Source organism: Bacillus sp. FSL M8-0166 (genome assembly GCF_038008825.1).
GTDB classification, from domain to species: domain Bacteria; phylum Bacillota; class Bacilli; order Bacillales; family Bacillaceae; genus Bacillus; species Bacillus safensis.
This window is the reverse complement of sequence record NZ_JBBOZZ010000001.1, coordinates 2644162-2759504: the sequence shown is the minus strand read 5'-3', so window position 1 is coordinate 2759504 and position 115343 is coordinate 2644162. Positions and strand designations below refer to the sequence as shown.

The window sequence follows — 115343 nt, the reverse complement described above, 5'->3', positions numbered from 1 at the left end:
GCAGTCCGTTTAACCAATGGAGAAAAACAAATCATCATTGGAACGAAAAAGGGTATGCTAATTCGTTTTGACGAGAAAGACGTTCGTGAAATGGGACGTACGGCAGCTGGCGTGAAAGGAATTACGCTTTCTGAGGATGACATCGTCGTTGGTATGGAAATCCTTGAGCCAGATGCAAACGTATTGATCGTAACCGAAAAAGGGTACGGTAAATTAACCCCTGAAAAAGAATACCGTGTTCAAAGTCGGGGCGGTAAAGGCCTTAAAACATGTAAAATCACTGATAACAATGGTCCGCTTGTCGCAGTGAAGGCGACGAATGCTGAAGCTGAAGAGGACTTGATGATTATTACTGGAAGCGGCGTGATCATTCGTATGGCCGTTTCAGACATTTCGACAACAGGTCGAGTCACTCAAGGTGTCCGCCTGATTCGTCTTGGTGATGAAGAACATGTCGCTACAGTGGCGTTAGTTGAACAATCACAAGAAGATGATGAAGAGAATAGTGAAGAAAATGTAGAAACTATAGAGTCAGATCAAGAGCAATCTGAGTAAAAATAAAGCCGGTTCTTCACCGGCTTTATTTTTTTCTAAAAAAACATGAGTTTTTTTGAAATTTATAATGCTTTTTTCATAGATATGTGTTAATCTTTCAAAGGAGCAAAAAGAGGCTCTATTTTTTATCTCTTTTACAGTGAAAACTTATTAAAAAAATAAAATGTTTTTCAAGAAAAATGTTGACTGTTGATAGAGATATATGATATATTTAAGTGGTCGCTTTGAGAGAGTGACACACAAGTTCTTTGAAAACTAAACAAGACAAAACGTACCTGTTAATTCGAGTTTTTATAAAAAAATCCTATGATACTTCATAGGTAGTCAGTCAAACTGGCGAAAAGCAAAACTTCGGTTTTGTACTTTTTCGGAGAGTTTGATCCTGGCTCAGGACGAACGCTGGCGGCGTGCCTAATACATGCAAGTCGAGCGGACAGAAGGGAGCTTGCTCCCGGATGTTAGCGGCGGACGGGTGAGTAACACGTGGGTAACCTGCCTGTAAGACTGGGATAACTCCGGGAAACCGGAGCTAATACCGGATAGTTCCTTGAACCGCATGGTTCAAGGATGAAAGACGGTTTCGGCTGTCACTTACAGATGGACCCGCGGCGCATTAGCTAGTTGGTGGGGTAATGGCTCACCAAGGCGACGATGCGTAGCCGACCTGAGAGGGTGATCGGCCACACTGGGACTGAGACACGGCCCAGACTCCTACGGGAGGCAGCAGTAGGGAATCTTCCGCAATGGACGAAAGTCTGACGGAGCAACGCCGCGTGAGTGATGAAGGTTTTCGGATCGTAAAGCTCTGTTGTTAGGGAAGAACAAGTGCGAGAGTAACTGCTCGCACCTTGACGGTACCTAACCAGAAAGCCACGGCTAACTACGTGCCAGCAGCCGCGGTAATACGTAGGTGGCAAGCGTTGTCCGGAATTATTGGGCGTAAAGGGCTCGCAGGCGGTTTCTTAAGTCTGATGTGAAAGCCCCCGGCTCAACCGGGGAGGGTCATTGGAAACTGGGAAACTTGAGTGCAGAAGAGGAGAGTGGAATTCCACGTGTAGCGGTGAAATGCGTAGAGATGTGGAGGAACACCAGTGGCGAAGGCGACTCTCTGGTCTGTAACTGACGCTGAGGAGCGAAAGCGTGGGGAGCGAACAGGATTAGATACCCTGGTAGTCCACGCCGTAAACGATGAGTGCTAAGTGTTAGGGGGTTTCCGCCCCTTAGTGCTGCAGCTAACGCATTAAGCACTCCGCCTGGGGAGTACGGTCGCAAGACTGAAACTCAAAGGAATTGACGGGGGCCCGCACAAGCGGTGGAGCATGTGGTTTAATTCGAAGCAACGCGAAGAACCTTACCAGGTCTTGACATCCTCTGACAACCCTAGAGATAGGGCTTTCCCTTCGGGGACAGAGTGACAGGTGGTGCATGGTTGTCGTCAGCTCGTGTCGTGAGATGTTGGGTTAAGTCCCGCAACGAGCGCAACCCTTGATCTTAGTTGCCAGCATTTAGTTGGGCACTCTAAGGTGACTGCCGGTGACAAACCGGAGGAAGGTGGGGATGACGTCAAATCATCATGCCCCTTATGACCTGGGCTACACACGTGCTACAATGGACAGAACAAAGGGCTGCAAGACCGCAAGGTTTAGCCAATCCCATAAATCTGTTCTCAGTTCGGATCGCAGTCTGCAACTCGACTGCGTGAAGCTGGAATCGCTAGTAATCGCGGATCAGCATGCCGCGGTGAATACGTTCCCGGGCCTTGTACACACCGCCCGTCACACCACGAGAGTTTGCAACACCCGAAGTCGGTGAGGTAACCTTTATGGAGCCAGCCGCCGAAGGTGGGGCAGATGATTGGGGTGAAGTCGTAACAAGGTAGCCGTATCGGAAGGTGCGGCTGGATCACCTCCTTTCTAAGGATATATGGAGCAGCGTGCGTTTTCGTCTTGTTTAGTTTTGAAGGAACTTGCAAAAGATCCTACAACATCATATCTTCGATATGAAAGATGGGCCTGTAGCTCAGCTGGTTAGAGCGCACGCCTGATAAGCGTGAGGTCGGTGGTTCGAGTCCACTCAGGCCCACCATCTTCTATTAAATCGGGGCCTTAGCTCAGCTGGGAGAGCGCCTGCCTTGCACGCAGGAGGTCAGCGGTTCGATCCCGCTAGGCTCCACCAACGTGTTCTTTGAAAACTAGATAACAATAAGTAATACATTCACATTGAATGCAATGCAAAGTTCATCACACATAGTGATTCTTTCTAAAGTAAGAAATGGTTAAGTTAGAAAGGGCGCACGGTGGATGCCTTGGCACTAGGAGCCGATGAAGGACGGGACGAACACCGATATGCTTCGGGGAGCTGTAAGCAAGCTTTGATCCGGAGATTTCCGAATGGGGAAACCCACTGCTCGTAATGGAGTAGTATCCATACTTGAATACATAGAGTATGAGAAGGCATACCCGGGGAACTGAAACATCTAAGTACCCGGAGGAAGAGAAAGCAAATGCGATTCCCTGAGTAGCGGCGAGCGAAACGGGAACAGCCCAAACCAAGAGGCTTGCCTCTTGGGGTTGTAGGACACTCTATACGGAGTTACAAAGGAATGATATAAGCGAAGAGGTCTGGAAAGGCCCGCCAAAGAAGGTAACAGCCCTGTAACTGAAATGTTATTCTCTCCAGAGTGGATCCTGAGTACGGCGGAACACGTGAAATTCCGTCGGAATCCGGGAGGACCATCTCCCAAGGCTAAATACTCCCTAGTGACCGATAGTGAACCAGTACCGTGAGGGAAAGGTGAAAAGCACCCCGGAAGGGGAGTGAAATAGATCCTGAAACCGTGTGCCTACAAGTAGTCAGAGCCCGTTAACGGGTGATGGCGTGCCTTTTGTAGAATGAACCGGCGAGTTACGATCCCGTGCAAGGTTAAGCAGAAGATGCGGAGCCGCAGCGAAAGCGAGTCTGAATAGGGCGCATGAGTACGTGGTCGTAGACCCGAAACCAGGTGATCTACCCATGTCCAGGGTGAAGTTCAGGTAACACTGAATGGAGGCCCGAACCCACGCACGTTGAAAAGTGCGGGGATGAGGTGTGGGTAGGGGTGAAATGCCAATCGAACCTGGAGATAGCTGGTTCTCTCCGAAATAGCTTTAGGGCTAGCCTCAAGGTAAGAGTCTCGGAGGTAGAGCACTGATTGGACTAGGGGCCCCTACCGGGTTACCGAATTCAGTCAAACTCCGAATGCCGATGACTTATCCTTGGGAGTCAGACTGCGAGTGATAAGATCCGTAGTCGAAAGGGAAACAGCCCAGACCGCCAGCTAAGGTCCCAAAGTATACGTTAAGTGGAAAAGGATGTGGAGTTGCTTAGACAACCAGGATGTTGGCTTAGAAGCAGCCACCATTTAAAGAGTGCGTAATAGCTCACTGGTCGAGTGACTCTGCGCCGAAAATGTACCGGGGCTAAACGTATCACCGAAGCTGCGGACTGTTCTTACGAACAGTGGTAGGAGAGCGTTCTAAGGGCTGTGAAGCCAGACCGGAAGGACTGGTGGAGCGCTTAGAAGTGAGAATGCCGGTATGAGTAGCGAAAGACGGGTGAGAATCCCGTCCACCGAATGCCTAAGGTTTCCTGAGGAAGGCTCGTCCGCTCAGGGTTAGTCGGGACCTAAGCCGAGGCCGAAAGGCGTAGGCGATGGACAACAGGTTGATATTCCTGTACCACCTCCTCACCATTTGAGCAATGGGGGGACGCAGGAGGATAGGGTAAGCGCGGTATTGGATATCCGCGTCCAAGCAGTTAGGCTGGGAAATAGGCAAATCCGTTTCCCGTAAAGGCTGAGCTGTGATGGCGAGCGAAATTTAGTAGCGAAGTTCCTGATTCCACACTGCCAAGAAAAGCCTCTAGCGAGGTGAGAGGTGCCCGTACCGCAAACCGACACAGGTAGGCGAGGAGAGAATCCTAAGGTGATCGAGAGAACTCTCGTTAAGGAACTCGGCAAAATGACCCCGTAACTTCGGGAGAAGGGGTGCTTCTTAGGGTGTTAAAGCCCCGAGAAGCCGCAGTGAATAGGCCCAGGCGACTGTTTAGCAAAAACACAGGTCTCTGCGAAGCCGTAAGGCGAAGTATAGGGGCTGACGCCTGCCCGGTGCTGGAAGGTTAAGAGGAGCGCTTAGCGTAAGCGAAGGTGCGAATTGAAGCCCCAGTAAACGGCGGCCGTAACTATAACGGTCCTAAGGTAGCGAAATTCCTTGTCGGGTAAGTTCCGACCCGCACGAAAGGCGCAACGATCTGGGCACTGTCTCAACGAGAGACTCGGTGAAATTATAGTACCTGTGAAGATGCAGGTTACCCGCGACAGGACGGAAAGACCCCGTGGAGCTTTACTGCAGCCTGATATTGAATGTTGGTACAGCTTGTACAGGATAGGTAGGAGCCTTGGAAACCGGAGCGCTAGCTTCGGTGGAGGCATCGGTGGGATACTACCCTGGCTGTATTGACCTTCTAACCCGCTGCCCTTATCGGGCAGGGAGACAGTGTCAGGTGGGCAGTTTGACTGGGGCGGTCGCCTCCTAAAATGTAACGGAGGCGCCCAAAGGTTCCCTCAGAATGGTTGGAAATCATTCGCAGAGTGTAAAGGCACAAGGGAGCTTGACTGCGAGACCTACAAGTCGAGCAGGGACGAAAGTCGGGCTTAGTGATCCGGTGGTTCCGCATGGAAGGGCCATCGCTCAACGGATAAAAGCTACCCCGGGGATAACAGGCTTATCTCCCCCAAGAGTCCACATCGACGGGGAGGTTTGGCACCTCGATGTCGGCTCATCGCATCCTGGGGCTGTAGTCGGTCCCAAGGGTTGGGCTGTTCGCCCATTAAAGCGGTACGCGAGCTGGGTTCAGAACGTCGTGAGACAGTTCGGTCCCTATCCGTCGCGGGCGCAGGAAATTTGAGAGGAGCTGTCCTTAGTACGAGAGGACCGGGATGGACGCACCGCTGGTGTACCAGTTGTTCTGCCAAGGGCATCGCTGGGTAGCTATGTGCGGACGGGATAAGTGCTGAAAGCATCTAAGCATGAAGCCCCCCTCAAGATGAGATTTCCCATTCCGCAAGGAAGTAAGATCCCTGAAAGATGATCAGGTTGATAGGTCTGAGGTGGAAGCGTGGTGACACGTGGAGCTGACAGATACTAATAGATCGAGGACTTAACCTATATTCTAATGTGAAGTTTGAACATTGTTATCTAGTTTTGAGAGAACATTCTCTCCATCAGGTTTGGTGGCGATAGCGAAGAGGTCACACCCGTTCCCATACCGAACACGGAAGTTAAGCTCTTCAGCGCCGATGGTAGTTGGGGGTTTCCCCCTGTGAGAGTAGGACGCCGCCAAGCTTCTATAAGGATCAGTTCCATTCGGAACTGGTCTTTTTTGTTTTTTCTTCTAACAGCATCATGATGTATGCTGGGAACTTCTCTTCTGCAATCTCCATGTAGCGTTCAATCATGACGTAATCATCGCTAATGTATTGAGACAGCAGCTCGTACCACCATTCTGTTTCGTAGCGGGCAATCATACTAAGGTTATACATCAATAAGTAATGGCTGATGATCTCAGGAATCCCTAGAAAAGCATCTCGTGTTGACGGTATAAACCATTGATCCATTTCTAAATCATAATGAAGATGAGTAGCAAGTGCTGGGTTTTCTTCAAGAAATACATCAAACGTCAATTTTTTAGCCTCTCTCTGTTTGAGTTTCCAGGTTGTATGGAACTCAAAGTATTCAATAAACCGTTCAGCAGACATGTTATAAAGTAATGGAATATGATCTTGAATCATCATTCCGTTAACCTTTTCCACTTTAACTAATGTCGAGGGCTGCTTTTGAAACTCAAGAATATGACTCATTTCAGGTATTTTTGACAGGAGATGGATCATCGTAAATCGCTCATCTTCAAGACCATTTAAATGAAATAGATGCTTTAACACATGCATACATAGCCCATTTCTTTGGATTTTCACCTCATCTTCACTAAAACGGTAATGCTGTTTCTTTCTCTTTCTTGATGTTACGCCATGAGCTAAAACAGAGGTTTGAGAAGGATAATGGGGATCAACTGTCAGCAAACATGCTTTTAGCAGCTGCGCCATTCCATAAAACAATAAAATGGGTTTAAGTTCTAGAGGCGCGATCGCTGCCTGTTCATAGAACATATGGCCATGTTTTAGAAAATAAATAAATCGTTCACAGTTTTTATAGGCTTGCTGGTTTGCATCTTGAATGTTCCGTTTCTCATATTGTTGAAATAGAAACTTTTGGGAGGTTTCGAGCGAATAAAAACGTTTTAAATCCTTCCATCCTGAACTTTTCATCTTCTTCCTCAACTCTCTTTATATTTTCTAAAAATTGCAACTGTTTGTTGCTTCCTTGACATGCTGTTTCCTAGTTGATAATCTACATATAATATTTTGCCGAAAAGAGGGGGATTTACTAATGTGGGAAAGTAAATTTTCAAAAGAAGGTTTGACGTTTGACGATGTTTTGCTTGTTCCAGCAAAGTCTGAAGTACTTCCGCGTGATGTCAATTTATCAGTGGAGCTAACAAGCACATTAAAGCTAAACATTCCAATTATCAGTGCGGGAATGGACACAGTGACGGAATCACAAATGGCGATTGCAATGGCCCGTCAAGGTGGTCTTGGTATTATTCATAAGAACATGTCCATTGAACAGCAAGCAGAGCAGGTGGATAAAGTAAAACGCTCAGAGCGCGGCGTTATTACAAATCCATTCTTCTTAACACCAGAGCATCAAGTATTTGATGCAGAGCATTTAATGGGTAAATACCGTATTTCAGGTGTGCCGATTGTCAACAACGAACAAGACCAAAAGCTTGTTGGTATTATTACGAACCGTGACCTTCGTTTTATTTCGGATTATTCAATGAAGATTAGCGACGTGATGACAAAAGAGGAACTTGTGACAGCTTCTGTTGGTACAACGTTAGAAGAAGCTGAAAAAATCCTACAGCAATACAAGATTGAAAAATTACCTCTTTTAGATGACGAAGGAACATTAAAAGGTCTCATCACAATCAAAGATATTGAAAAAGTGATTGAATTCCCTAACTCCTCTAAAGATGCACATGGCCGTTTAATTGTTGGTGCCGCTGTTGGTGTCACTGGCGATACAATGACACGTGTGAAAAAATTAGTTGAAGCCAATGTGGATGTCATTGTCATTGATACAGCACACGGTCATTCTCAAGGTGTTCTAAACACTGTATCGAAAATTCGTGAAACGTATCCTTCTCTTAACATCATTGCTGGTAATGTTGCAACAGCTGAAGCAACAAAAGCATTGTTTGAAGCAGGAGCAGATATTGTGAAAGTCGGTATCGGACCAGGATCTATTTGTACAACACGTGTTGTTGCAGGTGTTGGTGTACCACAAATCACAGCGATCTATGACTGTGCAACAGAAGCAAGAAAACATGGTAAAGCTATTATTGCAGATGGTGGAATTAAATATTCAGGTGATATCGTGAAAGCATTAGCATCTGGCGGACATGCTGTTATGCTGGGAAGCCTTCTAGCTGGTACATCTGAAAGCCCAGGAGAAACAGAAATTTTCCAAGGTAGACGCTTCAAAGTTTATCGTGGTATGGGTTCTGTCGCTGCAATGGAAAAAGGAAGTAAAGATCGTTACTTCCAAGAAGATAATAAAAAATTCGTTCCTGAAGGTATCGAAGGCCGTACACCATACAAAGGGCCAGTCGTTGATACAGTGTATCAACTAGTTGGCGGTATTCGTTCTGGTATGGGCTATTGTGGAACACAGGATTTACGCACTCTTAGAGAAGAAGCACAGTTCATTCGTATGACGGGTGCAGGACTTCGTGAGAGCCATCCACATGATGTACAAATTACAAAAGAATCACCAAACTACACAATTTCTTGATAAATTGTGACAATCAAATTACATTTGACAGGGTCTATGACTCTGTCTATTTTTTTTGTCTTTATTGTGATAAAATTTATACTGTTGTGTTGAAACAAGCCCTTGTGGATTACATATATATGAAAAACGTCGAAAAAAGATGAATACGGAGGTATGACGATTGAACAGCAAGATGTTGAAACAGCTTATGGTCTCTATCCTTGCATTGGCATTGATTGTTACAGCATTTACACCAATGTCCAAAGCAAAAGCTGCTGAAGATCCATTCAGTGTGAATGCGAAAGCAGCGATCCTTATTGAAGCTTCTACAGGTAAAATTCTTTATAGTAAAAACGCAGATCAAAGACTGCCTATTGCAAGTATGGCAAAAATGATGACAGAGTATCTATTACTAGAGGCGATTGCTGAAGGCAAGGTGAAATGGGATCAAAAGTATACGCCAGATGATTATGTATACGAAATTTCTCAGGACCGCAGTTTATCTAACGTTCCTTTGAGAAAAGATGGTTCGTATACAGTGAAAGAACTTTATCAAGCAACGGCTATTTATTCGGCAAATGCAGCAGCGATCGGTTTAGCAGAAGTGATCGCTGGATCAGAATCGAAATTTGTTGAAAAAATGAACGCAAAAGCGAAAGAACTTGGTTTAACAAACTACAAATTCGTGAATGCAACTGGTCTGGAAAATAAAGATTTACATGGCCAACAGCCAAAAGGTACAGGTCCTGATGAAGAAAGTGAAGTATCTGCAAAAGATATGGCATTGCTAGCACAGCATCTCATCAAAGACCATCCAGAAATTCTTGAAACATCAAGTATTGCGAAAACAAAGTTCAGAGAAGGCACTGACGATGAAATGGACATGCCTAACTGGAACTTCATGCTTAAAGGACTTGTGAAAGAATATAAAGGTGTAGACGGTCTGAAAACAGGCTCTACAGATTCAGCCGGTTCTAGCTTCACAGGTACAGCAAAACAAGGTGACATGCGTGTTATCGCAGTCATCTTGAATGCAAAAGGTAATCTTCATACAGCACGTTTCGACGTGGCGAAAAAACTGTTCGACTATGCGTTTAAAAACTTCACGATGAAAGAAATGTACAAAAAAGGTCAACAAATCAAAGGACATGAAAACATCGAAGTTGATAAAGGCAAAGATAAAGAAGTACCTGTTGTGACGAAAGAAGCATTTTCTGTGCCAGTAAAAAATGGTGACGAAAAGAGCTATAAAGCGAAAGTAAATATCGAGAAAAAGAACCTAGAAGCTCCTATTAAAAAAGGAACGAAGGTTGGAACGCTGACGACTTCTTATTCTGGTGATGAGAAGGACTATGGCTATTTAAATAAAGACCAATCAGGTGTTGAGCTTGTGACGAAAACAGGCGATGAAAAAGCAAACTGGTTCATCCTTGCAATGCGCGGTGTAGGTGGATTCTTCGCTGGCATTTGGGGCGGAATCGTTGACACAGTAAAAGGTTGGTTCTAATAAAAAAACTGCTCTCTATACATGAGAGCAGTTTTTTTAGCGTTAAAAGAAGAGCGATTGCTTCTGATTTTGAGGAGTGGATAAAGCTTGCTGAAAAATATCACATAACTTTTCCACTCCCTCGGTCAGTGCTTTTTCATTCACATAGGAAAAGCTGAGGCGGATATAATTCTGTTTCGGCTCTCCAGGATAGCAGACAGAGCCAGGCAAAAAGGTAATTTGCTGCTTACGTGCCTCATGCAACAGTGCTCGTGTATCGACCCAGGAAGGGAAGCTAAGCCATAAATTGAGCCCGCCCTGTGGAATTTGCCACGTTACATCTTTCGGTGCATGCTTCGTTAACACATCCATCATCAAATCGCGTCTCACCTTCAAGGCGGTCCTTAGCTTCTTTGTATGATCAATCATTTTCTTTGATGTCAGAAACGGCAATATGGCCTTTTGTGTGAGAAGAGGGCTGCCTAAGTCATTATTGGCCTTTGCAGCTAATAAACGGTTAAATATCGAGCCTGACGCTGTGATAATCCCGATTCTGCATCCTGGAGCCAGTGTTTTACTTAATCCTCGTAAATAAATGACATGTCCATCGTGGTCCAAGCTTTTAATAGGTGCTGGCGGCTTTTTTTCAAAATAAAGCTCACGATAAGGGTCATCTTCTACAATGAGACAATCAATGCTTTGAGCCAGTAAGAGAAGCTGTTTTCTGCGTTTCATTGACATACTGGCCCCTGTCGGACTGTGAAAAGTAGGAATCGTATAGATGAGCTTCGGTTTATATTTATCACAAATGCTTTGAAGCTGCTTCATGTTCATCCCTTCATGATCGACAGGGACGGTAATAATTCTTGCTCCTCTGCCCATAAAGACATCGATGGCCCCTGGATAGGTCGGTGCTTCCATGACAACCACATCATCCGGCCCAATAAACGTACGTGCCACCAAATCAAGCCCTTGCTGAGAACCACTTGTTACAAGAATATTTTCAGGTGTAGATGGCACATCCAACTTTTCTAAAAAAGATTGAATGACCTGCCGCAGCTGAAGATCACCTTGAATTTCTCCATACTTCGACATGATTTGAGGATGTCTGGCTAGTACATGCTGCATTTCTTTTTCTAAATACCGGTTTGGCAAAAGCCCTGGATCGATCATAGAGGAAGAAAGGTTAATGGCTTCTTCGACATAGTGATACTGAGCGAATTGAGACCGTGGTAAATAATCTGGAATCGACAACTGCCAATCGAAAGAGGTAGATGATGGAACCGGGATATCTGCCTGCTCTTGCTGCTCATTCACAAAAGTTCCTTTACCTTGCACCGTCGTTAAATATCCGTCGTCCTTTAATCGGGTGTATGCCTTTGCTGCCGTGACAAGACTCACATTCAGCTGCTTAGCTAAATCACGGACAGTCGGCAGCTTTTCTCCTTGCTGAAGCAAACCAGATTGAATGTGATCGATGATTGAAAAGTAAATTTGATTTGAAAGAGATGTATCAGAGTGTCGATGGATATCAATATGCATGAGAACCCTCCATAAAATGCAAAATTGTTATACATGAATTTGAATTGTTATAGTTGCATTATAGCATGTAAATCACACTTGAAAGAGCAAACGACATGTTTTCAACTGGAAATCCTTTGTGTACAAGGGTTTATCCTTATTTCCCGGTTGGTTGAATTGTTATACTATTCTCTTTATTGTTATACTTTCTCGCTTGTATGATAAAGATGTTGAATCAATCGAATAGACAAATGGGAGGAAACTATTGTGAGCAATAAGGGAACTGAACGAGTGAAACGTGGAATGGCAGAAATGCAAAAGGGTGGCGTCATTATGGATGTCGTCAATGCGGAGCAGGCAAAAATTGCAGAAGAAGCAGGTGCGGTGGCAGTCATGGCACTAGAACGAGTACCAGCTGATATCCGTGCAGCAGGCGGTGTTGCCCGTATGGCAGACCCAAGAATCGTAGAGGAAGTACAAAATGCAGTAACGATTCCAGTCATGGCAAAAGCACGTATCGGCCACATCGTCGAGGCTCGTGTTCTTGAAGCACTTGGTGTTGATTATATCGATGAGAGTGAAGTGCTGACGCCCGCAGATGAGGAATTCCATTTAAATAAAAATGAATACACAGTACCTTTTGTCTGTGGATGCCGCGACTTAGGTGAGGCAACACGCCGTATCGCAGAAGGCGCTTCTATGCTTCGTACAAAAGGAGAGCCTGGGACAGGCAACATTGTAGAAGCTGTTCGTCATATGAGAAAGGTCAATGCTCAGATTCGTAAAGTATCAGCCATGAGTGAAGATGAACTGATGACAGAAGCTAAGAACCTTGGTGCACCTTATGAATTATTGTTGCAAATCAAAAGAGACGGCAAGCTGCCAGTTGTGAACTTTGCAGCTGGAGGCGTTGCGACACCAGCAGATGCTGCGTTAATGATGCAGCTTGGAGCAGACGGTGTATTCGTCGGATCTGGTATTTTCAAATCAGACAATCCAGCTAAATTTGCAAAGGCGATTGTTGAAGCAACGACTCATTTCACAGATTACCGTCTTATTGCAGAACTTTCAAAAGAGCTTGGAACAGCTATGAAAGGAATTGAAATTTCAAATCTACTGCCAGAAGAACGTATGCAAGAGCGTGGCTGGTAATTAAGGGAGCGCAAACAAACATGCTGACAATTGGTGTACTAGGGCTTCAAGGAGCGGTGAGAGAGCATATTCAATCGATTGAAGCCTGCGGCGCAGAAGGAAAGATCATCAAATGCGTAGAAGAGCTAGAATCCGTTGACGGTTTGATTATCCCTGGTGGAGAAAGTACGACGATGAGAAGACTCATGGATACGTACCTATTCATTGACCCGATCAAAGCGTTCGCTGCTCAAGGGAAACCGATTTTCGGAACATGTGCCGGTTTGATTATGCTGGCAAAGCATATCGAAGATCGAGAAGATGCTCATCTTGGACTGTTAAATGTATCTGTTGCACGGAATTCTTTTGGCAGACAGGTAGACAGCTTTGAAGCAGAATTAGAAGTAAAAGGACTGGATGCGCCGTTTACAGGAGTATTCATCCGTGCGCCTCATATCATCAGCGCAGATGATGACGTAGAAATCATGGCTGAATATGACGGCAGGATTGTGATGGCGAAAGAAAACAATATCTTAGGCTGCTCCTTTCATCCAGAGCTGACAGACGATCACAGGTTAACACAGCTGTTTGTAGACATGGTGAAGTCCTACAAAACGAAGCTTGCTGTATAAAACGGTTGAAAAGAGATAAAACTTATAGTACATTAAAATCACAATCAAAGATCGAAAAAGCGTTGACGGGAAATAGTAAGAAGCCCCTCTTTCTCAGAGAGCCGATGGTTGGTGAGAATCGGTGAAAGATGCATTCTGAATCCATCCTTGAGCGAAATGCTGAAACACGAGAAGTAAGCATTTACGGTGATGCCGTTACAGAGGAAAGAGGAAATCATGCTTCTGCATGTTTTCAATCAGGGTGGCAACGCGAGAGCTCTCGTCCCTTTCATGGGATGAGGGCTCTTTTTATTTTTCGATAAAAAAAGGAGTGTTACACATGCTGGATATTAAACAACTGCGCACGGACTTTGATCAAATCAAAGAAAAATTAGTACACCGAGGCGAAGATTTAGCGGATTTTGATAAGTTTGGTGAGCTAGATCAAAAAAGAAGAGAATTAATCGGGAAAACAGAAGTATTAAAGAGCCGAAGAAATGAAGTATCACAGCAAGTGGCCGTTCTAAAAAGAGAAAAGAAAGACGCCGATCACATTATTCAAGAAATGCGTGAGGTAGGAGATGAGATTAAGAAGCTGGATGATGAGCTAAGAACAGTAGAAGAAAGCCTGCAGCACATCCTGTTCTCAATTCCAAATATCCCTCATGACTCTGTACCAGTTGGTGAAACAGAAGACGACAACGTGGAAGTGAGAAAATGGGGCGAACAGCCAGCCTTCTCATTTGAGCCAAAACCACATTGGGACGTAGCTGATGAACTCAACATCCTTGATTTTGAACGTGCAGGAAAAGTGACAGGAAGCCGTTTCGTTTTTTATAAAGGGCTTGGCGCCCGCTTAGAGCGCGCATTGTATAACTTTATGCTTGATTTACATGTGGATGAGTTTGGTTTTACTGAAGTGCTTCCACCTTATATGGTCAACAGAGCAAGCATGACAGGAACAGGTCAGCTTCCAAAATTCGAAGAGGATGCCTTTAAAATTCGCGAAGAAGATTACTTCCTCATTCCAACAGCCGAAGTGCCGATTACCAACATGCATCGTGACGAAATCCTCGAAGGTGAACAGCTGCCAATCAACTATGCAGCATTCAGTGCCTGCTTTAGATCAGAAGCTGGATCTGCCGGAAGAGATACACGCGGACTCATCCGCCAGCATCAATTTAACAAGGTAGAGCTCGTGAAATTTGTCAGACCAGAAGATTCTTATGAAGAATTAGAAAAACTAACAAATCAAGCAGAAAAAGTTCTTCAGCTGTTGAACCTGCCATACCGTGTCATGAGCATGTGTACGGGAGATTTAGGCTTCACAGCTGCGAAGAAATACGATATTGAAGTATGGATTCCGAGCCAGAATACGTACCGTGAAATTTCTTCTTGCAGTAACTTCGAAGCATTCCAGGCAAGACGTGCAAACATTCGTTTCCGTCCAGAGCCTAAAGCGAAGCCAGAACATGTCCACACATTAAATGGATCTGGATTAGCGGTAGGAAGAACTGTGGCAGCTATTTTAGAAAACTACCAACAAGAGGATGGAACAGTGATCATTCCTGAGGTATTACGTCCTTACATGGGAAATAAAGAAGTAATGAAATAAGATGCCGCAATGGCATCTTATTCTTTTTACCAAAAATCCTACAGTTTTCCTGAATTTAGCCGATAAAAAGATTAAAAGCTTCTAGGAAAGAAGGAATAACCTTGAATAGGCTTGACTATTATGTTGAAATGGCTCAATTACTTAGAAAGGTACTAGATGAAAGTATTCTTTTCGGCATCACAGATACAGAGAAGATACTTTGTTATTACCCGTCTAACACAATAGATTTTGGTATGAAAGTTGGGGACCCATTGAACCCAGAAGACCAAAATGTGGCGACGACATTAAGAGGACAAGAATATGACGGGCACTTGCCAGAGTCTTTATATGGTTATGAAATTGCTGTTAAAGGTTACCCGATTTTTGATGAAGATAGAAAAGTAATTGGTTCTTTTTTAGTGGCATTTTCACATCATCGTGAAAAGAAATTAAGCGGTTATATGGAGCAAATCAATAAAGTAGCGAAAGAACTCCAAGGTGGAATTGAGCAAATTGCAGCACATTCACAAGAGCTGGCTGCCACAAGTTTAGAAATAAGCGAACAGGCAGGAAGAGCGGAAGAGAAATCTGCGAATATTGAAGAAGTCGTCAAAACCATTGGCGGAATCGCTAGACAAACAAATCTGCTAGGTTTAAATGCTGCAATTGAAGCTGCAAGAGCAGGTGAGAACGGAAAAGGGTTTGCTGTCGTGGCTGATGAAGTTCGTAAATTATCAGATGGCTCGAAGGAAGCGGCTGAAACCATAAATACATTTTTAAAAGAAATCCAAGACAGCATTGGCACTTTGTCTGAAAACATCTCACAAATCAGCAGCTCAACAAATGAACAAGCCAAACAAGTGACAGATTTTACGAAGATTATCGAATCATTAAATGAGTTTAAAATAGAAATGAATCAGTTTATTGAAGAAATTAGACAGGATACGAAATAGATCAAGAGCAGCCGTCAAAGGCTGCTTTTTTATAGGCAAATCTTCATGCCGAAATCACATATCGAATTTTTTTTCGAAAAGATGTTGACTTCAATTAAAATGATATGGTATATTAATTCTTGTCGATACGGAGGAATACCCAAGTCCGGCTGAAGGGATCGGTCTTGAAAACCGACAGGGGTGTCAAAGCCCGCGGGGGTTCGAATCCCTCTTCCTCCGCCATATTGATTTTTTACCTTAGTTGAATTGAACGCAAGCATAAAAATTGGAAATTGTCAAACCGCTGCATTTCGCGAATGCAGCGGTTTTTTTTATTTTGTTTTAGAGCGATTTTTTTGAATAACAGAAGCGATTTCATGAAGAATGGGATCAAGTGAGCTTTCATCATGAAGTAAGTCGTAATCTTCAATATTAATTTTAATCACTGGGCATAAATCAAATTGTTCGATCCATTCCGTGTATCGAGTGTACATTTCTTCCCAATAAGCCCGGTCAGTTTGAGTTTCCATCTCTCTGCCGCGTTCTTCAATACGATGTAAAATATGATCTAAATCCCCATGTAGATAGATGAGAACATCAGGGTGAGGGAAGTAAGGCGTCATCACCATCGCCTCAAATAGGCTTGTATACGTTTCATAATCGACCTCAGACATCGTACCTTTGTCCGCATGCATCTTTGCAAAAATGCCAGTGTCCTCATAAATTGAACGATCTTGTACATATCCTCCGCCAGATTCAAAAATCCGCTTTTGCTCCTTAAAACGCTCAGCTAGGAAATAGACCTGTAAGTGGAAGCTCCATCTTTGGAAATCTGAATAAAAAGGCTCTAAATATGGGTTATCATCTACTTTTTCAAGAGAGGTTTGAAACCCTAGCTTGTCCGCTATTGTTTTGGTCATAGTTGATTTGCCGACACCAACAGTCCCGGCAATTGTGATGACTGCGTCCTTTGGTATTTCGATATTGTTCATAACACTTGCTCCTTTATGTTCTGTACAATTTGCTGGTAATCTTGCTGTGAGGAAACGAAGTCTGTATGATCTCCTTCGATTGTAATGATAGGAAGCCCTGGCTCAGTCTGTTTTAAATGTTCAATGGCCAGCTCATAATCTTCAATGAGTGTTTTTAAATAAGCTGGGTCAATGTCTTCTTCAAAAGAGCGTCCTCTCATCTGTATTCTTTCAAGTAAGGTGGGAAGGCTGGCTTTTATATAGATCATGGCATTTGGTTTAGGAAGATCATCTGTTAGCAGGTGATAGATCTTTCTGTATTTATCCATGTGTTTTTTTGATAATGTTCTTTCTGCAAATATCATATTTTTATAGACATGATAATCAGTGACAACCGGCTGCTGTTTATTCACATAGTTTTCTTCAATTGATTCTAACTGTTTGAACCGATTGCATAAAAAGAACATCTCAAGCTGAAAGCTCCATTGTTCCATATCTTCATAAAATTTATCTAAGAATGGATTTTCTTCTACAATCTCTTTTACTAAAGGAAATTGAAATTCCTTCGCAAGCATTGTAGCCAAAGTTGTTTTTCCGGCTCCAATTGGGCCTTCCACTGCAATAAAAGGGGCAGGATACATAGGCGTTCTCCTCTATCTATAAAGTTAAAGTTGTCAAACCAATGTATATTGTACCATACCCCTTCTAATAGATAGAGTGAATGGATTACGATGTCGTTCTTTTTTCAATATTAAATTGATCTGATAATAAGAGCCAATTTTGTGGGAAAGATAGACCTAATTTCCAATAAGCAATGCCGTTCAATTTTAGCTCTTTGATGAGGTTGAATTTTGCTTGAATCGATCTAGCGTCTTCGAACCAGACCTCATGCTCTTTGTTGTTGGCATCTGTATAACGAAAATGAGGTGCTTGTGCTGTTTCGTCATATAGGATAGAGACATTATGTTGTCTAGCAAGTGCAATTGCTTGTTGAGGACTGACGGCTTTGGCGATGGGGCCGCCCTGGACGAAAGGAAGTGTCCAATCATAGCCATATAAATTCTGTCCCATTACAATTTTATTGGCTGGTATGACAGTCAGTGCATATTCAATGACTTGGCGGACAGGCCCAATTGGAGAGACAGCTTGTGCAGGGCCGCCGCTGTACCCCCATTCATAGGTCATCAACACAACATGATCGACGATCTTACCAATCGCTTCATAGTCATGGGCTTCATACCATTTGCCCTTTTGCTGACTACTTGTTTTTGGCGCAAGTGCAACAGATATTGTCCATCCTTCTTGATGGAAACGGGCTGTTGCTTCTCTTAAAAATTGAATATAAGCATCTTTATCAGCAGGGCGTAAATATTCAAAATCAAAATGGATTTCCTTGAATTGATACTTTTTGGCAACACGAACAATTTCATTTAAAAATGCCGTTTTGACAGATTGGTTAGTTAAAAGAATACGCCCAAGTTCATCACTGAATTTTTCATTCTCTAGATTTGTCACCACCATGGTTAATACAGTTCTGTTCTGAGCGGCAATCTGGGGTAGTTGGTCTAACGGTGGTTCTCGCAGTGTCCCATCTCTTTGTGCTTGAAAACTAAAGACGTCTAAATGGGTTAAGTATGGGGAGGCCTCTCTAGCTGCCTGCTTTAAGTTTTCACTGACTTGATTTCCCCGTGGTTCAATATAAGCATTGGAATTGATGTTCCTTTTCGGTCTTTGTGGAATATAGAGCAAGAAGCGAATAGGTAGTATTGCTTCAGGTCGAATTCTGTTCACGCGTGCCAATTCTTCTACTGAGATTTGAAACCGTCTTCCAATTTGATATAGTGTGTCATTTTGTTTGACCTCATAAAATTGACCTCTAATTGGAATGACAATTGTTTGTCCAATGACGAGTTGATTTGGTGTTTCGATTTCGTTAGTACGGATGATTTCATTAACTGTTGTTTTAAAACGCATGGCAATGTCGTTTAAAGTATCTCCTCTTTTGACAACATAAATTTGGATAGTCAACGCCCCCTTTGTTATTGCTAACAATTTATGAGGGTTATGGCTAAATCATGTTTGATTTTCATTCGTGATCTCCTTAGCGGTGGTGATTTTTGCTAGAAGAACGTTCTCCATCATCGTTAAAGCGTAGTCGTTATCTCTGTCATCGTTTGAAGCGATACAATCTTTAGGTACAATTAGATTGTATTCTCGCATGTATGCGTCATTTGCAGTGAACAAAACGCAAATGTTTCCGGCAATTCCAGTTAGAATAATGTCCTCGACGCCTAATTCATTTAAGAGTGTCTCTAGTGCAGTACCGTAGAAGGCAGAATGCTTTGGTTTAATTAAGAAGTAATTATCTTTAGATGGTGCCATTTTCTCTAAAATAGGAGCGCTTCTTTCGTTTTTGCATGTTTCCAGAACAGCTTGGATATCAGCCTTCCAAAGTCCGTAGTGATCGTTGATATAAATGATTGGCCAATTTTCCTTGAAAGCATGTTGTTTAAGAGCTAAAATTTTATTGGTCATTTGCTCTGTTTTTTCTGCAAGCACATGACCCATTTCAAAATCAAAATTATTAATCATGTCGATAATAAGCAGCGCCTTTTGGTGCTTTGACAAAATAAGACCCCCTTTAAAAGATTGTGATAATATGTTAACCTCAATTTCCTTTTAAAAAACATGAAAAGAGAGCCGTGCCATGACGAAAGATGAACAGTTTATGCAAGAAGCCATTTCTGAAGCCTTAAAAGCAGAACAAATAGGAGAAGTGCCGATCGGTGCCATCATTGTTGTTGATGATCAAATTGTGAGCCGCGCTCATAATTTAAGGGAAAGTGAGCAGCGTGCAATTGCACATGCAGAATTACTTGCCATTGATGAAGCGTGTAAAGCGACGGGGAGCTGGCGTTTAGAAGATGCTGTGCTTTACGTTACGCTTGAGCCATGCCCAATGTGTGCGGGTGCTATTGTTCTCTCTAGAGTGAAAAAGGTCGTTTTTGGTGCATACGATCCAAAAGGTGGATGTGCAGGTACTTTAATGAATTTACTAGATGATGAACGCTTCAATCATCAGTCTGAGGTCATCGGTGGTGTACTTGAAAATGAGTGTGGTGAGCTGTTAAGTCAGTTCTTCCGAAATCTCCGTCAGCGAAAGAAACAAGCCAAAAGTAAATGAATGGGTGTCGTTTGCAATTTGAGCTATAAGAAGGTATACTTATGTCTGCGTCACTAACAATTTAATATTCATTTTGCCGTGCTAAGCGGGGAGGTAGCGGTGCCCTGTACTCGCAATCCGCTCTAGCGAGGCCGAATCCCTTCTCGAGGTTCGTTTACTTCAAGGTCTGCCTTAAATAAGTGGTGTTGACGTCTGGGTCCTGCGCAATGGGAATTCATGAACCATGTCAGGTCCGGAAGGAAGCAGCATTAAGTGAAACCTCTCATGTGCCGCAGGGTTGCCTGGGCCGAGCTAACTGTTTAAGTAACGCTTGGGGTAGCGAATCGACAGAAGGTGCACGGTAAATCAATATTAAATGTAACTCATCTAGTTTATCTAGGTGAGTTTTTTGTTGCTGTTCAAAGAATAGCTCAACTGCTTTGGTTATACAAATAGATAAAAAATCTTTTTGGCGCCATTTGCATTTTTCACTAATCACAAAAGGAACTGGTGTTCCGTTCAGGGTCCCAGGTCTTTTCGCAAAGCTAGAAAATACGTTTTTAATGCATGGAAAGTAGAAAATCTATAGTTGAAATCATCTTTTTGGCATATTAGAAAATAAAGGTGTGCTTTTGAATTGATCGGTGCATCATGTATAATGAAAAGGATGATAAATGGAGGAGGGCGTATTTGTGAGTTATCAAGCTTTATATCGAGTGTTCAGACCTCAAGTTTTTGAGGATGTTGTTGGACAAGAACACATCACAAAAACGTTGCAAAATGCCCTTTTGCAGAAAAAGTTTTCTCATGCTTACTTATTTTCAGGTCCTAGAGGAACAGGTAAAACAAGTGCTGCCAAAATCTTTGCAAAGGCAGTGAACTGTGAAAAGTCACCTGTTAGTGAGCCATGTAATGAATGTGATGCCTGCAAAGGGATTACAAACGGTTCAATTTCAGACGTGATTGAAATAGATGCTGCCTCGAATAACGGGGTAGATGAAATCCGGGATATACGTGATAAAGTGAAATTTGCTCCTTCGGCGGTTACATATAAGGTTTATATTATAGATGAAGTACATATGCTCTCTATCGGTGCATTTAATGCCCTCCTTAAAACGCTGGAAGAACCGCCTGCTCATTGTATCTTTATATTGGCTACCACAGAGCCCCATAAGATTCCTCTTACCATCATATCTCGTTGTCAGCGATTTGATTTTAAACGAATCACGACCAAAGATATTGTTGGAAGAATGGAGAAAATTGTAGATGCAGAAGGCCTAAATGTACAGGAGGGCTCGCTCGAGATCATTGCTAGTGCAGCTGATGGCGGTATGCGTGATGCACTAAGTCTCTTGGATCAAGCGATCTCATTTAGTGGTGAACAATTGACAATTGATGATGCGCTGCTCATTACAGGAGCTGTATCTCAGCATTTCATTAGTCAGCTTGCTGAAGCAATTTTTGATCAAAATATTGCCATAGCGTTAGATACATTAAATGAATTGCTCCAGCAGGGGAAAGATGCTGCTAAATTAATAGAGGATATGATTTTTTACTTTAGAGATATGCTGCTTTATAAAACGGCACCAGATCTCGAGGGTGTCCTTGAAAAGGTAAAGGTCGACGAAAGTTTCGTCTCGCTTTCAGATCGTGTGACACCTCAGTTTCTGTATGAAACAATTGAAGTCCTGAATAAAAGCCACCAAGAAATGAAATGGACAAATCATCCAAGGATTTTCTTTGAGGTAGCTGTTGTAAAGCTGTGTCAGTCAACAGCAGGATTGACACAAGTTCATGCTGACGCTGATTTAACGGTGCTAACAGATAAAATAAACAGGCTTGAACAGGAACTATCGAGGCTAAAAGCCGAAGGTGTACCAATGTCTCCATCTCATAGCTCTCAAGAAAAAAAGGAAGCGCCACGACCACAAACGAGTAACAAAAATGGCTATCGTGCACCTGTCGGACGAATTCATGAGATTCTAAAAGAAGCGAAACGGACTGAGTTAGAAAAAATTAAAGGCAAATGGGGAGAGCTCCTTGCCCAGTTGAAACAGCAGAATAAGGTGTCTCACGCTGCGTTATTAACGGACAGTGAGCCAGTTGCGGCTGCTTCGCATGCCTTTGTTTTAAAATTCAAGTTTGAAATACATTGTAAAATGGTTGCTGAAGATAAAAGTGGTGTTCGAACCAATCTTGAACAACTGCTAGAGTCTATGTTAGGAAAAAGAGTGGAATTAGTTGGCGTTCCTGACGCTCAATGGGGTAAAATAAGAGAAGAATTTTTAAGAGATCATCAGCCGGATGAACAAGCAGATGGTCAGGGAACTTCTTCTGAAGAGGATCCATTGATTGCTGAAGCAAAGAAATTAGTAGGAACTGATTTAATTGAAATTAAAGATTAATAAAAATGAAAGAGAGTGGTGTTCATATGCGCGGTGGAATGGGAAATATGCAAAAAATGATGAAACAAATGCAAAAAATGCAAAAGGATATGGCAAAGGCTCAGGAAGAGCTTGCAGAAAAAGTCCTTGAAGGTACAGCTGGTGGCGGTATGGTCACTGTAAAAGTAAATGGGCAAAAAGAAGTCGTTGATGTAGCAATTAATGAAGAAGTTGTTGATCCAGAAGATATCGATATGCTTCAAGATCTTGTACTTGCTGCGACAAACGATGCATTGAAAAAAGTCGATGAGCTAACGAATGAAACGATGGGTCAATTCACAAAAGGAATGAACATGCCAGGTTTATTCTAGGAGGAATAATTGAAGATGCAATATCCTGAACCAATATCAAAGCTGATTGACAGCTTTATGAAATTGCCAGGAATCGGACCGAAAACTGCGGTCCGTCTGGCTTTTTTTGTTCTTAGTATGCAGGAAGATGTCGTACTAGATTTTGCGAAGGCGCTTGTAAATGCAAAGCGTAATTTAACTTATTGTTCGGTATGCGGTCATATCACAGACCAAGATCCTTGCTATATTTGTGAAGATACAAGAAGAGATCAATCTGTTATCTGTGTAGTGCAGGATCCAAAAGATGTAATCGCAATGGAAAAGATGAAAGAATACAACGGCTTATATCATGTGCTTCATGGTGCCATTTCGCCAATGGACGGAATTGGCCCAGAGGATATTAAAATTCCTGACCTATTAAAAAGATTGCAAGATGATCAAGTGACAGAGGTGATCCTTGCAACCAATCCAAACATTGAAGGAGAAGCAACAGCCATGTATATCTCCAGATTGTTGAAACCATCAGGAATTAAACTCTCTCGCATTGCTCACGGACTTCCAGTAGGCGGAGATTTAGAGTATGCGGATGAAGTCACACTGTCTAAGGCTCTAGAAGGCAGACGTGAGATGTAGGAAGGAGAAGTACGGTACATGGGTTTTCTTCGCAGAAAATCAATTCGAAAAGAATTCGATGAGAAATTAATTCAACAGCTTTTTAAGCAAAAGGAAGAATGGAACAGACAAAAAAAGCTTGTCGCAAATAGCGTTGAGCCTTCACCGGACATTCTATTCGAATTAAAGCTTGCTCAAGCGAAGTACTTTTTCTATCTGAGAGAAGCGAAAAAGAGGAATTTACGTTTAAACAACTGGAAATAGCAGGTCTATTGTACATAGTCCTCTCATATGCTTGTACTATTCATATGAAGAGGGGATGAGAGGATTATGGAACCTGTTATTGTGATCGGGTCAATTTTGCTAGCTGTGCTATTGTTGTTTATGTCAGGTGTGCAGGCGAATCCATTCAAATGGTTAGGGCTTATCGGAGTGAAGTTTGTGGCAGGCGCTCTTTTTTTATTTTGCCTCAACCTATTTGGTGAGAGTCTAGGATTACATGTCTCTATTAACCCTGTAACGAGTGGGATTAGTGGTTTATTGGGTATTCCGGGCGTAGCGGCTTTAATCGTAATTGAAAAATTTATTATTTAATGAAAAATATTGTTGACTTTGATTCGGCAGGGTGGTAAATTAATATACGTCGCTGATGACGAAGAAACGAAAAAACATAATAACAAAAAAGTTGTTGACACTAACAACTTGGATGTGATAAGATGTTCTAGTCGCTTCTGAAGCGGTAAACAAGTTCTTTGAAAACTAAACAAGACAAAACGTACCTGTTAATTCGAGTTTTTATAAAAAAATCCTATGATACTTCATAGGTAGTCAGTCAAACTGGCGAAAAGCAAAACTTCGGTTTTGTACTTTTTCGGAGAGTTTGATCCTGGCTCAGGACGAACGCTGGCGGCGTGCCTAATACATGCAAGTCGAGCGGACAGAAGGGAGCTTGCTCCCGGATGTTAGCGGCGGACGGGTGAGTAACACGTGGGTAACCTGCCTGTAAGACTGGGATAACTCCGGGAAACCGGAGCTAATACCGGATAGTTCCTTGAACCGCATGGTTCAAGGATGAAAGACGGTTTCGGCTGTCACTTACAGATGGACCCGCGGCGCATTAGCTAGTTGGTGGGGTAATGGCTCACCAAGGCGACGATGCGTAGCCGACCTGAGAGGGTGATCGGCCACACTGGGACTGAGACACGGCCCAGACTCCTACGGGAGGCAGCAGTAGGGAATCTTCCGCAATGGACGAAAGTCTGACGGAGCAACGCCGCGTGAGTGATGAAGGTTTTCGGATCGTAAAGCTCTGTTGTTAGGGAAGAACAAGTGCGAGAGTAACTGCTCGCACCTTGACGGTACCTAACCAGAAAGCCACGGCTAACTACGTGCCAGCAGCCGCGGTAATACGTAGGTGGCAAGCGTTGTCCGGAATTATTGGGCGTAAAGGGCTCGCAGGCGGTTTCTTAAGTCTGATGTGAAAGCCCCCGGCTCAACCGGGGAGGGTCATTGGAAACTGGGAAACTTGAGTGCAGAAGAGGAGAGTGGAATTCCACGTGTAGCGGTGAAATGCGTAGAGATGTGGAGGAACACCAGTGGCGAAGGCGACTCTCTGGTCTGTAACTGACGCTGAGGAGCGAAAGCGTGGGGAGCGAACAGGATTAGATACCCTGGTAGTCCACGCCGTAAACGATGAGTGCTAAGTGTTAGGGGGTTTCCGCCCCTTAGTGCTGCAGCTAACGCATTAAGCACTCCGCCTGGGGAGTACGGTCGCAAGACTGAAACTCAAAGGAATTGACGGGGGCCCGCACAAGCGGTGGAGCATGTGGTTTAATTCGAAGCAACGCGAAGAACCTTACCAGGTCTTGACATCCTCTGACAACCCTAGAGATAGGGCTTTCCCTTCGGGGACAGAGTGACAGGTGGTGCATGGTTGTCGTCAGCTCGTGTCGTGAGATGTTGGGTTAAGTCCCGCAACGAGCGCAACCCTTGATCTTAGTTGCCAGCATTTAGTTGGGCACTCTAAGGTGACTGCCGGTGACAAACCGGAGGAAGGTGGGGATGACGTCAAATCATCATGCCCCTTATGACCTGGGCTACACACGTGCTACAATGGACAGAACAAAGGGCTGCAAGACCGCAAGGTTTAGCCAATCCCATAAATCTGTTCTCAGTTCGGATCGCAGTCTGCAACTCGACTGCGTGAAGCTGGAATCGCTAGTAATCGCGGATCAGCATGCCGCGGTGAATACGTTCCCGGGCCTTGTACACACCGCCCGTCACACCACGAGAGTTTGCAACACCCGAAGTCGGTGAGGTAACCTTTATGGAGCCAGCCGCCGAAGGTGGGGCAGATGATTGGGGTGAAGTCGTAACAAGGTAGCCGTATCGGAAGGTGCGGCTGGATCACCTCCTTTCTAAGGATATATGGAGCAGCGTGCGTTTTCGTCTTGTTTAGTTTTGAAGGAACTTGCAAAAGATCCTACAACATCATATCTTCGATATGAAAGATGGGCCTGTAGCTCAGCTGGTTAGAGCGCACGCCTGATAAGCGTGAGGTCGGTGGTTCGAGTCCACTCAGGCCCACCATCTTCTATTAAATCGGGGCCTTAGCTCAGCTGGGAGAGCGCCTGCCTTGCACGCAGGAGGTCAGCGGTTCGATCCCGCTAGGCTCCACCAACGTGTTCTTTGAAAACTAGATAACAATAAGTAATACATTCACATTGAATGCAATGCAAAGTTCATCACACATAGTGATTCTTTCTAAAGTAAGAAATGGTTAAGTTAGAAAGGGCGCACGGTGGATGCCTTGGCACTAGGAGCCGATGAAGGACGGGACGAACACCGATATGCTTCGGGGAGCTGTAAGCAAGCTTTGATCCGGAGATTTCCGAATGGGGAAACCCACTGCTCGTAATGGAGTAGTATCCATACTTGAATACATAGAGTATGAGAAGGCATACCCGGGGAACTGAAACATCTAAGTACCCGGAGGAAGAGAAAGCAAATGCGATTCCCTGAGTAGCGGCGAGCGAAACGGGAACAGCCCAAACCAAGAGGCTTGCCTCTTGGGGTTGTAGGACACTCTATACGGAGTTACAAAGGAATGATATAAGCGAAGAGGTCTGGAAAGGCCCGCCAAAGAAGGTAACAGCCCTGTAACTGAAATGTTATTCTCTCCAGAGTGGATCCTGAGTACGGCGGAACACGTGAAATTCCGTCGGAATCCGGGAGGACCATCTCCCAAGGCTAAATACTCCCTAGTGACCGATAGTGAACCAGTACCGTGAGGGAAAGGTGAAAAGCACCCCGGAAGGGGAGTGAAATAGATCCTGAAACCGTGTGCCTACAAGTAGTCAGAGCCCGTTAACGGGTGATGGCGTGCCTTTTGTAGAATGAACCGGCGAGTTACGATCCCGTGCAAGGTTAAGCAGAAGATGCGGAGCCGCAGCGAAAGCGAGTCTGAATAGGGCGCATGAGTACGTGGTCGTAGACCCGAAACCAGGTGATCTACCCATGTCCAGGGTGAAGTTCAGGTAACACTGAATGGAGGCCCGAACCCACGCACGTTGAAAAGTGCGGGGATGAGGTGTGGGTAGGGGTGAAATGCCAATCGAACCTGGAGATAGCTGGTTCTCTCCGAAATAGCTTTAGGGCTAGCCTCAAGGTAAGAGTCTCGGAGGTAGAGCACTGATTGGACTAGGGGCCCCTACCGGGTTACCGAATTCAGTCAAACTCCGAATGCCGATGACTTATCCTTGGGAGTCAGACTGCGAGTGATAAGATCCGTAGTCGAAAGGGAAACAGCCCAGACCGCCAGCTAAGGTCCCAAAGTATACGTTAAGTGGAAAAGGATGTGGAGTTGCTTAGACAACCAGGATGTTGGCTTAGAAGCAGCCACCATTTAAAGAGTGCGTAATAGCTCACTGGTCGAGTGACTCTGCGCCGAAAATGTACCGGGGCTAAACGTATCACCGAAGCTGCGGACTGTTCTTACGAACAGTGGTAGGAGAGCGTTCTAAGGGCTGTGAAGCCAGACCGGAAGGACTGGTGGAGCGCTTAGAAGTGAGAATGCCGGTATGAGTAGCGAAAGACGGGTGAGAATCCCGTCCACCGAATGCCTAAGGTTTCCTGAGGAAGGCTCGTCCGCTCAGGGTTAGTCGGGACCTAAGCCGAGGCCGAAAGGCGTAGGCGATGGACAACAGGTTGATATTCCTGTACCACCTCCTCACCATTTGAGCAATGGGGGGACGCAGGAGGATAGGGTAAGCGCGGTATTGGATATCCGCGTCCAAGCAGTTAGGCTGGGAAATAGGCAAATCCGTTTCCCGTAAAGGCTGAGCTGTGATGGCGAGCGAAATTTAGTAGCGAAGTTCCTGATTCCACACTGCCAAGAAAAGCCTCTAGCGAGGTGAGAGGTGCCCGTACCGCAAACCGACACAGGTAGGCGAGGAGAGAATCCTAAGGTGATCGAGAGAACTCTCGTTAAGGAACTCGGCAAAATGACCCCGTAACTTCGGGAGAAGGGGTGCTTCTTAGGGTGTTAAAGCCCCGAGAAGCCGCAGTGAATAGGCCCAGGCGACTGTTTAGCAAAAACACAGGTCTCTGCGAAGCCGTAAGGCGAAGTATAGGGGCTGACGCCTGCCCGGTGCTGGAAGGTTAAGAGGAGCGCTTAGCGTAAGCGAAGGTGCGAATTGAAGCCCCAGTAAACGGCGGCCGTAACTATAACGGTCCTAAGGTAGCGAAATTCCTTGTCGGGTAAGTTCCGACCCGCACGAAAGGCGCAACGATCTGGGCACTGTCTCAACGAGAGACTCGGTGAAATTATAGTACCTGTGAAGATGCAGGTTACCCGCGACAGGACGGAAAGACCCCGTGGAGCTTTACTGCAGCCTGATATTGAATGTTGGTACAGCTTGTACAGGATAGGTAGGAGCCTTGGAAACCGGAGCGCTAGCTTCGGTGGAGGCATCGGTGGGATACTACCCTGGCTGTATTGACCTTCTAACCCGCTGCCCTTATCGGGCAGGGAGACAGTGTCAGGTGGGCAGTTTGACTGGGGCGGTCGCCTCCTAAAATGTAACGGAGGCGCCCAAAGGTTCCCTCAGAATGGTTGGAAATCATTCGCAGAGTGTAAAGGCACAAGGGAGCTTGACTGCGAGACCTACAAGTCGAGCAGGGACGAAAGTCGGGCTTAGTGATCCGGTGGTTCCGCATGGAAGGGCCATCGCTCAACGGATAAAAGCTACCCCGGGGATAACAGGCTTATCTCCCCCAAGAGTCCACATCGACGGGGAGGTTTGGCACCTCGATGTCGGCTCATCGCATCCTGGGGCTGTAGTCGGTCCCAAGGGTTGGGCTGTTCGCCCATTAAAGCGGTACGCGAGCTGGGTTCAGAACGTCGTGAGACAGTTCGGTCCCTATCCGTCGCGGGCGCAGGAAATTTGAGAGGAGCTGTCCTTAGTACGAGAGGACCGGGATGGACGCACCGCTGGTGTACCAGTTGTTCTGCCAAGGGCATCGCTGGGTAGCTATGTGCGGACGGGATAAGTGCTGAAAGCATCTAAGCATGAAGCCCCCCTCAAGATGAGATTTCCCATTCCGCAAGGAAGTAAGATCCCTGAAAGATGATCAGGTTGATAGGTCTGAGGTGGAAGCGTGGTGACACGTGGAGCTGACAGATACTAATAGATCGAGGACTTAACCTATATTCTAATGTGAAGTTTGAACATTGTTATCTAGTTTTGAGAGAACATTCTCTCCATCAGGTTTGGTGGCGATAGCGAAGAGGTCACACCCGTTCCCATACCGAACACGGAAGTTAAGCTCTTCAGCGCCGATGGTAGTTGGGGGTTTCCCCCTGTGAGAGTAGGACGCCGCCAAGCTTCTATAAGGATCAGTTCCATTTGGAACTGGTCTTTTTTGTTTTTTAAGAAAAGGAACAAACACTCGATCTGACATGGATACATATACTAAACTACCATCTAAAACATTCTTAATTTTGTATACAATTGAAAGCGCTAGGGCATACTGAAGCTATAAGTGGAGGTGTCACAATGAGCAAAAAAGAGCGAGAAGCGATTTGTTTGATTTGTGAAGAGAAAAAAACAAAGGGAATTTATTTATATCATCAGTTTTTGTGCCGAGAATGTGAGCGAAAGTTAATTTCTACATCGACCTCGGATCCTAGCTATGCCGATTATGTTAGAAAGCTTAAAAATCTTCATACGCCGCCTTTGTATTCATAGACCATTAGATGGTCTTTTTTTATGAGCCAAGAAGGATTGGGCCTGTTTTTTGGAACTTAGTTTGGACATCATCCGTAATTAATAATAAGATAAACAGAGAGCCTGATTATTCATAGGAGTCGATGAACATGAAATCAATTTTTTATACATTTATATGGGCCATCCTCTCTACTTTTTTTTCGCTTGTGATTTTAACCGTCAGTATTGGGGTTTTCCATCATCATGCTGGATTATCGATACTGTATGCGATGATGGGGGGGGGCGTGATGTTTGCAGGGAGCAGATGGGTTGCTTTCCAGTTGTTTTTAAAGAAACACGGACTGTCTCGTAGTGATTATGTATATATCAAACAGCATTTAAAAGAAGCAGGACAAAAGCTCGTACGTTTAAAGAAGGCTTTATTTGCTGTGAAGAACGTACAGACGATCAAACATAATTATGAAATTCTTCGACTTGCACGACGAATCTATACGATTACAAAAAAAGAGCCGACCCGATTTTATGATGCACAGCATTTTTATTTTGAAAGCTTGGATTCTGTCGTTGAACTAACTGAAAAATATGCACTATTGTATAACCAGCCTGATCGCAGTCATGAGCTGGAAATGACACTGAGCCAAACTCGAGTGACGCTGACAGAGCTGCAAAAGCAATTGACGAATGATTTGCAGCAAGTATTAGGAAGAGACATAGAAGCCCTTCATATTGAGCTTGAAGTGGCAGATAAAATGATAAAGAAATAATGAAAGGAGTCAAACGCAATGAAACCAGAAGATCACATCACATCATCACCTGCTTCCACTACAGATCTTCAGTTTCGGGTGTTTGATACCTTATCTGATGAGGAGAAACAAGAAGCCATACAGCGTGCTGAGCAGATCCCTGACAATCCGCAAAAGCTGCTTTTCTATGGTACACGTGTTCAGGAACGATTGTTGGAACAATCACAACAAATGATGAAATACGTTGAGAAAAAAGATATCGATCAAATAGGAGACGTGCTTGAGGCCTTTTTGCACCAGCTGCATATAGTAGAACCGGAGGATTTACTACCAAAGAAGCAGGGCTTTTTTTTGAAGTTGTTTCAGCGGGAGAAGCGTTCTACTCAGGAAATCATATCGCGTTTTCAACATGCAAAATCACAGATCGAGAGATTATCAGCAAGGCTTCGTTACGCAAAAGGCGGGTTAATCTCGGACCATATGTTATTAGAGCGTTTATTTGAAGAAAATCAAACTTATTTCCAAGAGATGACGCTGCAGGTTGCAGCAGTTGAAGCGAAGATGACAACTTTAGAGAAGCAGATCATATCAGAAACGGAGCAGACTGGTAATCGGACTATAGAGGAGCAATTGATGAGTCAGGAAGTCAATGCAGAAGATTATATGGGGAGGCTGAAGGAACGGAAACATGATTTGCTGCTAAGCCGGCAAATTGCTTTGCAATGTAATGCCCAAATTCGAATGATCCAGCATACGAATCATACATTGGCCAATCACATTCAATCCACTGTTTCTGCGTCTATTCCTCTATGGATCAACCAAATGTCGATTGCGTTAACGCATATTCAGCAGCGTGCCAATTCAGCTCTTGAGAATCGAATCCAAAAAACATATGAAAAGGTATCAAAGCAGCAGGGGGAGCTTCTTGAAGAGGCAGCTTTTGCACCTATAGATACGTTGAAAAAGGTTCAACGCCAATTAGCTGAAACCTTACAGGAAACGTTACAGGTGAAAGAGCATGGAAGCCAAGAGCGAGTTCAATTGAAAAACAGCATGTATGAGGCAGAACAGCAGCTGACGAATCACCAGCCAATAAAGGAATGAGAATCCATCTTTCGGTTCCTTTGTATGAACGTTATAATAGACATAAGATATCGTTAAAGTGAAAAGGGTCGATTTGTTTGAAAACACCTTTATATACAGCATTAGCACAACATGCGGAAAAGAAGCCTTATTCTTTTCACGTTCCAGGACATCACAATGGAGATGTCTTTTTTGATGAGGCACGGTCTTATTATGAGTCAATTCTTCAGCTGGATGTAACGGAGCTTGAAGGATTAGATGATCTCCATCATCCAACTGGTGTAATTCAAGAGGCTGAACATTTATTGGCAAATCTATATGGATCAGATCAAAGCTTTTTCCTTGTGAATGGGACAACTGTCGGAAATTTAGCGATGGTGATGGCTGCCTGTCGTGCGGGAGATGAGATTTTCGTCCAGCGAAATTGTCATAAGTCTGTTTACCATGCGATTGAGCTTGCAGGAGCAACGCCTATTATGGTAGAAGCTGAGATAGATCCACACCTGCATGTTCCAACACATGTGACAGATGAAACAGTCAAAAAAGCCATAGCAAAACATCCTAATGGCCGGGTGATCGTTTTGACTTATCCGAACTACTACGGTCATGCAGCTGATTTATCAAAACTGATTCAAATGTGCCACGAAGCAGGCATGATCGTTTTGGTTGATGAGGCACATGGTGCACATTTTGTATTAGACGGCGCTTTTCCTCCATCTGCTCTTTCCTATGGAGCTGACGTGGTGGTACAATCAGCACATAAAACCCTTCCGGCAATGACGATGGGATCATACCTTCATCTTCAGGGGGAGCGAATGGATGCAAAACGTTTGAAAACATTCCTCACGATGCTTCAAAGCAGTTCTCCATCCTATCCAATTATGGCCTCATTAGATGTGGCAAGAGCTTATGTCGAGGAGATCAAGAAAAAAGGGATCTTGGATGGAATCATGAAAGGGCTGGCAGAGCTGAAAAATGAGTTCAACCGTATACCTCAGCTTGAAGTGGTCGAGTCTGAATTGCATTCTAACGATCCATTAAAATGTGTTATTCGATCAAAAAAAGGGCTGACTGGTTATGAGCTAAAACGAGTGCTTGAATCAGTGGAGGTTCACCCAGAGCTTGCGGACGAACATCAGGTATTACTTGTCTTTGGCTTGGAACAGAAGAAGGATATTCCTTTTAAACGAATAGAGCAGGCCCTTAATCAAAGCGATTCATTGCTCAAAGGAAAAGATCATATCCAAAGTGAGGCGCTGTCTATTGAGAACGATGAGCATAGACAGGAGATAGAAGCCGTCCCATTTGAACATGCAGCAGGACGGATTAGCGCAGAATCGGTTATTCCATATCCACCGGGTATTCCTTTGATCGTTAAGGGAGAGCGTATTGAAATCGATCAAATTGCGGCTTTAAGCCGCTTGCTTGGACATCAGGTTCATGTTCAAGCAAGTCAGGTGATTCATCAGAGAAAATTATATGTTGATATAGAAGAGGAGACACTATGAGCGGTATGTTTATTACGTTTGAAGGGCCAGAGGGTGCCGGAAAAACGACAGTGATTCAAAAAGTGTATGAAGAAATGGAACGCCAAGGATATGCAGTGATGGCGACACGTGAGCCTGGTGGCATTGACATTGCAGAGCAGATTCGTGAAGTCATTTTAAATGAAAAAAACACAAAAATGGACGCGAAAACAGAAGCTTTGCTGTATGCAGCCGCAAGAAGGCAGCATTTGGCTGAGAAGGTAGAACCGGCATTACAGCGCGGGCAGACGGTTTTATGTGATCGTTTTGTCGATAGCTCCCTTGCTTATCAAGGCTATGCGAGAGGGCTTGGGATTGAAGAAGTAAAGTCAATTAACGACTTTGCTATTAATGGCACGATGCCTCAAATGACCATTTATTTTTCTATTACACCTGAGGAAGGGCTAAAGCGAATCGATGCCAACCAGGGAAGAGAAAAGAATCGATTAGACATGGAGACGCTGAATTTCCACCAGCTGGTCAGAGAAGGTTATGAACTGCTTATTGCACAATCACCAGAACGATTCCGTGTAGTGGATGCGTCTCAGCCGATGCAGGCTGTCTATGAAGAAGTCCTTCAATTGATTCAGGACACATTAAAGCAAAATCAAATATGACCTAATTCCCAATCGTTGTTATAATATAGAGGAAGACATCGGCATGTCATCTGTGCCTAAAATAAAGGAGGCCAATCAAATGAAATTAATTGTTGCCGTTGTACAGGACCAAGATAGCAGCAAGTTGTTGAAAATATTGACTGAACATCATTTCGGCGTGACAAAATTAGCTTCAACTGGTGGGTTTTTAAAGTCTGGGAATACGACTTTTATTATTGGTTGTGATGATGTCCGGGTGGATAAAGCATTACAGCTTATAAAAGAAAATTGCCGTAAACGTGATCAAATGATCGCGCCTGTATCCCCAATGGGTGGAAATGCAGATTCATACGTACCATACCCTGTTGAGGTTGAAGTTGGCGGAGCTACTGTCTTTATTCTGCCAGTTGAACAATTTCATCAATTTTAAGGATGGGTTGCTGTGAAAATTAATCAAGATATGCGGCTGCGTTTAGAAAAGCGTGAACTTCAAGCGATGAAAGGAAACCAGACATCTGCCTCCTTCAAAGCTTCGATGGAGACGCAAAGCGGCAAACTGCGCTTAGAACAACTGACGGTCATGCTGAGTGATATCGAAGTGTTCGGTAAAAAGCTCGCAAAGTCACGAAACCTAAAGGACTTGGCTAGGTTTAAAGGACTGGTGAAGCGCTTTGTGAAAGAGACAGTCGATAATGGTTTAAATATAGAAACATCAAGGAGCTTTGACATTTATGGCAACACACGTACACTCGCTTTAGTCAAAGCGCTGGATGAAAAGCTGATTGAATTAACAGAGGATATGATGAATCAAGAGAAACCATCTATTGATTTGCTTGAACGTATTGGAGAAATAAAAGGTTTATTGATTAACCTTTACACATAGAGAGTGATAACATGGCAATTAGCTGGGATGACATGAATGATTTGCAGCCGCGCGTCATGCGGCTGATTTTTAATAGTATTGATAAAGACCGACTTGCGCATGCCTACTTATTTGAAGGAAAAAAAGGGACAGGAAAACTGGATGCAGCGATGCTTTTGGCTAAGAGCTTTTTTTGTTTGGAATCAGGAGTGAAACCATGTGAATCCTGTCAAAACTGCAAAAGGATTGCATCAGGAAACCATCCCGATTTACATCTTGTGCAGCCCGATGGCCAATCAATTAAGAAGGCGCAAGTGCAGGCACTGCAGGAGGAATTTACAAAAGCAGGTGTAGAATCTCACCGGAAAATGTATATTATTCTTCATGCGGACAAAATGACGGTTAATGCCGCGAACAGTTTATTGAAGTTCCTAGAGGAGCCTAATCGGGAAACGATGGCGGTTTTAATCACTGAGCAATCGCATAAAATGCTGGATACGATTATTTCAAGATGTCAGATGCTCAGCTTTCAGCCGCTGCAGCCACAATCCTTGGAGCAGCAGCTTTTACAAGAAGGCGTATCTCAGCATCTCGCAAGGCTTTTGTCGAATTTAACCAATAATTTAGCAGAAGCACTCGAATTAAGTCGAAATGATCAGTTTGCAGAGTCTAGAGCGAAAGTGATAAAATTGTATGAAGTCTTACACCAGCGAAAAGAACATGCATTTTTTTATATACAGGATCAATGGATGCCTTTTTTCAAAGAGAAAGACCTTCAAGAAACAGGTCTGGATATGCTTTTATTTATATACCGTGATGTATTGTCGATTCAAATAGGAAATGAAGATAAAGTCATTTATCAAGACTTATTCCAGACAATGAAGCAGCATGCGCTGCATTCCACACAGCAGATGGTGACCAGCCAGATCCTTGCTGTACTAGAAGCGAAAAAGAGACTTCAATCCAACGTGAATGCCCAAGGGCTGATGGAGCAATTGGTGTTGATGTTGCAGGAGGGATAAGCTTGTACAACGTAATTGGTGTTCGCTTTAAAAAAGCGGGCAAAATCTATTATTTCGATCCTAATGGATTTCATATAGAAAATGATAGTTGTGTCATTGTAGAAACGGTCAGAGGGGTTGAGTACGGACAAGTGGTCATCGCCAATAAAAAAGTAGATGAACACGATGTGGTTCTCCCTCTGCGTAAAGTCATTCGTGTAGCAGACGAACGAGACCGGCTCATCGTTGAGGAAAACAAAGAAGCAGCGATGACAGCCTTTGATACATGTCTTCAGAAGGTAAGTGAACATGGGCTAGAAATGAAACTGGTTGATGTTGAATTTACATTTGACCGAAACAAGGTCATCTTCTACTTCACAGCAGATGGCAGAGTCGATTTCCGTGAGCTAGTGAAGGATCTTGCATCAATCTTCAAAACGAGAATTGAACTTCGCCAGATTGGTGTAAGAGACGAGGCAAAAATGCTTGGCGGCATTGGTCCTTGCGGGCGAATGCTTTGCTGTTCGACATTCTTAGGAGACTTTGAACCAGTGTCTATTAAGATGGCAAAGGATCAAAACCTGTCGTTAAATCCTACAAAAATTTCAGGACTTTGCGGTCGTTTGATGTGCTGCTTGAAATATGAGAATGATGAGTATGAAACAGCGAAAGAACAATTACCGGATATCGGCGAAACGATTCAGACGTCTAATGGCTCTGCAAAGGTAGTAGGGCTTAATATTTTAGAACGAATTTTGCAAGTTGAATTAACCGGGCAAGAAAAAGTGATAGAATATACATGGGAAGAATTATTACAAGAAGGCGTTGTATCTGCACAAACAACTGAGTAACGAGGTGTGCCACCTTGGATAAAAAGGAACTATTTGATACGGTGATTAATTTAGAAGAACAAATCGGTTCTCTTTATCGCCAGTTAGGTGATTTGAAAAATCATATCGGTGAAGTGATTGAAGAAAATCATCAGCTGCAGATGGAGAATCAGCACTTGCGTGAACGTCTGGATCAGTCCGATCGAGACAAATCGTCTGAGGCAGAGAATGATTCTGCCCAGAAGCCAAGTCATTCTGATATAGGGGAAGGTCATGATAACCTGGCCCGGCTATATCAGGAGGGCTTCCATATTTGTAATGTACATTATGGGAGCATTCGTAAAGAGGGAGACTGTTTGTTCTGTCTGTCATTTTTAAATAAAAAATGAGAAAAGGCTTCCGCTGAATCGGGAGCCTTTTTCACAGGAAAAGAAAGGATACATCATGGTTTCGTTAAGAGAAGATGAACGTTTAGATTACTTGCTCGCCGAAGATATGAAGATTATACAAAGTAAAACTGTGTTTGCCTTTTCATTGGACGCAGTATTATTAGCTAAATTTGCGTATGTACCGATCCAAAAAGGGGAGATCATTGATCTTTGTACCGGAAATGGCATCGTGCCATTGCTGCTTTCGACTCGTTCTAAGGCCGCGATTACGGGTGTTGAAATTCAAGAACGACTGTTTGATATGGCAAAAAGAAGTGTGGAGTATAATCAACTTGAACACCAGATCGAATTGATTCGTGGTGACTTGAATGATATGCCAGAACGGTACGGCAACCATAAAGTTGATGTGATTACATGTAACCCGCCATATTTTAAAACACCTTCTAAGGATGAAATCAATGAAAATGAATATTTGGCGGTTGCACGGCATGAAATTCATTGTACATTAGAAGATGTCATTCGTGTTTCTTCCACGCTGCTAAAGCAAGGGGGAAAACTGGCGATGGTTCATCGACCAGGACGGCTGCTTGAGATAGTGGAATTAATGAAGAAATACCGAATTGAGCCAAAACGAATTCAATTTGTTTATCCCAAACAAGGGAAAGAAGCCAATACCATCTTGGTAGAGGGCATAAAAGATGGAAAACCAGATCTGAAAATTCTCCCGCCTCTTTTTGTTTATGGGGAAGATCAGGAGTATACAGATGAAATCAGGACGATACTGTATGGAGAAGCATAATCATTACTTTTATGTATTAAAATGTGCAGATGGCAGCCTGTATGCGGGTTATACAAATGATTTGCAAAAAAGACTGATGACCCACAATAGTGGAAAGGGAGCAAAGTATACAAGAGCGAGACGCCCGGTTGAGCTTTTTTATCATGAATGTTTTGCAACCAAAAGAGAAGCCATGCAGCAAGAATATCGTTTCAAAACGTGGACGAGGAAAAAGAAAGACATTTATATAGAAGAAATGCGAATGGAAAAGGAGGCGGCACATGAAAAAGACACAGAAAAGCTTTGATGGTCAATCTGATATGGGTATTCTTTATCTCGTTCCAACCCCGATTGGAAATCTAGAAGATATGACGTTCCGAGCGATACAAACATTAAAAGATGTAGACTATATTGCCGCAGAAGATACAAGGCAAACGAAAAAGCTGTCTCATGTATACGAGATTGATACACCATTAACAAGTTATCATGAGCATAACAAAGACAGCAGCGGCCACAAGTTAATCGAATGGCTAAAAGAAGGGAAGAATATCGCACTCGTGAGTGATGCCGGTTTACCGACGATTTCAGATCCAGGGGCCGAAGTGGTTCGAGATTTTACTAGCATCGGAGGCTATGTCATTCCGTTACCTGGCGCCAATGCTGCACTAACGGCACTCATTGCATCAGGAATCGCGCCTCAGCCATTTTTCTTTTACGGTTTTCTCGACCGTCAAAAAAAAGAAAAGAAAAAGCAGCTTGAAGCCTTGAAGAAACGCCAAGAAACGATCATTTTCTATGAAGCGCCCCATCGATTAAAAGAAACGCTGACTTTGATGAAGGAAGTGTGGGGGAATCGGAACATCGCAATTACGAGAGAACTGACAAAAAAATTCGAAGAGTTTATTCGTGGAGATTTAGAGTCAGTGCTGACATGGGTTGCGGAGAATCAAATCCGAGGTGAGTTCTGTCTTGTGGTACAAGGAAATGATCAAGCTGAAGAAGAGATGAATGAAGAAGCATGGTGGACGTCCTTATCTGAAAAAGAACATGTGATCCATTACATAGAGGAAGGATTAACGTCGAAGGAAGCCATTAAACGTACAGCTGTTGAACGTGGTGTGCCAAAGCGCACGATATACGATGCCTATCATATTGAACAATAAAGAAAGGTTCTTGCAAACGGTGCAAGAACCTTTTTTATATGAACCTTATTTTTGTGATTGAAGTTGGTTTTGGATTTCGTTAATGATTTGCTCTGCACCTTCACGGCTAAGAACTAATTTACCATTAGCAAGCTTAAGGTTATCGTCTGATACTTCACCTGTTACTTGGCAAGTCATGTTTGGTTTATATTTTTTTAGGATAATTTTTTCATCATCAACATAAATTTCCAAAGCGTCTTTTTCAGCGATTCCTAGCGTACGGCGAAGTTCGATTGGAATCACCACGCGTCCTAATTCGTCAACTTTACGTACAATACCTGTAGATTTCATCTTCATTCTCCTCCCAAAAAGAACTTATTCTTAATATAATATTATCTTCGTCATTATTCGACAAATTCCTTACATTCCTAGCATAACAAGGTTTCCATAAATCGTCAATCATTTTGTTTACTATTGTTTGTAAAATATGACTCTTAAAGTCAAAAGACCTTGAAACTACTGATGTATAAGGCTTTTGTAGGCTTTTTCTATGAAAATTTAAGAAATGATGAGTTCAGATTAACAAGACTTTTGCCCTAATTTAGCCAATTGTAAATCTGGAAATAGATTTCATACGACAATATTCGACAAAATGTCGACGGGTTTGTCGTTTTTTTCGAAAAACTCATCTTTTTCGATCATTTCATCTTGTTCTATGTATATATGCTTGATCTTAAAGGCTAAGATGGTATCATAGAGAAAGCACAAGTGCAAAATTGAATGAATTGATCTGACACATTTTCATGTAATGATGATAACCGCTCTCGTCCATTGGGCGGGAGTTTTTGACATTTACACACACGCAGGAGGTTCCGACATGCCAGAAAAGAAAAAAACGTTTTATCTGACAACACCTATTTACTATCCGAGCGGAAAATTACATATTGGACATGCTTATACGACAGTAGCTGGAGATGCTATGGCTCGTTATAAACGTCTTCAAGGCTATGATGTCATGTATTTAACGGGTACAGATGAGCACGGACAAAAAATTCAGCAAAAAGCTGAAGAACAAAATATCACACCGATCGAGTATTTAGATCCAGTCGTTAAAGACATTCAATCATTATGGAAGAAACTCGACATTTCTAATGATGACTTCATTCGTACAACGGAAAAAAGACATACGAAAATCATTGAGCAAGTCTTCCAAAAACTGCTTGATCAAGGCGATATTTATTTAGATCAATATGAGGGCTGGTACAGTATTCCTGATGAGACATTCTATACAGAAACACAGCTTGTTGATGTTGAGCGTAATGAGAAAGGGGAAGTCATTGGCGGAAAAAGCCCTGACAGCGGCCACCCTGTTGAATTAATTAAAGAGGAATCATATTTCTTCCGCATGAGTAAGTATGCGGATCGTTTGCTCGACTATTACGAAAAGAATCCATCATTTATTCAGCCTGAATCAAGAAAGAATGAAATGATTAATAACTTCATTAAACCAGGTTTAGAGGATTTAGCAGTATCAAGAACAACCTTTGATTGGGGAATTAAAGTTCCTAACAATCCAAAGCACGTCATTTATGTATGGATTGATGCGTTATTCAACTATTTAACTGCGATTGGCTATGGAACAGATCAAGATGAAAAATACAAAAAATATTGGCCTGCCAACGTACATCTCGTAGGAAAAGAAATTGTACGCTTCCATACGATTTATTGGCCGATTATGCTGATGGCATTAGATCTGCCTCTGCCGAAACAAATTTTCGCCCACGGCTGGCTGCTCATGAAAGATGGCAAAATGTCTAAATCAAAAGGGAATGTGGTAGATCCGGTTACATTAATTGATCGCTATGGCCTCGATGCCCTTCGTTATTATCTGCTTCGCGAAGTACCATTTGGAGCGGATGGTGTGTTTACACCAGAAGGATTCGTGGAACGTGTAAACTATGACCTTGCCAATGATTTAGGTAACTTGCTTAATCGTACAGTTGCGATGGTGCAAAAATATTTTGACGGCACTTTAAGCAGCTATAAGGGTCCTGTTAATGAGTTTGATGAAGAGCTGAAAGCAGTCGCTGAGCAAACAGTCAAAGCCTATGAAGAGGCGATGGAGAACCTTGAATTCTCTGTGGCTCTTTCAAATGTTTGGACATTAATCAGCAGAACCAATAAATATATTGATCAAACAGCTCCATGGGTGCTGGCAAAGGATGAAACAAAACGAAAAGAACTGCATTCTGTTATGTATCATTTAGCAGAATCACTTCGAATCACAGCAGTACTCTTAACGCCATTCCTAACGAAAACACCTGAGAAAATCTTCTTCCAGCTTGGAATTGAAGAAGAGAAGCTCAAAAGTTGGGATAGTATCCTATCATTTGGTGCGATTCAACAAGCGACGGTACAAAAAGGAGAGCCTTTGTTCCCGCGTTTAGAGGTTGAAGAAGAAGTAGCCTACATTAAAGAAAAAATGCAGGGAAGTGCACCTAAGGCAGAAGAAGAGAAAGTGGAAATCGAAGAAACGGAATTACCTGAGCTGGGAGCAGAAATTGCATTTGATGATTTCTCAAAAGTCGATCTTCGAGTTGCACAGGTATTGGAAGCAGCTCCAGTTAAAAAAGCGGATCGTCTCTTAAAGCTTCAGCTTGATTTTGGATTTGAAAAAAGACAAATAGTCTCTGGGATTGCCAAGCACTATCAACCAGAGGAATTAGTAGGGAAGAAGCTCGTTTGCGTAGCGAATCTTACACCAGTTAAACTCAGAGGGGAAATTTCCCAGGGAATGATTTTAACAGGAGAAACTGGCGGGAAATTGCAGGTTCTTGAAGTAGATCAATCTCTAGCAAATGGAACAAAAATTTTATAAATCAACAAAGGTGTTCCACGTGTAACATTTCGTCGAACACCTTTTGTTTTTTAGGAGAATTGTCGAAAGGAGCAATCAACAATGTTATTTGATACACATGCCCACTTAAATGCAGAACAATACAATGAAGACTTAGAGCAGGTGATCGAAAGAGCGAAAAGCGAGAAAGTTGAGAAAATCGTGGTGGTAGGGTTTGACCGCCCAACAATTACGAGAGCGATGGAGTTAATTGAAGAGTATGATTTCATATATGCAGCTATCGGCTGGCATCCAGTCGATGCTATTGATATGACAGATGAGGATTTGGCTTGGATCAAAGATTTATCTCAACACGAAAAAGTGGTTGCGATTGGAGAAATGGGTCTGGATTACTATTGGGGCAAGTCGCCAAAAGATGTGCAAAAGGAAGTCTTTAGACGCCAAATTGCTCTTGCGAAGGAAGTGAATCTTCCAATCGTTATTCATAATCGTGACGCAACGGAAGATGTCGTGACGATTTTAAAGGAAGAGGGAGCAGCTGAGGTTGGAGGTATTATGCACTGCTTTACTGGCAGTCTGGAAACTGCAAAAGCGTGTATGGAGATGAACTTTTATATTTCATTCGGTGGACCCGTGACATTTAAAAATGCCAAAAAGCCTAAGGAAGTTGTAAAGGAGATACCAAGTGACCGGCTTTTGATTGAAACAGACTGCCCATACTTAACGCCAGTGCCATTTAGAGGGAAACGTAACGAGCCAAGTTATGTGAAATATATCGCAGAACAGATTGCGGAGCTGAGAGAAATCAGCTTTGAAGAGCTTGCTGAATTGACAACAAAAAATGCAAAAAAAGTTTTCCGTATAAACTGACAGTATATGATGTCAATCCTTGTTTAAGCTTGTCCAATTGTGAAACATAACGAAAAAGTTCTACACGTTTGCGCCTCCTCATAGGATAAGTTGTCGATAAGTCTTTCTTCCCTTCCTTCCATAAATCTCCCATAATAGGTTTACAATCGAGCATTTTTGTACACTGGGTGGAAGGGTTGACAGGTTTTGAGATACTCTATATAATCTCTCCGAGGAGAAGGAGGCGTTTTTCATCGTACAAAAAATGAAAAATCTGTTTTCTGTTAAGCTAGGAAAAGGCAAGGTTTTATTACTAGTTGTTTGCTTGCTTTTAGCTGGAACTGGAACGGCTTACGGTGCGCATGAGCTCACTAAGCAGTCTATTACCATTTCAATCAATGGTAAAGAGAAGACAATTCGTACACATGAAGAGACAGTAGCTCAGCTGCTTTCAGACCTTGGAATAAGGACCAAGGCGGAGGATCATATCTCTCCAAGTCTAAATACAAAGATTCAAGACAACATGAACATTGTGTATGATGCGGCTATACCGGTTCATCTGACCCTAGATGGGAAAGAGAAAACGATATGGACAACAGATCAGACGGTTGGAGCATTATTGAAGAATGAGAAGATAGATATTGGGAAGCACGATCAAGTAACTCCAGGAAAGAATGACAAGTTAAAAAAGGATATGAATCTTGTGGTTCAGCAGGCCTTCCAGGTCAGCTTAAATGATGGAGGAAAAGATAAAAAAGTGTGGACCACTTCGACTACGGTCGCTGACTTTTTAAAGCAACAAGAGCTGAAGCTCAAGAAGCACGATAAGATCAAGCCTGCGTTACATAGTAACCTTTCTAAAAAGAGCGCAGATATAAAGATCACTCGGGTGGAAAAAGTCACCGATGTAGTGGAAGAGAAAATTGCTTTTGATACCAAACATAAAAAGGATCATTCTCTTGAAAAAGGAAAAGAGAAGGTACTTAAAAAAGGTGAAGAAGGTAAATTGAAGAAGCACTATGCCATTGTGAAAGAAAACGGCAAAGTGGTGTCTAAAGAATTGATTAAAGAAGTGACCGAAAAAGATAGTAAGGACCGTTTAGTGGCCATTGGTACACAAGTGACCAAAAAGCCTACAGCGTCCCCTGCGGTTTCACGAAGCAATGAATCGTCAGGAAAAGAATTTTATGTAGCGTCAACAGCCTATACAGCGAGCTGTGCTGGATGTACGGGCAGAACGTCTACAGGCTTTGATTTAAAAGCAAATCCGGGTGCAAAGGTCATAGCAGTTGATCCGAGTGTCATTCCGCTGGGCTCAAAAGTGTATGTGGAAGGCTATGGATATGCCGTTGCATCAGACACTGGATCTGCTATAAAAGGGAATAAAATTGATGTGTTTGTCCCAAGTAAGTCGGCAGCTTATCAATGGGGAAATAAACGAGTGAAGATTAGAGTACTCAAATAAACACATCAAATCATTTATATGAACAGAGGGCTTTGCGCACCCTCTGTTTTTTTGGTTATAATAGAAGCACTGTTTCTAATTAATTAGACGCAAAAGCAGCATGAAAGGTTTCGTTTTTTTAACCAAAAAATGTAGATTGTTTTTGCAAGCGGAGGAATACATGAAAATCAAAGAAATCATTGTGGTGGAGGGTCGTGATGACACTGCCAGAGTGAAGATGGCGGTGGATGCAGATACGATCGAAACAAACGGATCTGCCATTGGCGATACAGTCATTCAACAAGTGCGTCTTGCTCAGGAGACGAGAGGAGTCATTATTTTAACAGATCCCGATTTTCCTGGTGAGAAGATCCGTAAAACCATTGCAGAGGCGGTTCCTGGCTGTAAGCACGCTTTTTTGCCAAAACATCTTGCGAAGGCGAAGCGGGATAAAGGAATTGGTGTCGAACATGCTTCCTTGGACAGTATTCGGGAATGTCTTGCCCATGTCCATGAAGAAATGGAAGAATCGGAAAGTGACATTACATTAGACGACTTATTTGACGCAGGCCTTATCGGAGGCGAAGCATCGAAACGCCGCCGCGAACGACTAGGAGTGCTTTTAAATATAGGATATACCAATGCGAAGCAGCTGCAAAAGCGCCTTCACATGTTCCAAATAACCAAACATGATTTTATTGCGGCCTTAAAGACCGTCATGCAGGAGGAAGCCGATGAATAAAGATATTGCGACACCCGTCAGAACGAAGGAGATACTGAAGAAGTACGGTTTCTCTTTTAAAAAGAGCTTAGGGCAGAACTTCTTAATTGATACAAATATTTTAGATCGCATTGTTGATCACGCAGAGGTGACAGATGAGACCGGCGTCATTGAAATTGGGCCTGGTATCGGCGCATTGACAGAACAGCTTGCTAAACGAGCAAAGAAAGTCACCGCTTTTGAAATTGATCAGCGTTTATTGCCTATTTTAAACGATACGCTCTCTCCATATGATAATGTCACGATCATTCATCAAGATGTATTAAAGGCGGATGTGAGAAAGGTCATCGAAGAAAATTTTGCTGACTGTAAGGAAGTGATGGTTGTTGCCAACCTTCCATATTACGTGACAACCCCGATCATTATGAAATTGCTTGAAGAAAACCTTCCATTGAAAGGGATTGTGGTCATGCTGCAAAAAGAAGTAGCAGATCGTATGGCAGCTGTCCCTTCATCAAAGGAATATAATTCACTGTCTATCGCAGTTCAATTTTATACGGAAGCAAAAACGGTGATGGTTGTACCTAAAACGGTTTTTGTTCCTCAGCCAAATGTCGATTCGGCTGTGATTAAGCTGACTGTTCGTGAAACGCCTGCTGTCTCAGTAGAAAATGATGCGTTTTTCTTTCAATTGATCCGAGCGAGCTTTGGCCAGCGCCGGAAAACATTGATGAATAATTTGATGAACAATCTACCTGATGGAAAAAAACATAAAGCGATCATCGAGGAAGCACTCCAAACAGCTGATATTGATGGAAAGCGCCGCGGAGAATCATTATCCATTGAGGAATTTGCCCGTTTGTCGAATGTTTTACAAAAAGCCCTTTCGTAAGGGCTTTTTTCTTTTGTTTTTCACCACTTCAACTGTTCGGGCATAGGCTAGAAAGAACAGCACATATGAAAGATGAACATGTTTAGTGCAAGACGATACCAACAGGATATGAGCCTGATTGTGGAGTGAAAAGCATGCAATTTCAAATAGGAGATATGGTGACGAGGGCATCCTATCAAATGGATATTATGTTTCGAATCATTCGAATTGATGAGACAGATCAGCACGAAGCCACTGCCATATTGCATGGGAATGAAGTGAGGCTGATTGCTGATGCTAAGATGTCGGATCTCGTCTTGATTCAAAAAGAGGAGCAGCTGACAAGGGAAAAGGACGACGAACGAAAAATTAACGAATCGCTCGACCTACTAAGACAGGATTATCAGCTGCTGCGTGAAAAACAAGAGTATTATACATCTGGACAATATCAGCATCAGGAGCAGTATTTTCACATGCCTGGAAAGGTCCTTCATCTAGATGGAGATGCTTCATACTTAAAGAAATGCTTAGACGTATATGAACGAATAGGTGTGCCTGTGTACGGAGTGCATTGTCAAGAGAAGAAAATGCCAAGCGTGATCGATTCGTTACTTGATCAATATCGGCCTGATATTTTAGTCATTACAGGGCATGATGCGTATTCCAAGCAAAAGGGCGGCGTAAATGATATCGGTGCCTATCGCCATTCTCGTCATTTCGTTGAAACGGTTCAAAAAGCAAGAAAGAAAATTCCTCATTTAGATCAACTTGTGATCTTTGCAGGCGCCTGTCAATCTCATTTCGAATCATTGATCCAAGCAGGTGCCAATTTTGCAAGCTCACCTTCACGTGTGAACATTCATGCGCTCGATCCCGTGTATATCGTTGCGAAGATCAGCTTCACTCCATTTGTAGATCGAATCAATGTGTGGGATGTGCTTCGTAATACATTAACAAGAGAAAAAGGCCTTGGGGGCATCGAGACGAAGGGTGTTTTAAGGGTAGGTATGCCATATAAAAAAGACCATGAATCGACATAACCCGACTGATTTCAGTCTGGTTTTTTTTATGTTCAAAAAGAAATTTCAAATGGATACATAATTCACCGGAATTTGAGAAAAATAGGGAGGAGAAAAGGTAGAAGTTTGTCAAAATTATTTTGTTGACAATGGCTCGTGTTGGTTGATATAATTTAATTTTTATTTGACAAAAATGGGCCGTTGTTGTATAATTATCTCAGTGAGGTGGATGCAATGGCGAAGACTTTGTCCGACATCAAAAGATCGCTTGATGGTAACTTAGGTAAACGTTTGACGTTAAAGGCTAACGGAGGCCGTCGTAAAACAATTGAGCGTTCGGGCATTTTAGCTGAAACGTACCCTTCTGTATTTGTGATTCAATTAGATCAAGATGAGAATTCGTTTGAAAGAGTTTCTTACAGTTATGCAGATATACTGACTGAGACGGTCGAATTAACGTTCGATGATGCCGCTAGCTCAGTCGCCTATTAATGGGCAGTGAACTTCTTGTTTACTGCTTTTTGTTTTGCCCTTTTTTCTGAATGGGAGTCTGTCCATTTTTTGAAAGGGGTAAAAGAAAGGATTCGATACAAAATAAGAAAGCCACAAAAGCAGTGGCACTGATTCGAATTCTCGACTAAAGGGGCTGTTTCGTTTGGGTAGACGCCGAGGCATTATGTCAGATGAGTTCAAATACGAGCTGGCGAAGGATCTTGGATTTTATGATACCGTCAAAAATGGAGGCTGGGGAGAGATTCGTGCGCGTGACGCAGGTAATATGGTCAAACGTGCCATCGAATTAGCTCAGCAGCACATGGCTCAGGATGAGAATCAACGATAGAAAAATGGTCAGGGATACCTCGGGTGTCTCTGGCTTTTTTTGTTGAAAAAGTCAGTGTGCTGGGCGTAAAAGCCAATATTCATCAGATCCATCAAATGTGATACAATATTGATACTTATGTTTAGATGGAGAAGTAGGTGAAATGTTTGCGTATTTTAGAAAAAGCACCGGCAAAAATTAATCTCTCACTTGATGTTCATGGAAAAAGACCGGATGGATATCACGAAGTGGAGATGGTGATGACAACAATAGACCTTGCAGATCGACTTGAGCTGACGGAGCTGGACAAAGACGAAATCCGTGTATCATCTCATAATCGATTTGTGCCAGATGATCAGCGTAACTTGGCTTATCAAGCGGCTAAATTACTCAAAACAAGGTTCGGTATTCAAAAAGGAGTATCAATTGTCATCACAAAAGCAATTCCTGTTGCAGCAGGTTTAGCTGGAGGCAGCAGTGATGCTGCAGCAGCGCTTCGCGGTTTAAACCGTTTGTGGAAGTTAAATCTCACGTTAGATGAACTCGCTGAGCTTGGAGCGGAGATCGGCTCAGATGTGTCTTTTTGTGTACACGGAGGCACAGCACTAGCGACAGGACGTGGAGAGAAACTGAAGCATATCGCGACACCGCCGCATTGCTGGGTGATTTTAGCGAAGCCGGTGATTGGGGTATCTACAGCTGAAGTTTATAGACAATATGACGCAAGCAAAGTAGGACACCCAAATGTACAGCGTATGATTGAAGCCATTGAGGCGAAAGATTATAAAGAGATGTGCGGCTCACTCGGTAACGTTCTGGAGTCTGTGACATTAAAGATGTATCCGGAAGTAGATATGATCAAAAGACAGATGAAGCGTTTCGGTGCTGATGCTGTATTAATGAGTGGAAGCGGCCCAACTGTGTTTGGCTTGATTCAATATGAATCGAAGGTACAAAGAATATATAACGGACTGAGAGGATTTTGTGATCAAGTATACGCTGTCCGCATGATCGGCGAACAAAATGCCCTTGATTAAATCCGTATATTAAGTTATATTATTCATAAATTATTCGGGTTCTGGGGGTAAGTTCATGAAGTTTCGTCGAAGCGGCAGATTGGTGGACTTAACAAATTATTTGTTAGCCCACCCGCACGTACTAGTACCGTTAACTTTTTTTGCAGAACGTTATCAATCTGCAAAGTCCTCCATTAGTGAAGACTTAACGATTATCAAACAGACCTTCGAACAGCAGGGAATAGGCACATTGCTTACTGTACCTGGCGCTGCTGGCGGAGTGAAATATATTCCAAAAATACACCTAAAAGAAGCAGATGACGTAGTAAACGATATCGGAGAGGCATTATCAACTCCTGAACGTGTACTTCCTGGCGGTTATTTATATTTAACCGATGTTTTAGGCAATCCATCGATTCTTGCGAAAATCGGTAAGCTGTTTGCGACCATCTTTGCGGACCGTGCGATTGATGTCGTCATGACCGTTGCGACAAAAGGTATTCCGATTGCCTATTCTGTTGCGGGTTATTTAAATGTGCCTGTTGTGATCGTTAGAAAAGATAATAAGGTAACCGAAGGATCAACTGTCAGTATTAATTATGCGTCAGGTTCTTCTAACCGAATTCAAACCATGTCCCTTGCAAAGCGCAGCTTAGATAAAGGCTCCAATGTGTTGATCATTGATGACTTTATGAAAGCGGGCGGAACCATTAACGGCATGATGAATTTGCTTGAGGAATTTAATGCAAATGTTGCAGGGATCGGTGTTCTTTTAGAAGATGAAGGCGTAGATGAACGTCTTGTCGATGAATATGTCTCGTTGTTAAAGCTTTCAACCATTAATATGAAGCAAAAAATCATTGAGATCAATGAAGGCAATTTCCACGAGTTTTTTCATTCGAAAGCGTAAGCTTTGATTAAACATGTATTTGAATGGGAGAGATTGATATGACAAAAGTTGTTCAAACCAAACATGCACCAGCAGCCATTGGACCTTACTCTCAAGGAATTATTGTCAATAACATGTTTTACAGCTCAGGGCAGATTCCATTAACCCCAGCTGGAGATTTTGTCAATGGAGATATTAAAGAACAAACACATCAAGTGTTCCGTAATCTTGAGGCTGTACTTGAAGCAGCAGGTGCTTCCTTTGAAACAGTCGTGAAAGCAACTGTTTTCATCAAAGATATGGAACAATTCGCTGAAGTGAATGAAGTGTACGGTGAGTATTTCCATACACATAAGCCAGCTCGTTCATGTGTGGAAGTGGCAAGACTTCCAAAGGATGCGCTTGTAGAAATAGAAGTAGTTGCATTAGTAAAATAAACAGGCACTCTCAATGAAAGCCGTTTGGTTTCATCATATGCAGGAAAAGACATCATCATGATGTCTTTTTTCATGCTGAGAATGTAAGCGTCGTCACCAATATGACAAATAATGTATAAATATCCCGATATTTCAAAAAAAGTTTAAAAAAAGAGCAGGAGAATCACCACGATCGTTGAATACCTAAGTAATGCTTTTATATTGGGAAAAGGTGGTGAACTACTGTGGAAGTTACTGACGTAAGATTACGCCGCGTGAATACCGATGGTCGCATGAGGGCGATTGCATCCATCACGCTGGACCACGAATTTGTTGTTCATGATATTCGTGTGATTGATGGAAACAATGGGTTGTTTGTTGCAATGCCTAGCAAACGCACGCCTGATGGAGAGTTTCGCGATATTGCACATCCAATTAATTCAAGCACTCGGGGTAAAATCCAAGATGCTGTATTAAATGAATATCATCGCTTAGGCGAAGAGGAAGAAACAATTGAATATGAAGAAGCTGGAGCTTCTTAATCATACGTGAACCTAAAAAGACAGCTTTAAGAGAAAATGAATGTTTTCTTTTAAATGCTGTCTTTTTTGCGTTCTTTCTCTTGTTTCTTATGTGTTTCATCTGTTAGAAAATTATTGTACTTCCTTATGTATCCTTGAAATCAGTCCTTATTTAGGATATATTTTTCTATGGATAATAGGGATATTGGAGGCCAATCAATGGATAAGCGGTTCGCAGTGATTTTAGCAGCGGGAAAAGGAACGAGAATGAAGTCGAAGCTATATAAAGTACTTCATCCAGTTTGCGGAAAGCCAATGGTCGAGCATGTGGCAGATGAAGCGTTAAAGCTTTCTTTAGCCAAGCTAGTGACGATTGTCGGTCATGGAGCAGAGGACGTTAAAGAGCAGCTTGGAGACAGAAGTGAGTATGCACTTCAAGAAGAACAGCTGGGAACAGCCCATGCCGTCAAACAAGCAAAGTCGTTCCTCGCGCAGGAAAAGGGAACAACCATTGTCATTTGTGGTGATACGCCATTATTGACAGCGGAAACAATGGAAGCCATGTTAAGCGAGCATCAAAAACATCAAGCGAAAGTCACTATTTTAACAGCACATGCGGATGATCCGACAGGCTATGGCCGTATTATTCGAGACGAAACAGGTGCTGTCGTGAAAATTGTGGAGCATAAAGATGCGAACGATGCAGAGCGTCAAGTGAATGAAATTAATACAGGGACTTATTGCTTTTCAAATGAAGATCTCTTCCGTGTGATTGAGCAAGTGTCGAATGAAAATGCACAGGGTGAATACTACTTGCCAGACGTCATTGAAATTTTAAAAAATGAAGGGCAAACAGTTGCAGCTTATCAAACACCGCATTTTGAAGAAACACTTGGAGTTAATGATCGTATCGCTCTATCACAAGCAGAGCAATTCATGAAGCGACGTATTAATCATCAGCATATGAAGAATGGTGTGACCTTGATTGATCCTGAGAACACGTATATTTCGCCAGATGCTGTCATCGGTGAAGATACAATCATTTATCCTGGGACGGTCATCAAAGGGAATGTAAAAATCGGTGCAGACGCCACTATTGGGCCAAACACTGAAATTGTTGACAGCATCATCGGAGATCGAACAGTCATTAAGCAATCTGTCGTCTGCGATAGTGAGGTTGGAGTCGATGTGACAATTGGACCGTTTGCTCATATTCGCCCGTTGTCGAAAATTGGCGATGAAGTGAAAATCGGGAATTTTGTCGAAATCAAGAAAACAGTTTTCGGTGACCGCAGCAAAGCATCTCATCTAAGCTACATTGGAGACGCAGAGGTCGGAACAGATGTAAACCTTGGCTGTGGTTCCATTACAGTCAACTATGATGGGAAAAACAAATTCTTAACGAAGATTGAAGACGGCGCCTTTATTGGCTGTAATTCAAATCTCGTTGCACCAGTCACTGTCGGAAAAGGGGCATATGTTGCAGCCGGTTCAACGGTTACAGAAGATGTACCGCAGGATGCATTGTCTATTGCTAGAGCAAGACAAGTCAATAAAGAAGATTATGTGAAAAATATTCATAAAAAATAATCCAAATACCCGGAGGTTTACCATGTCTAATCGTTATGCTGATGCGAATTTAAAGATATTTTCTTTGAATTCAAACCCTGAACTTGCCAAAGAAATTGCCGATCGTATCGGAGTTGATGTAGGAAAGAGCTCTGTTAAACGCTTTAGTGACGGTGAAGTCCAAATCAATATTGAAGAAAGTATCCGCGGCTGTGATTGTTATGTCATTCAATCAACAAGTGCGCCAGTCAATGAGCATATTATGGAACTGCTCATTATGGTGGATGCGCTAAAACGCGCTTCTGCGAAAACTGTCAATATTGTGATCCCTTATTACGGATACGCACGTCAAGATCGTAAGGCAAAACCTCGTGAGCCAATCACTGCGAAGCTTTTTGCGAACTTGCTTGAAACAGCAGGTGCTACACGTGTGATTGCACTTGATCTTCATGCGCCGCAAATCCAAGGTTTCTTTGATATTCCAATCGATAATTTAATGGCTGTGCCAATCTTAACAAACTATTTCGAACAGAAGAACTTGAATGATATCGTTGTTGTGTCTCCTGACCACGGTGGTGTGACACGTGCGCGTAAAATGGCAGATCGCCTGAAAGCGCCAATCGCAATTATCGACAAACGCCGTCCAAAGCCAAACGTTGCTGAAGTCATGAACATTATTGGTAACATTGAAGGCAAAACGGCCATTCTGATCGATGATATCATTGATACAGCTGGTACCATTACACTTGCAGCAAATGCGCTAGTCGAAAATGGAGCAGCTGAAGTATATGCTTGCTGTACGCATCCAGTATTGTCTGGACCGGCAGTAGAACGCATCACAAACTCTAAAATCAAAGAATTGGTTGTCACAAACAGTATTCAATTAACTGATGATAAGAAAGTTGGAAAATTCATTCCGCTTTCAGTTGGGCCTTTGCTTGCAGAAGCCATCATCCGTGTACATGAAGAAGAATCTGTGAGCTACCTTTTCAGCTAATTTTCTGATTAAAAAGGCCCTAGGCATCAAGCTTGGGGTCTTTTTGCTATCAACATTCACGGCAAATAGGTTTAAAATGATTCGGTTATGGGTAATTATGAGAGTAGTGACAAAAAAGAAATAGGATGGTGCTGAATATGGCAACTTTAAAAGCAAATAAAAGAACTGATTTCAAACGTTCCACACTGCAAAAAATCCGTCATTCAGGACACGTTCCTGGTGTCATATACGGAAAAAATACAGACAGTCTGGCTGTTTCATTAGACAGCATCGATTTATTAAAAACCTTACGTGATGAAGGGAAGAATACAATTATCACCTTAGACGTGGGTGGTGAAACGAAATCTGTGATGGTGACAGAATTACAAACAGATCCGCTGAAAAACGAGCTTGTCCATGCTGATTTTCAAGTTGTTGACTTAAAGCGTGAAATAGACGCAGATGTACCAATACAGCTGATTGGCGAGTCTAAAGGGGTAAAAGATGGCGGTGTGCTTCAGCAGCCACTATTTGAACTATCTGTTACAGCGAAACCAAAAGATATCCCGCAGAATATTGAAGCTGATATTACAAACTTAGAAGTCAATGATGTCTTAACAGTTGCTGATCTGCCTGTTCAGTCATCTTATCAAATCAATAACGATCCAGAAGAAGTCGTTGCATCCATTCTGCCGCCTCAGCAATCAGAGGTTCCTGAGCCAGATAGCGAAGAGGAGCCGCAAGAGCCTGAGGCCATTAAAGAAAAGGATGACGATGGAGAATAACTGGTCATTTAGAGACGTAACCCTCCCGCGGTTGCGTCTTTTGTGCTAGAATGAAAAGAATTCATACGTTTTTACATGAGGCAATCTGATTGGCTCATTTTTTAGGCGTGTGCTGTGTGACAAAGGAGGTTATTGGTTTCATGATTGCATTCGTTGGATTAGGAAATCCAGGAAAAGAATATGAAAAAACAAGACATAATGTCGGGTTTATGACAATAGATGAACTATCAAAAAAATGGGACATTCCTTTAAATCAATCAAAATTCCATGGACAATTTGGAACTGGGTTTGTTTCAGGGCAAAAGGTTCTACTTGTAAAGCCGCTTACATATATGAACTTATCAGGAGAATGTGTGCGTCCGCTGATGGACTATTACGATATTCCGCTTGAACATTTGAAAGTGATCTATGATGATCTTGATTTGCCAACTGGCCGGATTCGCTTACGTACAAAAGGAAGTGCAGGCGGGCATAATGGAATCAAATCATTGATTCAGCATTTAGGTTCTCCTGAATTTGACCGATTCCGTATCGGCATTGGACGTCCTCAAAACGGAATGAAGGTCGTTGATTACGTACTAGGACGTTTCTCAGAAGAGGAACAGCCTGACATCGCATCAGCCATTCAAGCGTCTGTTGAGGCCTGTGAAGCCGCTTTAAAAAAGCCATTTTTAGAAGTGATGAATGATTTTAACAAGAAGGTATAAGAATGATAAGCAAAGCACATACTGATCATAAAATCTCAGCATGGGAGGATCACGTATGGCTTTGCATTATTACTGCCGCCACTGTGGTGTAAAGGTCGGCAGTCTAGATGAATCTGCTGTCCAAAGTGAAGCACTTGGATTTCATCACTTAACAAATGAGGAAAGAAACGATATGATTTCTTATAGGGAAAATGGTGATTTACATGTACAAACCATTTGTGAGGATTGCCAAGAGGCGCTCGAAAGAAATCCTGATTACCATCAGTATCATACTTTTATTCAATAAAAAAGCTTTGGTGTAGATATTAGACCAAAGCGTTTTTCTGTTTGAAACAAACAGGGAGGAGGAGCCAAATGAAAAACATACAATCATTTATCAAACAAAGTGATGATTTTCAGTCCATTTTTAATGGGCTAAAGGAAGGGTTAAAAGAACAGCTGCTTGCCGGACTATCAGGCTCCGTCAGATCTTTATTTACAGCCGCAATATCAGACGAACTTAAGCGGCCAATGTTTATTGTGACGCACAATCTATATCAGGCGCAGAAGGTAACAGATGATCTAGCAAGTGTGATGCCGGATCGCTCAGTTCTTCTTTATCCTGTCAATGAACTCATCGCTTCAGAAATTGCAGTGGCCAGCCCTGAGCTGAGAGCACAGCGTTTAGATGTCCTGAATCGACTTGCAAATGGAGAAAACCCCATTATCGTCACTCCCGCTGCTGCGGTGCGCAGGATGCTTCCGCCAGTAGAGCTCTGGAAGGAGAGTCAGGTCCATTTAAAGATCGGTGAAGAAATTGATTTGGAGGCGTTTTCAAAACAGCTCGTACAAATTGGTTATGACCGGACGTCAATGGTTGCTGCGCCCGGAGACTTTAGTGTGCGCGGAGGAATCATCGACATCTATGCGTTAACGGAAGATCATCCAATTCGTATTGAACTGTTTGATACAGAAATAGACTCCATTCGAACGTTTCATTCAGATACACAGCGTTCATTAGAAACACTTCAAGAAATCAAAATAGGTCCTGCAAAAGAGTTAATTGTGAGAGGGCCTGAACGAGTGAGAGCCATTGAACAGCTTGATCAAGGGCTGGCGAAGAGTTTAAAGAAATTCAACTCAGATCAGCAAAAAGAGCTGCTTCATCAAAATATTTCTGCTGACCGCGAGAAGCTGCTAGAAGGCATTGTGACACAGGAAATGACGAAGTACCTGTCCTATTTCTATGAAAAGCCTGCTAGTTTGCTAGATTATACTTCGCAGGATACGATTATTATTTTAGATGAAATCAGCAGAATTCAGGAGATGGAAGAACAGCTTGAACAGGAAGAAGCTGATTGGACAATTAGTCTGCTTGAAGAAGGCAATATTCTTCATGATTTATCCCTTTCTTTCCCGTTCCAAGAACTGATCAATCAGCAATCGAGGTCCATTCTGTACTACTCCTTGTTCTTGAGACATGTCCAGCAGACAAATCCGCAGAATATCGTCAATGTATCTAGTAAGCAAATGCAGAATTTCCACGGGCAGATGAATGTGCTGGCGAGTGAAATTGAACGCTATAAAAAACAGCAATACACGGTTGTCTTCTTAGGTGCGGATGAAGAGCGGACAGAAAAGCTGTCGTCTGTTCTGCATGATTATGACATTGAAGCCGCTCTTGCTAAACCGGACGCTGAGCTTGTAAGCGGACAGGTGTATATTTTACAAGGTGAGCTGCAAACAGGCTTTGAACTGCCGTTATCAAAAATTGCTGTGATCACAGAAGGTGAACTCTTCAAGAAACGTGTGAAAAAGCAGGCACGTAAGCAAAAGCTGACCAATGCAGAGCGAATCAAGAGCTATTCAGAGCTTCAAGTCGGCGATTATGTGGTGCACATTAACCACGGGATCGGTAAATATTTAGGAATTGAAACGCTTGAAATCGGCGGCATTCATAAGGATTATTTAAATATTCATTATCAAGGAAGCGACAAGCTTTATGTACCGGTTGAACAAATTGATCAGGTGCAGAAATATGTAGGATCAGAAGGTAAAGAACCAAAGCTGTACAAACTAGGCGGCAGCGATTGGAAACGCGTGAAGAAAAAAGTTGAAACATCTGTACAGGACATCGCAGATGATCTGATTAAGCTGTACGCAGAACGTGAGGCAAGCAAAGGATATGCCTTCTCGCCTGACCATGAGATGCAGCGCCAGTTTGAATCTGCGTTCCCTTACCAGGAAACAGATGATCAAATCCGTTCGATTCACGAAATTAAACAGGATATGGAGCGGGAGCGTCCAATGGACCGTCTGCTTTGTGGAGATGTGGGTTACGGAAAAACGGAGGTGGCCATTCGAGCGGCCTTCAAAGCCATTGCTGACGGGAAGCAGGTAGCCTTGCTAGTTCCGACAACCATCTTAGCGCAGCAGCATTTTGACACAATCATGGACCGATTCCAAGACTACCCTGTCAAAATCGCGCAGCTGAGCCGTTTTCGTACAAGAAAAGAAACAACCGAAACGTTAAAAGGGCTGAAAAACGGAACGATTGATATGGTCATCGGCACACACCGTCTTCTTTCAAAAGACATCGTCTACAAGGATTTAGGGCTGTTGATCATTGATGAGGAACAGCGTTTTGGTGTGACGCATAAAGAGAAAATTAAGCAGATGAAAGCCAATATCGACGTACTGACATTAACGGCTACGCCAATTCCGCGTACGCTTCATATGTCCATGCTTGGCGTGCGGGATTTATCGGTTATTGAAACACCGCCTGAAAACCGATTCCCTGTTCAAACCTATGTGGTCGAGTACAATGGCGCTTTAGTCAGAGAAGCGATTGAACGAGAATTAGCTCGCGGCGGTCAAGTGTACTTCCTTTACAACCGTGTTGAGGATATTGAACGAAAAGCAGATGAAATCTCCATGCTGGTCCCAGACGCAAAAGTCAGTTATGCGCACGGGAAAATGAGTGAGAACGAGCTGGAATCAGTGATGATCAATTTCCTTGAAGGTGAATCAGATGTATTGGTCAGTACCACCATCATTGAAACGGGAGTCGATATTCCAAATGTGAACACACTCATCGTCCACGATGCCGATAAAATGGGGCTTTCTCAGCTGTACCAGCTAAGAGGACGAGTCGGGCGTTCGAACCGTGTCGCTTATGCTTATTTCACGTATCGAAAAGATAAAGTTCTTTCTGAAGTTGCGGAGAAAAGACTTCAAGCCATTAAAGAATTCACAGAGCTCGGATCTGGGTTTAAAATTGCGATGCGTGATTTAACGATTCGAGGAGCAGGGAACTTACTTGGTGCTCAGCAGCATGGTTTCATTGATTCAGTTGGATTTGACCTCTATTCTCAAATGCTGAAAGAAGCCATTGAGGAAAGAAGAGGCGATACAACGGCTCAAGATAAATTCGAGCCAGAAATTGATCTGCAAATTGATGCTTACATCCCAGACACTTATATTTCGGATGGCAAGCAAAAGATTGAAATGTATAAACAGTTTAGAGCAATTGGCTCGATTGAAGAGCGGAAAGAGCTTCAGGATGAAATGATCGACCGGTTTGGTGAATATCCGCAAGAAGTGGCTGACTTGTTTACGATTGCGACAATGAAGGTGTACGCTGTCCAGGAACGTGTCGAGCTGATCAAGATGGAGAAAGGCATTGTCAGACTCACCCTTGATGAGAAAGCTAGCAGTGAAATCGACGGTCAAAAACTATTTGAGCTCGGCAGTAAATATGGACGTGAAATCGGTTTAGGAATGGAAGGCAGCAAACTGATTATTTCTGTCCAAACGAAAGGCAAGAAGACCGAGGAATGGCTTGAGGTTGTTCTTAACATGCTTCGAGGCCTTCAAGATGTGAAAAAAGAAACGATTCCATCTTCATAAAATTTTGTTTGTCTCTCGTGTATATTACGTTTGATGTGACGGATACTAAACTCAGGGTCAAGTGGTGAATGTTGCATAAAGTGGACGCTTTTGTTCCATTCACCCAACACATCATCAAACGAAAGAGAGGCAGCAGTGAATGAAAGCAACTGGAATTGTACGCCGCATCGATGATCTAGGTAGAGTGGTTATTCCGAAGGAGATTCGCAGAACATTGCGCATCCGGGAAGGAGATCCGCTTGAGATTTTCGTCGACCGCGATGGAGAAGTGATTTTGAAGAAGTATTCGCCGATTAGTGAGCTAGGAGACTTTGCGAAGGAATATGCTGATGCATTATTCGACAGTTTGGGTCATTCCATCCTGATCTGTGATCGAGATACGTATATTGCTGTATCCGGAAGTTCGAAAAAAGAGTACTTAAACAAATCCATCAGTGATTTACTTGAACGAACAATGGATCAGCGTAATTCTGTGTTAGAAGAAAGCAAAAAAGAAATTCAACTTGTTGATGGTATTGATGATGACGTATCTTCTTATACCATTGCACCTATTGTTGCAAACGGAGATCCGATTGGCGCCGTCGTCTTATTTTCTAAAGAGCGTTCAATGGGAGAAGTGGAGCATAAAGCGGCAGAAACAGCAGCTGGCTTCTTAGCCCGTCAAATGGAACATTAGGTCTAATAACTCTATATCATTTTGATAAAACGAAAGAATGCCGATGAAATCATTTGATTTTGTCGGTTTTTTATATGGGATGAAACAAAACGAGAAATGCGCCGTCTACTCCTTAGAAAAGAACGTCTTTTTCACGTATGATATAATGAGTGCGTTTAACTGTAGATCTATTTTAAAGGAGTCATCCATGAAAAATGCTGTGAATCAGCCTCACTGGCTTTTCCAGGGTGCGGTGATTTTGACCATCGCAGGCTTGTTATCAAAGGTACTAAGTGCCGTTTACCGTGTCCCGTTTCAAAACATCGTAGGGGACACAGGGTTTTATATTTATCAGCAGGTATATCCATTCCTTGGCATTGCCATCATGCTTGGCACAACAGGTTTTCCTGTCATGGTGTCCAAGCTTTTGAGTGAGCATGGGGAAGAGAATCGACGGATCATTTCAAGGGTATCCTTGGTATATATCACATTACTGAGCCTAGTCTTATTTCTTTGTCTTTACATAGGAGCAGGCACAATTGCGAGCCTTATGGCAGACAGTCAATTAATTCTGCTCATCCAGATGAGTGCTTTTGTGTTTCTATTTTTGCCGCTCACTGTGATGCTGAGGGGGGTTTTTCAGAGTGACGGTCTGATGCTTCCAACGGCTGTTTCTCAATTGGTTGAGCAGCTCATCAGGGTAGGCGTCCTGCTTGTTTTATCCTTTTATTTCGTGAGACACGGCTATTCGCTTTATGAAACAGGGGCGGGTGCGGTGTTCTCTTCTATTGCGGGAAGTGCGGCCTCGCTCATTTTGCTTCTTTTCCTTTGGCTGACCTATCGAAAGCAGTCTGCTGCAAGTATGTCACGCAAACAGGCGACACTTCGAAAAAAAGATGTTTTGAAGAGTTTGGTGCTGTATACATTGACGATTTGTGTCAGCGGTTTGCTCATTTTATGGATGCAAATGATTGATGCCTTTCATCTGTATGCGTTGCTGCGCAGCGAGGGTCTCAGTGAAGCGGCGGCAAAGGCGGCAAAAGGTGTGTATGACCGAGGTCAACCGTTCTTGCAGCTAGGAACGGTGTTTGCCATCAGCATCGGAACCTCTCTTGTGCCATTTTTATCGGCAGCCATGAGGAATGGAGAGCATGAAACGATACGGCAAAAAGTTCGGTCATCGGTTAAGACCACATCGGTATTAGGGATTGGATCAGCGGTTGGACTGATTTGTATTTTAGCACCAGTAAATACAATGCTTTTTCGTAATGATTTAGGTACCGATGCCTTGCAAATATTCTGTGTATCGATTGCCTTTACGTCGATTGCCATTACGCAGGCGGCTTTACTGCAAGGGCTCGGGCATACTGTGTATCCTGCTGTTGTGGTGGTCCTCAGCGTGCTGGTGAAATGGATTCTAACGATTGCGCTTGTTCCGTTATTTGGCATCCACGGGGCCGCATGGTCAACTGTATGTGGTTTTCTCACAGCAGCCTTGCTCAATGCCGTTTATTTGAAACATAAAGGATGGATTTCATGGAGAGAGCTGTTCCCAGTGAAAATTCTTTTATCAGCCGCCTTCATGGCTGTGGTCTTAATAGGATATCAGGCTCTGTTTTCATGGGTTATCCCCTTTGAAAAACGTCCGTTTTCCGTTTTAGAGAGCCTGACATCAGTTTTTATTGGTGGTTTCGCCTTTTTATATAGTATTCTTAAGCTAGAAGTATTTACGGACGAGGAATGGAGACTCATTCCATTAGGAGAAAAGATTTTATATTTTAAACAGATGAGAGGGAATCAAAATGGCAGGTAAGATTACCGTCGTCGGTCTCGGGGCAGGCGACATAGATCAGCTGACGCTCGGTGTATATAAGCAGCTGAAGCAGGCGAAAGAAGTATTTATGAGAACGCAGGATCATCCGCTTACCGCAGAGTTGATGCAGGAGGTCCCATCTCTCACCTTTTTTGATGAAATTTATGAAAAGCACGATCAGTTTGATCAGGTGTATCAGGAAATTACCGAAATATTATTTGCAGAGGCAGCGGAAAAAGACATTGTGTACGCAGTACCTGGGCATCCATTTGTAGCAGAAAAGACCGTACAGCTGCTCGTCGCTGAGCAGAAAGAGCGCGGGATTGAGGTGTCTGTCGCTGGTGGACAAAGCTTTCTAGATGCGACATTCAACTCCTTGCAGATTGATCCCATCGAGGGATTACAATTCGTTGATGCAGGGGATATGAGAGCGGATGATTTGAAATTAACCCAGCATGTCCTGATTTGTCAGGTATATGATCAGATGACAGCTTCGAATGTGAAACTCACGCTGATGGAAAAGCTCCCTGACGATTATGAAGTTTATATTGTGACAGCAGCTGGAAGCAGTCAGGAACAGATTACTGCCGTTCCTTTATTTGAACTTGATCGAGATGTGTCGATAAATAACTTAACGAGTGTTTATGTTCCTCCGATTCAAGATGAAAAGCTGCTTTATCAACAATTTGACACCTTCCGTGACGTTATACGTACATTAAGAGGTCCGGGTGGCTGCCCATGGGATCAAAAACAAACCAATGAGTCACTCAAACCATATTTAATTGAAGAATGCTATGAACTGCTTGAAGCGATAGATGAAGATGACCCAGATCATATAGTGGAAGAGCTCGGCGATGTGCTGCTGCAGGTGTTACTTCACGCTCAAATTGGCGAAGATGACGGTTATTTCTCTATTGATGACGTTATCCAGCATGTCACAGAAAAAATGATTCGGCGACACCCTCATGTGTTTGGTGACACGAATGTTTCTGAGGCAGCAGATGTGGTCGCCAACTGGGAAAAAATCAAGCAGCAGGAAAAGCCAGAGCGCGCCGCTTCTATTTTGCAATCGATTCCGGCGACACTTCCAGCACTAACAAAGGCATATAAACTCCAAAAGAAAGCCGCCAAGGTGGGCTTTGATTGGACAGATGTTCAAGATATTTGGAACAAATATGAAGAAGAAAAGCAGGAATTTCTCGTTGAAGTGGCAGAGAAGACGGACGAAGGTGCAACGAAGCAGATGAAAGATGAATTTGGAGATCTTTTGTTTGTTCTCGTCAACATTGGCAGGTTCTATCACCTAGAGCCTGAAACGGCACTCGCTTCTGCCAATACAAAATTCATGCGGCGCTTTCAGCATATCGAACAAAAAGCAAAGGACATGGGCCGTTCATTAGATGACTTAACGCTAGAGGAAATGGACGATCTATGGAACGATGCGAAACGCATAGAAAGAGGTGAACATACATGAGATTAGATAAATTTTTAAAAGTGTCCCGTTTAATTAAAAGAAGAACATTGGCAAAAGAAGTAGCTGATCAAGGCAGGATTTCTATTAACGGAACACAGGCGAAAGCAAGCTCTGACGTGAAAGAAGGAGATGAGCTCCAAATCCGCTTTGGTCAAAAACTAGTGACTGTTCAAGTCAACGAGTTAAAGGACACGACGAAAAAAGAAGAAGCGGCTGGCATGTATACTGTGCTAAAAGAAGAAAAAACAGCAGAATAGGGCTTGTTCTAAATGCCCCTTTTATCACATACAATGCAGTAACATGCAAGTATGAGATATGGGGGATGTATAAATGAATCAATATTATAATCAACCTCAAGGCACGAAGCTGTCATCAGAAGCGGAGCACAATGTCACAATGCGAAACAGAAAGCATTTAGATATTACCGGTGTCAAACAAGTGGAAAGCTTTGATAGTGAAGAATTTCTGCTTGAGACGGTCATGGGGATTCTCGCCATCCGCGGAGAAAATCTGCAAATGAAAAACCTAGACGTCGAAAAGGGCGTTGTGTCGATCAAAGGACGTGTCTTTGATTTAATCTATGTTGATGAGCAGCACGGGGAGAAAGCTAAAGGATTTTTTAGCAAGCTGTTTAAATGACGCTGACAGTCCAGTTTTATACGATGCTTTCCATGGCGGCGATGGGCATCTGGCTGGGCGCATCGCTTGATACGTACAAGCTGTTTGTGAACCGGGAAAAAACAGCAAAATGGCTTTTGGTTATACACGATCTCCTTTTTTGGATGGTACAGGGTCTCTTATTCTTTTACGTCCTGCTGCTGACAAATGAGGGAGAATTCAGGCTTTATATTTTTCTAGCCGTTGCTCTAGGTTTCTCGATGTATCAGGCATTGATGAAACAGTTGTATCTCAACATTCTTAAGTTTATCATGATGTGTGTATATCAGACCGTTCTCTTCCTAAAAAGGCTGGTCATGTCGGTTGTCTTCCAGCCAATCCGCTGGATGATCACATTGGTCATAAGTGCTATTCTGTTCTTGCTCCACTCGCTCTTACGTCTTGTTCGTTTTACGTTTCGGCTCGTGTGGAAGGTGCTGTCGATTGTTTGTTATCCGCTCATCTGGTTACTCAATGTGACCATTATTCATCGGATTCCCGAAAAATGGCGAACATCAATGAGATTGTTTTTCTCAAAAGGAGCAGGAATTTTACAAGGGGCCAAGAAATTATCTGGTACCATCAAAACGAAATGGAAACAATTCTGGACAAAGTAAGAGAGGAGGCCTTCAACCTTGAACAAGAGAAAAAGAAATATCGCACAAATTCAAAATGATTACCAAAAACAAATGGAACAGCAAGCACAGCGCTTAAAACGCAAACGTCGCGGACTCCTTAGAAGGCTTACCGTGTTTGGTGTGATCGTGCTCATGTTTGCTGTCTTGGTGACAAGTGCCCTCTGGTCGCAATCGTCTTCACTAAAGGAAAAAGAAGAGAAGAAGGTTGCGCTCGAAAAAGAGTTGAAGCAATTACAAACAAAGCAGGAAGATATTTCTGATGAAATTAAGAAGCTGAAAAGCAAGGAATACGTACTCGAACTGGCACGACGGGACTATTATATGTCCAAAAAAGGCGAAAAAATCTTTGATGTGGGCAATAAGAGCGATTAGCCTTGTTGACACTTAAAATTCAGTTTATGTATAATTGAACAAATGAGATTTTTTTATAAGTCTAAGGAGGAGCACTTTTTTTATGTCGATTGAAGTTGGCAGCAAGTTACAAGGGAAAGTTACGGGCATTACAAATTTTGGAGCTTTTGTGGAGTTGCCAGGCGGTTCAACTGGTCTCGTTCATATCAGTGAGGTAGCCGATAACTATGTAAAAGATATTAATGAGCATTTAAAAGTCGGTGAACAAGTTGAAGTGAAAGTGATTAACGTTGAAAAAGACGGTAAAATCGGCTTGTCCATTAAAAAAGCAAAAGATCGTCCTCAACAACAATCAAGACCAAGCAGAAATGATTTCCGTCCGAAGGAATCGTTTGAACAAAAAATGAACAAATTCTTAAAAGATAGCGAAGATCGCTTAACATCTTTAAAACGTAACACGGAATCAAAACGTGGGGGGCGCGGAGCAAGAAGAGGTTAACTTGTTGCTGCTTTCTATATATTTTCACAACAAAGCATCTGCTGTTCAGCAGGTGCTTTTTTTCATGATCCATCCGACATTTTTTAGATTTCGGCATTTAATTTAAAACTTTCTATTGACGGACAAGCGAATCCTTTGTATTATAGTTCTTGTGCTTCTTAGCGCATTTTCATTATGGCGGTGTAGCTCAGCTGGCTAGAGCGTACGGTTCATACCCGTGAGGTCGGGGGTTCGATCCCCTCCGCCGCTATCCTTTTAACTAGAACATAAAGCAAGGCCCGTTGGTCAAGCGGTTAAGACACCGCCCTTTCACGGCGGTAACACGGGTTCGAATCCCGTACGGGTCATCTTCGAAACAGCTTTCTATAGGAAAGCTGTTTTTTTGTGCATTCGAAAAATTCTGATGAAAGACATCGACTTTCATGAAAGTATGCCTCTTTGACGAATAAAGCGTCGAACGTTTTATGGAAACGACAACTTCTTTTGACAAAATTTCTTTTTCACCTTCGCTATAATGACAAGCAACGAATATCAGGTGGGGGATGAGAAGATGGAAAAACTAGAAAGAAGAACTGATTTAACAGGAGCGGGGTTTGAGAGAATCAGTGCGGGGTTAAAAAAGATGAAAAACCTGTTTCTTCATCATACGCATTCTCTTTTTTTCTATAAAGGGTTTATTTATGTTGTTCTAGGCTTTTTATTAGGACGAGCCTTTATATTATCTGAAATTATGCCGTTTGCTCTGCCTTTCTTTGGCTCCATGCTGCTTATTAAAAGAGATAAGGCAATGCTTGCTTGTCTAGCTTTACTCGCTGGGGCGATGACGATATCACCTCAAAATGCATTGTTTGTGTTTGCGTCGCTGCTTATGTTTCTCCTTATGTCAAAGGTGGTTTCTTTCATCATCAAAGACCCAGTGAAAACATTACCGGTTGTCATTGTTCTCTCGATGCTGATCACCCGAGGAGCGTTTGTTTACCTAGAGCAAGGTGCTGTGCAAAGTTATGATTACGTCATGGCGGGTGTCGAAGCAGGACTTGCCTTCATTTTGACTCTGATTTTTCTTCAAAGCCTGCCGATTTTTACAGTCAGGAAAATTAAACACTCTTTAAAGGTCGAAGAAATTATTTGTTTTATGATATTAATTGCCTCAGTTTTAACTGGCCTTGCTGGGATCTCATTTCAAGGGATGCAGGCAGAGCATATTTTGTCACGTTATGTAGTGCTGACATTTGCCTTTATTGGCGGAGCCAGTATTGGTTGTACGGTCGGTGTTGTGACAGGATTAATTCTTGGTCTCGCTAACATCGGAAACCTTTATCAGATGAGTCTTCTTGCCTTTTCAGGCTTATTAGGCGGATTGCTGAAAGAAGGGAAGAAAGCAGGGGCAGCCATCGGCTTAATTGTGGGTTCCTTACTCATTTCACTGTACGGAGAAGGATCAGCAGGTCTCATGACCACACTGTATGAATCACTTATAGCGGTTGCGCTCTTTTTGCTCACGCCACAATCAGTCACCTCCAAGGTAGCGAAATACATTCCTGGTACGGTAGAGCATGTACAAGAGCAGCAGCAATATGCTCGGAAAGTACGAGACGTGACAGCAAAAAAGGTAGACCAATTCTCTAATGTATTTCATGCGCTGTCTGAGAGTTTTGCGACATTTTACGAATCCATTCCTGAAGAGAAAAAGCAGGAAGAGGATGTAGATCTTTTTTTAAGTACGATCACAGAACGATCCTGTCAAACGTGCTATAAGAAAAATAAATGCTGGGTGCAGAACTTTGATACAACCTATGAACTCATGAAACAAGTTATGCATGAATCTGATGAAAAAACGTATGAGCATAACCGAAAATTGAAAAAGAAATTTAGTCAGCACTGCTCAAAATCAAAACATGTCGAGGAATTGATTGAAGAGGAGATCGCTTACTATAAAGCCAACCAGACACTGAAGAAAAAAGTCCAAGACAGCAGACGTCTTGTGGCAGAACAGTTGATGGGGGTCTCACAAGTGATGGAGGATTTTTCCCGGGAAATAAAACGAGAAAGAGAACAGCATTTTATTCAGGAAGAGCAGATGATAGAAGCGCTTCAGCACTTTGGCATTGAAATTCAGCAAGTTGAAATCTATAGCTTGGAGCAGGGAAATGTTGATATTGAAATGAGAATCCCATATTGCCAAGGGCATGGGGAATGTGAAAAAATCATTGCTCCAATGCTTTCAGATATTTTAGAAGAACAGATTTTAGTCAAAGCAGAGCAGTGTGCAGAGCATCCAACAGGCTATTGTCATGTTGTGTTTGGCTCTGCTAAATCATATCGAGTGGCTACAGGCGTGGCGCATGCAGCAAAAGGCGGAGGACTGGTATCTGGAGACAGCTACAGCATGATGGAGCTTGGTGCAGGCAAGTATGCCGCAGCTATTAGTGATGGAATGGGCAACGGAGCACGGGCACATTTTGAAAGCAATGAAACGATTAAGCTGTTAGAAAAAATATTGGCGTCAGGTATCAATGAGAAAGTGGCGATTAAAACCATTAATAGTATTTTATCTTTACGAACGACGGACGAGATCTATTCAACATTGGATTTATCGATCATTGATTTACAGGATGCGAGCTGTAAGTTCCTCAAGATTGGTTCAACACCCAGCTTTATTAAACGGGGTGATCAGGTGATGAAGGTACAAGCAAGCAACTTGCCGATTGGCATTATTGATGAATTCGAAGTCGAAGTTGTATGCGAACAGATGAAAGCAGGAGACCTATTGATTATGATGAGTGACGGCATTTTTGAGGGGCCAAAGCATATTGAAAATCATGATCTGTGGGTGAAACGGAAAATGAAAAGCTTTAAAACAGAAGATCCTCAAGAAATTGCTGATTTATTAATGGAAGAGGTCATTCGAACAAGAGCAGGACAAATTGACGACGATATGACGGTTGTTGTCATCAGGCTCGACCACAACACACCAAAATGGGCTTCCATTCCGACTGGTACATTCTATCTTGAGAAACAAGAGATTTCTTAAAATATCGTATAATATGAATTTCTTCTGGCGATGATGGGGATATAAGCATTCAGTTACAATCCCAGGAGGAATGAAGATGCGAAAAGGTCACGTCAACCAAATCTTATTGATTACAGATGGCTGCTCAAATCACGGGGAAGATCCGCTTGCGATTGCCTCATTGGCAAAGGAACAAGGGATTACAGTCAATGTCATTGGCATTATGGAAGAAAACAGACACGATCATGAAGCGATGAAAGAAGTAGAGGGAATTGCTCTCGCAGGCGGAGGCATCCATCAGGTTGTCTACGTCCAGCAGTTATCTCAAACAGTACAAATGGTCACGAAAAAAGCGATGACACAAACGTTACAAGGTGTTGTGAATAAAGAATTGCAGCAAATTCTCGGCAAAGATGCTGAAATTGAAGAGCTTCCACCTGATAAGCGCGGGGAAGTAATGGAGGTTGTCGATGAGTTAGGAGAGACGGTTCACCTTCAAGTACTCGTGCTTGTTGATACAAGTGCAAGTATGAAACCGAAGCTGCCGACCGTCAAAGAAGCACTCATCGACCTTTCCATCAGTTTAAATTCAAGAATTGGAGAAAATCAGTTTGGGATGTGTGTATTTCCCGGGAAAAACTCAGATGCAGAAATTGTGTTGAATTGGACGCCTCGATTCGATTCATTATCATCTATTTTCCCAAAACTGACCACTGGAGGCATCACCCCAACGGGACCAGCGCTTCGGGAAGCACTTCAGCATTTCAAATCAGTTCGCTCACGCAAAGGGCTGCTTGAAGCAAAGGAAGAGCATGATGATGAATTCGGTTTCTAACATCCCGTTAGGCACGGTGATTCAAGGGAAATGGCACCACCATCATTACCGTATTGTAAAAGAGCTTGGAAAAGGGGCGAACGGTGTTGTCTATCTGGCCGAATCGCCACATGGGCAAGCGGCCCTTAAAGTGAGTGATGACAGTATGCTCATTGCATCTGAAGTCAATGTGTTAAAATCCTTTTCAAAGGCTCCTGTGAAAACCATGGGGCCTTCTTTTTATGATATGGATGATGCGATTTATCCCGGTATGCCTCAAAAATGCTCCTTTTATGTGATGGAATATGTCAGAGGCCCATTACTGCTTGAATTTGTGAAACAAAAGGGTGATGAGTGGATCGTGGTTTTGATGATTCAGCTTTTATCTAGCCTGGCTCATTTACATCAGGAAGGCTGGATTTTTGGTGACTTAAAGCCGGATAATCTCATTGTTTCTGGTCCCCCGGCTACGATCCGGTGCATTGATGTGGGAGGAACGACGAAAGCGGGCAGGGCAATTAAGGAGTATACAGAGTTTTTTGATCGAGGCTATTGGGGGTTCGGTACACGAAAAGCTGAACCATCTTATGATTTATTTGCCCTGACCATGGTGATGGTCAACTGTGCGTATAAGAAAGAATTCAAAAAAGGAGCAGAACCAGAAAAGCAGCTTTATCGAGCTATTGAAGGACATCCTTTATTAAAGCGATATGAAAGGGTGTTAAAGGCTGCTCTACAAGGTAAATATCAATCAGCAGCAGACATGAAAAGTGCGATGCTGAAAGAAGGACAGCTGATTGCATCAAGAAAAACGCGCCAAAAGAAGCAGCAGCAAAAAAACGCGCCAACACCCGCTGTTAATCAAAATCAACAGGTGACTTCACGATCGCGGGCTGCAGCAAAAAGAACGTCAGTACGTAAAAAATCAGGCGGACTTTTTGAAACCATTCTTATCGTGTGCAGTGTACTCGCTCTTTACTGTGCATATGTGGTTTTGTTCCTGTTGTAGAGCTGTAAAAAAGCAGGCTTCTTCTTTGCTTGGAGCTACTGAAAGTGATAGGATATGTATATCTTTAAATTACCTGCTCTTTGTGAGGAGGAAGTTGTGAGTAGAATTGAATCTTTTTTGAAAAAACATGATGTTTACCTTGAAAATACGACAGTCATTGTCGGGGTTTCCGGCGGACCGGATTCCATGCTCTTACTGCATGAACTTAACAAGCGTCGCAAAGGTTCCTATCAGCTGATTGCAGCCCATGTAGATCACATGTTCAGAGGAGAAGAGTCCTTTGCTGATTTGGCATTTGTTGAGGCTTACTGTAAGGAGCACGAGATCCCTTTTGAATCGTCCCGCATACAGGTCATCCAATATGCAAAAGAAAACCGCTTAAACAAACAGGCAGCTGCAAGGGAGTGCAGATATGCTTTCTTTCGTCAATTGTTGGAGCAATACAACGCTCAATTTATAGCGCTTGCACATCATGGAGACGACCAAGTAGAAACAATGCTGATGAGACTTGCGAGAGGGACTGTTGGTATTGGACTCGCGGGCATCCAAGCAAAACGTCCTTTTCAAGGTGGATGGCTGATTCGTCCGCTCATTGGATACTCTAAAGACGACGTGCTAAAAGCTTGTGAAAAAGAACATGTCCCCTATGTCATTGATCAAAGCAATCATACGGATGACTACTTGAGAAACAGGGTAAGAAGACACATTCTTCCCGTGTTAAAAGAAGAGGCACCTCATGTACATGAAAGCTTTCAGTTTGTAAGTGACATGCTGACTGAGGATGAGCAATACTTGCAGGCTTTAACAAAGGAACAAATGAACCAAGTGATAACGAGTCAATCGCCTAAGCAAATTGAGATCAAAACGAAGCCTTTGCTTGATCTGCCTTTGCCTTTACAAAGAAGAGGCATTCAACTAATATTAAACTATCTTTATGAAAACACTCAATCAGCGTTTTCAAACCAGCATATTCTAGGGACTTTGGACTGGTTATCTCATACCGAACAACCGTCTGGATCATTAGATTTGCCAAAAGGTTTACAAGCTGTCAAGTCTTATGATTACTGTATGTTTACCTTTGAACGATCGCTTGTACTAGACCAGTCTTATGCTCTTCACTTAAAGGGTGAGCTTGGAGAGAAGCTTTTCCTTCCAAATGGGCAGTCTATCGTCGTATCAAATCATGTTCCGAAGGATGCACGGAACGGAAACCATTTTTTCTTGCTTCAAAAAGATCATGTTCGTTTCCCTTTGATTATTCGCTCACGAAAAAATGGTGATCGAATTAAACTTAAAGGGATGAATGGATCAAAAAAGGTGAAGGATATATTTATTGATAAAAAAGTGCCTCTTGCAGAAAGAGACAGCTGGCCGATCGTCACTGACTCGGATCATCAAATCATCTGGATCCCAGGTCTGAAAAAATCCGTTTTTGAAGAAATTGATATGACAAACAGCGATCTCATTGTATTACAATATAGACAGCATGAAAATTTGTAGGGGGCAAGCAAAAGCATGAAACAAGATATTGAAAAGGTTTTGATCTCAGAAGAAGAGATCCAGCAAAAAGTGAAGGAACTGGGTGCAACATTAACCAGCGATTATGATGGTAAATTTCCCCTGGCTATTGGTGTTTTGAAAGGGGCTCTTCCATTCATGGCAGACCTGATCAAACACATTGATACATATTTAGAACTTGATTTTATGGATGTATCTAGCTACGGAAAATCTACCGTATCTTCAGGAGAAGTAAAGATCATAAAAGATCTAGATACTTCTGTTGAAGGAAGAGATATTTTAATTATGGAAGATATCATCGACAGTGGGTTAACTTTGAGCTATCTGGTAGAGCTTTTCCGATACCGTAAAGCAAACTCCATAAAAATTGTGACACTGCTTGATAAACCAAGCGGCCGCAAAGCAGACATCAAAGCAGATTATGTTGGATTTGAAGTGCCAGATGCATTTGTTGTCGGCTATGGATTGGATTTCGCTGAACGTTACCGAAACCTCCCGTATATTGGAGTGTTAAAACCATCTGTTTACGAAGGCTGATCAGCATACGTATACATGAGGTTATTGGTTGTATTGGAATGATTTTCTATGATACTATTGAACATAGTTGTGCTTACTGTGGGAGGAGGTAAGGAATGAATCGGGTTTTTCGTAATACGATTTTTTATATACTTATTTTATTACTTGTGATAGGGGTAGTCAGTTGGTTAGGATCCCCTAATCAAAAGCCTGAGAACATGTCTTACAGCAAATTTTCGCAAAATCTAAGTGCGGGAAAAGTGGAGAGTATCTCCATTCAGCCTGTAAGAGGGGTTTATGAAATTCGTGGTCAATTAGATGGCGCGAAGAAAGATGAATACTTCATTACCCATGTTCCAGATGGTCAAGGTGTTGACCAGATTTACAGTGCACTAAAGAATACAGATGTAAAAGTAGAACCAGCACCTGAAACAAATGGATGGCTGCAAGTTCTGACAACCATCATTCCGTTCATCATCATCTTTATCCTGTTCTTCTTCTTATTGAACCAAGCTCAGGGCGGCGGAAGCCGAGTCATGAACTTTGGTAAGAGTAAGGCGAAGCTTTACACAGAAGAGAAGAAACGTGTGAAATTTAAAGATGTTGCCGGTGCAGATGAAGAAAAGCAAGAGCTTGTAGAAGTGGTAGAATTCCTGAAGGATCCACGTAAATTTGCGGAGCTTGGCGCAAGAATCCCTAAAGGGGTTTTACTAGTAGGACCTCCAGGTACAGGTAAAACATTGCTAGCGAGAGCATCTGCAGGAGAAGCAGGCGTTCCTTTCTTCAGCATCAGTGGTTCTGACTTCGTCGAGATGTTCGTCGGTGTCGGTGCATCACGTGTACGTGATTTATTCGAAAATGCGAAAAAGAATGCACCTTGCTTAATCTTTATTGATGAGATTGATGCAGTGGGTCGTCAGCGTGGAGCCGGTCTTGGCGGTGGTCATGACGAGCGTGAACAAACGCTTAACCAGCTTCTTGTTGAAATGGATGGTTTTAGTGCGAACGAAGGTATTATTATCATCGCTGCGACGAACCGTGCAGATATCCTAGATCCTGCATTGCTGCGTCCGGGACGTTTTGACCGTCAAATTACGGTTGACCGCCCAGATGTCATTGGCCGTGAAGAAGTACTGAAGGTTCATGCGAAAAACAAACCGCTTGATGATACAGTGAATTTGAAAGCCATTGCAAGCAGAACACCTGGGTTCTCTGGAGCAGATCTTGAGAACTTACTAAACGAAGCAGCACTTGTTGCTGCCCGTCATAACAAAAAGAAAATTGATATGCGTGATATCGACGAAGCGACTGACCGTGTCATCGCTGGACCGGCGAAGAAAAGCCGCGTCATTTCGAAGAAAGAACGTAATATCGTAGCTTACCATGAAGCAGGTCATACCGTCATTGGTCTTATCCTAGACGAAGCGGACATGGTGCATAAAGTAACGATCGTTCCACGTGGTCAGGCAGGCGGATATGCGGTCATGCTTCCAAGAGAAGATCGTTATTTCCAAACGAAACCAGAGCTTCTTGATAAAATTGTCGGCTTGCTCGGCGGTCGTGTTGCTGAGGAAATTACGTTTGGTGAAGTAAGTACAGGCGCTCACAACGACTTCCAGCGTGCAACAGGCATTGCAAGAAGAATGGTCACAGAGTTCGGTATGTCTGATAAACTTGGTCCACTTCAATTCGGTCAGGCACAAGGAGGTCAAGTATTCCTTGGCCGTGACTTTAACAACGAGCCGAATTATAGTGAAGCGATTGCTTACGAAATTGACCAAGAAATTCAGCGTTTCATCAAGGACAGCTACGAACGTGCGAAACAAATTCTCACTGAGAATAAAGATAAGCTAGAAATCATCGCACAAGCCCTTCTAGAAGTTGAAACATTAGATGCTGAGCAAATTAAATCTCTTTACGAAACTGGAAAGCTTCCAGAGCGTGTATACGCAGATGACGAAGAGAAAAACGATGATGTGAAAGTGAACATCAAGAAAAAAGAAGAAGATGAGGAGATCTAATCTCCTTCTGTGAAAGCTGCCGGGATCACCGGCAGCTTTTTTTATTTCGATTCCTGAATGGATCGGTTTCGAATTGTTTACAAATGGAACTCAATTCGTGTATGGTATGATAGAAAGTCGAAAAATGCTCTTTTTGAGAAACTATTCAAAGTGGTGATGAAGTTGTTACTCGTGATAGATGTAGGAAACACAAATACCGTTTTAGGTGTTTATCATAATGGCGATCTAAACTACCATTGGCGAATTGAAACAAGCCGTCATAAAACAGAAGACGAATTTGGTATGTCCATCAGGGCTTTATTCGATTATGTGGGGCTGATGTTTGACCAAATAGAAGGAATTATCATCTCGTCTGTTGTCCCGCCAATGATGTTTGCACTTGAAAGAATGTGCGAAAAGTATTTTCACCTAACACCCCAAATTGTAGGGCCTGGAATGAAGACTGGATTAAACATTATGTGTGACAACCCAAAGGAAGTCGGGGCAGATCGTATTGTCAATGCAGTAGCAGCAATTCACCTATATGGGGCGCCTCTTATTGTGGTAGACTTTGGAACAGCAACAACCTACTGTTATATCAATGAACAAAAACAATACATGGGTGGAGCGATTGCACCGGGTATTACCATCTCAACTGAGGCTTTATATACAAGAGCGGCGAAGCTGCCGAGAATTGAAATTGTCCGTCCTGATCACATTGTTGGAAAAAACACTATCAGTGCGATGCAATCCGGCATCCTTTATGGATATGTTGGCCAAGTCGAGGGAATAGTGAAACGGATGAAGCAGCAAGCCAAACAAACACCGAAAGTCATTGCAACAGGCGGTTTGTCTACATTGATTGGAAATGAATCAGACTGTATTGATATTGTCGATCCGTTCCTCACATTAAAAGGACTGCAGCTCATTTATGAACGTAATCGTGTCGGTGTATTATAGGAGGTTTAAATCAAATGGATTACTTAGTTAAAGCGTTAGCATATGACGGAAAAGTCCGCGCATATGCTGCAAACACAACAGATACAATCAACGAAGCACAAAGAAGACATCATACGTGGCCGACTGCATCAGCAGCCATCGGCAGAACGATGACAGCAACAGTCATGATGGGGGCTATGCTGAAAGGTGAGAATAAGTTAACTGTAAAAATAGAAGGCGGTGGACCAATCGGCGCCATTATTGCTGATGGAAATGCAAAAGGGCAGGTGCGAGGATATGTCTCAAACCCACAAGTTCACTTTGACTTAAATGAACATGGCAAGCTGGATGTGAGACGTGCAGTCGGAACATCTGGAACGTTAAGTGTTGTCAAAGATATCGGGCTGAAGGATCACTTTACAGGACAAACGGAAATCGTCTCAGGTGAAATTGGAGATGACTTCACTTATTATCTTGTTTCTTCTGAGCAAGTGCCTTCGTCTGTAGGCGTAGGGGTCCTTGTCAATCCAGATAATTCGATCCTCGCAGCAGGCGGTTTCATTATTCAATTGCTGCCTGGTACAGAAGATGCTGTCATTGAAAGACTAGAAAAGCGCCTGTCAACCATTGAACCCATCTCTAAACTCATTGAAAAAGGGATGACACCAGAAGAAATATTAGAAGAAGTACTCGGTGAAAAACCTCAAATTTTAGAAACTGTACCTGTCGAATTTTCTTGTAACTGCTCAAAAGAACGGTTTGCAAATGGCATTATCAGCCTAGGGAAAGCCGAAATTGATGATATGATTGAACAAGACGGACAAGCAGAAGCTCAATGCCATTTTTGTAACGAAACGTATGTATTTACAAAAGAAGAGCTAGAAGAGCTGCGTGAAGAATTAACCCGCTAAGCTCTAAGCAGCGGGTTTTCTTTTTAGAATGGAAAGGAGACGAAAGATGAGACTAAAAGCAAGAGTGGTATGGACATTTATCCTCGTGTTGCTCATGATTAATGCCGTTGTCATTGCATATGTATTAACAAAGTCACAAATGTCACAGGCTTCTTCTAACGGGAAGAGCGGTGAAGAAATTGCGTCGATTGGAAAAGAGAAGGTGACGCGTCAAGAATGGCTAAAGAAAATGGAAGATCGCTACGGAAAGGCGACACTTGAACAAATGATTAATCAGAAGGTGGTCAATCAGCTTGCCAAGCAAAATAAGCTGGAGGTCTCTTCAAAAGAGATCAATCGTGAATTGCTCATGCTCAAAGCGGTGTCTAACAATTTCTACGAAGATGGACATACAAGTGAGAAGGAATGGAAAGATCAGATTCGTTATCAAATTTTATTAGAGCAGCTTTTAACGAGAGATGCCGTCGTTTCTGAAAAAGAAGCGAAATCGTTTTATGAAAAAAACAAGGACTTATATCAATATGATGATTCATACCGCATTCGCCATATCGTTGTGAAGACAAAGGGCGAGGCTGAAAATGTATTGAAAGATTTAAAAGGTGGATCTAGCTTCGAAGCCGTGGCAGCTGAACGTTCAATCGACCGTTACACCTCACCATACGGCGGAGATCTTGGATTTGTGACAGAAGAGCAAGAAAGTATCCCAGCCCTATACATACAAGAGGCTCAAAAGCTTCAGCCAGATGAATGGACGAAAGAGCCGATTCAGACCAAAAACGGGTATGCCATTATTCAGTTAAAAGAAAAATTAAATGGCCGCTCTTTCTCCTACGAAGAAGTCAAAGATCAGATTAAAAGGCAGATCGCAATGGAAGATCTAGGTGAAAAGGCGAATGTCAAAACCCTTTGGAAAGAAGCAAAAGTCACATGGTTTTACGATGGCGAGCAGGACTAAAAGCATTGACAAAATTTTTTGAAATTGATAATTTAATATTAATACAATAAAATTACTCGGAGATAGAGGTGTTAGTGATGGCTCGTATTGTAAATTCAGTTTTTGAACTAATAGGAAATACACCAGTCGTTAAATTAAACCGTTTAGTAGATGAAGACAGTGCGGATGTCTACTTGAAACTTGAATATATGAACCCGGGCAGCAGTGTCAAAGATCGTATTGCTTTAGCGATGATCGAAGATGCTGAAGCAAAAGGAACATTAAAAGCCGGCGACACGCTTATTGAACCAACAAGCGGAAACACAGGAATCGGCCTTGCAATGGTAGCAGCTGCTAAAGGAATCAACGCGATTTTGGTTATGCCAGACACAATGAGTCAGGAGCGCCGCAACCTTTTACGCGCTTATGGTGCAGAGCTTGTCTTAACACCAGGTGCAGAAGGAATGAAAGGTGCCATCAATAAAGCGGAAGAATTGGCAGAAGAGCATGGTTACTTCATGCCTCAGCAATTTAGCAACGAAGCCAATGCGGAGATTCACCGTCGTACAACTGGGAAAGAAATTCTTGAACAGTTTGATGGCGAGCTTGATGCATTTATTGCAGGTGTTGGTACGGGCGGTACGATTACAGGTGCTGGTGAAGTCCTAAAAGAAGCCATCCCATCGATTCAGCTTTATGCGGTAGAGCCGACAGATTCCCCTGTATTGTCAGGCGGGAAGCCGGGTCCGCATAAAATTCAAGGAATTGGAGCAGGTTTTGTTCCTTCAATCTTGAACACAGAAATATATGACGGCATCATCCAAGTGAAAAACGAAGATGCATTTGAGCTTGCAAGAAAAGCAGCGAAAGAAGAAGGAATCCTTGGCGGTATTTCTTCCGGAGCAGCTATTTACGCAGCGCTTCAAACAGCGAAGAAGCTTGGTAAAGGGAAAAAGGTTCTGGCAATCATCCCAAGTAATGGTGAGCGTTACCTCAGTACACCTCTTTATCAATTCGATTAAACCAATCACCCCAGCATTTGCTGGGGTTTTTTCATGAATTCTGAAGATGGAAAGCAAATACTATTTTCTAAATAAATTGGATTGCATTACAATAAGATTAATGAAAATGAAAAAGGATGATAACATGACACAACGCAGGCCGATGGGCATCAAAATTCCTTTTACGAAAGATGCATTTTTGAAAAGATACGAACAATTAACTGCTCGTGAAACACATCATGTGCTTCTTGAAAGTGCGCGCGGCGGTTCATATAGCATCGCTGGTATTCACCCGATCGCCAAAGCGAAGGGGAAAGATGGGATGACGACCATCCATTATCAAGATGAGGTGCTGTTCAAAGAAGGTGATCCATTCAGAGCGTTTACGGATTGGTTTCAAACCCTTCAAACCGAAACAAACGACGAATATCCCGACTTCCAAGGTGGAGCAATTGGGTTTTTAAGCTACGATTATGCTAGATACATCGAGCATTTTAAGATGCTGGCAATTGATGATCTTCAAACACCAGACCTTTATTTCCTCGTATTTAACGATGTTGCAGTTTTTGATCATGAAGAAAACGCACTGTGGCTGATCACGCACATAGAGGAAGCGGAATCAGGGAGTGAAGCGAATCAAAGGCTTGAAGAATGGAAGCAAAAATGGACAAGCGCTTTTGAAGAATCAGCACAATCACCTGTCAATGAATCTTCCACAGAATTTCTACCAGCAGCACCTTTCACTGAAGAAACCTTTGGAGAAGCAGTAGAAAAAATTAAGCAATATATCGCAAACGGTGATGTGTTCCAAGTGAACTTATCCATCAGACAAGATGAACAGCTTCACACTCATCCGTATGATTTATACAAAACGTTACGTCAGATAAATCCATCTCCTTACATGTCTTACCTGCATACGCCTGACTTCCAGATTGTTTGTGGATCTCCAGAGCTGCTTATTAAGAAAAAAGGAACTCAGCTAGAAACAAGACCAATTGCGGGAACAAGATCGCGAGGCAAGGATGACGCTGAGGATCAAGCGCTGGCAAAAGAACTCATTGAAAATGAAAAAGAACGCGCAGAGCATGTGATGCTCGTTGATCTTGAGCGGAATGACCTTGGACGCGTGTCCACTTATGGCTCAGTAAAAGTGAACGAATTTATGGCGATTGAGAAATATTCACACGTAATGCACATTGTATCCAATGTACAAGGGGAGCTGCGTGATGAATGTGATGCGGTAGATGTCATGAGAGCTGTATTCCCAGGCGGAACGATTACAGGTGCTCCAAAAGTGAGAACAATGGAAATCATAGAAGAACTTGAGCCTACAAGACGTGGGCTTTATACTGGATCTATAGGCTGGTTTGGATTCAATCAAGATATGCACTTTAATATCGTCATTCGTACTGCGTATTGTACAGAAGGAAAAGCCTTTATGCAGTCAGGTGCCGGGATTGTGATTGATTCTGTCCCAAAACACGAATATAAAGAATCCATTAAAAAAGCCTATGCAGTGAAAAAGGCATTACAGTTGAGCAAAGAAGAGACTATTTTGAGTTAGAGGTGAGCAGAGTATGATTTTAATGATTGATAATTATGATTCATTTACGTACAACCTGGTCCAGTATTTAGGTGAGCTTGGAGAAGAATTGATCGTGAAACGGAATGATCAAGTAACCATTCAAGAAATTGAAGAGCTCAAGCCGGATTTTCTCATGATTTCTCCAGGGCCATGCAGTCCCGATGAAGCGGGAATTAGTATGGAGGCGATCAAGCACTTTGCAGGAAGCATTCCGATCTTCGGTGTGTGTCTAGGTCACCAATCCATCGCACAAGTCTTTGGCGGGGATGTCGTTCGAGCAGAGCGCTTAATGCACGGTAAAACGTCAGAGATTAAACATGACGGAAAAGGTGTTTTCACAGGACTCCAAAATCCGCTCGTCGCAACGAGATATCATTCATTAATTGTCAAAAACGAGACGCTGCCGGAGTGCTTTGACGCAACAGCCAGCACAAAGGAAGGCGAGCTCATGGCGATTCGCCATAAAGAACTGCCGATTGAAAGTGTACAATTCCATCCTGAATCGATTATGACGTCCTTCGGAAAAGAAATGCTGAAAAATTTCATTGAAACCTATCGTAAAAAGGGGCATGAAGTAAACGCATGATCATTTATCTGAACGGTCAGTATATAGAGGAGAAAGACGCGACTCTTTCTCCTTTTGATCATGGTTTTCTATATGGAATCGGTGTATTCGAAACATTTACCAGCCAGGCAGGGCAAGTCTTCCTGTTAGATTGGCATCTTGAAAGGCTCAATCAATCATTACGTGACCTTTGCATCGAATCCACAATAGAGAAACCATTTGTACTCGACATCATCCATACTTTACTGAATAAAAACCAAATAGCCGGCGGCCATGCGAGAATTCGCTTGAATGTTTCTGCAGGCAGAGGCAACGGATTTTCTGCAGATACTTATGAAGAGCCTGTCGTTTTTGTCATGATCTCTCCATTCCGTCCTGAATCTATTTTAGAAGAGAAAAAGGGAGTCATTCTTCAAACGAGAAGAAACACACCGGAAGGGCCAAGACGCCTCAAGTCTCATCATTATATGAACAACCTGCTCGCGAAAAGAGAAGTGGGGAACGACCCGGCGTTAGAAGGCATCTTTTTAACAAAAGAAGATGATGTGGCAGAAGGCATTACCTCGAATGTATTTTGGCGAAAAGATGATGTGATCTATACACCGTCACTTGATACAGGCATTTTAAATGGGGTCACTCGTCGATACTGTATGGAAACGCTCCACGCTATGGGGGCCTCGCTAAAGGAAGGACGATATCCAGTCTCGCATTTGCTCTCAGCTGATGAGGCATGGATGACCAATTCTGTTCAGGGAGTTGTACCTTTCAGGAGTATAGGAGACATCCACTTGCCCAAAAACAGCCGGATCATCTCAAAAAAGTTAAGAATGCAATACACAAAAGAACGTCAAGACCATAAAGAGTAGGTGGACACAATGACACAACAATTGATAAAACAGCCTAAAATCATACAGGCCAAGCATCACACCCTTAGTTATGAAGAAAAGACATTGGTCATGGGCATTTTAAATGTCACTCCTGACTCTTTTTCAGATGGAGGAAAGTTTAATCAAGTAGATAAAGCGCTGGCTCATGCAGCGCAGCTGATAGAAGACGGGGCGCATATTATTGATATTGGCGGAGAATCGACTCGCCCGGGAGCGGCACTTGTCTCAGAACAAGAGGAGCTTTCAAGGGTCATTCCTGTCATTGAGAAGATCACAAAAGAATTAGATGTACCTATCTCTATTGATACGTATAAAGCCCGTGTTGCAGATGAAGCGGTGAAAGCTGGAGCCTCCATCATTAATGATGTATGGGGAGCGAAGGCAGATCCCCAAATGGCACATGTGGCAGCGAAGCACAATGTGCCAATCATTTTAATGCACAATCGGCCAGAACGAAACTACACACATCTGATTTCAGATATGATCGCCGATTTGAAAGAAAGTGTCCAAATTGCCCAGCAAGCGGGTGTCCGCGATGACATGATTATATTAGATCCAGGTGTAGGATTTGCGAAAAATAAAGAGGACAACCTGAAGGTCATGAATGAACTCGAACATTTTTGTCACCTTGGGTATCCACTGCTGCTAGCTACATCTCGAAAACGATTCATTGGTGCTGTCTTAGACCTGCCGCCTGAAGAACGTACTGAAGGAACAGGTGCGACGGTTTGCCTTGGAATTCAAAAGGGCAGTGCGATGGTCCGTGTACATGATGTAAAAGAAATAGCAAGAATGGCAAAAATGATGGATGCCATGCTGAATAAGGGAGGCGCTTATCATCGATAAAGTATATGTAAACGGAATGGAATTTTATGGGTACCACGGCGTATTTTCAGAAGAAAATAAACTAGGGCAGCGATTCCGCGTGGATTTAACAGCTTCACTTGATTTAAGTAAAGCCGGACAAACTGATGACCTCAATGAGACCATCAACTATGCAGAGCTCTACCAAATTTGCAAAAGCATTGTAGAAGGTGAGCCAGTCAATCTCGTTGAAACACTGACAGAAAGAATTGCAAACCAAGTGTTAAAGGACTTTCCGACAGTTCAGGAATGTACAGTGAAGGTGATCAAACCAGACCCGCCAATTCCAGGACACTATCAGTCCGTTGCAATTGAAATGACGAGATCGCGCACATGAACAATACAGCATACATCGCATTAGGCTCAAACATAGGTAAAAAAGAAACCTATTTAAAAGAAGCCGTCAAAAAACTGCATGAACATCCAGAGGTTCAAGTGGAATTAATCTCATCGATATATGAAACAGCACCTGTAGGCTATGAAAACCAAGATGACTTTTTAAACATGGCCGTGAAAATTACCACTTCACTTCGTCCAGAGGAGCTACTTTCTCTTACTCAGAAAATCGAGCAGGAGTTAGGCAGAACCAGAGAAGTGAGGTGGGGTCCGCGAACGGCTGACCTTGACATTTTACTTTATAATCGTGAAAATATTGAAACAGAGCAACTTGTAGTGCCGCATCCCAGAATGTACGAACGTTTATTCGTTCTTGTCCCGATGAGTGAGATTTGCCCAGAAATCGGCGAAGTACAAATAAATGCCGTAACAGACCAAGAAGGTGTAAGCATATGGAAAAAGACATGTGGGGTAGAAGAATTCGTGCATACCGAAAGCTAAAAGGGTATACTCAGGAAGGGTTCGCGAAAAGACTGGGCATCTCTGTCTCTGTCTTAGGAGAAATTGAGCGAGGCAATCGATTACCAACAAACCAATTGGTTGGTCAAATAGCAGATGCTTTAAATATAACGGTGGAAGAACTTTCACCAATTCTTGAAGAAGAAAGGAGGGGAAAAGATGTTTAAAATCGGAGATATCGAGATTAAAAACAAAGTAGTGCTCGCACCAATGGCTGGTGTGTGCAACTCTGCCTTCAGACTGACGGTGAAAGAGTTTGGAGCGGGCTTAGTCTGCGCTGAAATGGTCAGTGACAAAGCGATCCTGATCAACAATGCGAGAACAATGGGTATGCTATACATTGATGAACGGGAAAAGCCTTTGAGCCTTCAGATATTTGGAGGGGAAAAAGACACACTCGTCGAAGCGGCAAAGTTTGTAGACCAGAATACCACAGCTGATATTATTGATATCAACATGGGCTGCCCTGTACCAAAGATTACGAAATGTGATGCAGGAGCGAAATGGCTGCTTGATCCAAACAAGATTTATGAAATGGTCTCTGCTGTCGTAGAAGCTGTAGACAAACCTGTTACAGTGAAAATGAGAATGGGCTGGGACGAAGATCATATCTTTGCTATCGACAATGCCCGTGCTGTAGAACGAGCAGGTGGACAAGCGGTTGCGCTTCACGGACGGACACGCGTGCAAATGTACGAAGGAACAGCGAATTGGGATATTATTAAAGAGGTTAAACAATCTGTCTCAATTCCTGTCATCGGCAATGGCGATGTCAAAACCCCTCAAGATGCAAAACGTATGCTTGATGAAACGGGTGTGGACGCTGTCATGATCGGAAGAGCCGCACTAGGAAACCCGTGGATGATTTATCGAACGGTTCATTATTTAGAAACGGGTGAACTGAAAGAAGAGCCAAACGTGCGTGAGAAAATGTCAGTGTGCAAACTTCACTTAGACCGGCTCATTGACCTGAAAGGCGAGCATGTGGCTGTTAGAGAAATGAGAAAGCATGCAGCATGGTACTTAAAAGGGGTCCGCGGCAACGCTGACGTAAGAAACCAAATTAATCAAAGTGAAACGAGAGCGGAGCTTGTGCAAGTTCTTGATGACTTTACGATCGAAGCCGAGGCAAAAGAGCTTCAAAGTATAAAAGTAGGATAAGACTATCTTTCTTTTTGTAGCTCACTGCTAGTTGATGTACTGGCAGTTTTTCTGCTTTTCTCTGCAAAATACATTATTGGAGTGATATAAATGAGTAATGAAGGGCTTAATAACGAAGAATTAAATGACCAATTCCAGGTCAGACGTGACAAAATGAATAAAATGAGAGAAGAGGGTATCGATCCATTCGGTGAACGATATGACCGCTCTCATCAATCTGCTCAAATTATCGCTGAATACGACGAGTTTTCTAAAGAAGACTTAGAAGGAAAAGCGGCTCAAGTGACAATCGCTGGACGTATGATGACAAAGCGCGGTAAAGGAAAAGCTGGCTTTGCGCATATTCAAGATCTAGAAGGACAAATTCAAATCTATGTTCGTAAAGATAGTGTAGGGGAAGAAGCTTACGAATTATTTAAAAGCTCAGACCTAGGCGATATCATCGGTGTAACAGGAACTGTTTTTAAAACAAATGTAGGAGAACTTTCTATTAAAGCGACTAGCTTTGAGGTTCTGACAAAAGCACTTCGCCCGCTTCCTGATAAATATCATGGATTAAAAGATGTTGAACAGCGCTATCGTCAACGTTACCTTGACCTCATTGTAAATCCAGAAAGTAAGCAGACGTTCATTATGCGAAGCAAAATCATTCAATCCATGAGAAGATACTTAGATTCTAAAGGATACTTAGAAGTTGAAACACCAACAATGCACAGCATTCCTGGTGGTGCATCAGCGCGTCCTTTCATTACTCATCACAATGCACTTGATATGCCGCTTTATATGCGTATTGCGATCGAGCTGCACTTAAAACGCCTAATTGTCGGTGGTCTAGAGAAAGTATACGAGATTGGCCGCGTATTCCGTAATGAAGGTGTATCGACTCGTCATAACCCAGAATTCACGATGATTGAGCTGTATGAAGCATACGCAGACTACAAAGACATCATGAATCTGACTGAAAACTTGATTGCTCATATTGCCCAAGAGGTGCTGGGAACAACAACCATTCAATATGGAGAAGATGAAATTGATCTCAAACCTGAATGGAAGAGACTGCATATGGTTGAAGCAGTCAAAGAAGCAACAGGTGTAGACTTCTGGCAGGAGATGTCTGTAGAAGAAGCAAAACAGCATGCTGCTGATCATGGTGTTGAAATCACGAAAAATATGACAGTAGGTCATATTATCAATGAGTTCTTCGAGCAAAAAGTAGAAGAAACTTTGGTTCAGCCTACATTCATTTACGGACATCCAGTGGAGATTTCTCCATTAGCTAAGAAAAATCCTGAAGATCCTCGCTTCACAGATCGTTTTGAGTTGTTTATCGTACGCCGTGAGCACGCAAATGCATTCACAGAGCTAAACGATCCAATCGATCAAAGAGAACGATTTGAAGCTCAATTAAAAGAACGTGAAGAAGGAAATGACGAAGCACATCTAATGGATGACGATTTTGTTGAAGCATTAGAATACGGCATGCCTCCAACAGGCGGTTTAGGAATCGGGATCGACCGATTAATCATGCTTTTAACAAATTCTCCATCAATCAGAGATGTACTGCTTTTCCCACAAATGAGAAACCGCTAATACATCAATCAAAGCGCCATTTTATCTATGGCGCTTTTTATTTTTCATAAAATGAAACTTTTTTTAAAAAAACTATTGCAAGGAAAGAATCCAGATGGTATATTATTGTTCGTTGCCGCAAAACAGCAACGAGGTTAAAAAAAGAAATTGAAAAAAGTTCTTGACTTTAACCGATGCAAAATGTTAAGATATTAAAGTCGCTTACGAGCGATAACGAATATGATCTTTGAAAACTAAACAAGACAAAACGTACCTGTTAATTCGAGTTTTTATAAAAAAATCCTATGATACTTCATAGGTAGTCAGTCAAACTGGCGAAAAGCAAAACTTCGGTTTTGTACTTTTTCGGAGAGTTTGATCCTGGCTCAGGACGAACGCTGGCGGCGTGCCTAATACATGCAAGTCGAGCGGACAGAAGGGAGCTTGCTCCCGGATGTTAGCGGCGGACGGGTGAGTAACACGTGGGTAACCTGCCTGTAAGACTGGGATAACTCCGGGAAACCGGAGCTAATACCGGATAGTTCCTTGAACCGCATGGTTCAAGGATGAAAGACGGTTTCGGCTGTCACTTACAGATGGACCCGCGGCGCATTAGCTAGTTGGTGGGGTAATGGCTCACCAAGGCGACGATGCGTAGCCGACCTGAGAGGGTGATCGGCCACACTGGGACTGAGACACGGCCCAGACTCCTACGGGAGGCAGCAGTAGGGAATCTTCCGCAATGGACGAAAGTCTGACGGAGCAACGCCGCGTGAGTGATGAAGGTTTTCGGATCGTAAAGCTCTGTTGTTAGGGAAGAACAAGTGCGAGAGTAACTGCTCGCACCTTGACGGTACCTAACCAGAAAGCCACGGCTAACTACGTGCCAGCAGCCGCGGTAATACGTAGGTGGCAAGCGTTGTCCGGAATTATTGGGCGTAAAGGGCTCGCAGGCGGTTTCTTAAGTCTGATGTGAAAGCCCCCGGCTCAACCGGGGAGGGTCATTGGAAACTGGGAAACTTGAGTGCAGAAGAGGAGAGTGGAATTCCACGTGTAGCGGTGAAATGCGTAGAGATGTGGAGGAACACCAGTGGCGAAGGCGACTCTCTGGTCTGTAACTGACGCTGAGGAGCGAAAGCGTGGGGAGCGAACAGGATTAGATACCCTGGTAGTCCACGCCGTAAACGATGAGTGCTAAGTGTTAGGGGGTTTCCGCCCCTTAGTGCTGCAGCTAACGCATTAAGCACTCCGCCTGGGGAGTACGGTCGCAAGACTGAAACTCAAAGGAATTGACGGGGGCCCGCACAAGCGGTGGAGCATGTGGTTTAATTCGAAGCAACGCGAAGAACCTTACCAGGTCTTGACATCCTCTGACAACCCTAGAGATAGGGCTTTCCCTTCGGGGACAGAGTGACAGGTGGTGCATGGTTGTCGTCAGCTCGTGTCGTGAGATGTTGGGTTAAGTCCCGCAACGAGCGCAACCCTTGATCTTAGTTGCCAGCATTTAGTTGGGCACTCTAAGGTGACTGCCGGTGACAAACCGGAGGAAGGTGGGGATGACGTCAAATCATCATGCCCCTTATGACCTGGGCTACACACGTGCTACAATGGACAGAACAAAGGGCTGCAAGACCGCAAGGTTTAGCCAATCCCATAAATCTGTTCTCAGTTCGGATCGCAGTCTGCAACTCGACTGCGTGAAGCTGGAATCGCTAGTAATCGCGGATCAGCATGCCGCGGTGAATACGTTCCCGGGCCTTGTACACACCGCCCGTCACACCACGAGAGTTTGCAACACCCGAAGTCGGTGAGGTAACCTTTATGGAGCCAGCCGCCGAAGGTGGGGCAGATGATTGGGGTGAAGTCGTAACAAGGTAGCCGTATCGGAAGGTGCGGCTGGATCACCTCCTTTCTAAGGATATATGGAGCAGCGTACGTTTTCGTCTTGTTTAGTTTTGAAGGATCATTCCTTCAAAACATGTCTCTAGCGAGACAGGATTGTTCTTTGAAAACTAGATAACAATAAGTAATACATTCACATTGAATGCAATGCAAAGTTCATCACACATAGTGATTCTTTCTAAAGTAAGAAATGGTTAAGTTAGAAAGGGCGCACGGTGGATGCCTTGGCACTAGGAGCCGATGAAGGACGGGACGAACACCGATATGCTTCGGGGAGCTGTAAGCAAGCTTTGATCCGGAGATTTCCGAATGGGGAAACCCACTGCTCGTAATGGAGTAGTATCCATACTTGAATACATAGAGTATGAGAAGGCATACCCGGGGAACTGAAACATCTAAGTACCCGGAGGAAGAGAAAGCAAATGCGATTCCCTGAGTAGCGGCGAGCGAAACGGGAACAGCCCAAACCAAGAGGCTTGCCTCTTGGGGTTGTAGGACACTCTATACGGAGTTACAAAGGAATGATATAAGCGAAGAGGTCTGGAAAGGCCCGCCAAAGAAGGTAACAGCCCTGTAACTGAAATGTCATTCTCTCCAGAGTGGATCCTGAGTACGGCGGAACACGTGAAATTCCGTCGGAATCCGGGAGGACCATCTCCCAAGGCTAAATACTCCCTAGTGACCGATAGTGAACCAGTACCGTGAGGGAAAGGTGAAAAGCACCCCGGAAGGGGAGTGAAATAGATCCTGAAACCGTGTGCCTACAAGTAGTCAGAGCCCGTTAACGGGTGATGGCGTGCCTTTTGTAGAATGAACCGGCGAGTTACGATCCCGTGCAAGGTTAAGCAGAAGATGCGGAGCCGCAGCGAAAGCGAGTCTGAATAGGGCGCATGAGTACGTGGTCGTAGACCCGAAACCAGGTGATCTACCCATGTCCAGGGTGAAGTTCAGGTAACACTGAATGGAGGCCCGAACCCACGCACGTTGAAAAGTGCGGGGATGAGGTGTGGGTAGGGGTGAAATGCCAATCGAACCTGGAGATAGCTGGTTCTCTCCGAAATAGCTTTAGGGCTAGCCTCAAGGTAAGAGTCTCGGAGGTAGAGCACTGATTGGACTAGGGGCCCCTACCGGGTTACCGAATTCAGTCAAACTCCGAATGCCGATGACTTATCCTTGGGAGTCAGACTGCGAGTGATAAGATCCGTAGTCGAAAGGGAAACAGCCCAGACCGCCAGCTAAGGTCCCAAAGTATACGTTAAGTGGAAAAGGATGTGGAGTTGCTTAGACAACCAGGATGTTGGCTTAGAAGCAGCCACCATTTAAAGAGTGCGTAATAGCTCACTGGTCGAGTGACTCTGCGCCGAAAATGTACCGGGGCTAAACGTATCACCGAAGCTGCGGACTGTTCTTACGAACAGTGGTAGGAGAGCGTTCTAAGGGCTGTGAAGCCAGACCGGAAGGACTGGTGGAGCGCTTAGAAGTGAGAATGCCGGTATGAGTAGCGAAAGACGGGTGAGAATCCCGTCCACCGAATGCCTAAGGTTTCCTGAGGAAGGCTCGTCCGCTCAGGGTTAGTCGGGACCTAAGCCGAGGCCGAAAGGCGTAGGCGATGGACAACAGGTTGATATTCCTGTACCACCTCCTCACCATTTGAGCAATGGGGGGACGCAGGAGGATAGGGTAAGCGCGGTATTGGATATCCGCGTCCAAGCAGTTAGGCTGGGAAATAGGCAAATCCGTTTCCCGTAAAGGCTGAGCTGTGATGGCGAGCGAAATTTAGTAGCGAAGTTCCTGATTCCACACTGCCAAGAAAAGCCTCTAGCGAGGTGAGAGGTGCCCGTACCGCAAACCGACACAGGTAGGCGAGGAGAGAATCCTAAGGTGATCGAGAGAACTCTCGTTAAGGAACTCGGCAAAATGACCCCGTAACTTCGGGAGAAGGGGTGCTTCTTAGGGTGTTAAAGCCCCGAGAAGCCGCAGTGAATAGGCCCAGGCGACTGTTTAGCAAAAACACAGGTCTCTGCGAAGCCGTAAGGCGAAGTATAGGGGCTGACGCCTGCCCGGTGCTGGAAGGTTAAGAGGAGCGCTTAGCGTAAGCGAAGGTGCGAATTGAAGCCCCAGTAAACGGCGGCCGTAACTATAACGGTCCTAAGGTAGCGAAATTCCTTGTCGGGTAAGTTCCGACCCGCACGAAAGGCGCAACGATCTGGGCACTGTCTCAACGAGAGACTCGGTGAAATTATAGTACCTGTGAAGATGCAGGTTACCCGCGACAGGACGGAAAGACCCCGTGGAGCTTTACTGCAGCCTGATATTGAATGTTGGTACAGCTTGTACAGGATAGGTAGGAGCCTTGGAAACCGGAGCGCTAGCTTCGGTGGAGGCATCGGTGGGATACTACCCTGGCTGTATTGACCTTCTAACCCGCTGCCCTTATCGGGCAGGGAGACAGTGTCAGGTGGGCAGTTTGACTGGGGCGGTCGCCTCCTAAAATGTAACGGAGGCGCCCAAAGGTTCCCTCAGAATGGTTGGAAATCATTCGCAGAGTGTAAAGGCACAAGGGAGCTTGACTGCGAGACCTACAAGTCGAGCAGGGACGAAAGTCGGGCTTAGTGATCCGGTGGTTCCGCATGGAAGGGCCATCGCTCAACGGATAAAAGCTACCCCGGGGATAACAGGCTTATCTCCCCCAAGAGTCCACATCGACGGGGAGGTTTGGCACCTCGATGTCGGCTCATCGCATCCTGGGGCTGTAGTCGGTCCCAAGGGTTGGGCTGTTCGCCCATTAAAGCGGTACGCGAGCTGGGTTCAGAACGTCGTGAGACAGTTCGGTCCCTATCCGTCGCGGGCGCAGGAAATTTGAGAGGAGCTGTCCTTAGTACGAGAGGACCGGGATGGACGCACCGCTGGTGTACCAGTTGTTCTGCCAAGGGCATCGCTGGGTAGCTATGTGCGGACGGGATAAGTGCTGAAAGCATCTAAGCATGAAGCCCCCCTCAAGATGAGATTTCCCATTCCGCAAGGAAGTAAGATCCCTGAAAGATGATCAGGTTGATAGGTCTGAGGTGGAAGCGTGGTGACACGTGGAGCTGACAGATACTAATAGATCGAGGACTTAACCTATATTCTAATGTGAAGTTTGAACATTGTTATCTAGTTTTGAGAGAACATTCTCTCCATCAGGTTTGGTGGCGATAGCGAAGAGGTCACACCCGTTCCCATACCGAACACGGAAGTTAAGCTCTTCAGCGCCGATGGTAGTTGGGGGTTTCCCCCTGTGAGAGTAGGACGCCGCCAAGCTTCTATAAGGATCAGTTCCATTCGGAACTGGTCTTTTTTGTGTTTTTGAATGACTTGCTTCTATATATAAGGTTCGTAAACTAAAAATAGGTTGTTCTCTCGTGGATCGCTAAATAAATCAAACTTTATGTCCCTTCAATTTAACATTTCGGCCATCGTATGAACCAGCAGCTCAAATTATCAAGGTCAACTCCAAAAGTATAGAAAACCTCTCCTTAAACTAAATAGATGTAAAGAGGTGATGTATAGGGACACGAGATAGGAAAGGCAACCCATCCCAAAGGGGATAGTCAGCCATTGTTGAATTTTTAACTTAAAAGAAGAGAAAGAAACAAACAATAATAATATTATTTCCTGTTAAAACTTTATATCGATGATAAGGCTGTTGAGTGTTTGACGCAGCAGAAAAAATGATGTGAAACAATTTTGAAAAATAGTAAAGACCAGTAATTATTTTTACACTTTTTTATGCAAAAAAGATTTCTCAGAAAAATAAAATAATAACAGAGTTTCTTTTTTGAATATTTTTTATCCAGAGATATATGAAATAAAACAAGGGTATGAAAGCTTCGAAATTGCTGTTTTTGCAGTGATAGAGCCTTATTAGTGCTCTTTTTAACAAAAAAACATAAAAAAATGAAAAAAAGGCTTTTAAAATGATGAGACAAGTGGTAAACTTCTTTAGGTGCCTTAACGAAAAGATGAAAAAACAGCTTTAAAATAAATTCAAAAATTATTTTAAAAAAGTCTTTACAAACAATATCTTATCGTTATATAATACTATTTGTCAGATCGAGAGACACTTCGAAACGACACAATATGGAGGATTAGCTCAGCTGGGAGAGCATCTGCCTTACAAGCAGAGGGTCGGCGGTTCGAGCCCGTCATCCTCCACCATATTTATTCTTACATAATGTTAGGATAGATAAAGCCGGTGTAGCTCAACTGGTAGAGCAACTGACTTGTAATCAGTAGGTTGGGGGTTCAAGTCCTCTTGCCGGCACCACTTTCATATGGTAAGATAGACAAGTCGCTTTTAAAGCGAGCCATTAGCTCAGTTGGTAGAGCATCTGACTTTTAATCAGAGGGTCGAAGGTTCGAGTCCTTCATGGCTCACCATGTTTCATGCGGGTGTGGCGGAATTGGCAGACGCGCTAGACTTAGGATCTAGTGTCTTTATGACGTGGGGGTTCAAGTCCCTTCACCCGCATTGCCAAATAAAATAAAGAAATCCTGTAATGCGGAAGTAGTTCAGTGGTAGAACACCACCTTGCCAAGGTGGGGGTCGCGGGTTCGAATCCCGTCTTCCGCTTATACCATCCACGCCGGGGTGGTGGAATTGGCAGACACACAGGACTTAAAATCCTGCGGTAGGTGACTACCGTGCCGGTTCAAGTCCGGCCCTCGGCATTATAAATAAGCGCCCGTAGCTCAATTGGATAGAGCGTTTGACTACGGATCAAAAGGTTAGGGGTTCGACTCCTCTCGGGCGCGCCATTAAGATCGGGAAGTAGCTCAGCTTGGTAGAGCACTTGGTTTGGGACCAAGGGGTCGCAGGTTCGAATCCTGTCTTCCCGACCATCTTTTATGGGGCCTTAGCTCAGCTGGGAGAGCGCCTGCCTTGCACGCAGGAGGTCAGCGGTTCGATCCCGCTAGGCTCCACCAATATGATCTTTGAAAACTAAACAAGACAAAACGTACCTGTTAATTCGAGTTTTTATAAAAAAAATCCTATGATACTTCATAGGTAGTCAGTCAAACTGGCGAAAAGCAAAACTTCGGTTTTGTACTTTTTCGGAGAGTTTGATCCTGGCTCAGGACGAACGCTGGCGGCGTGCCTAATACATGCAAGTCGAGCGGACAGAAGGGAGCTTGCTCCCGGATGTTAGCGGCGGACGGGTGAGTAACACGTGGGTAACCTGCCTGTAAGACTGGGATAACTCCGGGAAACCGGAGCTAATACCGGATAGTTCCTTGAACCGCATGGTTCAAGGATGAAAGACGGTTTCGGCTGTCACTTACAGATGGACCCGCGGCGCATTAGCTAGTTGGTGGGGTAATGGCTCACCAAGGCGACGATGCGTAGCCGACCTGAGAGGGTGATCGGCCACACTGGGACTGAGACACGGCCCAGACTCCTACGGGAGGCAGCAGTAGGGAATCTTCCGCAATGGACGAAAGTCTGACGGAGCAACGCCGCGTGAGTGATGAAGGTTTTCGGATCGTAAAGCTCTGTTGTTAGGGAAGAACAAGTGCGAGAGTAACTGCTCGCACCTTGACGGTACCTAACCAGAAAGCCACGGCTAACTACGTGCCAGCAGCCGCGGTAATACGTAGGTGGCAAGCGTTGTCCGGAATTATTGGGCGTAAAGGGCTCGCAGGCGGTTTCTTAAGTCTGATGTGAAAGCCCCCGGCTCAACCGGGGAGGGTCATTGGAAACTGGGAAACTTGAGTGCAGAAGAGGAGAGTGGAATTCCACGTGTAGCGGTGAAATGCGTAGAGATGTGGAGGAACACCAGTGGCGAAGGCGACTCTCTGGTCTGTAACTGACGCTGAGGAGCGAAAGCGTGGGGAGCGAACAGGATTAGATACCCTGGTAGTCCACGCCGTAAACGATGAGTGCTAAGTGTTAGGGGGTTTCCGCCCCTTAGTGCTGCAGCTAACGCATTAAGCACTCCGCCTGGGGAGTACGGTCGCAAGACTGAAACTCAAAGGAATTGACGGGGGCCCGCACAAGCGGTGGAGCATGTGGTTTAATTCGAAGCAACGCGAAGAACCTTACCAGGTCTTGACATCCTCTGACAACCCTAGAGATAGGGCTTTCCCTTCGGGGACAGAGTGACAGGTGGTGCATGGTTGTCGTCAGCTCGTGTCGTGAGATGTTGGGTTAAGTCCCGCAACGAGCGCAACCCTTGATCTTAGTTGCCAGCATTTAGTTGGGCACTCTAAGGTGACTGCCGGTGACAAACCGGAGGAAGGTGGGGATGACGTCAAATCATCATGCCCCTTATGACCTGGGCTACACACGTGCTACAATGGACAGAACAAAGGGCTGCAAGACCGCAAGGTTTAGCCAATCCCATAAATCTGTTCTCAGTTCGGATCGCAGTCTGCAACTCGACTGCGTGAAGCTGGAATCGCTAGTAATCGCGGATCAGCATGCCGCGGTGAATACGTTCCCGGGCCTTGTACACACCGCCCGTCACACCACGAGAGTTTGCAACACCCGAAGTCGGTGAGGTAACCTTTATGGAGCCAGCCGCCGAAGGTGGGGCAGATGATTGGGGTGAAGTCGTAACAAGGTAGCCGTATCGGAAGGTGCGGCTGGATCACCTCCTTTCTAAGGATATATGGAGCAGCGTACGTTTTCGTCTTGTTTAGTTTTGAAGGATCATTCCTTCAAAACATGTCTCTAGCGAGACAGGATTGTTCTTTGAAAACTAGATAACAATAAGTAATACATTCACATTGAATGCAATGCAAAGTTCATCACACATAGTGATTCTTTCTAAAGTAAGAAATGGTTAAGTTAGAAAGGGCGCACGGTGGATGCCTTGGCACTAGGAGCCGATGAAGGACGGGACGAACACCGATATGCTTCGGGGAGCTGTAAGCAAGCTTTGATCCGGAGATTTCCGAATGGGGAAACCCACTGCTCGTAATGGAGTAGTATCCATACTTGAATACATAGAGTATGAGAAGGCATACCCGGGGAACTGAAACATCTAAGTACCCGGAGGAAGAGAAAGCAAATGCGATTCCCTGAGTAGCGGCGAGCGAAACGGGAACAGCCCAAACCAAGAGGCTTGCCTCTTGGGGTTGTAGGACACTCTATACGGAGTTACAAAGGAATGATATAAGCGAAGAGGTCTGGAAAGGCCCGCCAAAGAAGGTAACAGCCCTGTAACTGAAATGTCATTCTCTCCAGAGTGGATCCTGAGTACGGCGGAACACGTGAAATTCCGTCGGAATCCGGGAGGACCATCTCCCAAGGCTAAATACTCCCTAGTGACCGATAGTGAACCAGTACCGTGAGGGAAAGGTGAAAAGCACCCCGGAAGGGGAGTGAAATAGATCCTGAAACCGTGTGCCTACAAGTAGTCAGAGCCCGTTAACGGGTGATGGCGTGCCTTTTGTAGAATGAACCGGCGAGTTACGATCCCGTGCAAGGTTAAGCAGAAGATGCGGAGCCGCAGCGAAAGCGAGTCTGAATAGGGCGCATGAGTACGTGGTCGTAGACCCGAAACCAGGTGATCTACCCATGTCCAGGGTGAAGTTCAGGTAACACTGAATGGAGGCCCGAACCCACGCACGTTGAAAAGTGCGGGGATGAGGTGTGGGTAGGGGTGAAATGCCAATCGAACCTGGAGATAGCTGGTTCTCTCCGAAATAGCTTTAGGGCTAGCCTCAAGGTAAGAGTCTCGGAGGTAGAGCACTGATTGGACTAGGGGCCCCTACCGGGTTACCGAATTCAGTCAAACTCCGAATGCCGATGACTTATCCTTGGGAGTCAGACTGCGAGTGATAAGATCCGTAGTCGAAAGGGAAACAGCCCAGACCGCCAGCTAAGGTCCCAAAGTATACGTTAAGTGGAAAAGGATGTGGAGTTGCTTAGACAACCAGGATGTTGGCTTAGAAGCAGCCACCATTTAAAGAGTGCGTAATAGCTCACTGGTCGAGTGACTCTGCGCCGAAAATGTACCGGGGCTAAACGTATCACCGAAGCTGCGGACTGTTCTTACGAACAGTGGTAGGAGAGCGTTCTAAGGGCTGTGAAGCCAGACCGGAAGGACTGGTGGAGCGCTTAGAAGTGAGAATGCCGGTATGAGTAGCGAAAGACGGGTGAGAATCCCGTCCACCGAATGCCTAAGGTTTCCTGAGGAAGGCTCGTCCGCTCAGGGTTAGTCGGGACCTAAGCCGAGGCCGAAAGGCGTAGGCGATGGACAACAGGTTGATATTCCTGTACCACCTCCTCACCATTTGAGCAATGGGGGGACGCAGGAGGATAGGGTAAGCGCGGTATTGGATATCCGCGTCCAAGCAGTTAGGCTGGGAAATAGGCAAATCCGTTTCCCGTAAAGGCTGAGCTGTGATGGCGAGCGAAATTTAGTAGCGAAGTTCCTGATTCCACACTGCCAAGAAAAGCCTCTAGCGAGGTGAGAGGTGCCCGTACCGCAAACCGACACAGGTAGGCGAGGAGAGAATCCTAAGGTGATCGAGAGAACTCTCGTTAAGGAACTCGGCAAAATGACCCCGTAACTTCGGGAGAAGGGGTGCTTCTTAGGGTGTTAAAGCCCCGAGAAGCCGCAGTGAATAGGCCCAGGCGACTGTTTAGCAAAAACACAGGTCTCTGCGAAGCCGTAAGGCGAAGTATAGGGGCTGACGCCTGCCCGGTGCTGGAAGGTTAAGAGGAGCGCTTAGCGTAAGCGAAGGTGCGAATTGAAGCCCCAGTAAACGGCGGCCGTAACTATAACGGTCCTAAGGTAGCGAAATTCCTTGTCGGGTAAGTTCCGACCCGCACGAAAGGCGCAACGATCTGGGCACTGTCTCAACGAGAGACTCGGTGAAATTATAGTACCTGTGAAGATGCAGGTTACCCGCGACAGGACGGAAAGACCCCGTGGAGCTTTACTGCAGCCTGATATTGAATGTTGGTACAGCTTGTACAGGATAGGTAGGAGCCTTGGAAACCGGAGCGCTAGCTTCGGTGGAGGCATCGGTGGGATACTACCCTGGCTGTATTGACCTTCTAACCCGCTGCCCTTATCGGGCAGGGAGACAGTGTCAGGTGGGCAGTTTGACTGGGGCGGTCGCCTCCTAAAATGTAACGGAGGCGCCCAAAGGTTCCCTCAGAATGGTTGGAAATCATTCGCAGAGTGTAAAGGCACAAGGGAGCTTGACTGCGAGACCTACAAGTCGAGCAGGGACGAAAGTCGGGCTTAGTGATCCGGTGGTTCCGCATGGAAGGGCCATCGCTCAACGGATAAAAGCTACCCCGGGGATAACAGGCTTATCTCCCCCAAGAGTCCACATCGACGGGGAGGTTTGGCACCTCGATGTCGGCTCATCGCATCCTGGGGCTGTAGTCGGTCCCAAGGGTTGGGCTGTTCGCCCATTAAAGCGGTACGCGAGCTGGGTTCAGAACGTCGTGAGACAGTTCGGTCCCTATCCGTCGCGGGCGCAGGAAATTTGAGAGGAGCTGTCCTTAGTACGAGAGGACCGGGATGGACGCACCGCTGGTGTACCAGTTGTTCTGCCAAGGGCATCGCTGGGTAGCTATGTGCGGACGGGATAAGTGCTGAAAGCATCTAAGCATGAAGCCCCCCTCAAGATGAGATTTCCCATTCCGCAAGGAAGTAAGATCCCTGAAAGATGATCAGGTTGATAGGTCTGAGGTGGAAGCGTGGTGACACGTGGAGCTGACAGATACTAATAGATCGAGGACTTAACCTATATTCTAATGTGAAGTTTGAACATTGTTATCTAGTTTTGAGAGAACATTCTCTCCATCAGGTTTGGTGGCGATAGCGAAGAGGTCACACCCGTTCCCATACCGAACACGGAAGTTAAGCTCTTCAGCGCCGATGGTAGTTGGGGGTTTCCCCCTGTGAGAGTAGGACGCCGCCAAGCTTCTATAAGGATCAGTTCCATTCGGAACTGGTCTTTTTTGTTTTTTTGGGAGGTTTGGCACCATATAAATGTGGAAATAATATTGTTAGTTGAGCGATTATCTTGAAAAATCGATCGAAAAAATTTATAGTAAGATTAAAGTCAAATATAGTCAAAGTCAATGGAGGAGGAGGCGGAGTGGCACAAAATATTTCTGATATCATCGAGCAGTATTTGAAGGAAGTCCTGGATCAGAACGGTCGAGAAATATTAGAAATTAAACGCAATGAAATTGCAGATAAGTTTCAATGCGTACCTTCACAAATTAACTATGTTATCAATACACGCTTTACGAGCGAGAGAGGCTATATCGTTGAAAGTAAGCGTGGCGGCGGTGGCTATATCCGCATCATTAAAGTCAAAATGAATGATGAAGTCGACTTATTGAACAATATTATTTCCCAAATATATCATCGTTTATCACAGGCTGCATCTGATCATATCATCATGCGTCTTGTTGAAAATAACATTTTATCTGAAAGAGAAGCTAAGATGATGATTAGTGTCATGGACCGTTCTGTATTGCATATCGATTTACCTGAACGAGATGAACTGCGGGCTCGGATGATGAAAGCGATGTTAAATGCTTTGAAATTAAAGTAAAGCGGGTGAAAAGATTGATTTGTCAAGAATGTAATGAGAGACCAGCCACTTTTCACTTTACGAAAGTTATAAATGGAGAAAAACAAGAAATGCACATATGTGAACAATGTGCAAAAGAAAACAGTGATTCATATGCTATGAGTGGAAACCAAGGTTTCTCGATTCACAACTTATTATCAGGCTTATTGAATATTGATCCTAGCTTCACCACAAGTGCTAACAAGGGCTCGTCTATTTTTCAAGAAGCGAAAGAAGTGGATCAATGTCCTAAGTGTGGCTTAACCTTTCAGCAGTTCAGAAAAACAGGCCGTTTTGGCTGTGCAGAATGCTATCGTACATTTGATCAGTATCTGAACCCTGTTTTACGGAAAGTCCATAGTGGAAATACAGTCCATAATGGAAAAGTCCCTAAACGAATTGCCGGCAGCCTGCATGTCCGCCGGAAACTTGAGTTAATGCAGCAAGAGCTGAAGCAGCTGATTGAACAGGAAGAGTTCGAAAAAGCAGCGGAAGTTCGAGATCAAATTCGTGCATTAGAGCATGAGCAATCTCAGCAGAGGGAGGGAGATTAACGACATGTCGCTCCAGCATTTTATTCAAGACGCTTTAAGTCAGTGGATGAAACAAAAAGGACCAGAAAGTGACATTGTTCTAAGCAGTCGTATCCGGCTAGCGCGCAATCTAGAGCATGTTCGTTTCCCAACTCAGTTTTCTCAAGAAGAAGCTGAAGCTGTTCTCCAGCAATTCGAACAAAAGTTTGCTAGCCAGGAAGTGAAGGACATTGGAAACTTTGTTTTGATTCGAATGAATGAAACGCAGCCTTTAGCAAAGAGGGTACTTGTTGAAAAGCACTTGATTAGCCCAAATTTAGCTGAATCAAGATTTGGCGGCTGCTTGCTTTCTGAAAATGAAGAAATCAGTGTGATGCTGAATGAAGAAGACCATATTCGGATCCAGTGCTTATTCCCAGGTTTTCAACTAGCCAATGCACTAAAAGCGGCTAATCAGGTAGATGACTGGATTGAAGAGCAAGTGGATTACGCGTTTTCTGAAAAGCGAGGATACTTAACAAGTTGTCCGACCAATGTAGGTACAGGTATTAGGGCTTCGGTCATGATGCATTTACCGGCATTAGCGCTCACAAGACAAATGAATCGCATTATTCCCGCAATTAATCAATTAGGTCTTGTGGTCAGAGGAATTTATGGTGAGGGCAGCGAAGCAATAGGGAACATCTTTCAAATTTCAAATCAAATGACACTTGGTCAATCAGAAGAAGACATTGTAGATGACTTGAATAGTGTGACCGCTCAGCTCATTGAACAAGAGCGATCTGCACGAAAAGCATTATATCAAACATCTAAAATTGAACTTGAGGACAGAGTGTACCGTTCCTTAGGAATTTTGGCCAATTGTCGTATGATTGAATCAAAGGAAACAGCAAAGTGTTTGTCAGATGTGCGGCTTGGAATTGATTTAGGTATCATTAAGGGGCTTTCAAGTAATATACTGAATGAACTCATGATTTTGACCCAGCCTGGCTTCCTTCAACAATATTCAGGAGGAGCCTTGGAGCCAAATGAACGAGATATAAAACGAGCAGCGATCATAAGAGAAAGGTTGCGCTTAGAAATGCATAGGAATGGACAGGAGGATGAAACGATATGATGTTTGGAAGATTCACTGAAAGAGCTCAAAAGGTATTAGCACTTGCACAAGAAGAAGCCATTCGCCTAGGCCATAAGAATATTGGTACTGAGCACATTTTACTTGGCCTTGTACGTGAAGGTGAGGGCATCGCTGCCAAAGCGTTAGAAGCACTGGGCCTTGTTTCAGATAAAATCCAAAAAGAAGTCGAAAGCTTGATTGGAAGAGGGCAAGAGGTGTCTCAAGCTATTCCTCATTATACGCCTAGAGCGAAGAAGGTTACTGAGCTTTCAATGGATGAAGCAAGAAAGCTAGGTCATTCCTATGTAGGGACAGAACATATTCTATTAGGTCTTATTCGCGAGGGAGAGGGTGTCGCTGCCCGTGTCTTAAATAACCTCGGAGTGAGCTTAAATAAAGCACGCCAGCAAGTCCTGCAGCTGCTTGGAAGCAATGAAACAGGTGCATCTGCGGCAGGCTCTAATAGCAATGCAAATACACCAACACTAGATAGCTTGGCAAGAGATTTGACAGCTATCGCAAAAGAGGACAGCTTGGACCCTGTCATTGGCCGAAGCAAAGAAATTCAACGTGTCATTGAGGTCCTAAGTAGAAGAACAAAAAATAACCCTGTGCTGATTGGTGAGCCTGGTGTTGGTAAAACAGCCATCGCAGAAGGTCTTGCACAGCAAATTATTCATAACGAAGTGCCTGAAATCCTGCGCGATAAACGAGTGATGACACTGGATATGGGAACTGTTGTAGCTGGTACGAAATATCGTGGTGAATTCGAGGATCGTTTGAAAAAAGTGATGGACGAAATTCGTCAGGCAGGAAATATCATTCTCTTTATCGATGAGCTTCATACGCTCATTGGTGCTGGTGGAGCAGAGGGTGCGATTGATGCATCTAATATCTTGAAGCCATCCTTAGCACGTGGAGAGCTTCAATGTATCGGAGCAACAACTTTAGATGAGTACCGTAAATATATTGAAAAGGATGCTGCGCTTGAACGACGTTTCCAGCCAATTCAAGTAGATCAGCCGTCTGTTGATGAAAGTATTCAAATTTTAAGAGGGCTTAGAGACCGGTATGAAGCACATCACCGTGTGTCTATTACAGATGAAGCGATTGAGGCGGCAGTGAAGCTGTCTGACCGTTATATTTCTGATCGTTTCCTTCCAGATAAGGCGATTGATTTAATTGATGAGGCAGGTTCGAAAGTCCGTTTACGTTCGTTCACAACACCGCCTAACCTAAAAGAACTAGAGCAAAAGCTGGATGAAGTACGCAAGGAAAAGGATGCGGCAGTTCAAAGTCAAGAATTTGAAAAAGCAGCTTCTCTTCGCGATACAGAGCAGCGTTTGCGTGAAAAAGTAGAAGTCACAAAGAAATCATGGAAAGAAAAGCAGGGACAAGAGAATTCAGAGGTATCTGTAGATGATATAGCAATGGTCGTTTCCAGCTGGACGGGAGTGCCTGTTTCGAAAATTGCTCAAACGGAGACAGATAAGCTTCTGAATATGGAACAATTGCTCCACTCTCGTGTGATCGGACAGGATGAAGCGGTTGTCGCTGTAGCAAAAGCGGTGAGACGTGCGCGTGCTGGTCTGAAAGATCCGAAGCGTCCAATCGGCTCCTTTATCTTCTTGGGTCCAACAGGGGTTGGTAAAACGGAACTTGCAAGAGCACTGGCTGAGTCTATTTTCGGTGATGAAGAAGCAATGATCCGTATTGATATGTCTGAATACATGGAGAAACACTCTACATCCAGACTTGTCGGATCACCTCCAGGCTATGTCGGCTATGATGAAGGTGGACAGCTGACTGAAAAAGTGAGAAGAAAACCTTATTCTGTCGTTCTATTAGACGAAATTGAAAAGGCGCATCCAGATGTATTTAATATCTTACTGCAAGTGTTAGAAGATGGTCGTCTGACTGATTCTAAAGGACGTACCGTTGACTTTAGAAATACGATTTTGATCATGACATCAAACGTTGGAGCTAGTGAGCTGAAGCGCAATAAATATGTTGGCTTTAACGTGCAGGATGAAGGTCAAAATTACAAAGATATGAAAGGCAAAGTGATGGGCGAGTTGAAACGTGCGTTTAGACCTGAGTTTATCAACCGTATTGATGAAATCATTGTCTTCCACTCGCTAGAGAAGAAACATCTAAAAGAGATCGTGTCTCTCATGTCTGATCAATTGACAAAACGATTAAAAGAACAAGACCTATCAATTGAATTGACGGAAGCAGCAAAAGCGAAGATTGCCGACGAAGGTGTAGATCTTGAGTACGGTGCGCGTCCGTTAAGAAGAGCGATTCAAAAGCATGTGGAGGATCGTCTTTCTGAGGAGCTTCTGAAGGGCAATATTGAAAAGGGTCAACATATCGTATTAGATGTGGAAGATGGAGAAATTGTCGTAAAAGCGACGGCTGCTACGAACTAATATAGTAAGAAAAAAAGTGTGAGGCATACCAGCAAGGTGTATGCCTCCCTTTACTTATTTTCTGACCAGTATAAGGAGTTGTATTCTTCAATCTATGGCTAAGACAAAATCAAAATTTATATGCCAATCATGCGGTTATGAGTCAGCCAAATGGATGGGGAAATGTCCAGGCTGCGGCACGTGGAACAGTATGACAGAAGAGGTCGTTCGCAAAGAGCCGGCAAACCGTCGAAGTGCTTTTAATCATTCTGTTCAAACCATTCAAAAACCTTCACCTATATCTGCAATTGAAACATCCGAAGAACCCCGAATTAAAACGAATTTAGAAGAATTTAACCGAGTATTAGGAAGTGGAATTGTCAAAGGCTCTCTTGTTCTCATTGGCGGAGATCCTGGGATTGGGAAGTCCACATTATTATTACAAGTATCAGCACAGCTCTCAGACAAAAATCAGAATGTGTTATACATATCTGGTGAGGAGTCCATTAAACAAACGAAGCTAAGAGCGGACCGCCTTGGCATTGAAAGCGCCTCTTTACATGTTTTGGCTGAAACCGATATGGAGTATATAACGTCTGCTATACAGGAGATGAAACCTGCTTTTGTTGTGGTGGATTCGATTCAAACCGTTTATCAAAGCGATATTACGTCAGCTCCCGGTTCGGTATCTCAAGTAAGAGAATGTACAGCGCAGCTGATGAAGATTGCCAAGACAAATGGTATTCCTATTTTTATCGTTGGTCACGTCACCAAAGAAGGCTCGATCGCAGGTCCACGCCTTTTAGAGCATATGGTGGACACAGTCCTTTATTTTGAAGGCGAGCGTCATCATACGTTTCGTATCTTACGAGCGGTCAAAAACCGATTTGGTTCAACGAATGAATTAGGAATTTTTGAAATGAGAGAGGAAGGGCTCACGGAAGTATTAAACCCATCAGAAATCTTTTTAGAAGAGCGGTCGGCAGGTGTATCTGGTTCGTGTGTTGTTGCCTCAATGGAAGGAACAAGACCCGTACTTGTTGAGATACAGGCGTTAATTTCCCCGACAAGCTTTGGGAATCCGCGAAGAATGGCCACTGGCCTTGATCATAATCGAGTATCGCTGCTCATGGCAGTTTTAGAAAAACGCGTGGGGCTGCTGCTGCAAAACCAAGATGCGTATTTAAAGGTCGCAGGCGGTGTGAAGCTTGACGAACCGGCGATTGACTTGGCTATTGCCGTCAGTATTGCATCAAGCTTTAAAGATGCAGCGCCGCATCAAGCGGATTGCTTTATAGGAGAGGTCGGTCTGACGGGAGAAGTCAGAAGAGTATCAAGAATTGAACAGCGAGTGCAGGAAGCTGCGAAACTAGGATTTAAGCGAATGTTTATTCCTCAGGCGAATATAGATGGATGGAAAAAACCGAGAGGGATTGAGTTAGTTGGTGTAGAAAATGTAGCGGAGGCACTTCGAATTTCACTAGGGGGATCATAGAAATGGAAAAAGAGAAAAAAGGAGCGAGAGAACTCGATCTCTTAGATATTGTACAGTTTGTGGCACCAGGAACACCTCTGCGGGCAGGGATTGAAAACGTCCTGAGAGCCAATACTGGCGGGCTCATTGTTGTTGGTTATAATGACAAAGTAAAGAGTGTAGTAGATGGAGGATTTCACATTAATTCTGCCTTCTCCCCAGCACATTTATATGAACTGGCGAAGATGGACGGGGCCATTATTCTTAGCGATTCTGGTCAAAAAATCTTGTATGCGAATACACAGTTGATGCCAGATGCAACCATCCATTCATCGGAAACAGGCATGAGGCATCGTACGGCTGAACGTGTAGCGAAGCAGACAGGCTGCTTAATTATTGCCATTTCTGAACGAAGGAACGTCATTACCTTATACCAAGGGAATCGTCGTTATACTCTGAAAGATATTGGCTTTATTTTAACAAAGGCCAATCAAGCCATTCAAACACTTGAGAAATATAAAACCATTTTAGATCACGCCATTTCTGCGTTAAGCGCCCTAGAATTTGAAGAGCTTGTGACCTTTGGTGATGTATTATCCGTGCTGCACCGCTACGAAATGGTACTCAGAATCAAAAATGAAATCAATATGTATATCAAAGAGCTCGGAACAGAAGGACACTTGATCCGTCTGCAGGTCAATGAGCTGATTACAGATATGGAGCAGGAAGCGGCTTTATTTATTAAAGATTACGTGAAAGAAAAGATCAAAGATCCGTATGTGCTGCTTAAACAACTTCAAGATATGTCGAGCTTTGAGCTTTTAGATGATTCCATTCTGTACAAGTTACTTGGATATCCAGCTTCTACAAATATTGACGAATATGTGTACACAAGAGGATACAGATTGCTTCATAAAATTCCTAGACTGCCAATGCCAATCGTCGAAAATGTGGTTGAAGCATTCGGTGTGCTAGATCGAATTATGGAAGCAGATGTACAAGAATTGGATGAAGTAGAAGGAATTGGAGAAGTAAGAGCGAAAAAGATAAAAAAAGGATTAAAAAGGTTACAAGAAAAACATTACATTGACCGTCAGCTTTAAGTAGAGAAATTTTTCTCTATTACGGTTAAAAATGGATGAATATGGGTATATTAATGATGGTTTTGTTTTCTGTTGCTCATGATAGGAAACTTAAACATATATTAATGTCAGATGAAGGTGGATTGACAGATGAAAAATAAAGGAGGTGAAGGTATGTTAAAAAGAATCGTTCAGGCGTTTTTTATCATTTTGGGTGCAGTTGTGGGGATTTTTATCATTCCAGAGTTATTCCTGCTTTTAAATGTAAAGGACATACCTTTCATAACAAATGCTTACTCTTCAGCACTAATAGGAGCCTTTGTGTTCTTCATCATTGGTAAATGGTGCACAGGTTATGTGGTAAATTGGGTGAAATGGATCGAGGATTCTCTATTGAAGGCGCCTCTTCCTGATCTTATATCTGGAAGTTTCGGATTAGTATTTGGACTTATTCTAGCATATCTTATTGTAAACGTGATCCCGCTAAACAATATCCCATATCATATTTTTGGTACCATTATTCCGATTTTCCTGGCTTTCTTTTTAGGATACCTTGGGTTTCAGGTAGGGTTTAAGAAGAAGGATGAAATGATAGGGCTGTTCTCCCGATCTGCAAAGGTCAGCAAGAAAAAAGGAGCGGCTGATGATGAACCTGAAATAGAAGATAAAAAGCTGAAAATTTTAGACACAAGTGTTATCATTGATGGAAGAATCGCAGATATTTGTCAAACTGGATTCTTAGAAGGCGTTATGGTCATTCCTCAATTTGTGCTCGAGGAATTACAGCATATTGCAGACTCTTCAGATGTATTAAAGAGAAATAGAGGCCGAAGAGGTCTTGATATTTTAAATCGTATTCAAAAAGAGTTGGATATCAAAGTTGAAATTTACGAAGGTGACTTCGAAGACATTCAAGAGGTTGATAGCAAGCTTGTGAAGCTCGCTAAATTAACTTCAGGTGTTGTTGTGACCAATGATTTTAATTTAAATAAAGTATGCGAACTTCAAAAAGTAGCAGTGTTAAACATCAATGATCTAGCCAATGCCGTTAAACCGGTTGTACTGCCTGGGGAAGAAATGAAGGTACAGGTCATTAAAGATGGAAAAGAGCATAACCAAGGTGTTGCTTACTTAGATGACGGTACAATGATTGTGGTCGAAGAAGGACGCAATTACATTGGAAAAGACATCGATGTGCTCGTCACAAGTGTGCTGCAGACTGCTGCTGGAAGAATGATTTTTGCGAAGCCAAAACTTCTGGAGAAGGCGCTCTAAAGGGAGAACGAACATGTATTATGAAGTAGTTATTCCGGCTGCGGGGCAGGGGAAACGAATGAAGGCCGGCCGCAATAAGCTTTTTATTGAGCTGAAAAGAATGCCGGTCATCATTCATACACTAAAGGTGTTTGACGCTCATTCACAATGCAAACGCATGATCCTGGCGATCAATGAAGAGGAGCGTCAAGACTTTGAAAGGCTACTCAAGGTACACGCTTTTCAAACGCCTGTTTCACTTGTCACTGGCGGTGAAGAACGTCAGCAAAGTGTATACGAAGGATTAAAGGCTGTGAAAGATGCGGACATCGTGCTTGTTCATGATGGAGCAAGGCCTTTTATTAAGCATACACAGATTGACTTGCTCGTTAAAGCAGCGATTGAAAAAGGCTCCGCAGTTGTAGCGGTACCAGTGAAAGACACAATCAAACGCGTTCAAGAAGGCAAAGTGGAACAAACCATTGAACGTCAGAGCTTGTGGGCAGTCCAGACCCCACAAGCTTTTCGTCATTCTATTTTAAAAGAGGCGCATGAATATGCGGAGCGGACAGGGTTCCTTGGAACAGACGATGCCAGCCTAGTTGAACAATTACATGGCGAGAATGTGTATATTGTCCAAGGAGACTATACCAATATTAAGCTGACAACACCGGATGATTTATTGGTTGCCAAGGCAATTATGGATGCGGAAAGAGGGTACTAGATCATGTTGAGAATAGGACAAGGCTTTGATGTACATCAATTAACAGAGGGAAGACCTCTGATTATCGGCGGGGTCACCATCCCTTATGAAAAGGGGCTGCTAGGGCATTCAGACGCTGACGTACTGCTTCACACAGTGGCAGATGCCTGCCTGGGTGCGATTGCTGAAGGAGATATCGGCAGACATTTCCCGGACACTGACCCTGAGTTTAAGGATGCAGATTCTTTTAAATTATTGCAGCATGTGTGGGAACTTGTGAAAGAAAAGGGCTACATACTTGTGAATATTGACTGCACCATCATGGCGCAAAAGCCAAAAATGGCACCTTACATTCAACCAATGTGTGAGAAAATTGCAGAAGCGCTTGAGGCAGATGTCACACAGGTGAATGTCAAAGCAACAACGACAGAGAAACTCGGTTTTACAGGAAGAGGCGAAGGAATTGCTTCTCAGGCAACAGTGCTTCTTCAGAAAAAGTAAAATCCATTTTGATGAGAATGAGTTTTGATGATAAAATACGTTTATAAAAAATTGGTGTCAGACAACATGATGCAGATGAAAGGAAGTTAAACTCATGGGAAATGAAGTGCGTGTTCGTTATGCACCGAGTCCAACTGGTCATTTACATATTGGGAATGCTAGAACGGCTCTTTTCAACTATTTGTTCGCACGCAGCCAAGGCGGCAAATTTATTATTCGAATCGAGGATACGGATCAAAAGCGTAATGTAGAAGGCGGGGAGGAAAGCCAGCTTCGCCACCTGCAATGGCTCGGTATTGATTGGGATGAGAGCATTGATAAAGATGGCGGTTACGGTCCTTACAGACAATCAGAGCGTAATGATATTTACAAAAAATATTATGACGAACTGTTAGAGAAGGACTTGGCGTATAAGTGCTATTGTACGGCAGAAGAGCTAGAGGCAGAGCGTGAAGCACAAATCGCCCGCAGCGAAATGCCTCGATATTCTGGTAAATGCAGTCATTTATCAAAAGAAGAAGAGGACAAGCTGATTGCTGAAGGAAGAGAGCCAAGCATCCGCTTCCGAGTACCGAAAGGAGAAATCATCAAATTTGACGACATGGTCAAGGGTGATATTTCATTTGAAACAGACGGCATTGGTGACTTTGTTATTGTGAAGAAAGATGGCACGCCAACTTATAACTTTGCAGTAGCCGTGGATGATCATTTGATGAAAATGACTCACGTTCTTCGCGGAGAAGATCATATTTCAAATACCCCTAAACAAATCATGATTTTTAATGCATTTGGCTGGGATGTTCCGCTATTCGGACATATGACGTTGATTGTGAACGAGAACCGCAAGAAATTAAGTAAACGTGATGAATCGATTATTCAATTCATCGAGCAATATAAGAATTTAGGCTATTTACCTGAAGCCCTGTTTAACTTCATTGCATTACTTGGATGGTCTCCAGTAGGCGAAGAAGAACTGTTTACAAAAGAGCAATTCATCGACATTTTCGATGTGAACCGACTTTCTAAGTCACCAGCTCTATTCGATATGCATAAACTAAAATGGGTGAACAACCAATACGTAAAAGCACTTGATCTTGATCAGGTTGTGGCACTAACACTTCCGCATCTTCAAAAGGCAGGCAAGGTAAGTGAGCAGCTGACTGAAGAAGAAAACACGTGGGTACGCAAGCTTATTTCTCTGTATCACGAACAATTAAGCTACGGAGCAGAAATTGTTGAGTTGACAGAGTTGTTCTTTAAGGAGCAAATTGAGTATAATCAAGAGGCGAAGGAAGTTCTAGCAGAGGAGCAAGTACCAGAAGTCATGGCATCTTTTGCAGGTCAGCTTGAACAGCTTGAGTCTTTCACACCTGATGAAATCAAGACTGCCATTAAAGCGGTACAAAAAGAAACAGGGCATAAAGGCAAGAAATTATTCATGCCGATTCGTGTGGCTGTCACAGGACAAACGCATGGCCCAGAACTTCCGCAAAGTATTGAATTACTAGGTAAAGATACGGTATTAAACCGCATTAAACAAATATAAGAAATCGTTGCGAGGGAGAAGTACAATGTACTCGTCCATCACAGAAAGAGTCTCCACCGGCTGAAAGAGACTTATGGGCAGATGTTGGAAATGCACCCTCAAGACCCTTGAGGAACACGTACGTTAGTATGCAAGGGCGGTACCCTCCGTTATGGGATTAAGTTGAGAAGGCTTCAAGATAAGTGGCTTTCTAAACAGAGTGGAACCGCGTTTTCAAAACGTCTCTGTCATATGGCAGAGGCGTTTTTTATTTGTCCAAAAAAAGAGAGCAAGTCCTAAGAGAGATTGATGGGGAAGAACGGGGGGAGCATGTGTTTTTCAAAATGCTGAAAGAAGATATTGATACTGTGTTTGATCAAGATCCTGCTGCTAGAAGCTATATTGAAGTAGTGCTAACCTATTCAGGGCTTCATGCGATTTGGGCTCACCGTATTGCGCACGCATTTTATAAGCGGAAGCTGTATTTTATTGCGCGGATCATTTCTCAGGTCAGCCGTTTTTTCACAGGGGTGGAGATTCACCCAGCGGCAACCATTGGCAGGCGGTTCTTCATTGATCACGGCATGGGCGTCGTGATCGGGGAAACATGTGAAATTGGAGACAACGTCACTGTTTTCCAAGGCGTGACATTAGGGGGAACAGGGAAAGAAAAGGGAAAGCGGCATCCGACCATTTTAGACGATGCCCTCATTGCGACAGGTGCCAAGGTGCTTGGTTCTATCACGGTTGGAAAAGGGTCCAAGATTGGTGCAGGGTCGGTCGTGTTAAAGGACGTCCCGGACCATTCCACTGTTGTAGGTATACCTGGGCGAGTGGTCGTTCAAAATGGAAAGAAAATCAATCGTGATCTCAATCATCAAGATTTGCCAGATCCAGTTTCCGATCGTTTTAAAGAGTTGGAACGAGAAATGGAAAAGCTAAAAGGTGAGCTGGCTTCATTGAGCAGAAAGGAAGAACAATCATGACAATCAATATTTATAATACATTGACACGTAAGAAGGAAGAATTTGTCCCGCTTGAGCCAGGAAAGGTCAAGATGTATGTGTGCGGACCAACCGTTTATAACTACATTCATATCGGGAATGCTAGACCTGCTATTGTTTATGACACTGTACGTAAGTATTTGGAATACAGCGGTTACGATGTGAACTTTGTATCAAACTTTACAGATGTGGATGATAAACTCATCAAAGCAGCCAACGAACTCGGAGAAGATGTGCCGACAATTGCTGACCGGTTTATCCAGGCCTACTTCGAAGACGTCAGTGCACTAGGATGCAAAAAAGCAGACCTTCACCCGCGAGTGACGGAAAACATGGATGATATCATTGCGTTTATTGCGACATTGATTGAAAAAGGCTACGCCTATGAAGCAGATGGCGACGTGTACTACAGCACACGCTCATTTGAAGGTTATGGGAAGCTTTCTCACCAATCAATTGATGAGCTGAAGACAGGTGCCCGTATTCGTGTAGGTGAAAAGAAACGAGATGCACTGGACTTTGCTCTTTGGAAGGCTGCAAAGGATCAGGAGATTTCTTGGGATAGCCCGTGGGGCGAAGGACGCCCAGGCTGGCACATCGAATGCTCGGCAATGGTCAAAAAATATTTAGGTGATACGATCGACATCCATGCTGGCGGACAGGATTTAACATTCCCTCACCATGAGAATGAAATTGCTCAATCTGAGGCTTTGACAGGGAAGCCTTTTGCGAAGTATTGGATGCATAACGGGTATATTAATATCGATAATGAAAAAATGTCAAAATCACTTGGCAACTTTGTGCTGGTGCATGACATTGTGAAAGAACAAGATCCTGATGTGCTCCGCTTCTTTATGTTGTCGGTTCACTATCGTCACCCAATTAACTACTCAATGGATTTATTAGAAAGTACAAAGAGTGCGTTTAACCGACTCAAGACATCGTATGCGAATTTACATCATCGTCTAGAGAGCAGCACAAATATCACGGAGGACAATGCTGAATGGCTGGCAAAAATTGAAGAGCAGCGTGCGACATTTATTTCTGAAATGAATGATGACTTCAATACGGCAAATGCGATCTCTGTTTTATTCGAATTAGCGAAACAGGCGAATTATTATATGGAAAATGATCATACTTCGGAGGAAGTGATCAAGGCATTTATCGGCTTGTTCCAAGAAATTACGTCTGTTCTTGGCTTCTCATTAGAAGAAAAGCACACGCTTGACGAAGAGGTTGAAGCGTTAATTGAAAAACGTAATGAAGCTAGAAGAAATCGTGACTTTGCCCTATCTGATCAAATACGTGATCAATTAAAGAACATGAATATTGTGTTGGAGGACACTCCTCAAGGTACTCGCTGGAAAAGAGGAGAATAGGCAATGTTGAATTTTGAAAAGCTGAAAGACGGTAAACAGCTGAACGGACTTGCGTTAGCTTATATGGGTGATGCCATTTTTGAAGTATTTGTGAGGCATCACCTCCTCCAAACGGGGGCGACAAAACCAAATGAGCTGCACAAACGAGCAAGCAAAATTGTTTCAGCTAAATCACAGGCTGCTATTTTATTTACGCTTCAGCAGCAAGGCTTTTTCACTGAAGCAGAAGAAGCGGTGCTGAAAAGAGGAAGAAACGCAAAATCAGGCACAGTGCCTAAAAATACAGACGTTCAAACGTATCGTTATAGTACAGCGTTTGAAGCGCTCATGGGTTATTTATTTATCGAAAAGCAGGACGAACGCTTAGAAGAGCTGATTGGTCAGGCGATTGAAATCGGAACGTCAGGGAGGAAGACAAATGAGTCAGCAACATGATTATGTCATTGGGAAAAATGCAGTGATTGAGACACTGAAGTCAGATCGGGAGTTATACAAGCTCTGGATGGCAGAAAACACTGTAAAAGGACAAGCCCAGCAGGTCATTGAACTCGCTAAAAAGCAAAATATCACCATTCAGTATGTTCCGAGGAAAAAGCTTGATCAAATGGTTACAGGTCAGCACCAGGGAATCGTTGCACAAGTAGCAGCATATGAATATGCAGAATTGGACGATCTGTATCAAATCGCTGAAAAGCGGAATGAGCAGCCTTTCTTTCTGATTTTAGATGAAATTGAAGACCCGCATAATTTAGGATCTATTATGCGTACAGCAGATGCTGTAGGTGCACACGGGATTGTCATTCCGAAAAGGAGAGCGGTCGGTCTAACAACAACAGTTGCTAAGGCATCCACTGGAGCAATTGAGCATATTCCTGTGGCAAAAGTGACCAATCTTTCAAGAGCCCTTGATGAAATGAAAGAAAGAGGAATCTGGGTTGCGGGAACAGATGCATCTGCTAAACAGGATTACAGACAATTTGATGGCACAATGCCGCTGGCTCTTGTGATTGGCAGTGAAGGTAAAGGAATTGGCCGATTGATTAAGGAAAAGTGTGATTTTCTGATTAAACTGCCTATGGCTGGGAAGGTTACTTCTTTAAATGCATCAGTTGCCGCTGGTCTATTGATGTATGAAGTGTATCGAAAACGTTATCCGTTAGGAGAATAGAGATGGATATCCTCTTAGTCGATGGATACAACATGATAGGTGCATGGCCTCAGCTGCAGCACTTAAAGGAAAACAGCTTTGAAGAAGCCAGAGACGTGCTGATTCAACATTTAGCAGAATATCAAGCATACACAGGGTATCGAGTCATTGTCGTATTCGATGCCCATATGGTCAAAGGAATTGAAAAAAAGCGGACCAACCACCGAGTAGAGGTCATTTTTACAAGAGAGAATGAAACAGCGGATGAGCGGATTGAAAAGCTGGCGCAGGATTTGAATAATATTCGGACGCAAATTCATGTGGCAACCTCAGATTTTACGGAACAATGGGCTATTTTTGGACAAGGAGCTCTTCGGAAGTCGGCTCGTGAGCTTTTAAGAGAGATTGAAGTGATAGAACGAAAGATTGAAACGAGGGTCAAAAAGATTACTTCTGATAAACCAGCATCTAAGATTGAATTGTCAGAAGATGTATTGAAAACGTTTGAAAAATGGCGGCGTGGGAATCTGGAATAGCTTGACGATATTTCAACCATTAATGTATAATATTTCTATCTAGGTGCGGTCGGGGGGATCGAAGTGAATCTAAACAACAGCAAGGGTAAGTCCATCAGAGAGCAATTTTGCCAGTTGGAAGATGAACAAGTCATTGAAAGGGTTCATGTCGGAGATAGTGATGCGCTAGATTATTTAATAACGAAATACCGCAATTTTGTACGTGCGAAAGCAAGATCTTATTTCTTGATAGGAGCGGATCGAGAGGACATTGTCCAAGAGGGAATGATCGGACTTTATAAGTCTATCCGCGATTTCAGAGAGGACAAGCTTACTTCATTTAAGGCTTTTGCAGAATTATGTATTACCCGCCAAATTATCACCGCAATTAAAACAGCTACTCGCCAAAAACATATCCCGTTAAATTCCTATGTATCATTAGACAAGCCGATCTACGATGAAGAATCGGACAGAACATTATTGGATGTCATTTCCGGTGCTAAAGCGCTTAACCCAGAAGACTTAATCATTAGCAAAGAAGAATTTGATGATATCGAAATGAAGATGGGTGAACTGCTAAGCGAGCTGGAAAGAAAGGTACTTGTGCTTTATCTTGATGGCAGATCCTATCAAGAGATTTCTGAAGATTTAAACCGTCACGTGAAATCAATTGATAACGCACTCCAAAGAGTAAAGAGAAAATTAGAGAAATATTTAGAGCTTCGCGAGATTAGTCTCTAATCAAACCTATATTGACAGCTTTTTCGACACTGTGATAAGGTACTAATGAAATGATGTCGAGAAAATAGGTGTAAATATGAGGAAAAAGATTACTCTAGCCTGTAAAGACTGCGGAAGCCGCAATTATACGACAATGAAAAGTGTTGCTTCAGCAGCTGAAAGATTAGAAGTTAAGAAATATTGCAAGACTTGTAATTCACATAAAACACATTTAGAAACAAAGTAAGATTTGCGTTCTTTAATCTGTGGAGGTCTTTTACATGCGTATTATCAGTTTCTTAAAAAGTGTCGGAAAAGAAATGAAAAAGGTCAGCTGGCCAAAGAAGAACGAAATGGTCCGCTACACAATCACTGTTATTTTAACAGTCGTATTCTTTGCCATCTTTTTCTCTTTTCTTGATATAGGAATCTCACAATTAATCGAATTAATTCATTAATACTTGAATAATGGTCTGCTGAACGTGCTATAATAGATCATAATATGACTTGCCAAAAAACCCGTTTTACGGGTTTTTTCAATTGCTTGAAAATATTTACCGGTACTCGAGATTCGTCAAATAGACATTATGAAATGTGGGGAGGGAAGGACTAAATAGTCCTGAACGAAAATGGAAAAGAATTGGTATGTTGTGCATACGTACTCTGGCTATGAAAACAAAGTAAAAGCGAACTTGGAAAAGCGTGTTGAATCAATGGGCATGCAGGATAAAATCTTCCGCGTAGTCGTACCAGAAGAAGAAGAAACAGATATTAAAAATGGTAAGAAAAAAGTTGTCAAAAAGAAAGTATTCCCTGGCTATGTCTTAGTGGAAATTGTGATGACTGACGACTCTTGGTATGTCGTTCGTAATACACCAGGTGTCACTGGATTCGTTGGATCAGCTGGATCAGGCTCAAAGCCGACAGCGCTGCTGCCAGGCGAAGCTGAAACCATTCTGAAGAGAATGGGTCTTGAAGAACGCAAAACAGAAATCGACTTTGAACTGAAAGAAACAGTTAAGGTCATCGATGGACCGTTTGCTAACTTCACTGGCTCTATTGAAGAAATTGATTACGATAAAAGCAAAGTCAAAGTATTCGTTAATATGTTTGGTAGAGAAACACCTGTTGAACTTGAGTTCACGCAGATCGATAAATTGTAATTCAAAAGAGCTTGAAATGAGTGTATAGAAGTGGTAATATAGCAAAGGTACGTCTTGAGTTCGCTCAAGATCGCTAGCTAGTTATTTCGTCATTCATATAAAGAATGAAGTTGTTGAGTGGGAGGGGGATTCCCCTATTACCACATCACGGACTTTAAGGAGGTGTGTCTCGTGGCTAAAAAAGTAGTTAAAGTTGTTAAATTGCAAATTCCTGCTGGAAAAGCTAACCCAGCTCCACCAGTTGGACCTGCACTAGGTCAAGCCGGTGTTAATATCATGGGATTCTGTAAGGAGTTTAACGCTCGTACAGCTGACCAAGCTGGTCTTATCATTCCTGTTGAAATTTCGGTTTTTGAAGACCGTTCATTTACATTTATTACTAAAACTCCACCTGCTGCAGTTTTACTTAAAAAAGCAGCTGGTATTGAGTCTGGTTCTGGTGAACCTAACCGTAATAAAGTGGCAACTGTTAAGCGTGATAAAGTACGCGAAATCGCGGAAACAAAAATGCCTGACTTAAACGCTGCTAGCGTTGAATCAGCTATGCGCATGGTTGAAGGTACTGCACGCAGTATGGGTATTGTCATCGAAGATTAATTTTTTGTCTTGTTGGGTTGCGAGTTTGGTTTTGACAAGTTCGCAACCCTTATTCGTGGGAGGTTATTCCGCTAAAACCACATAAGGAGGATTTTTATAATGGCTAAAAAAGGTAAAAAGTATGTAGAAGCTGCTAAGCTGATCGAACGTACTAAAGCGTATGATGTAGCTGAAGCTGTTTCTCTTACAAAAAAAGCAAATACAGCGAAATTTGATGCGACTGTAGAAGTTGCTTTTCGTTTGGGCGTAGACCCTCGTAAAAACGATCAACAAATCCGCGGTGCAGTTGTACTTCCTAACGGAACTGGTAAAACTCAACGCGTTCTTGTGTTCGCTAAAGGCGAAAAAGCAAAAGAAGCAGAAGCTGCTGGAGCAGACTACGTTGGAGATTCTGATTACATCACTAAAATCCAACAAGGCTGGTTCGATTTCGATGTAATCGTTGCGACACCTGACATGATGGGTGAAGTTGGTAAGATCGGTCGTGTACTTGGACCAAAAGGTCTTATGCCAAACCCTAAAACAGGAACTGTAACTTTCGAAGTTGAAAAAGCAATCAATGAAATCAAAGCTGGTAAAGTAGAATACCGCGTTGATAAAGCTGGTAACATCCACGCGCCAATCGGAAAGGTTTCTTTCGAGGACGAAAAGCTTGTTGAGAACTTTGCAACAATCTATGACACAATCCTTAAAGCAAAACCTGCAGCGGCTAAAGGTGTATACGTGAAAAACGTTTCTGTTACATCTACTATGGGCCCTGGCGTGAAAGTGGATCCATCTTCTTTCTCCGCAAAATAATTCTTGACTTATGACAACCATTTTGATAATATCAAAATGTTGTAAAATAGAATAATGTCCATTTATACCGTAGACAGCAGGGGCCTTATGGCTTAATTAACCCGCCGAGGTGTATATGTCACAGTCTTACGTTAACGTATGCTTGTATATACAGCCTCCATGTCTTAATGGAGGCTTTTTATATGGAGAACCGTTCGTTAGGAACGTGATGGCCTGATCGGTATAAGTGTTACACAAAGAATGTACAGGAGGTGTAACCATGAGCAATGCAATCGATACTAAAAAAGTTGTCGTTGATGAAATTACTTCTAAATTTAAAGATAGTATGTCTACTGTCATTGTAGATTACCGCGGTCTTTCAGTTTCTGAAGTGACTGAACTTCGTAAACAGCTTCGTGAAGCTGGCGTAGAATTCAAAGTTTACAAAAACACTTTGACTCGCCGTGCAGTTGAACAAGTTGAACTAACGGGTTTAAACGATTTCTTAACAGGTCCAAACGCTATCGCATTCAGTAACGAAGATGTTATCGCACCTGCGAAAATCATCAACGAATTTGCGAAAAGCCACGAAGCTTTAGAAATCAAAGCTGGTGTCATCGAAGGAAACGTAGCGACTGTAGAAGAAGTGAAGGCTCTTGCGGAACTTCCGTCTCGCGAAGGCTTACTTTCTATGTTGCTTAGCGTTCTTCAAGCTCCAGTTCGTAACCTTGCTCTTGCTACTAAAGCAGTTGCAGAACAAAAAGAAGAACAAGGCGCTTAATGCCTACTTTACGTTTACGTAAAAAAACTTAAAATGGAGGAATTACAAATGGCTTTAAATATCGAAGAAATCATTGCTTCAGTTAAAGAAGCAACTGTACTTGAGTTAAACGACTTAGTAAAAGCAATCGAAGAAGAATTTGGCGTAACTGCTGCTGCTCCTGTAGCTGTAGCTGCT

99 protein-coding genes, 16 tRNA genes, 12 rRNA genes, 1 other RNA gene, 2 pseudogenes and 3 other annotated features (2 of these 133 only partly in view) are annotated in these 115343 nt (G+C 43.4%); of the genes and pseudogenes, 123 read left to right on the top strand and 7 right to left on the bottom strand.

All coding sequences use genetic code 11. The annotated features are described in order from the left end of the window. The 6 genes from gyrA to rrf (NSS92_RS14290) all read left to right on the top strand — a co-directional run. Positions 1–555: the 3' end of a DNA gyrase subunit A gene (gyrA, locus tag NSS92_RS14315; protein ID WP_267587087.1), read on the top strand. It extends 1950 nt beyond the left edge of the window; only the last 555 of its 2505 coding nucleotides appear in the window; its start codon lies beyond the left edge, outside the window; it ends in the stop codon at positions 553–555. Between the two features lie 364 nt (positions 556–919). Beyond that, positions 920–2468, top strand: a 16S ribosomal RNA gene (locus NSS92_RS14310). A gap of 95 nt (positions 2469–2563) precedes the next feature. Beyond that, positions 2564–2640: transfer RNA gene (locus NSS92_RS14305), tRNA-Ile, on the top strand. Between the two features lie 14 nt (positions 2641–2654). After that, positions 2655–2730: transfer RNA gene (locus NSS92_RS14300), tRNA-Ala, on the top strand. 98 nt (positions 2731–2828) lie between these two features. Next, positions 2829–5759: ribosomal RNA gene (locus NSS92_RS14295) — 23S ribosomal RNA — on the top strand. Between the two features lie 61 nt (positions 5760–5820). Next, positions 5821–5936: ribosomal RNA gene (gene rrf, locus NSS92_RS14290) — 5S ribosomal RNA — on the top strand. Together the 16S, 23S and 5S rRNA genes with 2 tRNA genes alongside form the textbook arrangement of a ribosomal RNA operon. An 11-nt stretch (positions 5937–5947) precedes the next feature. Here rrf (NSS92_RS14290) and NSS92_RS14285 read toward each other — a convergent pair. Beyond that, positions 5948–6916 carry a YaaC family protein gene (locus tag NSS92_RS14285; protein ID WP_340868726.1) on the bottom strand — a complete coding sequence of 323 codons (969 nt, stop codon included), beginning with the start codon at positions 6914–6916 and terminating at the stop codon, positions 5948–5950. Positions 6917–7037: 121 nt separating this feature from the next. Between NSS92_RS14285 and guaB the strand changes: the two genes are divergently transcribed. Then, entirely contained in the window at positions 7038–8504 is a 1467-nt protein-coding gene (gene guaB / locus NSS92_RS14280; protein ID WP_041106261.1) for an IMP dehydrogenase, read from the top strand. A 160-nt stretch (positions 8505–8664) separates the two neighbouring features. Then, complete coding sequence (locus NSS92_RS14275; RefSeq protein ID WP_340868723.1) at positions 8665–9990, top strand: D-alanyl-D-alanine carboxypeptidase family protein; 1326 nt, start codon at positions 8665–8667, stop codon at positions 9988–9990. 42 nt (positions 9991–10032) lie between these two features. On the opposite strand, the gene pdxR is transcribed toward NSS92_RS14275, so the two are convergent. After that, on the bottom strand, positions 10033–11511 hold the full coding sequence (pdxR, locus tag NSS92_RS14270) for a MocR-like pyridoxine biosynthesis transcription factor PdxR (protein ID WP_267588168.1): 1479 nt from the start codon (positions 11509–11511) through the stop codon (positions 10033–10035). Between the two features lie 246 nt (positions 11512–11757). Between pdxR and pdxS the strand changes: the two genes are divergently transcribed. The 5 genes and pseudogenes from pdxS (at position 11758) to NSS92_RS14245 (ending at position 16001) form a co-directional block, all read left to right on the top strand. Continuing rightward, entirely contained in the window at positions 11758–12642 is an 885-nt protein-coding gene (gene pdxS / locus NSS92_RS14265) for a pyridoxal 5'-phosphate synthase lyase subunit PdxS (protein ID WP_047203776.1), read from the top strand. Positions 12643–12662: 20 nt separating this feature from the next. Continuing rightward, positions 12663–13253: a pyridoxal 5'-phosphate synthase glutaminase subunit PdxT gene (gene pdxT / locus NSS92_RS14260; protein WP_340868720.1), complete on the top strand. Its 591-nt coding sequence runs from the start codon at positions 12663–12665 to the stop codon at positions 13251–13253. Between the two features lie 53 nt (positions 13254–13306). Further along, positions 13307–13523 (top strand) — a binding site (T-box leader). 49 nt (positions 13524–13572) lie between these two features. Continuing rightward, entirely contained in the window at positions 13573–14847 is a 1275-nt protein-coding gene (gene serS / locus NSS92_RS14255) for a serine--tRNA ligase (RefSeq protein ID WP_340868718.1), read from the top strand. A gap of 596 nt (positions 14848–15443) precedes the next feature. Further along, positions 15444–15779, top strand: a pseudogene (locus tag NSS92_RS19480) (methyl-accepting chemotaxis protein); the annotation flags it as partial. Positions 15780–15908: 129 nt separating this feature from the next. Further along, a tRNA-Ser gene (locus tag NSS92_RS14245) sits at positions 15909–16001 on the top strand. Positions 16002–16090: 89 nt separating this feature from the next. Here the strand turns inward: NSS92_RS14245 and NSS92_RS14240 are convergent. From NSS92_RS14240 to NSS92_RS14225, 4 genes are all read right to left on the bottom strand, one after another. Continuing rightward, positions 16091–16750, bottom strand: coding sequence for a deoxynucleoside kinase (locus NSS92_RS14240; RefSeq protein WP_003218104.1), 660 nt, complete (start codon positions 16748–16750; stop codon positions 16091–16093). Then, positions 16747–17370 (bottom strand): deoxynucleoside kinase, encoded by a 624-nt coding sequence (locus tag NSS92_RS14235; protein ID WP_024425759.1) that lies wholly within the window; start codon positions 17368–17370, stop codon positions 16747–16749. The genes NSS92_RS14240 and NSS92_RS14235 overlap by 4 nt, the downstream gene beginning before the upstream one ends. Before the next feature lie 85 nt (positions 17371–17455). Continuing rightward, on the bottom strand, positions 17456–18703 hold the full coding sequence (locus NSS92_RS14230; protein WP_411962554.1) for a glycoside hydrolase family 18 protein: 1248 nt from the start codon (positions 18701–18703) through the stop codon (positions 17456–17458). A gap of 99 nt (positions 18704–18802) precedes the next feature. Beyond that, positions 18803–19357: an isochorismatase family cysteine hydrolase gene (locus NSS92_RS14225; RefSeq protein WP_095407523.1), complete on the bottom strand. Its 555-nt coding sequence runs from the start codon at positions 19355–19357 to the stop codon at positions 18803–18805. A 79-nt stretch (positions 19358–19436) separates the two neighbouring features. Between NSS92_RS14225 and tadA the strand changes: the two genes are divergently transcribed. The 25 genes from tadA (at position 19437) to rsmI (ending at position 38436) form a co-directional block, all read left to right on the top strand. Continuing rightward, positions 19437–19913 (top strand): tRNA adenosine(34) deaminase TadA, encoded by a 477-nt coding sequence (gene tadA / locus NSS92_RS14220; RefSeq protein WP_267588172.1) that lies wholly within the window; start codon positions 19437–19439, stop codon positions 19911–19913. A gap of 76 nt (positions 19914–19989) precedes the next feature. Further along, an RNA gene (gene ffs / locus NSS92_RS14215) (signal recognition particle sRNA large type) lies at positions 19990–20254 on the top strand. A 330-nt stretch (positions 20255–20584) separates the two neighbouring features. Then, the gene (dnaX, locus tag NSS92_RS14210; RefSeq protein ID WP_340868708.1) at positions 20585–22297 is read left to right on the top strand and encodes a DNA polymerase III subunit gamma/tau; all 1713 of its coding nucleotides are present in this window, start codon (positions 20585–20587) and stop codon (positions 22295–22297) included. A gap of 26 nt (positions 22298–22323) precedes the next feature. Then, complete coding sequence (locus NSS92_RS14205; protein ID WP_008342011.1) at positions 22324–22647, top strand: YbaB/EbfC family nucleoid-associated protein; 324 nt, start codon at positions 22324–22326, stop codon at positions 22645–22647. Positions 22648–22662: 15 nt separating this feature from the next. Then, entirely contained in the window at positions 22663–23259 is a 597-nt protein-coding gene (gene recR / locus NSS92_RS14200) for a recombination protein RecR (RefSeq protein ID WP_003218094.1), read from the top strand. Positions 23260–23277: 18 nt separating this feature from the next. Beyond that, positions 23278–23502: a YaaL family protein gene (locus tag NSS92_RS14195; protein WP_024425764.1), complete on the top strand. Its 225-nt coding sequence runs from the start codon at positions 23278–23280 to the stop codon at positions 23500–23502. 66 nt (positions 23503–23568) lie between these two features. Next, entirely contained in the window at positions 23569–23832 is a 264-nt protein-coding gene (locus NSS92_RS14190) for a pro-sigmaK processing inhibitor BofA family protein (protein WP_034284261.1), read from the top strand. Positions 23833–24106: 274 nt separating this feature from the next. Continuing rightward, a 16S ribosomal RNA gene (locus tag NSS92_RS14185) occupies positions 24107–25655 on the top strand. 95 nt (positions 25656–25750) lie between these two features. Further along, positions 25751–25827: transfer RNA gene (locus NSS92_RS14180), tRNA-Ile, on the top strand. A 14-nt stretch (positions 25828–25841) separates the two neighbouring features. Beyond that, positions 25842–25917 (top strand) — tRNA-Ala (locus NSS92_RS14175). 98 nt (positions 25918–26015) lie between these two features. Beyond that, a 23S ribosomal RNA gene (locus NSS92_RS14170) occupies positions 26016–28946 on the top strand. 61 nt (positions 28947–29007) lie between these two features. Continuing rightward, a 5S ribosomal RNA gene (gene rrf, locus NSS92_RS14165) occupies positions 29008–29123 on the top strand. A gap of 171 nt (positions 29124–29294) precedes the next feature. After that, entirely contained in the window at positions 29295–29486 is a 192-nt protein-coding gene (locus NSS92_RS14160; RefSeq protein ID WP_024425620.1) for a sigma factor G inhibitor Gin, read from the top strand. A 128-nt stretch (positions 29487–29614) separates the two neighbouring features. Further along, positions 29615–30229: a 5-bromo-4-chloroindolyl phosphate hydrolysis family protein gene (locus tag NSS92_RS14155; RefSeq protein WP_340868700.1), complete on the top strand. Its 615-nt coding sequence runs from the start codon at positions 29615–29617 to the stop codon at positions 30227–30229. 18 nt (positions 30230–30247) lie between these two features. Further along, positions 30248–31312 carry a toxic anion resistance protein gene (locus NSS92_RS14150; protein ID WP_340868698.1) on the top strand — a complete coding sequence of 355 codons (1065 nt, stop codon included), beginning with the start codon at positions 30248–30250 and terminating at the stop codon, positions 31310–31312. Between the two features lie 77 nt (positions 31313–31389). Beyond that, positions 31390–32799, top strand: a complete 1410-nt coding sequence (locus NSS92_RS14145) for an aminotransferase class I/II-fold pyridoxal phosphate-dependent enzyme (RefSeq protein WP_340868696.1) — start codon at positions 31390–31392, stop codon at positions 32797–32799. Beyond that, positions 32796–33434, top strand: coding sequence for a dTMP kinase (gene tmk, locus NSS92_RS14140; protein WP_048239529.1), 639 nt, complete (start codon positions 32796–32798; stop codon positions 33432–33434). The genes NSS92_RS14145 and tmk overlap by 4 nt, the downstream gene beginning before the upstream one ends. Positions 33435–33513: 79 nt before the next feature. Further along, on the top strand, positions 33514–33843 hold the full coding sequence (locus NSS92_RS14135; RefSeq protein ID WP_024425625.1) for a cyclic-di-AMP receptor: 330 nt from the start codon (positions 33514–33516) through the stop codon (positions 33841–33843). Positions 33844–33855: 12 nt separating this feature from the next. Then, positions 33856–34296, top strand: a complete 441-nt coding sequence (locus NSS92_RS14130; RefSeq protein WP_095407530.1) for a YaaR family protein — start codon at positions 33856–33858, stop codon at positions 34294–34296. A gap of 11 nt (positions 34297–34307) precedes the next feature. Beyond that, positions 34308–35297 carry a DNA polymerase III subunit delta' gene (gene holB, locus NSS92_RS14125; RefSeq protein ID WP_024425627.1) on the top strand — a complete coding sequence of 330 codons (990 nt, stop codon included), beginning with the start codon at positions 34308–34310 and terminating at the stop codon, positions 35295–35297. Between the two features lie 2 nt (positions 35298–35299). Further along, positions 35300–36127 carry a PSP1 domain-containing protein gene (locus NSS92_RS14120; protein WP_024425628.1) on the top strand — a complete coding sequence of 276 codons (828 nt, stop codon included), beginning with the start codon at positions 35300–35302 and terminating at the stop codon, positions 36125–36127. A gap of 14 nt (positions 36128–36141) precedes the next feature. Then, positions 36142–36495: a DNA replication initiation control protein YabA gene (yabA, locus tag NSS92_RS14115; protein WP_024425629.1), complete on the top strand. Its 354-nt coding sequence runs from the start codon at positions 36142–36144 to the stop codon at positions 36493–36495. 55 nt (positions 36496–36550) lie between these two features. Next, positions 36551–37294, top strand: a complete 744-nt coding sequence (locus tag NSS92_RS14110) for a tRNA1(Val) (adenine(37)-N6)-methyltransferase (protein WP_340868689.1) — start codon at positions 36551–36553, stop codon at positions 37292–37294. Continuing rightward, positions 37281–37580 carry a GIY-YIG nuclease family protein gene (locus tag NSS92_RS14105; protein WP_041105706.1) on the top strand — a complete coding sequence of 100 codons (300 nt, stop codon included), beginning with the start codon at positions 37281–37283 and terminating at the stop codon, positions 37578–37580. Before NSS92_RS14110 ends, NSS92_RS14105 begins: the two co-directional genes overlap by 14 nt. Then, positions 37555–38436, top strand: a complete 882-nt coding sequence (gene rsmI, locus NSS92_RS14100; protein WP_340868686.1) for a 16S rRNA (cytidine(1402)-2'-O)-methyltransferase — start codon at positions 37555–37557, stop codon at positions 38434–38436. The genes NSS92_RS14105 and rsmI overlap by 26 nt, the downstream gene beginning before the upstream one ends. A gap of 45 nt (positions 38437–38481) precedes the next feature. On the opposite strand, the gene NSS92_RS14095 is transcribed toward rsmI, so the two are convergent. Next, positions 38482–38772, bottom strand: a complete 291-nt coding sequence (locus NSS92_RS14095) for an AbrB/MazE/SpoVT family DNA-binding domain-containing protein (RefSeq protein ID WP_087975202.1) — start codon at positions 38770–38772, stop codon at positions 38482–38484. Positions 38773–39292: 520 nt separating this feature from the next. Here NSS92_RS14095 and metG point away from each other — a divergent pair. The 85 genes and pseudogenes from metG to rplL form a co-directional block, all read left to right on the top strand. Then, positions 39293–41293, top strand: a complete 2001-nt coding sequence (gene metG, locus NSS92_RS14090; RefSeq protein ID WP_267588138.1) for a methionine--tRNA ligase — start codon at positions 39293–39295, stop codon at positions 41291–41293. Between the two features lie 81 nt (positions 41294–41374). Further along, on the top strand, positions 41375–42142 hold the full coding sequence (locus NSS92_RS14085; RefSeq protein ID WP_340868685.1) for a TatD family hydrolase: 768 nt from the start codon (positions 41375–41377) through the stop codon (positions 42140–42142). A 244-nt stretch (positions 42143–42386) separates the two neighbouring features. After that, a complete protein-coding gene (locus NSS92_RS14080) occupies positions 42387–43586 on the top strand; it encodes a ubiquitin-like domain-containing protein (protein WP_340868683.1) in 1200 nt (399 codons plus the stop codon). 160 nt (positions 43587–43746) lie between these two features. After that, on the top strand, positions 43747–44307 hold the full coding sequence (gene rnmV, locus NSS92_RS14075) for a ribonuclease M5 (protein ID WP_017359323.1): 561 nt from the start codon (positions 43747–43749) through the stop codon (positions 44305–44307). Further along, complete coding sequence (rsmA, locus tag NSS92_RS14070; protein WP_025093515.1) at positions 44300–45178, top strand: 16S rRNA (adenine(1518)-N(6)/adenine(1519)-N(6))-dimethyltransferase RsmA; 879 nt, start codon at positions 44300–44302, stop codon at positions 45176–45178. The genes rnmV and rsmA overlap by 8 nt, the downstream gene beginning before the upstream one ends. A gap of 134 nt (positions 45179–45312) precedes the next feature. Next, positions 45313–46197, top strand: a complete 885-nt coding sequence (gene yabG / locus NSS92_RS14065) for a sporulation peptidase YabG (RefSeq protein ID WP_267588140.1) — start codon at positions 45313–45315, stop codon at positions 46195–46197. A gap of 213 nt (positions 46198–46410) precedes the next feature. Next, a complete protein-coding gene (veg, locus tag NSS92_RS14060; protein WP_024425637.1) occupies positions 46411–46668 on the top strand; it encodes a biofilm formation stimulator Veg in 258 nt (85 codons plus the stop codon). Positions 46669–46831: 163 nt separating this feature from the next. After that, positions 46832–47017: a small, acid-soluble spore protein, alpha/beta type gene (locus NSS92_RS14055; RefSeq protein ID WP_012008653.1), complete on the top strand. Its 186-nt coding sequence runs from the start codon at positions 46832–46834 to the stop codon at positions 47015–47017. Between the two features lie 146 nt (positions 47018–47163). Then, positions 47164–48033, top strand: a complete 870-nt coding sequence (gene ispE, locus NSS92_RS14050) for a 4-(cytidine 5'-diphospho)-2-C-methyl-D-erythritol kinase (protein ID WP_267588156.1) — start codon at positions 47164–47166, stop codon at positions 48031–48033. 55 nt (positions 48034–48088) lie between these two features. After that, a complete protein-coding gene (gene purR / locus NSS92_RS14045; RefSeq protein ID WP_340868679.1) occupies positions 48089–48922 on the top strand; it encodes a pur operon repressor in 834 nt (277 codons plus the stop codon). A 38-nt stretch (positions 48923–48960) separates the two neighbouring features. Beyond that, positions 48961–49338 carry a 2-iminobutanoate/2-iminopropanoate deaminase gene (gene ridA, locus NSS92_RS14040; protein WP_024425639.1) on the top strand — a complete coding sequence of 126 codons (378 nt, stop codon included), beginning with the start codon at positions 48961–48963 and terminating at the stop codon, positions 49336–49338. A 224-nt stretch (positions 49339–49562) separates the two neighbouring features. Then, the gene (gene spoVG / locus NSS92_RS14035; protein ID WP_008357439.1) at positions 49563–49859 is read left to right on the top strand and encodes a septation regulator SpoVG; all 297 of its coding nucleotides are present in this window, start codon (positions 49563–49565) and stop codon (positions 49857–49859) included. Positions 49860–50057: 198 nt separating this feature from the next. Beyond that, on the top strand, positions 50058–51428 hold the full coding sequence (gene glmU, locus NSS92_RS14030; protein WP_340868675.1) for a bifunctional UDP-N-acetylglucosamine diphosphorylase/glucosamine-1-phosphate N-acetyltransferase GlmU: 1371 nt from the start codon (positions 50058–50060) through the stop codon (positions 51426–51428). Positions 51429–51450: 22 nt separating this feature from the next. After that, the gene (locus tag NSS92_RS14025) at positions 51451–52404 is read left to right on the top strand and encodes a ribose-phosphate diphosphokinase (protein WP_024425641.1); all 954 of its coding nucleotides are present in this window, start codon (positions 51451–51453) and stop codon (positions 52402–52404) included. A gap of 137 nt (positions 52405–52541) precedes the next feature. Next, on the top strand, positions 52542–53168 hold the full coding sequence (locus tag NSS92_RS14020; RefSeq protein ID WP_267588142.1) for a 50S ribosomal protein L25/general stress protein Ctc: 627 nt from the start codon (positions 52542–52544) through the stop codon (positions 53166–53168). Positions 53169–53308: 140 nt separating this feature from the next. Then, on the top strand, positions 53309–53875 hold the full coding sequence (gene pth, locus NSS92_RS14015) for an aminoacyl-tRNA hydrolase (RefSeq protein WP_034624433.1): 567 nt from the start codon (positions 53309–53311) through the stop codon (positions 53873–53875). Positions 53876–53930: 55 nt separating this feature from the next. After that, entirely contained in the window at positions 53931–54161 is a 231-nt protein-coding gene (locus tag NSS92_RS14010; RefSeq protein WP_003217967.1) for an anti-sigma-F factor Fin family protein, read from the top strand. A gap of 68 nt (positions 54162–54229) precedes the next feature. After that, positions 54230–57763: a transcription-repair coupling factor gene (gene mfd / locus NSS92_RS14005; RefSeq protein WP_095407538.1), complete on the top strand. Its 3534-nt coding sequence runs from the start codon at positions 54230–54232 to the stop codon at positions 57761–57763. 139 nt (positions 57764–57902) lie between these two features. Beyond that, positions 57903–58439: a stage V sporulation protein T gene (spoVT, locus tag NSS92_RS14000; RefSeq protein ID WP_034284159.1), complete on the top strand. Its 537-nt coding sequence runs from the start codon at positions 57903–57905 to the stop codon at positions 58437–58439. 187 nt (positions 58440–58626) lie between these two features. Next, the gene (locus NSS92_RS13995; protein ID WP_340868664.1) at positions 58627–60231 is read left to right on the top strand and encodes a putative polysaccharide biosynthesis protein; all 1605 of its coding nucleotides are present in this window, start codon (positions 58627–58629) and stop codon (positions 60229–60231) included. Further along, positions 60221–61705: a nucleoside triphosphate pyrophosphohydrolase gene (mazG, locus tag NSS92_RS13990; protein WP_340868662.1), complete on the top strand. Its 1485-nt coding sequence runs from the start codon at positions 60221–60223 to the stop codon at positions 61703–61705. Before NSS92_RS13995 ends, mazG begins: the two co-directional genes overlap by 11 nt. Further along, positions 61702–61962 carry an RNA-binding S4 domain-containing protein gene (locus NSS92_RS13985; protein ID WP_008341839.1) on the top strand — a complete coding sequence of 87 codons (261 nt, stop codon included), beginning with the start codon at positions 61702–61704 and terminating at the stop codon, positions 61960–61962. Before mazG ends, NSS92_RS13985 begins: the two co-directional genes overlap by 4 nt. 73 nt (positions 61963–62035) lie before the next feature. Beyond that, the gene (gene yabP, locus NSS92_RS13980; RefSeq protein ID WP_048239558.1) at positions 62036–62344 is read left to right on the top strand and encodes a sporulation protein YabP; all 309 of its coding nucleotides are present in this window, start codon (positions 62036–62038) and stop codon (positions 62342–62344) included. Beyond that, positions 62341–62979 carry a spore cortex biosynthesis protein YabQ gene (gene yabQ, locus NSS92_RS13975; RefSeq protein ID WP_267588147.1) on the top strand — a complete coding sequence of 213 codons (639 nt, stop codon included), beginning with the start codon at positions 62341–62343 and terminating at the stop codon, positions 62977–62979. Before yabP ends, yabQ begins: the two co-directional genes overlap by 4 nt. An 18-nt stretch (positions 62980–62997) precedes the next feature. Next, positions 62998–63372, top strand: a complete 375-nt coding sequence (locus NSS92_RS13970) for an FtsB family cell division protein (RefSeq protein WP_003217952.1) — start codon at positions 62998–63000, stop codon at positions 63370–63372. Positions 63373–63454: 82 nt separating this feature from the next. Beyond that, positions 63455–63850 (top strand): S1 domain-containing RNA-binding protein, encoded by a 396-nt coding sequence (locus NSS92_RS13965; RefSeq protein ID WP_008357409.1) that lies wholly within the window; start codon positions 63455–63457, stop codon positions 63848–63850. A 176-nt stretch (positions 63851–64026) separates the two neighbouring features. Then, a tRNA-Met gene (locus NSS92_RS13960) sits at positions 64027–64100 on the top strand. 25 nt (positions 64101–64125) lie between these two features. After that, a tRNA-Glu gene (locus NSS92_RS13955) sits at positions 64126–64197 on the top strand. Between the two features lie 203 nt (positions 64198–64400). Further along, positions 64401–66884 carry a stage II sporulation protein E gene (gene spoIIE, locus NSS92_RS13950; RefSeq protein ID WP_340868658.1) on the top strand — a complete coding sequence of 828 codons (2484 nt, stop codon included), beginning with the start codon at positions 64401–64403 and terminating at the stop codon, positions 66882–66884. Between the two features lie 76 nt (positions 66885–66960). Next, positions 66961–67698 carry a vWA domain-containing protein gene (locus tag NSS92_RS13945; protein WP_034284249.1) on the top strand — a complete coding sequence of 246 codons (738 nt, stop codon included), beginning with the start codon at positions 66961–66963 and terminating at the stop codon, positions 67696–67698. Further along, positions 67682–68686, top strand: a complete 1005-nt coding sequence (locus NSS92_RS13940) for a protein kinase domain-containing protein (protein ID WP_340870027.1) — start codon at positions 67682–67684, stop codon at positions 68684–68686. The genes NSS92_RS13945 and NSS92_RS13940 overlap by 17 nt, the downstream gene beginning before the upstream one ends. Positions 68687–68782: 96 nt before the next feature. Further along, a pseudogene (gene tilS, locus NSS92_RS13935) lies at positions 68783–70205 on the top strand (tRNA lysidine(34) synthetase TilS). Beyond that, positions 70202–70741: a hypoxanthine phosphoribosyltransferase gene (gene hpt, locus NSS92_RS13930; RefSeq protein WP_003217950.1), complete on the top strand. Its 540-nt coding sequence runs from the start codon at positions 70202–70204 to the stop codon at positions 70739–70741. The pseudogene tilS and the gene hpt overlap by 4 nt, the downstream one beginning before the upstream one ends. Before the next feature lie 95 nt (positions 70742–70836). Beyond that, the gene (gene ftsH, locus NSS92_RS13925; protein ID WP_340868655.1) at positions 70837–72741 is read left to right on the top strand and encodes an ATP-dependent zinc metalloprotease FtsH; all 1905 of its coding nucleotides are present in this window, start codon (positions 70837–70839) and stop codon (positions 72739–72741) included. A gap of 162 nt (positions 72742–72903) precedes the next feature. Then, complete coding sequence (locus tag NSS92_RS13920) at positions 72904–73680, top strand: type III pantothenate kinase (protein ID WP_039175940.1); 777 nt, start codon at positions 72904–72906, stop codon at positions 73678–73680. 14 nt (positions 73681–73694) lie between these two features. Then, entirely contained in the window at positions 73695–74570 is an 876-nt protein-coding gene (hslO, locus tag NSS92_RS13915; RefSeq protein ID WP_024425653.1) for an Hsp33 family molecular chaperone HslO, read from the top strand. A gap of 46 nt (positions 74571–74616) precedes the next feature. Beyond that, a complete protein-coding gene (locus NSS92_RS13910) occupies positions 74617–75525 on the top strand; it encodes a peptidyl-prolyl cis-trans isomerase (RefSeq protein ID WP_142946808.1) in 909 nt (302 codons plus the stop codon). A 77-nt stretch (positions 75526–75602) separates the two neighbouring features. Then, positions 75603–76526: a cysteine synthase A gene (cysK, locus tag NSS92_RS13905; protein WP_340868648.1), complete on the top strand. Its 924-nt coding sequence runs from the start codon at positions 75603–75605 to the stop codon at positions 76524–76526. A gap of 124 nt (positions 76527–76650) precedes the next feature. Further along, a complete protein-coding gene (locus NSS92_RS13900) occupies positions 76651–78069 on the top strand; it encodes an anthranilate synthase component I family protein (protein ID WP_267588153.1) in 1419 nt (472 codons plus the stop codon). Positions 78070–78082: 13 nt separating this feature from the next. After that, positions 78083–78676 carry an aminodeoxychorismate/anthranilate synthase component II gene (gene pabA / locus NSS92_RS13895; protein WP_024425656.1) on the top strand — a complete coding sequence of 198 codons (594 nt, stop codon included), beginning with the start codon at positions 78083–78085 and terminating at the stop codon, positions 78674–78676. After that, a complete protein-coding gene (gene pabC / locus NSS92_RS13890) occupies positions 78673–79521 on the top strand; it encodes an aminodeoxychorismate lyase (RefSeq protein WP_340868644.1) in 849 nt (282 codons plus the stop codon). The genes pabA and pabC overlap by 4 nt, the downstream gene beginning before the upstream one ends. 9 nt (positions 79522–79530) lie before the next feature. Then, positions 79531–80388 (top strand): dihydropteroate synthase, encoded by an 858-nt coding sequence (gene folP, locus NSS92_RS13885; RefSeq protein WP_144496863.1) that lies wholly within the window; start codon positions 79531–79533, stop codon positions 80386–80388. Continuing rightward, on the top strand, positions 80381–80743 hold the full coding sequence (folB, locus tag NSS92_RS13880; protein WP_267588157.1) for a dihydroneopterin aldolase: 363 nt from the start codon (positions 80381–80383) through the stop codon (positions 80741–80743). Before folP ends, folB begins: the two co-directional genes overlap by 8 nt. Further along, positions 80740–81243 (top strand): 2-amino-4-hydroxy-6-hydroxymethyldihydropteridine diphosphokinase, encoded by a 504-nt coding sequence (gene folK, locus NSS92_RS13875; protein WP_024425660.1) that lies wholly within the window; start codon positions 80740–80742, stop codon positions 81241–81243. The genes folB and folK overlap by 4 nt, the downstream gene beginning before the upstream one ends. Then, positions 81195–81428, top strand: coding sequence for a helix-turn-helix domain-containing protein (locus NSS92_RS13870; RefSeq protein WP_048239581.1), 234 nt, complete (start codon positions 81195–81197; stop codon positions 81426–81428). The genes folK and NSS92_RS13870 overlap by 49 nt, the downstream gene beginning before the upstream one ends. Further along, positions 81421–82422, top strand: coding sequence for a tRNA dihydrouridine synthase DusB (dusB, locus tag NSS92_RS13865; protein ID WP_024425662.1), 1002 nt, complete (start codon positions 81421–81423; stop codon positions 82420–82422). Before NSS92_RS13870 ends, dusB begins: the two co-directional genes overlap by 8 nt. Before the next feature lie 90 nt (positions 82423–82512). Then, entirely contained in the window at positions 82513–84012 is a 1500-nt protein-coding gene (gene lysS, locus NSS92_RS13860) for a lysine--tRNA ligase (RefSeq protein WP_034284259.1), read from the top strand. A 342-nt stretch (positions 84013–84354) separates the two neighbouring features. Then, positions 84355–85903 (top strand): 16S ribosomal RNA (locus NSS92_RS13855). Positions 85904–86085: 182 nt separating this feature from the next. Next, positions 86086–89016 (top strand): 23S ribosomal RNA (locus NSS92_RS13850). Positions 89017–89077: 61 nt separating this feature from the next. Then, positions 89078–89193, top strand: a 5S ribosomal RNA gene (rrf, locus tag NSS92_RS13845). A gap of 821 nt (positions 89194–90014) precedes the next feature. Continuing rightward, positions 90015–90090 (top strand) — tRNA-Val (locus NSS92_RS13840). A 33-nt stretch (positions 90091–90123) separates the two neighbouring features. After that, a tRNA-Thr gene (locus NSS92_RS13835) sits at positions 90124–90199 on the top strand. 37 nt (positions 90200–90236) lie between these two features. Beyond that, positions 90237–90312, top strand: a tRNA-Lys gene (locus tag NSS92_RS13830). Between the two features lie 8 nt (positions 90313–90320). Beyond that, positions 90321–90403 (top strand) — tRNA-Leu (locus NSS92_RS13825). 30 nt (positions 90404–90433) lie between these two features. Then, a tRNA-Gly gene (locus tag NSS92_RS13820) sits at positions 90434–90505 on the top strand. Positions 90506–90517: 12 nt separating this feature from the next. Beyond that, positions 90518–90603 (top strand) — tRNA-Leu (locus NSS92_RS13815). 10 nt (positions 90604–90613) lie between these two features. After that, positions 90614–90690, top strand: a tRNA-Arg gene (locus NSS92_RS13810). A gap of 7 nt (positions 90691–90697) precedes the next feature. Next, a tRNA-Pro gene (locus tag NSS92_RS13805) sits at positions 90698–90774 on the top strand. A gap of 8 nt (positions 90775–90782) precedes the next feature. Further along, positions 90783–90858, top strand: a tRNA-Ala gene (locus tag NSS92_RS13800). A gap of 126 nt (positions 90859–90984) precedes the next feature. Continuing rightward, a 16S ribosomal RNA gene (locus NSS92_RS13795) occupies positions 90985–92533 on the top strand. Between the two features lie 182 nt (positions 92534–92715). After that, positions 92716–95646, top strand: a 23S ribosomal RNA gene (locus NSS92_RS13790). Positions 95647–95707: 61 nt separating this feature from the next. Continuing rightward, positions 95708–95823, top strand: a 5S ribosomal RNA gene (rrf, locus tag NSS92_RS13785). Positions 95824–96000: 177 nt separating this feature from the next. Beyond that, positions 96001–96465 (top strand): CtsR family transcriptional regulator, encoded by a 465-nt coding sequence (locus NSS92_RS13780; protein ID WP_003217184.1) that lies wholly within the window; start codon positions 96001–96003, stop codon positions 96463–96465. A gap of 14 nt (positions 96466–96479) precedes the next feature. Further along, positions 96480–97037, top strand: a complete 558-nt coding sequence (locus tag NSS92_RS13775) for a UvrB/UvrC motif-containing protein (RefSeq protein WP_024425862.1) — start codon at positions 96480–96482, stop codon at positions 97035–97037. Positions 97038–97041: 4 nt separating this feature from the next. Next, positions 97042–98133 (top strand): protein arginine kinase, encoded by a 1092-nt coding sequence (locus NSS92_RS13770; protein WP_058838237.1) that lies wholly within the window; start codon positions 97042–97044, stop codon positions 98131–98133. Next, positions 98130–100565: an ATP-dependent protease ATP-binding subunit ClpC gene (clpC, locus tag NSS92_RS13765; RefSeq protein ID WP_048240170.1), complete on the top strand. Its 2436-nt coding sequence runs from the start codon at positions 98130–98132 to the stop codon at positions 100563–100565. Before NSS92_RS13770 ends, clpC begins: the two co-directional genes overlap by 4 nt. A 94-nt stretch (positions 100566–100659) precedes the next feature. Next, on the top strand, positions 100660–102039 hold the full coding sequence (gene radA / locus NSS92_RS13760) for a DNA repair protein RadA (protein ID WP_025092231.1): 1380 nt from the start codon (positions 100660–100662) through the stop codon (positions 102037–102039). Positions 102040–102041: 2 nt separating this feature from the next. Then, a complete protein-coding gene (gene disA / locus NSS92_RS13755) occupies positions 102042–103121 on the top strand; it encodes a DNA integrity scanning diadenylate cyclase DisA (protein ID WP_024425581.1) in 1080 nt (359 codons plus the stop codon). A gap of 153 nt (positions 103122–103274) precedes the next feature. Continuing rightward, complete coding sequence (locus tag NSS92_RS13750) at positions 103275–104375, top strand: PIN/TRAM domain-containing protein (RefSeq protein WP_267588130.1); 1101 nt, start codon at positions 103275–103277, stop codon at positions 104373–104375. A 13-nt stretch (positions 104376–104388) separates the two neighbouring features. Further along, complete coding sequence (ispD, locus tag NSS92_RS13745) at positions 104389–105078, top strand: 2-C-methyl-D-erythritol 4-phosphate cytidylyltransferase (RefSeq protein WP_034665643.1); 690 nt, start codon at positions 104389–104391, stop codon at positions 105076–105078. A gap of 3 nt (positions 105079–105081) precedes the next feature. Next, a complete protein-coding gene (ispF, locus tag NSS92_RS13740; protein WP_340868634.1) occupies positions 105082–105558 on the top strand; it encodes a 2-C-methyl-D-erythritol 2,4-cyclodiphosphate synthase in 477 nt (158 codons plus the stop codon). 94 nt (positions 105559–105652) lie between these two features. Continuing rightward, positions 105653–107104: a glutamate--tRNA ligase gene (gene gltX / locus NSS92_RS13735; protein WP_340868632.1), complete on the top strand. Its 1452-nt coding sequence runs from the start codon at positions 105653–105655 to the stop codon at positions 107102–107104. Then, positions 107103–107333, top strand: a binding site (T-box leader). Its footprint overlaps the gene before it by 2 nt. A gap of 82 nt (positions 107334–107415) precedes the next feature. Next, positions 107416–108069, top strand: a complete 654-nt coding sequence (gene cysE, locus NSS92_RS13730) for a serine O-acetyltransferase (protein ID WP_024425585.1) — start codon at positions 107416–107418, stop codon at positions 108067–108069. Further along, a complete protein-coding gene (cysS, locus tag NSS92_RS13725) occupies positions 108066–109466 on the top strand; it encodes a cysteine--tRNA ligase (RefSeq protein ID WP_034283904.1) in 1401 nt (466 codons plus the stop codon). Before cysE ends, cysS begins: the two co-directional genes overlap by 4 nt. Before the next feature lie 3 nt (positions 109467–109469). After that, entirely contained in the window at positions 109470–109901 is a 432-nt protein-coding gene (locus NSS92_RS13720) for a Mini-ribonuclease 3 (RefSeq protein ID WP_340868629.1), read from the top strand. Continuing rightward, positions 109885–110634 (top strand): 23S rRNA (guanosine(2251)-2'-O)-methyltransferase RlmB, encoded by a 750-nt coding sequence (gene rlmB / locus NSS92_RS13715; protein WP_024425588.1) that lies wholly within the window; start codon positions 109885–109887, stop codon positions 110632–110634. Before NSS92_RS13720 ends, rlmB begins: the two co-directional genes overlap by 17 nt. Before the next feature lie 2 nt (positions 110635–110636). Next, positions 110637–111149 carry a ribosome-dependent mRNA decay endonuclease Rae1/YacP gene (rae1, locus tag NSS92_RS13710; protein ID WP_024425589.1) on the top strand — a complete coding sequence of 171 codons (513 nt, stop codon included), beginning with the start codon at positions 110637–110639 and terminating at the stop codon, positions 111147–111149. Between the two features lie 63 nt (positions 111150–111212). Beyond that, positions 111213–111869, top strand: coding sequence for an RNA polymerase sporulation sigma factor SigH (gene sigH / locus NSS92_RS13705; RefSeq protein WP_008345424.1), 657 nt, complete (start codon positions 111213–111215; stop codon positions 111867–111869). Between the two features lie 76 nt (positions 111870–111945). After that, positions 111946–112095: a 50S ribosomal protein L33 gene (rpmG, locus tag NSS92_RS13700; protein ID WP_008356502.1), complete on the top strand. Its 150-nt coding sequence runs from the start codon at positions 111946–111948 to the stop codon at positions 112093–112095. A gap of 34 nt (positions 112096–112129) precedes the next feature. Then, the gene (gene secE, locus NSS92_RS13695; protein WP_008345422.1) at positions 112130–112306 is read left to right on the top strand and encodes a preprotein translocase subunit SecE; all 177 of its coding nucleotides are present in this window, start codon (positions 112130–112132) and stop codon (positions 112304–112306) included. Positions 112307–112477: 171 nt separating this feature from the next. Next, complete coding sequence (nusG, locus tag NSS92_RS13690; protein ID WP_003217197.1) at positions 112478–113011, top strand: transcription termination/antitermination protein NusG; 534 nt, start codon at positions 112478–112480, stop codon at positions 113009–113011. A 171-nt stretch (positions 113012–113182) separates the two neighbouring features. Further along, the gene (gene rplK, locus NSS92_RS13685; protein ID WP_003216956.1) at positions 113183–113608 is read left to right on the top strand and encodes a 50S ribosomal protein L11; all 426 of its coding nucleotides are present in this window, start codon (positions 113183–113185) and stop codon (positions 113606–113608) included. Between the two features lie 99 nt (positions 113609–113707). Further along, positions 113708–114406 (top strand): 50S ribosomal protein L1, encoded by a 699-nt coding sequence (gene rplA / locus NSS92_RS13680; RefSeq protein WP_003217271.1) that lies wholly within the window; start codon positions 113708–113710, stop codon positions 114404–114406. A 49-nt stretch (positions 114407–114455) separates the two neighbouring features. Then, positions 114456–114596, top strand: a sequence feature (ribosomal protein L10 leader region). Between the two features lie 69 nt (positions 114597–114665). Then, complete coding sequence (rplJ, locus tag NSS92_RS13675; RefSeq protein WP_041084739.1) at positions 114666–115166, top strand: 50S ribosomal protein L10; 501 nt, start codon at positions 114666–114668, stop codon at positions 115164–115166. Between the two features lie 48 nt (positions 115167–115214). Then, positions 115215–115343 carry the 5' end (the start) of a 50S ribosomal protein L7/L12 gene (gene rplL / locus NSS92_RS13670; protein WP_008345418.1) on the top strand. 237 nt of this gene lie beyond the right edge of the window, so the window shows 129 of its 366 coding nt (coding positions 1–129); it begins with the start codon at positions 115215–115217; its stop codon lies off the right edge, out of view.

Coding starts and splice junctions, on each gene's coding strand:
- radA (WP_025092231.1), top strand. CDS start 100,660: ATGGCTAAGACAAAATCAAAATTTATATGCCAATCATGCGGTTATGAG.
- yabQ (WP_267588147.1), top strand. CDS start 62,341: ATGACGCTGACAGTCCAGTTTTATACGATGCTTTCCATGGCGGCGATG.
- secE (WP_008345422.1), top strand. CDS start 112,130: ATGCGTATTATCAGTTTCTTAAAAAGTGTCGGAAAAGAAATGAAAAAG.
- rlmB (WP_024425588.1), top strand. CDS start 109,885: ATGAGTCAGCAACATGATTATGTCATTGGGAAAAATGCAGTGATTGAG.
- NSS92_RS14135 (WP_024425625.1), top strand. CDS start 33,514: ATGAAATTAATTGTTGCCGTTGTACAGGACCAAGATAGCAGCAAGTTG.
- NSS92_RS14230 (WP_411962554.1), bottom strand. CDS start 18,703: ATGCGTTTTAAAACAACAGTTAATGAAATCATCCGTACTAACGAAATC.
- tmk (WP_048239529.1), top strand. CDS start 32,796: ATGAGCGGTATGTTTATTACGTTTGAAGGGCCAGAGGGTGCCGGAAAA.
- folP (WP_144496863.1), top strand. CDS start 79,531: ATGACACAACAATTGATAAAACAGCCTAAAATCATACAGGCCAAGCAT.
- holB (WP_024425627.1), top strand. CDS start 34,308: ATGGCAATTAGCTGGGATGACATGAATGATTTGCAGCCGCGCGTCATG.
- rplA (WP_003217271.1), top strand. CDS start 113,708: ATGGCTAAAAAAGGTAAAAAGTATGTAGAAGCTGCTAAGCTGATCGAA.
- cysS (WP_034283904.1), top strand. CDS start 108,066: ATGACAATCAATATTTATAATACATTGACACGTAAGAAGGAAGAATTT.
- ridA (WP_024425639.1), top strand. CDS start 48,961: ATGACAAAAGTTGTTCAAACCAAACATGCACCAGCAGCCATTGGACCT.
- mazG (WP_340868662.1), top strand. CDS start 60,221: ATGGCAGGTAAGATTACCGTCGTCGGTCTCGGGGCAGGCGACATAGAT.
- disA (WP_024425581.1), top strand. CDS start 102,042: ATGGAAAAAGAGAAAAAAGGAGCGAGAGAACTCGATCTCTTAGATATT.
- rplJ (WP_041084739.1), top strand. CDS start 114,666: ATGAGCAATGCAATCGATACTAAAAAAGTTGTCGTTGATGAAATTACT.
- purR (WP_340868679.1), top strand. CDS start 48,089: ATGAAGTTTCGTCGAAGCGGCAGATTGGTGGACTTAACAAATTATTTG.
- NSS92_RS14150 (WP_340868698.1), top strand. CDS start 30,248: ATGAAACCAGAAGATCACATCACATCATCACCTGCTTCCACTACAGAT.
- NSS92_RS14010 (WP_003217967.1), top strand. CDS start 53,931: ATGGCTTTGCATTATTACTGCCGCCACTGTGGTGTAAAGGTCGGCAGT.
- ispD (WP_034665643.1), top strand. CDS start 104,389: ATGTATTATGAAGTAGTTATTCCGGCTGCGGGGCAGGGGAAACGAATG.
- NSS92_RS13910 (WP_142946808.1), top strand. CDS start 74,617: ATGAGACTAAAAGCAAGAGTGGTATGGACATTTATCCTCGTGTTGCTC.
- yabG (WP_267588140.1), top strand. CDS start 45,313: ATGCAATTTCAAATAGGAGATATGGTGACGAGGGCATCCTATCAAATG.
- NSS92_RS13995 (WP_340868664.1), top strand. CDS start 58,627: ATGAAAAATGCTGTGAATCAGCCTCACTGGCTTTTCCAGGGTGCGGTG.
- dusB (WP_024425662.1), top strand. CDS start 81,421: ATGTTTAAAATCGGAGATATCGAGATTAAAAACAAAGTAGTGCTCGCA.
- NSS92_RS13900 (WP_267588153.1), top strand. CDS start 76,651: ATGACACAACGCAGGCCGATGGGCATCAAAATTCCTTTTACGAAAGAT.
- tadA (WP_267588172.1), top strand. CDS start 19,437: ATGACGAAAGATGAACAGTTTATGCAAGAAGCCATTTCTGAAGCCTTA.
- serS (WP_340868718.1), top strand. CDS start 13,573: ATGCTGGATATTAAACAACTGCGCACGGACTTTGATCAAATCAAAGAA.
- gltX (WP_340868632.1), top strand. CDS start 105,653: ATGGGAAATGAAGTGCGTGTTCGTTATGCACCGAGTCCAACTGGTCAT.
- pdxT (WP_340868720.1), top strand. CDS start 12,663: ATGCTGACAATTGGTGTACTAGGGCTTCAAGGAGCGGTGAGAGAGCAT.
- NSS92_RS14285 (WP_340868726.1), bottom strand. CDS start 6,916: ATGAAAAGTTCAGGATGGAAGGATTTAAAACGTTTTTATTCGCTCGAA.
- NSS92_RS14020 (WP_267588142.1), top strand. CDS start 52,542: ATGGCAACTTTAAAAGCAAATAAAAGAACTGATTTCAAACGTTCCACA.
- NSS92_RS14110 (WP_340868689.1), top strand. CDS start 36,551: ATGGTTTCGTTAAGAGAAGATGAACGTTTAGATTACTTGCTCGCCGAA.
- nusG (WP_003217197.1), top strand. CDS start 112,478: ATGGAAAAGAATTGGTATGTTGTGCATACGTACTCTGGCTATGAAAAC.
- NSS92_RS14190 (WP_034284261.1), top strand. CDS start 23,569: ATGGAACCTGTTATTGTGATCGGGTCAATTTTGCTAGCTGTGCTATTG.
- NSS92_RS13770 (WP_058838237.1), top strand. CDS start 97,042: ATGTCGCTCCAGCATTTTATTCAAGACGCTTTAAGTCAGTGGATGAAA.
- rnmV (WP_017359323.1), top strand. CDS start 43,747: ATGAAAATCAAAGAAATCATTGTGGTGGAGGGTCGTGATGACACTGCC.
- NSS92_RS14080 (WP_340868683.1), top strand. CDS start 42,387: ATGAAAAATCTGTTTTCTGTTAAGCTAGGAAAAGGCAAGGTTTTATTA.
- rsmA (WP_025093515.1), top strand. CDS start 44,300: ATGAATAAAGATATTGCGACACCCGTCAGAACGAAGGAGATACTGAAG.
- NSS92_RS13965 (WP_008357409.1), top strand. CDS start 63,455: ATGTCGATTGAAGTTGGCAGCAAGTTACAAGGGAAAGTTACGGGCATT.
- spoIIE (WP_340868658.1), top strand. CDS start 64,401: ATGGAAAAACTAGAAAGAAGAACTGATTTAACAGGAGCGGGGTTTGAG.
- pabA (WP_024425656.1), top strand. CDS start 78,083: ATGATTTTAATGATTGATAATTATGATTCATTTACGTACAACCTGGTC.
- clpC (WP_048240170.1), top strand. CDS start 98,130: ATGATGTTTGGAAGATTCACTGAAAGAGCTCAAAAGGTATTAGCACTT.
- NSS92_RS13945 (WP_034284249.1), top strand. CDS start 66,961: ATGCGAAAAGGTCACGTCAACCAAATCTTATTGATTACAGATGGCTGC.
- cysK (WP_340868648.1), top strand. CDS start 75,603: ATGGCTCGTATTGTAAATTCAGTTTTTGAACTAATAGGAAATACACCA.
- rpmG (WP_008356502.1), top strand. CDS start 111,946: ATGAGGAAAAAGATTACTCTAGCCTGTAAAGACTGCGGAAGCCGCAAT.
- NSS92_RS14105 (WP_041105706.1), top strand. CDS start 37,281: ATGGAGAAGCATAATCATTACTTTTATGTATTAAAATGTGCAGATGGC.
- lysS (WP_034284259.1), top strand. CDS start 82,513: ATGAGTAATGAAGGGCTTAATAACGAAGAATTAAATGACCAATTCCAG.
- NSS92_RS14095 (WP_087975202.1), bottom strand. CDS start 38,772: ATGAAGATGAAATCTACAGGTATTGTACGTAAAGTTGACGAATTAGGA.
- NSS92_RS14240 (WP_003218104.1), bottom strand. CDS start 16,750: ATGAACAATATCGAAATACCAAAGGACGCAGTCATCACAATTGCCGGG.
- NSS92_RS13720 (WP_340868629.1), top strand. CDS start 109,470: ATGTTGAATTTTGAAAAGCTGAAAGACGGTAAACAGCTGAACGGACTT.
- yabP (WP_048239558.1), top strand. CDS start 62,036: ATGAATCAATATTATAATCAACCTCAAGGCACGAAGCTGTCATCAGAA.
- NSS92_RS13940 (WP_340870027.1), top strand. CDS start 67,682: ATGAATTCGGTTTCTAACATCCCGTTAGGCACGGTGATTCAAGGGAAA.
- NSS92_RS14195 (WP_024425764.1), top strand. CDS start 23,278: ATGGGTTTTCTTCGCAGAAAATCAATTCGAAAAGAATTCGATGAGAAA.
- guaB (WP_041106261.1), top strand. CDS start 7,038: ATGTGGGAAAGTAAATTTTCAAAAGAAGGTTTGACGTTTGACGATGTT.
- rae1 (WP_024425589.1), top strand. CDS start 110,637: ATGGATATCCTCTTAGTCGATGGATACAACATGATAGGTGCATGGCCT.
- rsmI (WP_340868686.1), top strand. CDS start 37,555: ATGAAAAAGACACAGAAAAGCTTTGATGGTCAATCTGATATGGGTATT.
- mfd (WP_095407538.1), top strand. CDS start 54,230: ATGAAAAACATACAATCATTTATCAAACAAAGTGATGATTTTCAGTCC.
- metG (WP_267588138.1), top strand. CDS start 39,293: ATGCCAGAAAAGAAAAAAACGTTTTATCTGACAACACCTATTTACTAT.
- ftsH (WP_340868655.1), top strand. CDS start 70,837: ATGAATCGGGTTTTTCGTAATACGATTTTTTATATACTTATTTTATTA.
- NSS92_RS14160 (WP_024425620.1), top strand. CDS start 29,295: ATGAGCAAAAAAGAGCGAGAAGCGATTTGTTTGATTTGTGAAGAGAAA.
- NSS92_RS14085 (WP_340868685.1), top strand. CDS start 41,375: ATGTTATTTGATACACATGCCCACTTAAATGCAGAACAATACAATGAA.
- veg (WP_024425637.1), top strand. CDS start 46,411: ATGGCGAAGACTTTGTCCGACATCAAAAGATCGCTTGATGGTAACTTA.
- NSS92_RS13750 (WP_267588130.1), top strand. CDS start 103,275: ATGTTAAAAAGAATCGTTCAGGCGTTTTTTATCATTTTGGGTGCAGTT.
- pth (WP_034624433.1), top strand. CDS start 53,309: ATGATTGCATTCGTTGGATTAGGAAATCCAGGAAAAGAATATGAAAAA.
- hpt (WP_003217950.1), top strand. CDS start 70,202: ATGAAACAAGATATTGAAAAGGTTTTGATCTCAGAAGAAGAGATCCAG.
- spoVT (WP_034284159.1), top strand. CDS start 57,903: ATGAAAGCAACTGGAATTGTACGCCGCATCGATGATCTAGGTAGAGTG.
- NSS92_RS13985 (WP_008341839.1), top strand. CDS start 61,702: ATGAGATTAGATAAATTTTTAAAAGTGTCCCGTTTAATTAAAAGAAGA.
- NSS92_RS14205 (WP_008342011.1), top strand. CDS start 22,324: ATGCGCGGTGGAATGGGAAATATGCAAAAAATGATGAAACAAATGCAA.
- folK (WP_024425660.1), top strand. CDS start 80,740: ATGAACAATACAGCATACATCGCATTAGGCTCAAACATAGGTAAAAAA.
- recR (WP_003218094.1), top strand. CDS start 22,663: ATGCAATATCCTGAACCAATATCAAAGCTGATTGACAGCTTTATGAAA.
- NSS92_RS14155 (WP_340868700.1), top strand. CDS start 29,615: ATGAAATCAATTTTTTATACATTTATATGGGCCATCCTCTCTACTTTT.
- NSS92_RS14025 (WP_024425641.1), top strand. CDS start 51,451: ATGTCTAATCGTTATGCTGATGCGAATTTAAAGATATTTTCTTTGAAT.
- NSS92_RS14235 (WP_024425759.1), bottom strand. CDS start 17,370: ATGTATCCTGCCCCTTTTATTGCAGTGGAAGGCCCAATTGGAGCCGGA.
- NSS92_RS13870 (WP_048239581.1), top strand. CDS start 81,195: ATGGAAAAAGACATGTGGGGTAGAAGAATTCGTGCATACCGAAAGCTA.
- pabC (WP_340868644.1), top strand. CDS start 78,673: ATGATCATTTATCTGAACGGTCAGTATATAGAGGAGAAAGACGCGACT.
- hslO (WP_024425653.1), top strand. CDS start 73,695: ATGGATTACTTAGTTAAAGCGTTAGCATATGACGGAAAAGTCCGCGCA.
- ispF (WP_340868634.1), top strand. CDS start 105,082: ATGTTGAGAATAGGACAAGGCTTTGATGTACATCAATTAACAGAGGGA.
- pdxR (WP_267588168.1), bottom strand. CDS start 11,511: ATGCATATTGATATCCATCGACACTCTGATACATCTCTTTCAAATCAA.
- glmU (WP_340868675.1), top strand. CDS start 50,058: ATGGATAAGCGGTTCGCAGTGATTTTAGCAGCGGGAAAAGGAACGAGA.